We start from the raw sequence: 112,652 nt of genomic DNA on the forward strand, positions 1-112,652 counted from the left end.
CAGGTCGAAGCTGACGCCGTCGCCCTGGATGTGGTTCCCCGTCGCCTCGGGAAGCTCCCAGCGGAAGCCCACGCAGCGCGCGCTCCCCTGCGAGAGGCACTCGACGACCAGCTCGCCGTCGGCGAGGGGGTCGGTCGAGCTCACGGCCGCCAGCGAGTCGTTCGCGAGGCTGGTCTCGAAGCTTGAGTCGTAGTCTCCGTCACAGCCGGTCATGAACCCGCCGTCCTTCCAGACGCGGACATCGAGGGCGTCGGCCAGCTCGCCCGAGTTCGCGTCGCCGCTCCCTGGCCCGAGCGGGTCGTCCTCGCCCGCTGTGAGGGACTCGGGTTCGTTGACGCCGTTCTCGGCATTGCCGGTCAGCCCGACCTGGAGCCAGACGTCGACGCCCTCGTCGTCGGTCTCGACGGGCTGGGCCTCCAGCCCCACCACCAGCGTGCCCGAGTCGCCCGGGAGGACGTTCGGCAGGCTGACGACGGGGCCGGGGTCGTTCACGTAGGTCGGCTCGCTCTCGGGGTCGAAGACCGTGGTCCGATTGGTCTCGCCGGAGCTGTTGGTGCTCTCGGCGAACGGAGTACCGTCGGTGGTGTAGGTCTCGTACCACGCGACGCGGAGGCGGCGTTCGTCGGTGTCGCCGGGCGCGGCGTACGTGTACCGCGTGTAGGGTGGGTCGCGGGCTGTCGCGCGGGCGAGCCCCGCGCCGGCGAGCCCGGTGCCCACGCCGGCGACGCCGGCTGCGGCGAGTAGTTGGCGTCGTGTTAAGTGTGTCATACTGTGTGGTGTTCTCGCGTCGGTCGCGAGGGGCCGGGCGATGCCCGGTTCGACGCCCCCTCTTCGTCAGATGGGGGCATAGGTATGGGTCGCGTACAGCCGGATTACCGGCGGTACGGTGTCGTTACCGCCACTCATCGGACGGTTCAGCACCGTTCATCCAGCCGGTGAGCGGAGGTGTTCGGACGGCAACAGGGTGGGTCGCCTCAGGGAGCGACGAACCGCGGGTTGTCCAGCCCGCCGGTGTCGCTGCCGTTGACGAACTCACCGCGGATGCGGAGCGCCGTCAGGTCACCGAGCACGCTCGCGATCTCCGTCGGGGTCGCCGCAGACCCGCTGCTGGACCCGACGGTCCAGCCGGCGCTCGGGTCGAGGGGGATGTCGTACTCGGACCAGTCCGGCGTGACGTCGGGGAAGTCGGCCACGGAGTCGTACCGGTAGACGAGCGTCGTGCCGGCGCCCTCGAGGACGATGTCATCCCGGACCAGCGTCCCGTCCGGGGACTGCTGGAGGTCGTACGCCAGGCTCCCGCCCGCGAACGCGGACTGGTCGCCCAGGAACGATGCCGGGGCGTCGAAGTACCAGATGCCGCCGGTCGCGGTGTCGACGCCCTCCAGGTACGCCCCGGGGTTGCCACCGGAGCTGACGACCTGTGCGTCCGCGGTCGTGGCGTCACCGAACAGCTGCCAGCCGGCGTCGTCCTCGTCCTCGAAGTCCGTCTGGGGGGGCGCGGGCTGCTGGCTGCCGCCGTCGCCGGACCCGGAGTCACCACCGGACTCGTCCGTACACGGATTGTCCGTCCCGTCCGTATTGCGCGACTGGACGGCGTGGAAGTCGATGGCGAAGGCCAGCGTGTCGGACTGGACCTCGTTGCCGACCGCCGCCGGGAGCTCCCAGTCGAACCTGATGCAGGGGCCGGTGACGACGCCGGGCTCGCTGCTCGGCGGGTACGGCGTCTGGTCGCCGGGCACGGCGTCGACCGCGTCGGCGTTCAGCGCCTTCCCGCCCGCGAATGCGGCCAGCGCGCCCGCCAGCGTCACGCCGGAGGCGAGTTCGCCGCCCGCGATGGGCGTCCCGTTTTCCTCGGCGTAGTAGACGTCGACGAGGATCTCGTCGTCGAGTTCGCCGAGGCCGTCCGTGTCGGTCCCCTCGGCCGCCTCCTCGGGCTCGTTCTGGCCGTTCTCGGAATCGTCGGTCTGCTCGGTGCAGACCCACAGATACGCAGGGTTCGTGGTCAGCTCGAAACAGAACTGGAACCAGCCGCTGTCGCCGGGTTTCACGTCGTCGAGCGTGTAGAACAGCCCCGGCTCGCCGTCGACCACGCCGCTCGGGGTCGGGGCGAGGTTCTCGGCGGGCGCGCCGTTGTACTCGGAGTCGTAGTGGACCAGCAGGTCCAGCGTCCCGGCCGTGATGACGTTGTCCTCGAAGGATTCGCGGTCGTTGAACAGGGCCGAGGTGCCGAGGCCGGCGCCCGCGGAGGCGAGGCCGATGGCGCCGGCGCCGATGAGCAGCTTGCGCCGGGTCAGGTCGATGAGTCGGTCGTCGTGTGTCATGATGGGTCCCCGCCCGCGTGTGTGCAGCGGGGAACGCCGGGCGGCGGAGTCGAACCGCCGGGGCCGTCGTCGGCGCGAGCGCCGAGTGGGGGCCGGAACCGTCAGCCGGTGTGGGCGACCGCTCAGACGTCACGCACCGAGCAGGGGCAGTCGAGCCGCGCGCAGACGAACAGCCCGGTCGGGTTCGCCGGGTCCCCGCTCGGACTCGGGTTGTTCGTCACCTCGGCGCGCAGCGTGTGCGTGCCCGGGGTCGTGACGGCGGCCGAGTAGCTCGTCGGGTCCTGGAAGTCCGCCGGGTTGGCGTTGCCCAGGCCGGCGATCTGGACGCCGTCGAGCAGGAGTTGGCCGGTGTTGTCCGTCGCGAGCGCGCCCGACAGCGTGCAGGGGTTCTCGGTCGAGGTGGTCGCCGGCGCCACGAACGTCAGTTCGTAGACGTAGGAGCCCGCGGGCTGGTCGGTCTCTCCGTCGCCACCGTACGGGGTGATCCACTCGGCGTCGCAGTCCCCGGGTACGTCCGGGTCGTCCGGGTTGACGTTCGGGTACCACGCCGGGTGCGCCGTCACGACCTGCGCGGCGCCCGTCGTGCCGTCCGGGCTGGCGACGACCTGCCAGTCGGCGACGCCGGTCGAGAGCGAGGTCGTCGTCGGCTCGCAGCACGGGTTCTCGGTCCCATCGGTGTTGCGGGCCTGGACGGCGTGGAAGTCGATGTCGAACGCCACCGAGTCGGACTGGACCTCGTTGCCCACCCCGACCGGAAGCTCCCACTCGATGCAGAGGCAGGGTCCCGTCGTCACGCCGGGCTCGCTGCTGGCCGCGTAGGGCGATTGGTCGCCCGCCGGGACGGCCTCGGCGTCGGCGTTCAGCGGCGCCCCGGCCGCGTACGTCGCCAGGAACTCGGCGAGGCTCACGTCCGAGGCGATGGTGCCGTCGGAAATCGCCGCCCCGTCCTCGTCGCAGTAGAACGCGTCGACGAGAATCTCGTCGTCGAGTTCGCCGAGTCCGTCCGTGTCCGCGCCCTCGGTCTCCAGTTCGGGCTCGTTCTGGCCGTTCTCATCGTCCGCCGTCTGCTCGGTGCAGAACCAGAGGTAGGCGGGGTTCGTGTTCAGCTCGAAGCAGAACTCGATGGCGCCGCTGTCGCCGGGCTTCACGTCGTCGAGGGTGTAGAAGAGCGCCGCGGCGCCATCGGCGGTGCCCGAGGGGCTCTCCGCGAGGTTCTCCGCGGGCGCGCCGTTGTACACGGCGTCGTAGTGGACCAGCAGGTCCAGCGTCCCCGCGACGACGGTGTTCCCGTCGAAGGATTCGCGGTCGTTGAACAGCGCGGACGTGCCGAGGCCGGCGCCCGCCGAGGCGAGGCCGATGGCCCCCGCGCCGATGAGCAGTTTCCGTCGGGTCAGGTCGATGAGCTGGTTGTCGTTGGTCATGGTTCGTGTTCCCCTTGCGTGTCGGCGTGTCCCCACCGCTCGCGTGTCGGGGTGATGCCCGGGCGGCGGAGTCGAACCGCCGGGCCCGCCGCCGACGCCGTGTCGCCGCCGGGCCGGAACCGTCAGCCGGGTACCGGGGAGCGGGCCCGTCCGGGCGCCCCCCGTGGACGGTCGCAATCAGGCCGGAGCCGGACCGCTGCCGTCGTTGTTGCGCTCCTGCTCGGTGTAGAAGCCCAGGTCGAAGCCGATGGTATCGCCCTGGATCTCGTTGCCGACGTCGGCCGGGAGCTCCCACTTCAGCGCGACACAGTGCATCACGCCGTCGCCGCGGAACGCGTCCCGGTCGGGGTCGTTCGCGGGGTCGCTCAGCTCGTCGTAGATCGTCGCGCGGTTGCCGTCGAGCGGGATGCCGTTCCCGCTGGACAGCTCCGAGAGGACGTTCGCCAGCGAGTCCTCCATGATCTTCTTCTCGCCGACGAACCGCGCCGCGATGGCGCCGAACACCGACGGGATATTGAGCGGGTCGTCGACGTCGTTGAAGAACACCGGGTCGCCGCCGGAGCCGCCGGCGGGACCGGCCATCGACTGGAGCACGCTGTCGTTCCCGCTGCCGACGGAAATCGTGAAGACGTCCGTCGCGGGGGCCGGGGAGGCCGCCCGGGCGTCGTCCGCCGCCGCCGTCGGGGAGCTGAACGTCGTGGAGCCAGTGCCGTTGAACGACTCGCCGTCCGAGAGGACGATGTTGGCCGCACCGACGCCCGGCCGCCCGCCGGACGCGAGTTCGCTCTGCGCGTCGTCGACACCCTCGCCGATGTAGGTGCCGGTCGCGATGCCGCTCGCGTTCGAGAACGGGTCGGGGTCGCCGTCACCGTCCGTAGGGGTCGATCCGGGGCCGCTGCCGGTCACGAGGTTCGCGAGCTTCTGCCGGAGGCCGGAGAGTGCCCCGTCGACCGTCGACAGGCTCTGGGTGAGCGGCTGTAGGACGCCCGTCCGGGGAGCCGTGTCGTTGCTGCCCTCGCCGTCGAAGTATGCCACACCCACCTGCACGTCGGCGTTCTGCGCCTGCAGGTAGTCGATGAACTGGCGGGTGCCCTTCTCGACGAGGTCTATCTTCGTCGTCTCGTTGTAGGTCGTGCCGTTGATCGTGATGTTGTCGGTGCTGACGACGCCGCCGTACTGGTCGTACAGCATGGAGCCGGAGAAGTCCAGCGTCAGCATGATGTCGGCGGGCTCAGCGGGGTCGTAGACGTTGTCGCAGTCCTCGTCGTACCAGAGGGTGGCCTGGATGGCCTGGCCGAGGTCGCCGAGGTTGTCGGAGTCGACGATGAGTTCGGGCTCGGCAGCGATGCCGCCGTCCTCGCTGACGTTGCCGGCCTGCATCCAGATGTAACCGGGGTTGTCACAGAGGTGGAGCGAGAAGGTGATCTCGCCCTCGTCGCCGGGTTTCACGTCGCGAAGCTGGACCAGCGTGTCGTTGGCCTCGCCCGTGATGGGGTCAGAGCCGTAGCTCGCTTCCGAGAGCGGCGGGATGTTCTCGCAGTTCAGCGTCGGGATGTTCGCGCCGTTGCTGTTCTCGTCGTCCTCGTCCGGGAAGTCGCTGTACCTGACAAAGCCGGCGTCGTTGTCCGCCGGGATGGACTGCTCGCCGTCGCCGTCGTGGTCCGGGTGGGCGTTGACGAAGACCGTCTGGTCCTCGACGCCGTCGAAGTACGCGTAGTGCTGCTGCCAGTCGACCAGCAGGTCGAGTTCGCCGGCCACGATGGAGTTGCCGGTGAAGCTCTCCGTGTCGCGGAACAGCGCGGACGTACCGAGTCCGGCGCCCGCGGACGCGAGGCCGATGGCGCCGGCTCCGATGAGCATCTGGCGCCGGGTCAGGTTGATCAGTTGGTTGTCTTGGGTCATTGTGTGGTGTGTGTGCCCCCGGGCAGTGTGAGTTGGTTACCCCCGCCGGGGGACGGTGCCGGGCGAGCGGCCCGGCGCGCTGGTTATCAAGCTATCAGTTCGTCGAGGTCGGGGTCGGGGTCGGGGTCGACGTCGTGAACGGGTCCGGGTTGTTGCGGACCTGCTCGGTGTCGAACACCAGATCGAACGTGATCGAGTCGCCCTGAATCTCGTTGCCGACCGCGGCCGGAATCTCCAGCAGGAGGCAGAAACTCACCATACCGGCACCGACGACCGGCTCGCCGGTCTCGTCGTCGTAGCCGACCTGGAGCAGGTTGCCGTCGTTGTCACGGAGGACCTGCCCGCTGGACAGGAAGCTGCCGAACTCGTTGACCGTCGGGTAGTCCATGTCGGACTGGACCGTCTGGCCGTAGTCAGAAGCGGTGAAGTCGTCCTGTTCGACCTCGGCGTACGGGTCGGGGACGAAGACGCCGCCCTCGTCGTTGGTCCAGCCGTCGAGGCCGGACAGGTCCGCCTTCGAGCCGCCCGGGGAGCCGTCGGTCGGGCCGCTGTAGGACTGCCAGAGCGACGCGAGCATCGCGTCGCCCAGGTCCGCGTCGTTGTCCGCGTCGCCCTCGGCTTCCTGCTCGGGCTCGGGGTTCGGGCCGCCCTCGTTGGTGACGCCGCCGGGCACGGAGACCTGGACGTAGCCGGGGTTGGTCTGGTTCTCGATGTCGAAGCAGACGATCATCCAGTCGCCGGGTTTCACGTCGTCCACGGCGAAGGTGACGGCTGCTCCGTCCGCAACGTCGGATTGCCCGAGAACGCCGGTCTGGTCCGCCCAGTAGTCGTTGGCCGCCACGATGGTCCCGGTGACGCTCATGTCGAGCGTCCCCGCGGTGATGGAGTTCCCGGTGAACTCCTCGGTGTCGCTGAACAGGGCGGAGGTGCCCAGCCCGGCACCGGCCGAAGCGAGACCGACCGCGCCCATGCCCGCGAGGACCTTCCGGCGCGAGAGGTTGTACAGCTGCGAGTCGTTTCCGATGTCGTCGTTGTTGCTCATTTGTGTGTTTCTCCCCGGCGGCGTGTCCGGTCCGGTCCCGGCGACCGTGTCGGCGGATCGCTTCCGGTTGCTTCCCTCTGGGAGGGTGGTGGTGTTAGACATGGAGTCGGTACCGCACCCGCATCGGCTGCCCGAATAGTACACTACCGGCCATTGAACGTACGGTCAGCTGGTGACAGAACACGGTAGCCCGTTCATACTCGCAGGGGTGGAACCGTTCATCACGCCGGAGTTCGGCGGTAGAGAGACCGTACTCGGAGATAGGCAGACCATGTCTATACCCCCGCGGGACAATCATCGTTCGATTGCAGTACCCCGTGTCACCAACCGCAGGTAGGGGGGAGCAGAAGATGAACACGAGACACCAGACAGGGGACGGCGCATCGACCGGGAACCCGGAACCGGGGAGAGCGCTCCCGGGAGGTGGCCGACCGTGAGTGACATCGAGAGGGCGGGCGGACTCACGGGCCGCTTCCGGCGCCGGCTCCCGGCCCACGAGGTCCACGAGGTCCTGAGCAGCACGCGCCGGTCGGCCGCGCTGTCGTACCTCCGGCGAGAGGGCGAGACCAGCGTGCAGGCGCTCTCGGAGGCCGTCGCGACCGCCGAGACGGGGGCCCGCCCGGCGCCGCGGGATGTCCGGCTCAGCGTCTACAACTCGCTGGTCGGGACGCACCTGCCCAAGCTGGCCGCGCTCGGTCTCGTCGACTACGATGTCGAGCACAAGCGGATCCGGGCGCTTCCCGCCGCGCGCCAGGTGACCAGCCACACCCGTGTCCTGACGGGCCTGGGAATCACCTGGGTGGGGTACTACCGCGCGCTGGGTATCGTCGGCCTGTTCCTCGTGGTGGCGTCGCTCGCGGGCGTCCCGGTGCTGTCGGCGGTGGACCCGCTCGTGCCGGCGACGCTCGCACTCGCCGCGTTCGCCGTCTCGGGCGTCTACCAGCTCTGGATCGAGCGGCGGCGGGCCCACCGGACGTTCCAGGGCCAGTAGCTGACGTCCGGAGCTGGAACGACATAGTGTCCGGAATCGGGGAGTAAAGAACAGTTACGTGCTGTCTTCGGCGGAATGGGTTTTTATACCCGGGGCGCATCAGGTAGGACAATGGAGCAGTAGATGAGTAGTGATAACATACCTGCTGATTGGGTGGACAGGGGAGAGGACCGCGCCGCATCGGTAGCGGCCGGTGGGACGCTGGCCAGCGACGGTGGGACGGCTGCGGCGGTCACTACCACCGAGGTGACGGAGGCTCCCGTCATCGCTCCCGAGGTGGTTTTCGAGGTGCTGAGCAACGAGCGCCGCCGCTACGTCCTCCATCACCTCAAGGCAGAGGACGAGCGGGTCACGGTCCGTGACCTCTCGGAACAGGTCGCCGCCTGGGAGAACGACATCGAGATCGCCGCGGTGACGCCCAAGGAGCGCAAACGTGTCTACACGGCGCTCCACCAGACACACCTGCCGAAGATGGCCGAGGTGGGCGTCATCGACTACGACCGCGACCGCGGGACGCTGTCGTTGACCGAGTCCGTCGGCGCGTTCGACATCTACCTGGAGATCGTCCCGGAGCGTGACCTGTCGTGGGGCGAACTCTCCCTCGCGCTGGGGAGTTTCGCGACGGCGCTCGTGGCGGCGGTGGCACTGGGGGTCTACCCGTTCACCCTGCTCCCGGATATCGCCTACGCCGCGATCATCGCGGCCGGGTGGCTCGCCGTCGGCGTGGTCCACACCTACCTCCAGCGTTCGGACCGCCTCGGTGGTGGCGACCCGACGGACCTGTCGGAGTCGCTCCGCCCGCCGGACTGACGCCGGGGGCAGTCGCCAGCCCATATGCCCGTTAATGCGCCGTTAAAGCCCATCTGTCGACCGGTCACGGGAGCGTGTTCATATCCTCCGTCGTCCATTGGGTGGATATGTTCGAAAACATCACACCGCTGTTCTTCGGCCTGCCGGGCGGTCCCGAGATGCTGGTCGTCCTCCTGCTGGTCGTCCTCCTGTTCGGGGCCGACCGGCTGCCGAAGCTGGCCCGGTCGTCCGGGGAGGCGATGGGCGAGTTCCAGAAGGGCCGCCAGGCGGTCGAGACCGAGATCCGGGGCGCCCGCGACCGGACACTGGCCGACGAGGACGCGGCCGACACCGTTACCGAGACGGAGTCGGTCTGAGAACACGATTCCGTGACGGAGCTGCTTCTTCGACCGCGTCGCCACGTTCGACACCCGTGGCTCGGCTTCAGACCGGGAGCAGGCCGTAGAGGGTGACCATCATCCCGAGATAGAGCGCCCCGTTGATGACGGTCGCGAGCGCGGCCGTCTTGACCGACAGGGAGACGTACGTCTGCTGGTCGAGCCACTCTGTCAGCGTCTGCGGGTCGCGCCGCTCGACGGCTCCGGGCGACCGCTTCGCGTCCATCGTCCGGATGTGCTCGGACGCGGACGACTCGTCGGAGGCCGGCGCGGTCGCCGCCGCGGTCGGTTCTGGTCCGGGGCCGACAGGTGCGGTCGTTGCGGCCGCTGCGGTCGACTCGGGCTCCGGTTCGGGGCTGGGAGCCGGCTGGACCGCCCGCACTGTGGGCCCGGACGGCCGGCGTGGGGCGGGCCGGATGGCCGGAGTCGTGGGCTGGGCGTTCGTCCGAGGGCGCCGCTCGACCGCGGCCGCCGCCGGTTCGACCGTTCGTGGTGCAGGGGTGACCGCCGGCGTGGTCGGGCGCTCGATACGTCGTGGGCGGAGCGTGGCGGCCGGCGTGGCGCCGTCTTCCGTCGACCGCGGGGCTGGTTCGACCGCAGGCGTCGCCGCTGCCGGGGCCGAGCGGGGCATCGAGGACCGACCCGCCGTCTCGGTTCCCTCGGTGGCCGGCCGGAACCCGCTCTCGGTGAAGGCGTCGTCCGGGTCAGTGCGCCCTCCTGTCTCCCACTCGAACGTCACCTCGTCGACACCCTCGCCCGGGTGGGCGAACCCCTCGCAGGAGTGGTGCGGGAGGTCGTGGTCGGCACAGAACTCGCGACCACAGTACCCGCAGGTGAACAGGATGACGTCCGCCGCGCCACAGGTGGCACACTGGTCCGACATCGTTCGAGTGTCTGGGCCCGACCGACTTCAACCCATACGGACCGTTCAGTCGGGAACTAGTTGAAAAATATCCGGGTATACCTGGGTCTCGATTCTTGAGCTGGGGGCGAACCGCCCGGCCGGGCGCCGGCGGGACACGCCGCAAGGGCCACCCATAAGCGCCCCGGCGTTGAACGGCCGATATGGCTGACGCGCCGAAGCGAGAGAACATCGGCAACGCGAAACTGAAAGCGGTGTACCGCCAGGGGATGCTGGAGGACAACCCGCCGGACCTCCCCACGTCGTTCGAGGATATCCGCGACGCGGCGTGGGAGAACATGAGCGAGGAGGGGCGGGCCTACGTCCACGGCGGCGCGGGCAGCGACGAGACGTTCGAGCGGGGCAAGGACTTCTCGAAGTACCGTATCGTCCCGCGGATGCTGCGCGGCGTCGCCGAGCGCGACCTCTCGGTCGAGCTGCTGGGTGAGGAGATGGACTGGCCGCTGATGATCACGCCGCTCGGGGTCCAGACCCTGCTCCACGAGGACGCCGAGCACGCGACGGCCGCCGCCGCCGAGGACCTGAACGTCCCGCTCATCCTCTCCTCGCTGTCGTCGACGCCGATGGAGGAGGTCGCCGAGGCGATGCCGAACACGCCCAAGTGGTTCCAGTTCTACTGGTCCTCGGACCGTGACGTGGCCCGGTCGTTCCTGAACCGCGCGGAGGAGGCCGGTTACGACGCCATCGTCCTCACCGTCGACGCGCCGACGCTGGGCTGGCGCGAGCGCCTCATCGACCGCGGCTACTACCCATTCATGGCGGGCGAGGGGGTCGCGAACTACTTCTCGGACCCGGCGTTCCGCGACTCGCTCGAGAAGCCGCCCGAGGAGGACCCCGATGCCGCCGTCGACCACTTCCTCGACATCTTCGGCGATTCGTCGCTGACGTGGGACGACCTCTCGTTCGTCTTCGAGAACACGGACCTCCCGGTCGTCATCAAGGGCGTGCTCCACCCGGAGGACGCACGCCTCGCCATCGACCACGGTGCTGCGGCCGTGGACGTCTCCACCCACGGTGGCCGGCAGGTCGACGGCTCCATCACCGCCATCGAGGCGCTCCCGGACGTGGTCGAGGAGGTCGACGGCGAGGTGCCCGTGCTGTTCGACTCGGGCGTGCGCCGGGCCTCGGACGCGTTCAAGGCGCTCGCGCTGGGTGCGGACTCGGTGCTGCTCGGCCGGCCGTACGCGTACGGGCTGGCGATGGCCGGGCAGGAGGGGGTGCGCCACGTCCTGGAGAACTTCCTCGCCGAACTCGACCTCACGATGGGGCTGGCCGGCTGTTCCAGTATCGAGGATATCGACCCCGACAAGCTGCGACACGAGCGGGAGCTGTAGGCACAAGTCTGTTACTTCCAATATAGTGTTACAATTTGAATATTTATCCGGAATGTGGGGGGTTTGACTATGGATTCCTGTATTTCGTACTGGTGGCCCTCTCCAAAGACTGAACGCGACTCTCAACCATCCACGGGCCGGGAGCGCGTGGCTCGCGCTAGCGAGCCCGCACGACCTGGGGAAGGGCAGGGTCGCCGCTTCGTGACATCTTCTACATTCCTGGTGGAATCGAAGGGCGAGCGCTCCTCGACGAAGGCGGCCGACGTAAGCACCGCAGGCCGAACGAAGTGAGGCCGAGGCGCGCAGCGAGGCCTCCGAGTCGAGAGCGTGAGGGCTTCGGATGCGGTTCCGTCGCCGTAGAACGGGAAGGTGTCGTAGCTCTGCTGAAACACTCGAGAGTCTGTCAGAACTGTGGTGGCCGACTCAGTGAGTTCAGCAAGGCCAATGCCAACCTGTGAGCGAGCCCATGAACATCTGGAGATGAATTGTTAGACCGGCTCGATGACGGAGGGTAGGCCCGAAGACATTTATCTGGGTGGAGAAATCTGGAACTATGAATTCGCCCTCCCGTCGTCGGTTTCTGGCCGCCCTCGCGGGTGCAAGTACATGGGGTGTTCAGCACTCCTCTCGGACCGAGCGTCGGTTGATCTGGCTATCTTCAGCCACCTCGATGAACCTCACGAGGTCCGGCTTCGTCTGTTTCGAAGTGATAGAGAGGCGAGATACGAAGCGAAGGTCTACGATAAGACGCTCTCGATAGAAGCGCAAGGAGAAGTCGAGCGTGAGGATTTTGTTCCCAACCGGCAGTACGAGATCCGCTTCACAGTATCCACATCTTCAGACGGCAGAACAACGCAGGAGGACCACGTCCACTACTACCCGGTTCGAGGGAAGGAGGAGCCGTATATGGCGTTTGATCTCGACCCTGGTGGAGTGATGCGGATGCGGTGAGCGGACACACATTTTCGAGCATTGGTACTTGCGCCTCGGTTTTACGCGACCTGCTGAATATGCGCCCTAGGTCGGTCACGAGCACTGAAACCCCTCACCGGCTGAGGGTTTCAACAGAGCCGGTGTCGTGTAGCTCACCACGGCTGTCCCCATCCTACTGCACCCTCCGAAAACGGCGGGAACGGTTCTCGAAATCCTTTTACGCGCTTCGGAACGATTCACGCACAACGAACCATGGATATCGACATCATCTCCGAGGAAGCGAACCCGATGCTGCATCGGACGGACGTGCGGTTCGAGATCGTCCACGAGGACGCGAGTCCGTCGCGGCTCTCCGTGCGCGACTCGCTCGCGGCCAAGCTCAACAAGGACTCCGACGAGGTCGTCGTCCACAAGCTCGACACCAAGTTCGGGATGCGAAAGACCGTCGGCTACGCGAAGGTCTACGACAGCCCGGAGAACGCCGCGGAGATCGAGCAGGACTACATGCTCGACCGGAACAAAATCGGCGCCGAAGCGGAGGACGCCGACGCCGAAGCCGAGGAGGCCTGATTAGATGCGCTCGGAGTACTACAACGACGACGGTACACACGCCAAAGAGCAGTGCCCGCGCTGCGGGGACGCCTTCCTCGCCGACCACGACGACCGCAAGCACTGCGGTCGCTGCTCGTACACCGAGTGGAAGTAGGGCCGGCCGTTCGCGCCCACGGTTCTCCGATTCTCGCCCCCATAGCGGCGTCGCTCGCCGTCCCGACCCGACGCGCCTAAGCGCCCCGCCCGATTCCTCCCGACCAAGCAATGCGCGTGCTCGGCATCGAGGGGACCGCGTGGGCCGCCAGCGCGGCGCTCCACGACACCGCGACCGACGAGACCGTCATCGAGACGGACGCGTACATCCCCGAGAGCGGCGGCATCCATCCCCGCGAGGCCGCCGAGCACATGCGCGAGGCGATTCCCGAGGTGGTCGCAACCGTCCTCGACCGCGCACGCGAGACCCACGACGGTGACGGGCCGTCCATCGACGCCGTCGCGTTCTCGCGGGGGCCCGGACTCGGTCCGTGTCTTCGCATCGTCGGCTCCGCGGCGCGCTCGCTCGCGGGCACGCTTTCCGTGCCGCTCGTCGGCGTCAACCACATGGTCGCCCACCTCGAGATCGGCCGGCACGCCTCGGGCTTCGACGCTCCGGTCTGTCTCAACGCCAGCGGCGCGAACGCGCACGTCCTCGGCTACCGGAACGGCCGCTACCGCGTACTCGGCGAGACGCTCGATACGGGCGTCGGCAACGCCATCGACAAGTTCACGCGCCATCTGGGCTGGTCACACCCCGGCGGCCCGAAGGTCGAGGAACGCGCCCGCGACGGCGCGTACACCGACCTCCCGTACGTCGTGAAGGGGATGGACTTCTCGTTCTCGGGCATCATGAGCGCCGCGAAGGAGGCCGTCGACGACGGCGAACCCGTCGCGAACGTCTGCTTCGCCCTGCAGGAGCACGTCTTCGCGATGCTCACCGAGGTCGCCGAGCGCGCGCTCTCGCTGACGGGGCGCGACGAACTCGTCCTCGGCGGCGGCGTCGGGCAGAACGACCGTCTCCGGGAGATGCTCGCGTCGATGTGCGAGGCCCGCGGGGCCGCCTTCTTCGCCCCCGAACCGCGATTCCTCCGGGACAACGCCGGGATGATTGCGGTGCTGGGCGCGAAGATGGCCGCCGCCGGCGACACGCTCGATATCGCGGACTCGGCCGTCGACCCGGACTTCCGGCCGGACCAGGTTCCGGTCTCCTGGCGTGACGGGGACAGTACCGTCGCGCGCGGCGCCCACGACGCCGGCGAGCACGAGGTCCAGGGCGCCGAGGCGGTCGTCACGCTCCAGCCCGAGGCCGGTCGTGTCGTGAAACGCCGACTCGCGAAGGCGTACCGCCACCCCGACCTGGACGAGCGCCTGCGCGCGACCCGCACCCGGAGCGAGGCCCGGCTCACCCACGACGCCCGGCGCGCGGGCGTCCCGACGCCGCTCGTTCTCGACGTCGACCCCCCCGAGGCCACGCTCACCTTCGAGTACGTCGGCACCCGCGACCTCCGGGCCGACGTGACCGAGCCGCGCGTCCGGGACGTGGCCGGTCACCTCGCGCGCTGCCACGCCGCCGGTCTCGTCCACGGCGACCCGACGACGCGGAACGTCCGCGTCGCGGAGGGCGGGAACGACGTGGGCGACGCCGACGACCGCACGTACCTCGTCGATTTCGGGCTGGGCTACTACACCGACGACCCCGAGGACTTCGCGATGGACCTCCACGTCCTGGGGCAGGCACTGGATGGGACGGCCGCCGACGCTGGCGCGCTTCGCGAGGCGGCGCTCGACGCCTACCGCGCGTCGGCCGACGGGGCCGACCTGGACGTCGGGGCTGTCCGCGGGCAACTGGGGGCTATCGAGGGACGCGGCCGGTACCAGTGACGACCTGATACTGTGACAAACCGTAACACACTGGTGGCTGCAGCCCCAAGTCGACGTGCCATGCACCCAATCGACCGCCAACGCTGGCTCCCGGCGGCGCCGTACTGGACCGCAGAGGTGGTCAGCTGGCTCGCGTTGCTGCTCGTCGCCCTGCTGTTCGTCCTCCTGTCGGCGGGCGTGGCGCGGTAGTGCGGCCACGCGGCGGCCGACGGCGGACGCCGGCCCTGGGCCGGCATCGCTACCACCAGAAACCCCTTTAGGCGGCCCGTCGTACCCGGCGGTATGGCTGATATGCCCAAGTCCGGCGAACTGTTCGGCATCCCGTACAACTTCGAGCGACCCTCGCTGGGGCGGATGCTCTCCTCGTACTGGCAGCCCGGCGAGGGGATGCTCGTCGAGAAGCCGTTCGGCGTCGGCTACACGCTGAACGTCGCCAACTGGCGGGCGTGGGTCGTGCTCGCGGTCGCGGGCGCCCTGTTCTACCTCGAATCACAGGGCGACGACGAGGCCGTCGAGGAGTCCGACGACCCCGTCGAGGTCGTCGTCGACGACTGAGAGCTTTCTACTCGTCGGGTCCCCTCGCTCGCCAGCGCCGCTGGTGCTGGCTCGCTGCGGGAACCGGCTGGCCGGCATCGCCGGCAATCCACTCCTCGCAGAAACATTCAGAAAAACTGTTACCCGCTGGCTCGCTCCGCTCGCCAGCGGTGAAACGCGCGCCTTCGGCGCGTGTACGCAAGCGGGCGACTGACCGAACAGCGGTCGACAGGTGTTGACGCACGGCTTTTATCGTTCGACACGAAACGGAGGGCGTGGACCTCCACGTCCGGTACGAGGGCGACGACGACCCCGAGAAGTGTACGGCCCGGCGGCTCGCGCAGTTCGACGAGGTGACGCTGCACGAGTCGGCGCGAGCGACGCCGCGGGGCATCGTGCTGGACCCGCACGCCGAGCAGGCACTCTCGCCCGCTGACGCGGGCGGTGGAACCGCCGAGGACGCGGACGGCGAGGAGTCCATCCTCGTCGCGCTCGACTGCTCCTGGGAGACGGCCGAGGCCGAGGCGTTCAAACTCGACGGTCCCCACCGGGCGCTCCCCTTCCTCGTCGCGGCCAACCCCGTCAACTACGGGACGCCGTTCCAGCTGAACACCGCCGAGGCGTTCGCCGGGGCACTGTGCATCCTCGGGCACCGCGAGCAGGCCGAGGAACTGCTGTCGCACTTCTCCTGGGGGCACACCTTCCTGGAGCTGAACGAGGAGCCGCTGCGCCGGTACGCCGACTGCGCGGACTCGAGCGAGGTAGTGGCGGTGCAACAGGAGTATCTGGACGCTGGGGAGTGACGCTGCTTCAGCGTGGCCCGAATCCGACGGGCGGGTCCAGGGGGCTCGTCGGCAGGTCGGCCGCCGGCTCGGGGTCGTTGTAGCCGCCCGGCGCCACGTCGTTCGGGCCGTCCGGGTAGCACAGCGCCGCGAGTGCCTGGATCTGGTCACGGCCGACGCCGAGTTCGAACTGGCCGCCGCCGTACAGCGCGATGTCGTGCTCGGCGGCGTAGTCGAGCGTGTCGAACAGCGATTCGACCGTGCCGAACCGGGAGGGCTTGATGTTGAGCCAGGACGGCTCGAACGGGAGGTCCTCGACGCTCTCGACGCCCGTGATGGGGTAGTCCCAGGAGACGCGGTCCTCGTGGCCGTCGAAGACGGGCCGGGTGTCGTCGGTCAGGCGCGGGTCCTCGACGACGGCGTCGGGGAACCCCTCCACGACCCGGCGGTACAGCTCGGGACTCGGCGTCAGGTCCACCTCGGTCCCCTCGTACAGGCCCTTCAGGTCGAGCAGCCGCACCGCGCCGGTGTCGGCGAGCCGTTCCACGAGGGCGTCGTCCCAGTCGTCCGTCGGGTCGAGTTTGAACTCGGTGCCCGGGTAGTCCTCGAGCAGGCCGGCAACCCGGTCGAACCCCGCCTCGCCGAGGCGGGTGCTCACGACGAACCGGACCGGCTCGGGGTCGCGGTCGAGCAGGTCCCCGAGCCGGCGTCCGGCCTGCTTGCACGCGAGGTCCAGCGCCGCGGACTCGACGGCCCAGCGCCGGTAGTGGTGGGCCGTCTCGCGCTCGGGCGGCTCCGGGAACAGGGCCACGTCGTCTAACGCCGCCGAGAACTCGTCGAACGTCCACTCGCCCTCGAACGCGGCGAAGTCGGGGTCGGCGGCGGCGAGGGCGTCGTGGTCGGGCGTGTCGTAGGTCACGTCCTCACCACGGCCCGTCTCGCCCGCGCCCGAGAGCGCGAACGTCGTCGAGACGCGGGTGAAGCCGCTGGAGGTGTCGCGCTCGCGTCGCTCCCGGTCGTGTCCCTCGATCGTGAGTGGGAGGTCCGCGACCGCATCGTACAGGCTCATACGGGTTCACGAGCGGCGGCGGGCATAATGGTACCCAACCCGGATGCCGCGCCACCTCCCGGTTTTTTCACCTCCCGCCGCGGCCGTCGGATATGGACGACGAGTTCGCCGCGGACGCCCTCGCCGCGGACGGCGGGGACGCCGACTACGACGCCTCCGCCATCACCTTCGGGACGGACGGCTGGCGCGCGACGCTCGACGAGTTCACCGGCGCCCGCGTACGGATGGTCGGGCAGGCGGTTGCCGACTACCTCGACGCCGAGGACGACGACCGCGCCCTGGCTATCGGCTACGACGCCCGTGACACCTCGCGGGGCTTCGCGGAGGAACTGGCACGGACGCTGTGTGCGAACGGCCACGACGTGCTCCTTCCCGAGCGGGACTGCCCGACGCCCGCGGTCGCGTGGACGGTGACGGACCGGAACCTCGCAGGTGGGCTGATGATAACGGCGAGCCACAACCCGCCCGAGTACAACGGCGTCAAGTTCGTCCCGGACGACGGCGCCCCCGCACTGCCCGCCGTGACCGACCGCCTCGAGGACAACCTCCGGGCGCCCGACCCGCTCCCCGAACCCGAGTGGGGCACCGTCGAGGAGGACGATATCGTCGGCCCGTACGTCGACCACCTGCTGGGCTTCCTCGGGCTGGGCGACGACGGCCTCGCGGGGCTCACCGTCGCGTACGACGCGATGCACGGGAGCGGGCGCGGCGTGACCGACCGCGCGCTCGAACGCGCGGGCGCCGATGTCGTCCGCCTCCGGACCGACGACGACCCCACCTTCGGCGGGACGCCGCCCGAGCCCTCGGAGGAACGCCTCGACGCGCTCCTCTCCCGGGTCACGGAGGGCGACGCCGACCTCGGGGTGGCCAACGACGGCGACGCCGACCGCATCGGCGTCGTCGCGCCCCGGGAGGGATACGTCGACCCGAACATGCTGTTCACGGTCCTGTACGACCACCTGCTCGACGCGCGCTCGGGCGGCGCCGTCCGCACGGTGTCGACGACGTTCCTCGTCGACCGGGTGGCCGAGGCCCACGGCGAGTCGGTGGCGGAGACGGCGGTCGGCTTCAAGTGGGTCGCCGAGGCGATGGCCGAGACCGACGCGCTGCTCGGCGGCGAGGAGTCCGGCGGCTTCGGGGTCCGGGGCCACCTCCGGAACAAGGACGGCGTGTTACTGGCGCTGCTGGCCGCGAAGACCGAACACGAGGAACGACTCGACCACCGCCTCGGTTGGCTCCGCGAGGAGCACGGTGACATCCACCAGGACCGGGTGAGCGTCGACTGCCCGGACGACCGCAAAGAGGCGGTGGTCGCCGAACTCGGCGAGACGCTCCCCGACCGCGTGGCCGGCGTCGAAGTCGACCGGGTGAACGACGTGGACGGGTTCAAGGTGCTGCTGGCGGACGGGACGTGGCTCCTGATGCGCCCCTCGGGGACGGAGCCGAAGATGCGCGTCTACGCAGAGGCCGGCGACCCCGCGCGGGTGGCCGCGCTGCTGACGGCGGGCCGGGAACTGGTCGAGCCGCTGGTGTAGGTTGCGGACCGTTCGCCTGCCTCCCCGGGTCGCAGGACGACCGACTACTCCAGCACGCCCCGATATCTCGATTCTCCGAGCCCTTCGATATCGAAATCGAGGCTCTGATAGAAATCCCGCACTTTTCTGTCGAACTCCGCAACTAACCGCTCGCGTCGCGCGCTCGCGGCCGCGACCAGTCCGCTCCCGATGCCCTGCCCCTGCCGGCCGGGACGCACCGCGACCGCCTCGATACGTTCGCCGTCCAGCACCAGCGCGCCCAGCACGCGGCCGTCCGTGACGGCCACGAGCACCTCGCTGTCGCCGGTCATCACCGCCTCGCGGTCCACCTGCAGGCCGGCCATGTCGACGATGCTGAGCGCGGTCGCGCGCTCGCCCTCGCGGGCGGGGCCGACGGTTACGTCCGTCGGGATGTGGGCTGCACTGGGACCGTCGTCACGACTCGGCCGTTCGTCGTCGCCGCTGCGCCGCTCGCTGTCGCCGTCTCCGCTGCTACCGTCGCGCACCACCACCGTCCTACGCGGCCACCTCGTCCACGACCTCCAGCAGTTCCGCCTCGCTGGGGCGGTCGCCGAAGCCGTCGCCCTGGTGGACGTAGGCGATTTCGGGGTCGTCCGTGATGTCGACGACGACGGCCTCGGGCATCCGGCCGGCGAAGTCGCTCAGCTTGCCGAGCGCACCGTACTTCGTGGGCTGGTCGTACCCCTCGGCGAACGCCTTCTCCGGGTCTGCAAGCAGGGGGTACGGCACGTCGGCCCAGCCGCGGGCGCGGTCGGTCGGTTCGGGCAGCACCGCAACGACCTCGGCGCCGCGCTCGCGGAACGCCTCGTATCGGTCGGCCAGGCGGTCGGCCTGGGCCTGGCACTTCGTGCAGTAGTAGTCCCGCATCAGGACGAGTACGACCGCGTCCGTCTCGTCGTCGAGCGCGTCGAAGTCGAAGCGGTCCGGGCCGGCACCGACGTTGGGTGCCGCGATTGCGGGTGCCGGTTCGCCGACCAGTTCGTGCGTGTCCTCGGTGTGGCTCATGCCCGGGAGCAGTCGCTGGAACGGCTTCAACGGCGGGGCGGCCGTGTCCGGCGCGCGCCGAACCGGAACGGCCCGTTCATACGCACCTGTGGCGCTCAGCCACCCTTCACCAGCCGCAGTACCTCGACACGCTCGGCGGTGACCGGCGCGTCCTCGGGGACCGGCGACCCCTCGACGAGCACGGTCGCCTCGTGCGGGGAGAACGAGCACGCGCGCAGGAGGTCGGCGTAGGTCGCGTCGGCGTCGAGCGTCAGGTCGCGTTCGCCCTCGCCGACGACATCCGCGGTGACCTGCATGCGTGCTGATTGCCGGCGTGTCGGTTTGAGCGTGGCGCTCGGGGGCGCCGGCGAGTCGGCTGCACAGGTGCGGCGCACCGGCGGTACCGGTAGACTGCCCGCGTGTGCACCCGTAATGTGGCAACGGCAACCCTTTTGCCGGCCGCAGGGGAACCGGAGTCGTATGAGCGAGAGCGAGGAACTGCACAAGGGACTGGAGGGTGTGCTGGTCGCCGAGTCGGCGCTCAGCTACATCGACGGGAGCGTCGGCAAGCTCGTCTACCGCGGCTACGCTATCGAGGACCTGGCCGAGGACGCCAGCTACGAGGAGGTACTCCACCTGCTCTGGTACGGTCACCTGCCGGACAGCGAGGAACTCGACGCGTTCACTGACGCCATCACCGAGGAAGCCGCCGTCGACGACGTCGTGCTCGACGCGCTCGCGGGACTGGCCGAGGCCGACGAGCGGCCGATGGCCGCACTGCGGTCGGGCGTCTCGATGCTGTCGGCAGCAGACGACGGCGACGTCGACCCGCGTGACTCCGACGCCGCCCTGGAGACGGGCCGGCGTATCGTCGCGAAGATTCCGACGCTGCTGGCCGCCTACGACCGACTCCGCCGCGGTGAGGACCCCATCGAGCCCCGCGGGGACCTCTCGCTGGCCGCCAACTTCCTCTACATGCTGACCGGCGAGGTGCCCGACGAGGCCTCGGCCGAGGCGATGGACCAGGCGCTCGTGCTCCACGCCGACCACGGGCTGAACGCCTCGACGTTCACCTCGATGGTCGTCGCCAGCACGTTCGCGGACATGTACTCCTCCGTCACGGCGGGCGTCGGCGCGCTGTCGGGCCCGCTCCACGGCGGCGCCAACCAGGACGTGATGGAGCTGTTCTTCGAGATCGAGTCGGAGGGCGCCGACCCGGTCGACTACGTCACGACCAAACAGGAGCGTGAGGACGACTGGCGGGTCCCCGGTTACGGCCACCGTGTCTACAAGGTCAAGGACCCCCGTGCGAAGATTCTCGAGAAGCGCGCGAAGGAGCTGAGCGAGGCCTCCGGCGACACCACCTACTACGACTACGCGAAGGCCATCGAGACGTTCTTCACCGACGAGAAGGGGCTCGACGAGCGCGGCATCGCGCCCAACGTCGACTTCTTCTCCGGCACCGTCTACCACCAGCTCGGTATCCCGGTCGACATGTTCACGCCCATCTTCGCGATGTCGCGTGCCGGCGGCTGGATCGGCCACGTCCTCGAGTACCAGGAGGACAACCGCCTCATCCGGCCCCGTGGCCGCTACGTCGGTCCGGAGAACAGCGACTTCGTCCCGCTCGACGAGCGGTAATCGGCCCGAACGCACGCCCTCGATTCTCCACTTCGCCTGCGGGTCGCGTCTTCGTATCAGGACATCGGCCAGAAGCTTTAGCAACGCCACAGCCGAGTCTCGTCCTACCGTGCCACTGGTTCCGGCCCCGACGCCCTCCCCCGGTCTCCTCCTCCAGTTGCTCTGCCCGTCGTTGCTCGCCGCGCTCTCGTCGGGTCCGCTCGCCCCAGTCAGTTCGTTGCCACTCGTCGGTGGGCTCCCTGGTGCCGACCCGGGGGCGCTCGTCTTCCAGCTGGTCGCGTTCGTCGGTGCGCCGCTGGCGACGCTCGAATCCGCCGTCGAGGGGCTGCTTCGCGGCGCGACCGGAATCGAGGGACTCCTCCTGATATTCGTCTACTCGTTCCTCTGTGCAGTCGTCCTCCCGCTCCCCGGAGAACTGGTGCTCGCCGTACCGCTGGACCTGGGCTGGTCACCGTCGGGTGAACTCGCGGCGGTCGTCGCGGTCGCCAGCACCGCGAAGGCGGCGGGAGCGCTCGTCACCCTCGCGGTCGCCCGCGGGGCCACCACCTCCGGTCCAGTCGCGCACCTCCTCGACGTGCTGCCACGCCCTGGCGGCCGCGCCGGCGGCGGGCGCACCGGACGGCTCGCGAGACTGACCGACCGCTACGGGTATCTCGGACTCGCGGGCGCGCTTTCGGTCCCGTTCGCCCCCGACACCGCTATCCTCTACGCCTTCAGCGTGGTCGATGTCCGGAAGCCGTCGTTCGCGGCCGCCGCCTTCGTCGGAACCACGCTCCGCCTGGCCATCGTCGCCGGCGTCGCGAGCGCGCTGCTCGCGCTGTTCTGACTGCAGGTCAGCGTCCACCGACAGCCACAGGTCCCTCCGACCCATCCGCCCGCCCGTGCTGGTGTTCGTCTACGGGACGCTGACAGACCCCACCCGCGCTCGCGAGGTCCTCGACGCGACTCCCGAGTTCGTCGCCGACGCGGTCGTCGTGGGGTGCCACCGCGTCGACGGCGACTACCCGACGCTCGTTCCGGGCGGGACGTGCGCGGGCAGGCTGCTCCGGGTCCAGAAGCCCGACCTCCACCGGCTCGACGCGTACGAGGGCGTCGACCGGGGGCTCTACACCCGTGTCTCGGTTCCGTTCGAGGGGCCGGTCGGCGACGCTTCCGCGGGAACCGTCGAGACGTACGTCGGCGCCCCCGACGCGCTGGACGCTCCCGGCTCGTGGTCGGGCGAGGGGACACTCGCGGAGCGCGTGCAGGCGTACGTCGAGAACGGGGGCGTGGTCGTCCGCCGGCTCGACTGAGGGCGCGGTGCGCGGGTGCGGTGGGGTCTCGGGCGCCGTCGGTCGTTCGCCGGGCTGCTATCCGTCGTCGTCGTCCCCGTCGCTCCTGCCCACGTCGACAGGGAGGGGCTGGTCGCGGGTCTCGCCGAAGCCGGCGCTGAGGATGCGCGTCAGCGCGTCCTCGACGCGCTCGTTGGTCTCGGTGTACTCCTCCGGGTCGACCTCGATGACGAAGCCGGTGGTGATGTTGGGTGCGGTCGGCAGGAAGAGCACGTCACGGCCGTCTTCGGTCGTCTTACCGGTCTTGAACGCGGTCATCCGGAGTCCGTTCCACGTCTCGAGCTTGACCGGCGCCTGCAGTTCCTCGGTCCCCGATACCGCCGTCTCGACCGCCATCTTCGACGCGTTGTACACCACGCGCAGCCCCGGCAGCTGGTTGGCTACGTCGTCGATTCCTTCCTCGACGAGGTCCCCCAGCGCGGTCCGCATCAGGTAGCCCGCCGACAGCACCAGCAGACCGAACACGATGATGAGGACGAACACGCCGACGAGTTCCGCGAGGAACTCGCTGCCGTACACCTTGGGTGGGAGCGGGGAGGGCACCTTCGCGAGCTGGTTGTACAGCCACGCGATGATGTACGCGGTGACCAGGATGGGGAGGACGACGATGAGCCCCCGGGCGATGTCTCGTTTCCAGGACGACATTCCGTTGTGGTTCCGGAGTGTACGGCGCGTAATCAGCGTGTCCCTTGCGAGAGCACCGTTCCCGGACCGTATCGGGCCCCAACCGCTCTCCGGTGGCCCTTACCACTCCATCCCGCCGTTGACGGCCAGAATCTGCCCGGTCATGTAGCCGGCGTCCTCGCTGGCGACGAAGCGGACGATGCCGGCGACATCGTCGACGGTGGCGAAGCGGTTGAGCGGGATGCGGTCGAGGATCTTCTCCTGCACCCGCTCGGGGACCGTCTCCAGCATATCGGTGGCGACGAACCCCGGGGCCACGCAGTTTGCGGTCGACCCGCTGCTGGCCATCTCCAGTGCGATGGTCCGCGTGAAGCCGAACAGGCCGGATTTGGTGGTGGCGTAGTTGGCCTGCCCGTAGTTCCCCTGCTGGCCGACGACCGAGGAGATGTTGATGAGGCGGCCGTCCTCGGCGTCGCAGAGGTCCTCGAAGCAGGCCTTCGTGCAGTTGAACACGCCGCCGAGGTTCACGTCGACGACCCGGTCCCAGTCCTCCCGGGTCATGCTCTCGAACTTCTTGTCGACGGTGATGCCGGCGTTGTTCACCAGCACGTCGACGCCCCCGAACTCCTCGCGGACCCCCTCGACCATCGTCTGTACCTCGTCGTAGTCGGCCACGTCGGCCTGCGCCGGGACCGCCTCGCCGTCGCAGTCGTCCTCGATGTGGTCGCACACCTCGTGTGCGAGGTCCTCCGAGGAGCGGTAGTTGACCACGACGTTCGCGCCGTGTGTGCCGAGTTCCTCCGCGACCCCGCGACCGATGCCCCGGGAGGCACCGGTCACCAGACAGGTCTGTCCTTCTAGCATGGATGGACGGTGCGCACCGGGCATCAAATACGTGTCGTCGGTGCCCGAGAAGTGAGAGGTCGTCCGGATTCCCGCCGCCCGGACGGTTGCTGGCTCGTGCGGCGCTCAGTCCTGGGCCTGGATGATCCAGTCGGTCGCGCGGTCCGTCCCCACGCCGGCGAGTTCCGCGACACGTTCGGCGTCCGCGGCCGCGAGTTCCGCGATGGTCACGATATCGCCATCACGGAGCCGCTCGGCGTACGTCGGGCCGATACCGCTGATCTCCTCGAGGTCGCTCCCCTCGGCACCGGCAGGGTCGACATCCTCGGCGTGGATGTCGGCCTCGGCCTCGGTCTCGACGGTCTCCTCGATGGCCTCGGTCTCCTCCGCGATGGCCTCCTCGGGCGTGACGCCCTCCGCGAGGGCGGCCTCGTGGTCGATGTCGATATCGATGTCGCCGGCCGCCTCCACGGCTGCCTCCACCTCGGCCAGGTGCTCGGGGTCGGTGGCGGACTTCTCCAGATACCACTCCGCGACACGGGGCCAGACGTCACGGTGCGACGAGCCCGACACCGCCAGGCCGATGTGGCCGGTCGGGTACTCGATGATCTCGGTGTCGTCGCTCCCGATGACCTCGTTGAACGGCTTCGAGGACTCGGCGGGGATGAGGTGGTCGTACTCCCCCATGATCTGGAGGACGGGCATGTCGATGTTCGCCAGGTCGATGTGCTTGCCGTCCAGGTACAGCTCGTTGTTGTACAGCTTGTTGTCCTGGTAGATGTCCTCCAGGAACTGGACGTACGTGTCCCCGGCCACGTCGATTCCCTCGTCGAGCCAGCGCTCCATCCGCGCGAAGTTCTCCACGAAGTCGTCGTTCTCGACGTTGTCGAAGAAGCGGACGTACTTCGAGACGTAGTTGGCGACCGGGTCCATCAGCGCGAACCCCACGTCCAGCATCTCCGCGGGCATGTTGCCGAAGGCGTCCGGCACGTCGCGGGGGTCGTAGTACTCGTCGTCGCCCCACAGCTCGAGGACGCCGCCGGTGTCGTCGAAGCACAGGCCCGCGGCCATCAGCCCGAGCGTGCGGACCTTCTCCGGGAACAGCGCGGCGTACATCGCGGTGAAGGTGCCGCCCATGCAGTAGCCGAGGATGTTGATGGAGTCCTGGCCGGAGCGCTCCCGGACCACGTCGACGCAGTTGTCGATATAGCGCTCGACGTAATCGTTGATGGTGAGGTGCTGGTCGAGCCGTGAGGGCTCGTTCCAGTCGATGAGGTAGACGTCGTGGCCCGCCTCCAGCAGCCGCCGGACGACCGAGCGGTCGGGCTGGAGGTCCAGGATGAACGGCTTGTTGATGAGCGCGTAGACGATGAGGATGGGAACGCCGTGTTGTTCCTCGGTCTGTGACTCGTAGTGGAGCAGCTCCAGCTTGTTCTCCGAGTAGACGACCTCGCTGGGGGTCTCCCCGACCTCGACCTCCGAGAGACGGTCCAGCTGGTCGGGCAGCGCCTGGCTCGACTCCATCGCGTCCTGCATCGCCTGCATGGCCTCCTGCTGGGAGTTGAGCGCCAGCCGGAACGGGTCGAACTCCTCCCGGCCCTCGCTGGCCATCTCACTCACCCCCGTCCTCGAGGTGCTCCAGGACGCGGTCGAGCTTCTGCTCGACGGCGTGCTGGCGCCGCTCCAGCTCGACCAGCCGCTCGCCCACCTCGTCGATGTGCGAGCCGGTCGGCAGCCCCATCTCCTCGAGGGTGTCCTCGCTCAGCTCGTTCAGCTCTTCCTGCATCTCCATCATCGACTGGACGAGCTGGCCGTTGGCTGCCGCGAACGCGCTGGTGTCCATCACCTCTTTGAACGCCTCGTTGGCGCTCTGGAGCCAGATGTCGCGCAGCTCCGTGAACGACACGTCCTCGCCGGCGGCGGCGTCCTCGGTCCGCTCTAGCAGCTGCTCGGCCGCGTCCATCCACACCTCGTACGCCTGGCTGTACCCCTCCATCCCCTCCGCGAGTTCGTCCTCGGCCGGCATGGAGGACTCCATCGCTTCGGCCCACGACTGCATGAACGCCGACTGGGACTCCATGTTCTGCTCCATGGCTTCGTTCATCTGCTCGGCCATCTCCGCCCACTGCTGTCCGAAATCGTATGAATCGCTCATGGTGTTACTACCCGTTTATTGAAGGGCCAGCGCAATAAGTGTGGGTGTGGTGAGTGCCGTCGTGTGCCGCTGGCTGGCACGCGATACCAGAACACCCCGGAGAGCCCCGCTCCCCGGGGTCGGTCCCGGTGATGCCGGGCCCCGTCCGTCTCAATCGTCCTCGTCGCGCTTGCGCTTGACCGGGATGACGACTGTCTGGACGATGTCTCCCTCCTCGATGTCGAGCGCCTCGCGCTCGGCGTCCGGGATACTGATGCGGCCGCCGGACTGCACCCGTGTCTTGAACGTCGCCATCTGACTCATCGCGCTCAGTTGCGGGGCGAGGCCGCCCGCACCCCCCTCGCTGCCGGCCCCTGCCGCGCCGGCCATTCCGCCCCCGGTCAGCACCTGCTGGAGCATCCGCTGCTGCTGGCGAGTCGCGCCCTCGGCGGCCTCCTGGAGGTTCTTCAGCACGGTCGGCGTGAACAGCCCGTCGTTCTCGTCGTCTGCCATGGTTGACTCCGCTAGCGAGGGTGGATAGTTAAACGTTGCGCGATTTGCCACTCAATGGCAGCTGATACCGTCAGGTACCGAACGTGGCTGGTAAGCAGCAGCGTTTTATGAATTCGAGCCGATGGTAGGGTAACGAATGAGTTCTGGCTCCGGGTATCCGTCGGTCCTCGACTACTGGTCGCGCACCTCCGCGGCGATGGTCGAGGGGATGATTGAGGCGAACCGCGCGGCGACCACGGCGTTCACCGTGACCGCCGACTCTGACTCCGACTCCGACCCCGAGGCCGAGCGTGGCCTCCGGGCGGAGGAGCGCATCACCGCGGGCGGCGACCTCCCGGAGTGGGAGACCGATATCGAGACGGCCGGTACCAGCCGCACCCTGTCGGTCGGTGACCGTGTCCGCTTCTCGAAGCGGCTCTCCGAGGCGGATGTCGAGCGTTTCGCTGCCGCCTCCGGCGACACCAACCCCCTCCATCTCGACGAGGAGTGGGCCCAGGAGACGCGCTTCGAGGGCCGCATCGCCCACGGGACGCTCGTGGCGGGCACCATCAGCGCCGCGCTCGCGCGGCTACCGGGCGGTGTCATCTATCTCTCGCAGGACCTCGAGTTCCGCGCCCCCGTCCGCATCGGCGACCAGGTCACCGCCGACGTCGAGGTCGTCGAGGACCTCGGGAAGGACCGCTTCCGTCTCCGGACGACCGTCGAGTCCAGCGACCGGTCGGTCATCGACGGCGAGGCCGTCGTCCTCATCGAGGACGTCCCGGACCACGACTGAGACGGTTTTCAGGCCCCGGCCAGGAACCGTCGGACGCTCCGAGCGAACCGTTCGGGCGCCTCGCGCGGTGTCCAGTGACCACAGTCACCGAACACCTCCAGCGACGCGCCCGTCTCCTCGGCCGCCGTCACCGACCACGACGCCGGGAGCAGCGGGTCCTGCTTCCCGTGGACGAACAATGTCTCGGCGTCGAGTTCGTCCAGTCGGTCGGAGAAGTCCGTCCGGAGGCCGTCGGCCCGGAACTCGTCGCGCTGCCACGACGACACCGTCCGCCCGACGGCCGCCGACCCGACGGCCTCGTACACGTCGGCCACGAGGTCCTCGGGCGGTGCACTACCGGTCATCGTCCGCAGGTGCTCGCGCACGGCCGTCCGGCTGCTCCCGATTCCCGCCCACCAGCCCCGGTGGGCGAACGGCGTCCGGAGCATCGCCGCCGCCGCCGGTCGCCACGGCGCGTCGGCGCCCAGCCCGTAGCTGTTGACGAGGACGAGCCGGTCGGCGCCGTGCGCGAGCGCGTGGCCCAGCGCCACGCCGCCACCCATCGACACGCCGACCAGGGACGGCTGGTCCAGCCCGCGGTCCGTGACGAACTCTCGGGTCGCCCGCCGGAAGAACCGTGTCGTGTACGACAGCCGGGGCTTCTCGCTCCCCCCGTGACCGGGCAGGTCGGGGGCGTACACCCGCAGGTCCTCGGCCAGCGCCGGCAGGAGGTAGCGAAAGGAGACGTCGGCAGCGTCGAGGCCGATGCCGTGCAGGCAGACGACCGGCGGGGCGCCCTCGGGGCCGGCGACACGGTAGCGCAGCTCCGTCTCCTGGGGGTTGCCGCGCCCGTCGCCGGTCTCGACCGTCGTGTGGCGGATTTCGCCCGCGCTCGTCGAGTCGCTCACTGGGCGGGATTGGGGCCCCGTGGCTAACCCCGTTTCGCCTCGTTACGACGCTCGATTCGATGGGTATATGCGAATCAATACGTGAACAATCTGGATTATCCGATTACGTCCGGTACTGGTATCATATACTCGATATCAGACTATTGTGGCGGGTCTCAGATGATTACCCTCCCGGTGCGCGGGTCGCTACCGGTTCACCACCAGCAGCGCCACCCGCTCGCGGACGAGTGCCGGCAGGTCGGCGTCCGTCGCCGCCAGTTCCGCGTCGTCGATGTCGAAGAACGCCCGCACCCGCGATTCGTCGTAGTCGCCCAGCGTCTCCGCGGGTTCGACCAGCTCCCGGACCGCGTCCGCGGCGGCCGCCTCGTCCGCGTCGGCGTGCTCGCTGGCTACCAGCACGACCGCTCTCGTGGCTCCCGGACTGACCCCCATCTCGAGCGCCCGGTCGATCTGCCGGCGGCCGGCCGCGTACAGCAGAACCTCGACGGCACGGCCCCGAGCGATGCCCTCGCCGCGCTCGCGCTCGCGGTCGGCGAGTTCGACGGCTCGTTCGAGGTGCCGCCGGTCGACCACGAGTCCCGCGTCGAACGCCTGCACGGTGACGCCGTCCGCGGCGACGGCGTCCAGTTCGGCGACCAGCGCGTCCACGCCGTCGAAGACGGGGACCGCTTCGGGTGCATTCGGCTCCGCCTCACCCGCGACGTGGACGATGCCCTCGACGAGCCGCATCAGAACTCACCCAGGCTGGTCTGGTCCTCGTCGTCGGTCTCGTCCAGTACGGGTGCGGCGTCCGGGTCCGGTTCCACGCCGTCCATGTCGGGGGCGGTGTGCCCGGCCGCCTCCAGCACGCTCTCGGCGGTCTTCTCGCGGCCGCGGAGTGCACCCAGCACGACCGCCTTGTTCGCGTTCCGGAGCGCCTCGCGGTCCTCGATGCCCGCCTCGAACAGCCGGCGGGCGCGCTTGCGGCCGACCCCGCGCACGCCCGCGAGGTCGACCAGTTCCTCGCGGACGCCGTGCTGGACCCGGATGCGGGCCTCTCGCACCGCGGGCGCGATACCAAGGTCGAGTTCGGCAGCGAGCTGCTCGGCCGCGCCCAGCAGCCACTCGGCGGTGTCGACCTTCCCGCGGATGTCGCCGGGGCCGACGCCGTAGCGCTCGGTGATCCGGTCCTCCTCGACCTCGTCGGCCCAGTCCTCCAGCAGCCTGGCGGTCTTGAGCGCCGAGAGCCAGTCGTCGAACGCGTCGTCGAACTCGCTGGGGAGGCGCCCGCAGAACTCCGACTCGCGCTCGTAGGCCAGTTCCGTGAACTCTTCCTGCTCGCCCGAGCGGAGATAGAGCTGGTACATGTCCGGCGTGCGCGAGACGAGGTGATAGAGGCCGAGTGCCGTCGGGCGGCCCTCCGTGGCACGGAGGCCGTCGATTATCTCGGCGGCGCTCATCGGGTCGAGGTAGAGCCGCGAGACGGTGTGGCCCATGCCGGTGGCGCTGAGGTCGTCGCCGTCGGCGTCGATGAACCCGTTGCGCTCCAGATACGCCAGCATGTCGTCCATCACCTGCTCGAGGAAGGCGTCCTCGTCGGTCTGACTGGCGTACAGGGTCTCCTCGAGGAACTCCAGCAGCCCCTCGCGCGAGTCGGCGAACCCGGAGGCGATGGTGGCGAGCAGGTGGGTCCGCATCGCCGGCTCCGCGGCCAACTTCGACTGCACGGGCTCCGGGTCGGCCCAGACGTACCGCTCGAACAGCTCGTCCAGTTCGTCGTGGCTCTTCGCCAGCAGCAGCGCCTCCCCGTACGGGTCCATCCCTGGTCGCCCCGCACGACCCATCATCTGGTGGACCTCCAGCACCGACAGCGGCTGCATCCCACCGGCCTCGCCGGAGTAGCGTCGCCAGTCCCGCACGACGACACGCCGGGAGGGGGTGTTGACGCCCGCTGCGAGGGTGGGCGTCGCGGCGATGCACTTGACGAGGCGGTCGCGGAAGGCGTCCTCGACGAGCGAGCGCTGGTCGCTGGAGAGCCCAGCGTGGTGGAAGGCAGCCCCCTTCTCGACGGCGTCCGCGAGGTCGTCGCTGGTCTCCGTGTCGCTGGTGTCCCGGATGTCGGCGGCGACCTCGCGCAGGCGGGCGAGTTCGTCGCCGTCGAGGTGGTCGTTGGTGACGTTCGCCAGCCGTTTGGCCGCGCCCTCTGCGTTGCGGCGCGAGTTGACGAAGACGAGCGAGGAGCCGCGGCCGTCGCCGTGTCCGTCGTCGGATTCGTCGTCCGGCGTTCCGTCGCCCTCGTCCTCGTCGGGCGTCAGGGTGTCACGGACGATGGTTTCGGTGGCCTTCTCGGAGCCCTGGCTGGGGAGGTGCTCCTGACTGCCGTCGTCGAAGTGGAGCGCCTCGCCGAAGTGGACGCCCTTGCGGAGTTCGATGGGGCGCCAGTCCGAATCCACGAGAGCGGCGTCGAGCCAGTCGGCCAGCGCGTCGGCGTTGCCGATGGTCGCCGAGAGCGCCACCACCTGCAGCCCGGGGTTGATGCGCCGGAGCTTCGCGAGTGTCACCTCCAGCGTGGGCCCGCGCTGGCTGTCGTCCACGAGGTGGACCTCGTCGGCGACCACGCAGTCCAGCCGGCTCAGCCAGGAGGCGTCGTTGCGGACCAGCGAGTCGACCTTCTCGGAGGTGGCGACGATGATGTCCTTCTCGCGGAGCCAGCGCTCCTCGGACTCGTAGTTGCCCGTCGAGACACCGATGTCGACGCCGTAGCGCGAGAACTCCTCGAACTCGTCGCGTTTCTCGGACGCGAGCGCCCGGAGCGGGACGATGTAGAGGGCCTTCCCGCCGCGCTGCACGGCAGAGAGCATCGCGAGTTCCGCCACGAGCGTCTTGCCGGAGGCGGTGGGGACCGAGGCGACGAGCGAGTCCCCCTGCGTCACCCCCGCCTCCACCGCCTCGGCCTGGGGCGGGTACAGCTCCTCGATACCGTCCGCGCGGAGGTGCTCGGGGAGCCACTCCGGCACACCCGCGACCTCGGAGACGTTCATTGTCGGTGGGTGGGTCGTCCTGCGTTTTAAACTGTCGTGGGCGACCGCTCGCCCGCGGGCGCCGCCCTCCACGACATCTCACATCCCGAACAGAAATCCCCTTCAGCGGCCGCTTATGGGGGTGGCTGTCCTGTACACGTCCAATGCGTCCCCGCGAACTCGTCGGCCTCCTCCGCAACCGCGACTTCGCGCTGCTGGTCGGCGGGCGCCTCGTCACGAACGCCGGCGACAGCCTCTACTACATCGCGGCGATGTGGCTCGTCTACGACCTGACCGGCTCGGAACTGTACACGGGCATCGCGGGCTTCCTGACGATGGCGCCCGCGGCGCTCCAGTTCCTGTTCGGCCCCCTCGTCGACCGGACGCCGCTGGGCCCGCTGCTGGTCGGCACACAGGTCGTGCAGGGCCTGCTCGTGCTCGTCGTCCCCATCGCCCACTTCTTCGATATGCTCTCCGTGTGGGTCGTACTGGTCGTGATGCCGTTGCTGTCGCTGCTCAACCAGCCCGTCTATCCCGCGCAGTCGGCCGCCCTCCCGCGCATCGTCGACCGCGAGGAGCTCGTTGGCGCGAACTCCGTCCTGACCATCGCCTACCAGGGTGTCGACGCCGGCTTCAACGCCCTCGGTGGCATCGTCGTCGCGGCGTTCGGTGCCGTCACGCTGTTCCTCGTCGACTCGGTCACGTTCGCGGTCGCGACACTGCTGTTCCTGGGGCTGGACATCCCCGCGGCCGGCGCGGGCGACATCGAGGACGAGAGCGAGGATGTCGGCGACGAGGACGGTGAGGGCGCGCCGGGTGACGGGGAGACGACGTCCGACTCCGCGGACCCGGCGGCCGTCCCGGACGGCGGGACGGACCCCGACACGGACGACGGCCACACCGACGATAGCGACGAGGCCGACCGCGACGGCTGGGACGGCTACCTCGCGGACCTCCGCGAGGGCATCGGCTTCCTCCGTGGGACCGTCGTCGCCAAGCTCACGCTCGGGGTCATCATCGTCAACTTCGCGTTCGGTGGCGTGATGGCTGTCCTTCCATCGTACGGCGACAGCTTCGGCGGCGCGGGCGCCTACGGCCTGCTCGCGGCCGCCGTCGGCGTCGGGATGCTGACCGGCTCGCTCGTCGGCAACCTCGTCGAGGAGTGGCCGTTCGGCTACGTCGTCAGCGGCGGGATGGGGCTGGGCGCGGTGCTGTGGACCGCCGCCATCACCGTCGACACGATGCCCGCGACGCCCGTCCTCCTCGCGCTCGCCCTGGTGCCCGCGGGGACGATGAACGTCCTCGTCTTCTCGCTGGTCCAGGCGGTCGTCCCGGACCGGCTGCTCGGGCGCGCGATGTCGGTCATCATGAGCGGTGCGACCGTGATGACGCCCGTCGGCGCGCTGGTCGGGGGCGCGGTCGCCGACGCCACCTCGCCCGGCCTCGTGCTGTACGGGAACGCGGTGGCGACGGCGCTGTTCGCGCTGTACGTCTTCGCGGTGCCGAGCCTCCGGCGCATCCCGCGCGTGGGCTCGGTCTCGACGCTCTCGGCGGAGTAGTGGAGTGGCGACGGACGGCCGTCCGCCTCAGAATATCTCGTCGACGTCGATGAACGCCCCGTCGCGTGCGCCGCGGACGGTGACGTTCTGGCCCAGCGTCACGTCCGCGTCGCCGCGCAGTTTGACCGTCTCCTCGCCGTCGTCGACCTTGACCGGGTCGCCCGTCTGGACGACCGTCCCCGTGAACTCGACCGTGCCCGCGTTGGCGGTCTCGGCGGCAGCGTCCCCGCCGGCTCCGCCCTCGCTGCCGGCGTCGGTGCTCGCGTCGCTCCCGCCATCGTCGGCGAAGGCACCCAGCCCGGTCTCCTCGTCCGCGCCAGCGTCGTCCGCTGTCGCGCCCTCGGCGTCCGAGTCGCTCTGTGTCGCCGAGAGCCCGCCCTCCAGGTGGGTGACGGTCGACTGCCAGCCGGCCGACGCCTCGAGGTCGTCCTGCCAGCCGTCCTGTATCTCGACCTCGGCGGCGAGCACCTCGTCGCCGGGCCCGATGTCGAGGTCGGCCTTGTCGCCCCAGAGCGCGACCCGGATATCGCCGCTCCCGTCCTGCAGGCGGACGTTCCGGACCTGTCCCTCGCTGCCGTCGTCGCGGTCGAAGGTCCGCTTCGGGTCCGCCGAGCGGACGACGCCGGCGATGTCGACCGTCTCCCCGATGTCGACCGCATCGATGTCCGTCGTCTCCGGGACGAACTCCACGTCGGCGTCGACGGCCTCGACCGCGCTCCGGTCGTTGACGTGGAGTTCGAGGTTGCCATCGCGCTCGCGGACGTAGCCATCGACGATTTCGACGGTGTCGCCCGGCTCGAACTCCTCGATGAGTTCGGTCTGCTCGTCCCAGAGCGTGACGCGCAGGCGGCCGGTCTCGTCGCCGATGACGAGGTTGCCGACGCGGCCCTCGCTGCCGTCGTCGCGGTCGAACGTGCGGACGGCCTCCGTGTCCAGCACCACGCCGTCGACGGTCACGTCGGACTGGCCCATCGCGAGCGAGTCGATGCTGACCCCGCCCTCGAGGTCGACGTCGAGTTCGGCCTCCTCGTCGACCTCGACGCGGTCGGCGCTCACCTCCAGGCCGCTGTAGCCGTCCTTCGGTCGGCCCTTGATGCGCAGGACCTGTCCCGGCTCCAGTTCCTCGGTCGCGGCGGCGGCGTCCTCGTCCCACATGGCGAGGCGGACGTGGCCGGTCTCGTCGGCGACCTCGACGTTGACGACCCGGCCCTCGGCGTCCTCCTCGTCGCGCTCGAACGTCCGCAGGTCACCGACGGAGACGACCTTTCCGAGGAACTGTACCTCCTCCATCCCCGGCTCGATATCCGCGATGCCCTCGACCTCGCTCTCGCCGAGGTCCTCGGCGATGAGCATGGCCGCGACCTCCTCGTCGACGAGCCCGCCCATCTCCTCGACCTTGGCCTCGACGGCCTCGCGGAACTCCTCCTCCTCGATGTCCGCGTCGATGTCCGCGTAGATGTCCTCGATGGCGCCCATCCTTGTCTCATCCGGGGTGGCGGTTCCGTTAAGCGTTGCCGTCCGGTCCGCGTCCGGTTGCCCCTCACTCTCGGCGTCGGGGCGCTCCTCGGCCGTCTCCGGTTCCATACGGCTGCTGCTGCGGCTTCCGGTATGAAGTTGGGGCCGGCGTGCCGGCGATCGGATGGCCCCCTACGGCCAGCTCGACTCCTGCCAGCTGCCGTCCTCGTAGGCGACGATGGTGTCGAACAGCGAGGTGAGGGTGGCGATGGTTCGGTCGTCGTGCTGGTCCGGGTCGAGGTGGTAGTGTGCGGTCGCGCCGGTCGCTTTCACGCGGTTGACGAGGACGTGGAGGAAGCGGAACGCACGCTTCAGCTCGACGTGCTCCAGCAGGACGGTCAGGGACTCGAAGATGAGGAGCGACCCGGTCCCCCAGTCGGTGAGACGTTCGCTGACGGTGATTCCGAGCCCCGTCAGGTCTGCCGGCTCCTCGACGATGCGCTCGATATCGGGGTAGCTCCCTGTCCCGTCCCGCTCGGTCTCCTCGACCAACACGGTCGTTTCCGGCGGGCCACCGTTCATCTCCCAGCCGTCCAGCCAGCGTGCGGGGTCGTCGGCGTAGGAGACGACCAGCAGGTTCGACAGGTCGGGTGCGACGAGTTCGTCGAGATACGAGACCCGGGCGTCGCTATCCAGCCGCCCGGAGAGGACCAGCACGTTCGCCGCGTCGGCGAGCTTGGGGTCGTCGCTGCTCGACTCCCCCGCACCGGCCGATTCCCCCGCCGACATCACATGAGCGATACCGACCCCGTCGGTATAAACACGGTGCTTATCGAGCCGCCATAAGGGGCCGGGTTCGGCCGGTTCTCGCTCCGCTGAGCGTTCAGACTGGCGAACTGCTCCGGGGCGTTCCAGCGGCGGTCGTGCCGTTCGACGCTCGAACGGCCGTTTCGAAACCCCTATACGAACGTCCGCGCTACCCGTGAGTGAGTCCGGTTAGGGTAGTGGACTATCCTCTTGGCTTGCGGAGCCAGGGACCAGCGTTCAAATCGCTGACCGGACGTAGACTTCTCCGAGCGTAACCCGGCGAGCGCCGGCCGTGGCTCTCGCCGTGCCGGGTCGTCCACGGGTATTTATGTCCGGTTGCGCTCCCGGCTCCCACGACCGTTTTCACCGTCCGCGCCGAACCACCGCCCGTGACCGACGACGCCGGCGGTGACCCGGCGGGCGCGCCCGATGCCGAGGCACACCTCCACGCCGGCGTCGCCGTGTTCAACGCCGGCGCGTACCTCGCTGCCCACGACCCCTGGGAGGCCGCGTGGCTCGGCCTCGACGAGGGGCCGGACGAGCGACTCCTCCACGGACTTATCCAGGTCGCTGCCGGAACGCACCACACCCGTACGGGGAACGTCGAGGGCGCGACGACGCTCGCGGCCAGCGCCCGCGACTATCTCGACGGACTCGACGGCCATCGTGGCGTCGCGCTCGCTCCCGTCCGCGAGTGGCTGGACGCGATAGCGGCCGACCCCGTCACGACCGGGGAGCGTGACCCGCCACGGATTCGGGTCGGCGGCGTCGCGCTCGCCCCCGGCGACCTCGAGTTCCCCGCGGCCGCCGTTGCCGGCCCCGAACTCGCCGCGGCCCGGGGGAACGACGAGGCCGCGGACCTGTTGCGGCGGGCGGCCGCGTTCGGCCACGCGGACCTCGCCGACGGGAAGACGGGCAGCCCGTTCGTGGCGCTCACGCTGGAGGTTCTCGACCCGGACCGCCCCGACGCCCCGCCGCTCGGCCGCCTGCGCGACCACGTCCAGCGCCGCGAACAGCGCGAGAACGATGTGGCCGGGCTGTTCGAGACGGACGGGGAGTAGCAACCCACCGAACTAGTCGGAAATTACACGCCTTTATTGGGATATACTCGATATATATATAGATAATGATGTTCTCCTGGCCCTTCAGGTAGATTCCTTCCGCTTCTCGATGTCGAGCGTCTCGCCGTCGACGGTGGCGACCAGCATCGCCGCGATGGTCGCGGGGTCCGCGGCGGTGCAGGTGCCGGGGTTGTAGCAGGTGTAGCCCTCGTGCTCCCACTCGGCCTGCTGGTGGGTGTGCCCCGAGACGCCGACCGTGAGCCGGTCGTCGTCGGCGTGCTCGGCGACGATACCGCCGACGCGCTCCTCGTAGCCCGCGATGTCGCCGGTGCCGTGGGTGACGACGAACCGGACCCCCTCGACGTCCAGCGTGGCGACCTCGGGCACATCGAGGTCCGGCGGGTCGATGTTGCCGAGGACCGCGGTGAGGTCGGGCGTCACCTCCTGCACCCGGTCGTACGAGTCGTACGTGTCGAAGTCGCCGGCGTGGATGGCGAGGTCGGCCGCATCGAGTTCGTCGAGGACCCAGGCGGGAATCTCGCTCGCGCGGGACGGGATGTGGGTGTCGCTGATGATGGCGACGCGGGTGGACATGGTCGGATGGGACTGTCGGCGTGAGCCGTGAAAAGTGTGCGTCCGTCGGATGGGTGGTCAGGGAGGCTGGGTCGCGATAGGGTGGTCGTGCGTGGTTACAGATTGGTTCCGGTGAGCGTTGAGACGCCAGCACCGACCGGACCCTGTTGAAAGCCCCCGCGGGCTGAGGGTCCCGCGGCTCGCTGCGGTCCTCGGGCGCCGGAGGCGCCCTGCGGTCCTTACTTCGCCGGGGCACCGCTCAGCCCGCGGCCCCTTTCAGTCCCGCCCGGGTCGGCGTTCCAGGGTCGTTTCGCACCGTGCTGGCTCGGTGCGTCGCTCCGTGGAACGAACAGCATCGGGTGGGAATGGAAGGGGCTGGCCGCTCGACCCATCCCGGGCGACGCAAGCACCGCAGCGACCGCAGGGAGCGAGGAGCGCAGCGAGCCCCGGATGGTCGAGCGGGCAGGGGCTTCCAATACGGTTCAATTCGTGGTCGTCATCACTGAACCTCCCTGTAACTACACTCCTGGTACCTGTTCGCCAGAGGGGGTGCCCAACACTCGCTCCGTATTCGAACCGGGTAGCGGGCCAAACGCTCAAGCCGTCCGCCCACCCGTCCCTGGATGATGCCGATTCTGGACGAGCTCTCGGGGTTCGAGTTCGAGGACGTGATGGAGGACGTCTTCCGGAACCTCGGCTACGAGAACGTCCGGCAGGCCGCCAAGACCGCCGACGAGGGACGGGACATCGTCATGGAGGAGGTCGTCGACGGGACCCGCCGGAGTATCGTCGTCGAGTGCAAGCACACCGGCTCGGTCGGGCGGCCGGTCGTCCAGAAGCTCCACTCGGCCATCGCCACCCACGACTTCGACGGCCCGAAGCGCGGGATGGTCGTCACGACGGGCCGGTTCAGCGGCCCGGCCGAGGAGTACGCCGAGCGACTCGACGCGAACGACGACCCGTACCCCATCGAACTCGTCGACGGCCGCGACCTCCGCGAGCTGGCCGAGGAGGTCGGACTGGACCTGTACAACGGCCGTATCGAGGTGCTCTGTGACGAGACGCTCCGGCCGCGCGACCCGACCGGGACGGTCGACTCGCCGCTGTTCGAGGTCGTCCGCGACGTGGAGAACCTCTCGGTGGCGGACCTGCCACCGGCCGACCGGCGGGCGCACTTCCAGCCGGTCGTCGTCGTGTCCGCTCGCGTCCAGGCCACGTTCGAGACCTCCGTCGGCGTCGTCCACCGCGTCGACGAGGCCGACGCGATTGCCCTCCACGCCGGGCGGGGCGGCCCGACCCCCTGCTCGTCGGCGGTCGCACAGCTCGTCGCCAGCAACCTCTCGCAGGCGGTCGACCTGGACGAGGACGCGTTCGCGGAGACGTTCGACGACCTCGTCGTCGACCGGTTCGGCCAGACCCAGACCGAGTACAAGGACTGGGCTGTCGACCGGTTCCGGCGCCGGCACACGACGACGGTCCGGTACACCGGCGACAACAACGTCACGTACACGAAGGAGTGCGAGCCCAGACAGTCCGATATCTCGGTCCAGTCGGTCACGCCCATCTACCTCCCGCAGGTCCGGTTCGGCGTGACGCTCGGCGAGTACACGCACGGCTACGAGGCCTACGTCGCCGGCCCCTCGCGGGTGACCGTCGAGGACGCGGTCCGGCGTTGCGTCCACTGCGAGACGGATGCGAGTGACGAGACGTACACGTACTGCGCGAACTGCGGCAGCATCAACTGCGAGCGCCACACGAAGACCGAGCGGCTGGAGGGGACCCCGGTCTGTACCGGCTGTTCGGTGACGGAGCAGTTCGCGTTCGCGACGAAGCACTTCTACGACGAGGCGAATCTCGAGACGTTCCGCGAGGAGTACGAGGCGATGGCGGTCCACGAGAAGGCGATGGAGAACCCGCCGCTGGTCGGTGGGGGCGCGGTCACGGCCGTCGTACTGGCCCTCACGCTGCTGGTGGTGACGGGGGTCATCTGACGCCGGGCGCGGTCGTCACCCGTTCCGGTTCCGACTGCCCCCCGTTTCCGGTCGAACGGTTATGCTCCCCCCGCCCGACACACCGGGTATGACCGACGAGGGCGCGGACGAGACGGGCGTCGTCACCGTCTTCCTGCGGAACAACTCCGACGTGCTCCTGTTCCGGCGGAGCGAGGCGGTCGGTTCCTATAGCGGGCAGTGGGGGGCGGTCGCGGGGCACGCCGAGGGCGACCCCGAGGCGCTGGCGCGCGAGGAGCTTCGCGAGGAGACGGGCCTCGACCCCGACGACTGCGCGTTCGTCCGGCGTGGCCCCTCGTTTCCCGTCGAGGACCCCGACCACGGCACCTGGCGCGTCAACCCGTTCCTGTTCGACTGCCCGACGCGCGAGGTGACGACGAACCGTGAGACGACCGAGCACGCGTGGGTCCAGCCGCCCGCGATACTGGACCGGGAGACGGTCCCGCGGCTGTGGGAGTCCTACCGGCGGGTCGCGCCCACGGTGGCGACCGTGCGCGAGGACCACGAGCACGGCTCCGAGTACGTCTCCCGGCGTGCAGTGGAGGTCCTCCGTGACGCTGCGGCGGCGCTGGACGCGGGCGTCGACGCGCCGGTCGACCTCCCCGACGCGGGGGGCGACTGGTCGCGGCTCGCGTCGCTCGCCGACGAGTTGCTGGCGGCCCGCCAGAGCATGGCCGTCGTCGCGAACCGTGTGAACCGGGCGATGTGGCTGGCCGCCGGCGAGCACGATGTCGACGAGGCGTCGAGCGGCGACCCGGTCCGGTCGGCCGGGGCCGTGCAGACGGCGGCCGAGCACGTCCTCGCGAATCTCGACCCCGCCGGGCGCCGCCTCGTCGGTGAGGGCCGGCGGGCCAACTGGGGCGACGGCGTCGTGGCGACGCTCTCCCGGTCGGGGACCGTCCGGGAACTGCTGGGTCGGGTGGCCGCCAGGGTCGTCATCGCGGAGTCGCGCCCCGGCGGCGAGGGCCGGGCGGTCGCGCGTGACCTCGCGGACGCGCTCGTCGCGCCCGTCACGCTGTGTGCCGACACGGGCGTGGCGCACGCGCTCGACGCACGCGACGTGGATGCGGTGCTGGTCGGCGCGGACACGGTCCTGGCGGACGGGTCGGTCGTCAACAAGGTCGGCACGCGCACGCTGGCGAGCGCCGCTGCCGCGCAGGACGTGCCCGTCTACGTCGCGGCCCACACGGACAAGGTGGCGCCGCCCGGCCACGAGGCCGCCCTCGAACCCCGCGACCCGGCCGAGTTGCTGGACGGGGCCGACGCGTCCAGCGCGCCCGGTGCTCTCGATGTCGAGCACCCGACGTTCGACGTGACGCCGCCCACGCTGGTCGACGCCTACCTCACCGAGGAGGGGCTTCTCACCGCGGACAGCGTCCCGACGGTGGCCGAGCGGGCCGCGGAGTGCGCAGACTGGCCGCGGCCCTCGGCGTAGTCAGTCACCCGCCGGCGGCGCGCCCTCCTCGTCGCCCGTGTACGGCTCCTCGATGTCCGCGTCACCCCCGAGCGCGGTGCCCATCGAGCGCGTCAGCAGGTCGAACGGGACGACCAGCGGCAGGAGTGCCAGCTCGACCAGCCGGATGGGTCGCGCCACGACTGGCGCGTACCGCTCGGCGTTGCCCAGGCCGAACGACTTCGGGACGATTTCACCGAAGACGAGCACCACCGACCCCGCCACCAGCGTCGTGGCGGCCACAGCGACCCCGCCGGAGACGTACTGGGCCAGCAGGACGGTCACGATGCTCGACAGCGCGACGTTGACGAGGTTGTTGCCGACGAGCAGTGTCACGAGCAGGCGGTGGGGGTTCTCGCGGAGGGTCGCCAGCGCGCGGGCGTCGCCGTCGCCCGTTTCGGCCTGCGTATCGACCCACTCCGACGACAGCGAGAAGACAGCGATCTCGCTGCTGGAGAAGAACGCGCTCAGCCCGAGGAGGACGACGATACTCGCGACACCGAGGGCGACGAGGGGGACGGCCATACGTGGCGGTCACCCGCCGGACAGAAGAACCGCCTGCCGACGGGCGTCCCGTGTCCGCGGGTCAATCCCTAAGTCACCGCCGGCCGCAGTCCCGGTATGGACATCGACCTGGACGACATCGCGGGCGAGGGCGGCAACAAACTCAAGACCAGTCTCCCGGGCGTCGAGGTGACGACGCAGTTGAGCGACGCCGATGCCGAGGAACTCGAGGCGCTCCACCGGCGGCAGCTCGAACTGGCCCTGGAGCACGCAGAGGAGGCGAAGGAAGCGACCCGGATGTAGGTCGGCACCGCTCGCCGGCGACGAACGGCGCCGCCCCACGTCCAGGGGAACGAAACGGACGGCGACCGCCACTTTACTATCGAAGGTGAAGGGGCATCTGAACGAAATAATCGAAAGGGGAAACCGATTGAACGAGGGGACCGTATCACTACACAATGAGCCAGCACCGAAGCCAGATAGACATCCAGGGGATGAGCTGTGCGAACTGCTCGCAGAGCATCGCCGACGCCGTCGAGGGGCTCGACGGGGTATCCGAGGCGAACATCAACTACGCTACCGACGAGGGGAGCGTCGCGTACGACCCGGAGACGGTCTCGCTGGGTCGTATCTTCGCGGCCATCGAGGACGCCGGGTACACGCCGGTCACCGAGTCCGCGAGCATCGCCATCACGGACATGTCGTGTGCGAACTGCTCGGAGACGGTCCAGGAGTCCCTCGAGCGGACGCCGGGCGTCGTCAGCGCCGACGTGAACTTCGCGACCGACGAGGCACAGGTCACGTACAACCCGGCGGAGGCGAGCCTCGCGGACTGCTACGCCGCCATCGAGGACGCCGGCTACTCGCCCGTCCGTGAGGACGATAGCGACGGCGGCGAGGAATCCAGCGCGGACCGTCGCGACGCCGCTCGGAACGCGGAGATACGCAAGCAACTCCGGCTGACGCTGTTCGGTGCGGCGCTGGCGGCACCGATGCTGTTCTTCCTCGTCGAGAAGCTCCTGCTCGGCGGGACGGTCCTCCCCGACCGGATCTTCGGCATCGAGTTCGGCTGGGTCGAGTTCCTGCTCGCGACCCCCGTCCAGCTCGTGCTCGGCTGGCCGTTCTACCGGAACTCGTACAACGCGCTCGTGAAGAACCGGAGGGCGAACATGGACGTCCTCATCGCGCTGGGGTCGTCCACGGCGTACCTCTACTCGGTCGTGGTCCTCCTCGACCTCCTCGCGAGCGAGGGGCTGTACTTCGATACGGCCGCGCTCATCCTCGTGTTCATCACGCTCGGGAACTACCTCGAGGCCCGCTCGAAGGGGCAGGCGGGCGCGGCGCTCCGGTCGCTGCTGGAGATGGAGGCCGACACCGCGACACTGGTCGAGGCGGACGGCACCGAGCGCGAGGTCTCCGTCGAGGAGGTCGCGGTCGGCGACCGGATGAAGGTCCGCCCGGGCGAGCAGATTCCCACCGACGGCGTGGTCGTCGACGGACAGAGCGCCGTCGACGAGTCGATGGTCACCGGCGAGTCCGTCCCCGTCGAGAAGAGCGAGGGCGACGAGGTCGTCGGCTCCACCATCAACGAGAACGGCGTCCTCGTCGTCGAGGCGACGAAGGTCGGGAAGGACACGGCGCTCCAGCAGATCGTCCAGACCGTCAAGGAGGCCCAGTCCCGCCAGCCCGAGATACAGAACCTCGCCGACCGCATCTCGGCGTACTTCGTCCCGGCGGTCATCCTCAACGCCGTGCTGTGGGCGGCCGTCTGGTTCCTGTTCCCCGAGACGCTCGCGGGCTTCGTCCGCGCGCTCCCGCTGTGGGGGCTGGTCGGCGGCGGCCCGGCGGCGCTGTCGGTCTTCGAGTTCGCGGTCGTCGTCTTCGCCAGCGCCGTCCTCATCGCCTGTCCCTGTGCGCTGGGGCTGGCGACGCCCGCCGCCACGATGGTCGGGACCACCATCGGCGCGCAGCACGGCGTCCTGTTCAAGGGCGGTGACATCCTCGAGCGCGCGAAGGACGTCGACACCGTCGTCTTCGACAAGACGGGCACGCTGACGAAGGGCGAGATGCGCCTCACGGACGTGGTCGCGGTCGGGCCCGAGGACCGGGCGGCGGCCGACGGCGGCGAGCCCGCTGCCGACGGTGGGCAGACGGTCGCCCGCGACCGCGTCGACGAGGACGAGGTGCTCCGGCTCGCGGCCAGCGCCGAGCGCGACAGCGAGCACCCCCTCGCCCGCGCCATCGTCGAGGGGGCCGAGGAGCGCGGCCTCGAACTCGGTGACGCCGAGGCCTTCGAGAACGTGCCCGGGCAGGGTGTCCGGGCGACGGTCGACGGCGACGAGGTGCTGGTCGGGAACCGCAAGCTCCTGCAGGACGCCGGTATCGACCCCGCGCCCGCTGCGGAGACGATGGAGCGCCTCGAGAGCGAGGGCAAGACCGCGATGCTCGTTGCCCGACGACCCGCCGGCAGCGATGCCGGCGAACTGCTCGGGGTCGTCGCCGACGCCGACACGGTCAAGGAGAGCGCGAAGGACGCCGTCGCCCAGCTGCAGGACCGCGGCACCGACGTGATGATGATAACCGGCGACAACGAGCGGACCGCCCGCGCGGTCGCCGAGCAGGTCGGCATCGACCCCGCGAACGTCCGCGCCGGGGTGCTCCCCGAAGACAAGGCCGACGCGGTCGAGGCCATCCAGGAAGAGGACCGCAAGGCGATGATGGTCGGCGACGGCGTCAACGACGCCCCGGCGCTGGCCGTGGCGCACGTCGGCTGTGCCATCGGCAGCGGGACGGACGTGGCTATCGAGGCCGCCGACGTGACGCTGATGCGCGACGACCCACTCGACGTCGTGAAGGCTATCCGCATCAGCGAGGGGACGCTCGCGAAGATCAAGCAGAACCTGTTCTGGGCGCTGGGCTACAACACGGCGATGATTCCGCTGGCGTCGCTCGGCCTGCTCCAGCCCGTCCTCGCCGCCGGCGCGATGGCGTTCTCGTCGGTCTCGGTCCTGGCGAACAGCCTGCTGTTCCGGGAGTACACGCCGGACGAGGACTACGAACTGCTCGGCCGACTCCGGTGATGGTGCCTCCGTAGCCGGAGTGGGTGCGATTTTTCACCTTCGGTGCAGTAGCGGTGGTGGCGGCGATGATGACGGTTACCCCCACCGTCTCCTGATTTCTACTAGTGGCTTCGCGACTAATCGGCCTCGCAGACACAGACGCCTCCCTCGCGAATCTGGGCCACGACGTACTCGTGGACGCTCTCGGCGAGGGCTCGCATCGCCGTCGCCTGCTCCTCGGTCGGGCGGCGTCCGCCGTAGTAGCTATCCGTCCGATTCGTATCGTACAGCCGTCGGAGTCCCTCGGTCGTCTCCCTCGATAGCAGACCCAGGTCGGTCGCCCGGTCGTAACAGCGCGTGTGGTCGTGGAAGTCGTCCAGTTCGTCACCACCCTCCGCGAGCGCGAACGCCTCGACAGACCGTTCGGTCGCGCCGAAGCAGAGCTCCGTCGTCGCGGTGTACAACCCCGCTCCAGAGAGCCGCTCAACCGCAGTCAGCAGTCGACAGGCCTTGGTGAGTTGCGTCTTCCAGTCCGCGTCCGCATCGATACGTTCCTCGCGGGTTGGGATACCGTGCCCCTCCTCGTTGAACGCGTCGGTAGCCGCTGCGAGCGCGTCCACAATCGCTCCGGGGTCGGACGAATCACTCATCCAGATCACCGTGGAGGATCATCCCCTGGACCGTCTCGAACTTCTCGGTGCTGTGGAGGACGAGTCCATCGCTCAGTATCTCGCGGAGTTCGTCCGTGTATCCGGGAACCGCGGGAAGCGACTCGACATCGATCTCGTACTCGTACCGGCCGGTGTCGAACTCCCGCGCTTCGAGTGTCTGGCGGACATCGTTCGCGACCCGTTGTGCTGCCAGCCGGTCTTCCTCGACCAGCACCCACAGGTCGATGTCGCTCCGCCGGTCGGCTTCGCCCCGCGCGACGCTCCCGTAGAGGACTATTCCGACGAGGGCTTCCAGTTCGGTCCGTAGCTCGTCGACTGCCTCCCGTACCGGCGGCTGGAACTCCGCCTGCGGGATGTCCAGTATCGGATCATCCGGGCGGGACAGACGTTCGCGATTGATCCGGACCAATCGGGTGTTCCCCTCGCGTCGGTCCACGACGAGGTCGTTGGAGGCCAAGAGGTCGACTGCCTTCGAGACGCTGGTCCGGGAGTACTCCACGGCCGTCGCCAGGTCGGTAATGGAGAACTCGTCCGTGTGCTGTCGTGATAAAAAGTATAGAACCGCGTGTGCGGTCTCGCTTCCGAATATACGGGTATCCTGTGCGGGGATGTCGAGGGAGATTCGGGTCCTCCCACCGGACTGTGTGTTCGAGTTCGTTACCATAGATAGGCTTCGTGCCTCTATCCACTTATAGTTCATATGCATAACGGGAAGCCTTTATGAGTACTTGTGCCATCTCGGACTACGAGAGCGGTTCGAAGGTACGGCCCGGGCGGGGTTCACGGATGTCCCCGTAGCACACGGGTCGCTCGAGGAGATCCGGTCGGTCGACGATCGCGAGGTTCAGGAATGATGAGGTGTCGGCGACGACTCCGTCACTGGGCGTACTCGATGTCCTCGGCGAGTTCTGTCTCGTCGTAGTGCTGTGGGACCTCGCGCTCGCCGAGGAGCTCTTGGAACTCCTGTGCCGACAGCCCGGCCAGGGCCCGCGCCTTCCCGAGCGAGAGTACGTCCTGCGCGTACAGCGACACTGCCAGCTCCCGCTTCAGAACCGCGGAGCGCTCCCCATCGGGGAGCTGGATCGCCTCGTACACCTCGTCGTCGATCTCGATGGTCGCCACAGTCGATGTGGGACGACACCGTTATTGAGTATTTGGCCGGTGAACGCCGACGGGAAGCGGTTTCACGACGGCGGTCCCAGGCCCGGGCGTATGCGCCGCCGACAGGTACTCGCCACCGCGGCCGCCTTCCTCCCGGTCGCTGGGTGTACTCTCCCCGCAGGCAGCGACGACACGACCGACGAGACGCCCACGTCGATGCCGAGCGCGACGGCCACCCCGTCTGCCACTGCCTCGCCCTCCCCGACCCCACCACCGAACGGGCAGGTCCTTACAGCGTTGACCGTCGCTAACGACGCCCGCGAGCGGACGTTCGACGTGCCCGTAGCCGTCCGCCGCGACGGGGAGGTGGTCTACGAGCGGACGGCGACGCTCGCACCGGGCGAGGAGACCAGCCTTCCGTGTGGCTGGCCACAGATCCCTGACCGCTACGTCGTCGAGACGACCACGGCCAGCGGTGCGACCTCGGTCACGCAGATCGGCGACGACGAGGACGAGACGAGCGTGGGCGCCCGCGTCGAGGGGCGCATCCAGAGCGAGCGCAGCGTCGGCTTCCTCACCTACGACAGCGACCGGCGCCGGTGCCAGACCCCGACACCGGAGTGACTCTCGTATGCTCCGGGAATCACGTCTGTCCCCGGGACACTCCCAGCACCTTTGGGGACCCCTGTCGGGTAGTCTATCCCTGTGAGAGGTTCGCGAATACGCCCCCAGCTGTGAGGCCCGCTGGGAGCCCGTAGCTGGCTACGCTCGTCCGCCCGGATTGGACACCACCTATTTGCTCCGCGGCGTGGTCACATGGGGTATGGAGGACCCGGACCCGGGCGGTGACGAGGCGTTCGATACGTGGCGGGCGCTTCAGAAGGCCACGGACACGCCCCGGGCGGACCTCCTATCTGACATCGCGGGCCACCCCGAAGGCGCACCCAGCGTCGAGGAACTGGCCTACCTGAACCCCGACAAGAGCGAGGATGCGATCCGCCGGCACCTCCGACGACTTGTCGATACCCAGGTGGTTCGGGTGCTAGAGGTTGCGCCCGGCAACCGGCGCCGCGATTTCCCCAGCAAGTTCTACACCATCACCGACGAGGCGCAGGCCCTGTTCAACCAGAACGGCCTGTTTCCGCGGGAAGCGTGGCAGCGCCAGTATACGGCGGTCGAGAAGACGGCCCGGATTCGGGATGTCGAACAGATGCCTCGGCCCAGAGCAGACTGACCCTTTCAGTCCGGACGAGACGCGACGAGGTACCGCCCGCCGCTCCACGAGACGAATCAAGCCAGCCCAAACTCGTTTATATATGGGTTTAGTATAATTTGACACAATCGAGACGGAATGGCCCCCGACGACGAGCGACGGCCCTCGGAAGAGCTGACAGTACAAATAGTTGCGCTGGGCATAGAGTTATGACGCCCTGACAGCTCACCTCCACGTAAAGATGGCCGAGACGCCCCCCACCTTGGAGGCGTGGAAGGCCGAAACCACCGCCATCGACCGGGTTCAGTCGGTCGCCACAACGGTCTCCGAGCCCCAGCCGGCCTCCTACATCGCTGAGGAAGCTCTTGTCGCCGAGAATACCGCCCGGGACCACCTGCAACGGCTGGTCGACTGGAACATCTTGGTCGAGCGCGACCGCGACGGCACCACCGTCTACGCGCCCGACCCGCTCCACGCCCGGGTCCAGACCATCCGCGATTTGCTGGCTGAGTACGACCGTAACGGTCTCATCGACCTGAAGGCCGACGTGCAGGAGCGCATTGAATCGCTCCGCGCCGAGTACGGCGCCGACGGCCCCGACGCACTCCGCGGACAGGCAGCCACCACGGACACGGCGGCCGAAACCCGCGACCGACTGAAAGCCGCGAGTGACTGGGGGCTGTTGCGCTGGCGGCTGGACGCCATCGAGGCGGCCATCGAGAACTACGACACCTACACGTAGGGGGCCGCGCCCGCGCCGTAGCGATGGTGAGGATGACCTGACCGTGGTGCAGCAGCATATCTCCGGGGTAACCGGCAGGTACTCCGGCGCCACTCGCCTGTCGAACACTACGCGAGCAGTTTGAAGATGCGGTTCAGGTACAGTCCCCTGATGTCCTCGTAATAGGCGGTGAGATACTCGTCGATGATATCGCTTGACCCGGAGTCTCCGAGTTTGTCGCCACGCATGTACTGGACGAGTTCGCGTGGAGCATCCTCCTTTACCTTCCAGTAGTTGGTGAAGAAGTATCGCCCGTAGTGGGAGGTGATGTCGCGATATCGGTCGTCCTCGTTGTGCTCGGCGAACGCTTCCTTCCAGCACTGCCTGACCATATCGCCGTTGGTCAGTTGACCGAAGGTGCGCTCGCTCAGGATAAGATAGGGAACGTCGACGGTCGGTCTGGTTGCGAGGTACTGGAGCAGTACACGTTTGGCCTCGTCGTCGATAGGAAGAACCCGTGGGCGGTGTGACTTGTTCCCGTCACGGGTGTACCGCGAAGGGACGTACAGTGCCCGGTCGTAATCGCGAATCGGGTCAGCAGTTCCCAATTCAGGGTACCACTCATCGAGCCCGGATTGAGAGAGAGCAATATCGTCCAGCTTGATGTTCCGGAGTTCTCCGACTCGGAGGCCGAACTTCAGTTGCAGCACGAGGAACAGCCGTTCACGGATATTGGTACACTGGCGAACGACCTCACGCACGTCTTCGATATCGAGTGGCGGATGCTTCATCTGATCAGATTGTTCGTCCAGATCGACCTCTCGCAGTGCGAGCCGAAAGGGGTTGTAGTCCGTTGGCTGCGGGAAGGCATGATGCTCTTGCCACCACTCGTACGCGCGCGTCAGGTTGCGAACCTTCTGGAGAATCGTTGAGGATTGATTCCCGCGCGCAGCCTCAAGGTGCTGCATGAAATCTTTGACGTGAGCATCGTTGGGACAGGCGAAGTGCCGGCCAGTCTCATCCATGAACGCGCGCCACTGATCAAAGGACTGACGGTAGTTCTTCAGCGTTGAATCACTCGCATTGTTCGGCCGCTGGACTCTGTCGAGGTAGGTTGTGAGTGGGTCCGTATCGAGCTGTCTGAACTGCGCGTTGTACTGTGCGAGCGGGTCGGTGTCTCGGTCGAACGCGGCCGCGACTTCTGCGAGATCGTCTGTCTCGGACATGATTACTGTTTGTCGATGGCGTGCATCCACAGCCGGTGGCACAGGTCGTCGTTCACGGCGGCAATCAGAAATGGGGAGTATCGATGTGGGTACTCGGCGTGGTGGAACATCCAGCGATAGAAGCGTTCGATTGAACTCCAGTACTTGGCCGCGCTCGATACGCCCAGGTTGCGCTCCTCGGAAAGATGCGCGGCATATCCCTCAGCGTCTGATGGGGAGCAGAGCGCCGGATGTGTCCTTCTTGATCGAGCGAACGCTTTCCACCGTTCCTCTGCCCGCTCGAGATACTGATAGTGCTTGGACTTCGTCGATTCGAGCAATCCGGTAGCATCGACGAAGTCTTCCCAGGCGTCGGTCTCCTCAAGTTCGTTTTGATAGACGTGCAGTCGGAGATGTTCGGGCACGTCGGATATTGAGGTATAGAGTCCAGCCCGAACCGCTGGGTCAGTGGGAATCCAGCGTCCTCCCTCACTCATCTGGAGCTCCCTCGGCGAGGCGGTACTCTCCGTCCTTGACGACGATCTTATCGCCATCCATCTCGTCTATCGCATGCGCGACTCGCGTGGGGGCGTCGTTGATGATGCGCTGTACGATGACTCCGAAGGGTACTGTCTGCTCCTCTTCCAGCACATCGAGGATGGCCCCTCGCTCCCCGCGGTAGAGTCGTTTTTCGAGGTATTCGATTCGCCGGCGAGCGTCGTCCAGCTCGCGCTTCAGGTCGTTTCGCTGTGTTCTGAGTTCGATAGTGTCGTCATCTTGGCTGACCGAGAGGTCGATTTGCTTCCGGCCTACTTCGACCATCGCAAGGATGAACCGACTGATACTCATTTCCAGCTCGTCGGCGTGATTAGCCCACTCCTCATAGGTTTCCGTCTGCGGGTAGGCTGTTGCCGTCTGCCGATTATCCGAAATATCGGGCATAGTCACCTCGCACCGTTTGAGGCATTCTGTCGTAATCAATAGCCCATTGCAGAGTCTCCAGCGGGTCGCTTCTAATCATCCGTCGTTGCTTGATTTATCAAGAGTTTCCCCTCGGAGCTGATTCGGTATGAGATGTCACTACTATTCGCGGGGTCAACACCCAGATTCTCTAGATCTTCCGGGTCGAGGTAGATACACGCACCAACTGGAGAATCAGCCGTAGAGCGAATCTTTGCGTTTCGTACTCTCGTCATTTCACTTACTCATCTTACAACTACCTAACACTCTGTGGGCGTAGATTTATTGACAAAATAGATATTTTATACATTCGAAAAGTGAATTCTCATTTAATACCAGATATATTTGGAGAATAGATTTTATCGGAACGAATTTGTGCACATTTCCTGGAAACTGCTCTTCAATACGTCTGGAAATAACTGACAATTATGGCACTCATGCCACGCGGTGATGCGAGCCGATCGATCGGACCAGATAGCCAACCAGGTCAGCCGCTGCACAAATCGCTTAAAACACTGGGGATATTTAATGCCTTAGACCGTAACCTCGACAAGTTTGGGAGATTAGTTGCACAGAGGACAAATATTCTGATTAGGCGGTTAATCAAGAACCGTGCTCTAACTGATGGTGGAGTGGACTCAATTGACGACCCCGATCATCCAATTCGAGTCTTAGGACTTGCACGAGTGAGCAAGGCACACCAGGCAACAGAGGGAGATAGCTTGGTGACACAGGTTGAGGATATCCAGGCGCTCGCTGAGGAGAAGGGATATCATCTAGAAAAAATCTTCATCGAGGAAGGTGTGTCTGGGCAGACTCTCGATCGGGAAGCCATCAAGAAAATAAGACATTATGCAAAAGAGTACGATATAAAATATCTAATCGTCTACGGAATAAGCCGCATCGGGCGAAACTCTCTGGAAGCAATTCAGTTTGTGATCGATCTCAAACTCAACTATGGTGTCCATGTTTTGACGCCCGAGCTTGAGGTTGATCCTTCAAAAAGCTGGAATATGTTACAGTACGTTTTTGAAGCCTGTTCTGCGGAGAATTCTACTCAGTATCGGAGTAATGCGTCCCAACGTAGCAAGAACAAAAATTGGAAGGATGGAAATTGGTCGACTGCAAAACGCGGTGTGCCACCTGGATATAAATATGTCAAAGAAAACGACTGGTTGGAGATTGATAAAGATACTGCTGCAGCAGTGGAGAGAGCGTTCAAGTTGTTTGTCCGGATCTGTGAGGTGCGGGGCCCGTATAAACAAGTATGGCGGGAGTATGGGGATGAACTCGGTATAAGCGCGAGCGATATTCGGGACATGCTGACAGACCCAATATATGTTGGAATGCCTACATACGGCGGATCCGAAAATCGTGCTGGGGCCGAGATTTCTGAGGAGAAGCGACGGGAAGTGGCGATGATGAGTGACCCGGTGAAGGAAGTGTGGAAAGGTATCACACATCCAGACCCTGACCTGAGGATTATCGACGACGACCTCTATGAGGAAGTTCAAAAAGCGGTGGAGAAGGTCTATGACCGGAACTCCAGATCAGATGATGTCACACAGATGAAACGGGATTTGGTTGATGAGTGGGGTCTACCTGCGGTCTATCATTCTGCCGATAATCTTGAATTCCACTGCGGCCGCTGCGGAGATCCGACAGTGAAAGATGGGGTATATCAAACAAGTGATGGGTATACCCACCGCTGGAAGTGCGTCAATGCCGACTGTGGAAAAGTTGAGGGATGGCCCAAGGAGGAGCACCGGTTCCGGATGGAGAATCATGAATACCGGTGATCAAACAAAAAACGATCGGGAGCCGATGGGGGGAGTATCAACAAATACTGATGATAGACTTCCGCTACTGCGCCTAGAGGTGAGAGGTAGAAGTTCCAACCGTGCTCTTCAGTTCAGGCTTCGGCGGAAGCTGAGGGAGCTGCTGCGTTTTGCGATGATGGACTGGGTTGACCAGTTCCATATTATCGTCTTGCCGGAAACCAACCTCCTAGAACCGATGATTGTCCTCTATCCTGTGAAGGAGGACGAAGCTAATAGGCTTTGCAGCGTGCGCACCGTCGTCACAGAGCAGCCAAAGATGGGTGCAGAATCACAAATGAATCTGGTAATACCTCATTCAATTGTCAGAAAGATTTTCGACAGGAGCCGGCGTGTGGAGGAAGATGTTGACTCGTATACTGGCAAGAATCATCTGCTCTTCTCTCCGATCATCTCATACATTGCCCCAGACGGAGGACTTGCGTCAGGAGTTATTGCCCTGTGGCCGCTGGGGTATGAAGACGATATCTCCGCCGAATATCCCTATCTAAAGAGATCGAGTTCGTCGAGTCAGTCAACGCTGAGTCAATATTCTCCCTAATCAGCCGCGGCGTCGGCCTTCCGGGGCCCAACTGAGTGGCCTTCGGTAGCCTGTTGACCAGAAGACCACTCACGATATTGATTTAGCATACGGTTGACTCGCTGCTTCTTGCGCTTGGGTTCTATTGGCTCTCTTAGCGCACCTCTCTGGAATCGAGTTCGAATTTTTTCAGCCAGTTCGAAGATTTCTTTCTCAATAATCGCACACTCTGGCTGGTTCTGTACTTCACCTTCGACCATCCGTTCTCCGAGGTATATCCTGTCACGGAGTATCCGGCTTATCTTTGCGGGGTTCCACTTGCTGTTCCGTGCCAAATCTCGAGAATTTAGATTCAGATTCTCGATGACAGCCGGCATCGACCGTACCGCGATGTACATGCTGAATATTTGCTTTACGAGGGCTGCTTCTTCCTTGTCAATTACCAGATACCCATCTTTATCGACTGAGTAACCAAACGGAGGGTTTCGATTTGGCCACTTGCCCTCCAGCGCTCGAGCGATTTGTCCCATCTTTGCACGCTGCCGAATCATCTCTCGCTCAAATTCAGCAGCGTTGGCCAAATTTCGAAAATTGAACTGCCCCGCTGGAGTAGTCGTATCAATCTGCTCGGTCAGGCTATGGAGCGCGACACCCCACTTCCGGAAGTCCGCCTCCAGCGTCACCGCGTGCATAATGCTACGAGAGAACCGATCCAGCTTCCAGAAGACGAGGACATCGAATGCCCCCTGCCGAGCGAGCGAGAGCATCTGCTGGAACATCGGCCGGTCAGTATTCTTTCCGCTCGTTTCGCCGTCCTGAAACACGTATGCCACCTCCCAGTCGAGGAGCCCACAACGCTCTACGCACAACCTCACCTGCTCTTCGAGAGAGTAGCCGAATCGCTGACCCCGAGAAGACGTTCTCGCGTAGATTGCGGCTCGCCAGGTCGAGTCCTCTGTTTTGCTTCCCCCCGGCTCGGGCTCGATTCCAAGCGAGAGGATAGATGACTCATCCATTGGAATCCTCCACCTTCGCCCGAGATCTGTCGAGGTGTGACCCTTCCATAGCGACCCTGCAATCCTTCACACGCACCCGGATTGTCTCGCCGGTAACTCCTGCCGCGTCGGCCACCTCCCGCTGGGTGAGCTGGCCGTCTCCAGCGAGATAGAGTGCGGCGGCAGCAAGTCCTCCGGGATGGCAGCCTCCGCTTTGCTCTCCGGGAATCTGTTCGAGAATCGAACGTGCAGTTCTCCTGACCGTCTCGTCTAAATCAAGTGACGACGCGAGCGAATGCACGTACGCGGCTGGCGAATTCGGTATGCTAGACCTTTCCAGCTCTCTTTGTACGAACCGCATCAACCGACCGAGTCGTGTAGACTCCATATCCGCAGCCTGTGCGATACGTTCGTTCGGCAGGGGCTGTTCCAGTTCACGACTGGCAATCCCGATAATCGCAGCTACGACTTCTCGTCCCGAGCGTCGCGCCGTGATGGACTCCACTGCAGCGTCTGCGTATAGTTCGGCAGCCCGGACACGGACCTCGGTGGGGAGGTCAAGCTGATCTGCAAACTCCTCTATGAAATCGAATGCGTCTCGCACCTCGGCTTCAGTGCTGGTTCTGACCCTGCTGAACTCCAGCCACGTCCGTTCTTCTGGCTCTTTCGCTGACCCGAAATCAATCGAACCGATTTCATCTGCGAGGGCTGCAACACCGCCGCAGGAACTGCACACACGACCGACGTGATCGAGTTCCTCAAGTGACCCCTGGGAACCACAGATGCCACACTCGCTACTGCCTCCCACTGCGTGAGTCATCACCCGACAGGTCGGCCCAGAGTAGGTTACTCAATGGCCCATTGTTTCCACTCGACTACGCTTCAGAGCGGCCTCCAACCCCCCGTCACTTAGCCCTCACTGGTCCCCCCGAACTCCCCCAATTGGAGGACGTAGCGCACGGGAAGCGGAAGCGTGGGGCGCGGCGCATTCCGGTGGCGTCTGATGGACTCGGATTTCCGGGCTCGTTGCTGAATTGCTCGCAACATCGGTACGCTGGCGAGGTAGCCCAGCTCTCCGAGAATAATCACTCCATACGTCGTTGGGCCGTAGAACCGACGTGGGGAGCCGGGGTTCCACTTATCGGAATCATACGTGTACTCGGCTATGATGCCGTGTTCAACCAGCCTCTGGAGATGATATCCGACTACAGGCAGGGGATTACCGGGCAGGAAGTGGGCTATCTCGGACTTGCTCGCCAGGGCGGCAGGGTGTCCGAGGATAGTCTGGATTATCAGGTAGCGATGCTCCTGAGAGAGAAATCTGGCAATCTGAAACAAATACTGCACAGGGCCCAGTGTCGTGCCCTTCCGTGGAACTCCCGATCCATCACGCGGGGTCACGACTCTGGCTCGACCATGGGAACAGCCTGTTTCTCGGGGGAGGGGCCGGTGAGCTCGGCTGGAATCTCCCTGTGTCTGCAATCAGGGCAGCTGGGGAGCTGGTCTACGTCCCCATCCCAGTCGACGGCCCGCATGGTGTGCGAGGACCCACAGACCGAGCATCGCCAGTCGTAGCTCCCGTATTCCGATGCTAGCTCCGGAAACTCGTGTGCGAGCGTGGGGGTGAGCTTCGCCGTCGGATGAGCCGCCAGATACGTCCTGATTTGCTCTCGCGGATAGTCCGCCACGAGTGGGAGCAACCCGGTTGGACCAGCGTCGGCATGCGGACCATCCCCCTTCCCGCAACGGCGTCGATATGGGCAGTACTGACACTCCCATTCGTATTCTGGCACGGCAGGTGGGAGCTCTTTCGACTGCCGGAACGCTGTATTCTGTTCGGCCCACGGTAGCACCCGATCCTCCCAGAACGCGAGGTCGAAATCGACGTGGAACGTTCTGACCTCGAAGTCCTCACGGCTCGCGTAGAGAACCACTGCTTCGCGGAGCTTGCAGTCGTACTTCTCCGATAGCCCGTACAGGTAACAGTGGACCTGAGCAAGGTGTTGCTCCTTCGGCTCTTGCAGGTGTGTGACGGAGGACGTGGTCTTGATTTCGGTCAGGAGTAGCGGGGTGCTGTCTTCGTCAACCACAACTGGGTCGGTTTCGCCTCGGATTCGGAGGTCGTCCCCCTCGCGCCGAATCGTGAAGTCGACCCACATCGAGTTCCGCACGTACTCGTCTGTCCCGGTCTGGTCCCTGAGAAACGGAACGGCGATGTCCGTCTCGAACTTCGACCCGAACCAGAAGATTCCCTGCGGTGCGGCCGTCTCCTTGGGGGCATTGAATGTATCGTAGAAGCTCCGTCGATGACACCGGAGGAGGCGGCTGGGTGAGTGGCGACCGGACTCTGGAATCCGTGGCGGCCCGTTGAAGTAGGGTTTACCGTTCTCGATGTTCTGTCGCTGCTGTCGATTCTGATACCATCTGGAGAACTCTCGACCAGTGACTCTGGCCGATCGAGGAGACCCGTTTTCGGCTGTCGTTTGCGGTTTCTGAGACGCTGGAGGCACGTCTGTGATTTCCGCCACGGCCACTTGCTCAATGGGCCGTTGAGCTTCGGATATCTATCTCCGGGGGGATACCCTGGTGTCTCTGAGAACCGCGTCAATAGCAGCCTCGTTGACTGCAGACACAACAGCGGCAATCAGGAGGTTTGGTCCGCGGGAAACACGCTGTCGCTCGGGGTCGTAGATGACGATGTCTGCTTCCGCCAGGGTGGGTAGATGAGTCTGAGAGAGCGCATTGTAGACGTTCCGATAGGGCTCGCCAGTAGCATGAGACGGTGCGACGAACTGCTCCATCGCGGCTATCTCCCGCGCGAGTTCTCTCGTGGTCAACGTTATCTCCTGAGACCGATGAAGGAGCCAAACCACGTGGCGGCGTCTGGGTGCCCGCAACGCATGATGCAGATTAGATACCTTCTCTTCCTCGCTGGAAGGCATCCCTCAGTTCTCCTCAATCGATGGGATCGGAAGCCTGGACGACAGGTGTGGCGGCATACACGGGTTCACCGACCTGTCATCTTGACCTGTAACCACAAAAATCTGTGTCTAAAGGTCACTAGAACATGTCTAGAGACCGGTTTTGTGCGGGTGTTAGGGACGTACGCGGCACATTGCGATTAGATGCGGCCCCGAATCGAATGGATGACACAGGCGGACGAACGGGTGCTGGAGTTCCTTCACGAGAAGGACATCATAGCGTCGCCGTCCGTGATTGCCGCCAATATAGATTACTCGAACGAGTACATTTCTCGCCGGTGCCAGCAGCTGGCTGAGGAGGGCTTCATTCAGCGGACTGATCCATCTAACTACCAGATTACCGACCTGGGTGAAAAGTTCCTTACAGGCGAATTAGTGGAGGAAGAGGAAGATGAGGCCTGATCTATAATCTACTCCTAGCAGGACTCTGGATATCTCACCGGCCCCGGTTCTGGAGCAGTAGTGTCGTCCGATAGGGCTGGTTTCACTCGTCTACACTGCAGGCATCGGCCAGAAAGATAGAACTGAGTCTTCTTGTGATTACCTCTGCTCTCCTGACTCTCATCGGTGACATACCACTTTATTATGCCATGCGACCCATCCTCATGAACGATGTCGGCGGAGTTCGATGTGGGGGACCAGGTATCGTTCTATGGGGGACGGGGAAGTGTCGTTGAGGTCATCAGAAATGGCCACAAGACGAAGCTGAGAGTATTGACCGACGAAGGGAAACTGCAGGAGGTTTCGCCTGATCAACCCCTGTTCCGTCGGGTAGAGGATGCGGAAGCGAATGAGATGGTCGACTTCCTCGGTGGGAAAGCGACTGTCATCGGCAGAGAGGAACGAGCAGATGGGGCTGATTTGCTGTACCTTCGGACTGCCGAGGGAGATTTCAAGAAAGTCCCTGCCGATTCGAAAGGACTCCGCCCCGGTCGAACGATTGCTAATCGGCTCGCCGGTGGGGAATTCAATGACCCGACCCGGTTCAGCCTTCGTGAACGGGCCGCTCGGTTGAGCTTGGCATACGGCTCTGACCGGTTCCTCTCGCTCTCCGGGAGCCGTATTCGGATTGAGCCATACCAGGTTGACGCGGCTCATGAGGTCCTCACAGCCTACGAGCCGAGATATCTGATTGCCGATGAGGTCGGACTCGGAAAGACCATCGAGGCAGGAATCATCATCGAGGAGCTACTTGCCCGGGGGAGAGCTGAACGGATCCTGATTATAACTCCGGCGTCGCTCCGGGACCAGTGGCAGGCAGAGATGCGCGAGAAGTTCGGTCGCGAGTATGTCGCGTATGACCGGGAGCTGGTGGATTCGCTTCGAAGAACGAATCGCGCCCAGAACGTCTGGATGGCTGAAGACCAGATTGTGGTCTCGATCGATTTCGCCAAACAGGACGATATGCTGGAGTCCCTCAGACGGCTGGATGCCCCCTGGGACGTGGTCGTATTCGATGAAGCGCACCACCTGACGGCCCGTGAGGGGAGCGACGGAATCAACCGGGCGGATCGATACCGGGTCGGTGAGGCCGTAGCGGGAAGCACTGACGCGCTGCTGTTGCTGACCGGCACTCCCCACAAGGGGAAGCCCGACCAGTTCTACCACCTGCTCCGGCTTCTGGATCCCTATCGATTCAGGGGACCAGAGGATGTCCGTCCAGAGAAACTGGAGGATCTGATGATCCGGCGGACGAAGAGCGATGACAGTATGATCGACGCGGATGGCACGCCCATGTTCCCTCCTCGAGAGATACAGACGCTGGGTGTGAACCTCACGCCGGAAGAGCGACGACTCTACGACGACATAACGGAGTATATCTCGGCGGTTTACACGGCCAGTGCTGAATCAGATCGCCATGCTGCCGGGTTTACGATGGTGATCTACCAGAAACGACTGGTCTCCAGTATCCGGGCCATTCAGCAATCCCTGCAGAATCGGCTGGATGATCTGGATACGAAGATATCCGTCGACGCTGCAGTGACAGATAACCTGAATTGCGTCGACGGGACTGTGGAAACGGAGTCCGACGTGCTGGAGCAGCTGATTGATGCTGCTGGCGAAATCGGACTCGACTCGAAGGGACGCCGACTGCGGGAATTTCTCGGTGGAATTTTCGATGAGGACCCGGAGGAGAAGGTCCTCGTTTTCACCGAGTACACCGATACCCTGGAATACCTCAGGGACACGGTCCTGACGGACCTGACAATCGCCGAGATTCATGGCGGAATGGATCAGGAGACACGCCGCACGGAGATGAAGCGGTTCGAGGAAGACTGCCAGGTCATGCTTGCGACGGACGCAGCACGCGAGGGGCTGAACCTGCAGTTCGCGCACATCATGGTGAACTACGACCTGCCCTGGAACCCCATCCGTATCGACCAGCGGATGGGTCGGCTCCACCGCTATGGGCAGGACGAGAAAGTCCGGATCTACAACCTCTTCATCCGAGACACACGGGAGAGTGATATTCTCGACCTTCTCGTGACCAAGCTCCAGCAGATCGAGTCGGATACTGGAATGCATTCCGACGTACTCGGCACTGTCCTTGACGACTACGACGTGGAGGGGGCAATCATGGATGCAGTCACGGGAACGCGGAGCTCGGACGAGGTCAAGGCCGATATCGAAAGCGCCATCGATGAACGAAAAGAGGCGGTCGAGCGGATAGAGAACGAGTTCCTGATCCGGGACAAGTTCGACCAGGATTCCCTCGAAGAGATACAGGAACTGATCGACCTGAGCGAGACACGTCCGATAGGGGAAGATGACATCGAACAACTCGTCCGCCAGTTCGTCTCGGAGTTCGGCGGTGAGGTACGGAACTCTACTCCCGGTCCCGCCCCTGCAGAACATCCCCTGTATTCGATCTCGGTCCCGGAGATCCTGTCGATGAATGGGAAGGTACGTGACCAGTATAGCCGCGTCACCTTCTCCCGGGGGACGGCACTGGAACGTCCAGAGGCCGAGCTGATTTCGCTAAACCACCCGCTTGTGCAGCAAATCGTCGAGTACTGTCTCGATGGGGACTGGATCGATGGCCAGGTTGCAGCACTGGTGACGGCAGATTCCGACTCCGCTCCGGGGATTCTCGCAACGTACCGACTCGGATACGTCAGCGGCGATGGGGAGCTACCTACAGAGGATTACGTCCGGGTCTATGTCACCGCCGAAGGGGAAGTAATGGAAACACCGCCCCGGATTGCGGGGACACTTCCTCCTGCCGTCGCAACTGCACATCCACAGTCGTACGCACTCGCGGAAGAGACGGATTCTCTGCTCGACGTGACTGAATCGAGGGCCCGCGAACGGGTCGAGGAACTCGCAGAGGGTGTTCAAGAGGAACGGCAGAAGGATGTCGATATCAAGGAACGGCACGCACGCCGCTATTTCGAGCAGAAGATCCGGGAGCAGGAAGACCGGCTCAGGGAATACGAGATCGAAGAGACGGATACGGACAAGGACATGACGATCGCCATCAGGGGCGCACGGAGCAAACTGGAGGAACTCGAGGAAGAGTGGGAGGCAGAGCAGGAGCGTCTCGAGCGCGAGCGGATGGTGATTCCAGACGAACCCGAGTTGATCAACGCTGCCGTCGTCACCAGCAGGATTCCGGCTGTCTCGGAGGCAGTTATGCTCGACGGAACTGGCGATGATTTCTCTGCTGTCGCGGATGCGATGGATATCGAACAGCCCGACGAGGCGGACTCGCGACTGTCCTTCGTGGAGAGCTACGCAGCTCTCGAATCTGTCAGTGACCTCGGCTCTGCGGCGCGACTATTCCGGGCAGGCGAAGCACCGGATACATCTGGCTTCACGTATCGGCAGTTCGGTGAAGAAGAAATCGGACTCCTGGGAGACACTGATCTATCGAACGAGGATGTCGTGGACGCTGCAGACGGACTCAGGGGGCTGATAGCCGAGTTCAATCAGAGTCCATCTATTCAGCCCTGTCTTGTTCGCGGAGCCGTGGACGCCTTCTCTCAGGACGGCCAGCTGTTCGTGAACCTCGAAGCCTGGGAGCAACAGCCGCGCCGGTACTGGATTACTGTACTGGCCCGTGAGATTGCCACAATGCGTTCGCAGGGGGGCCCAGAGCAGCTTTACCAGCGGACGCTCGAAACGATACGAGAGGCAGTCTAGCTGGCTTCGAGCGCCTCCCGTATCGCGAGCCCCACGGCTTCGGCGAGAAGCGGTGGAACAGCATTTCCGACCTGTCGGTACGCGGCAGTTCGACTGACGGGGAACACGAAACGGTCAGGGAACGACTGGAGCCGCGCGGCCTCTCGAACGGTGAACGACCGAGCCTCGTGGGGATGGATGTGCATGTGGCCATCCTTGTGGATATGCGCGGGTATCGTCGATGAGGGACGGTCCGCCTGTTGCTTTGTGTAGTTGTCAGCGAACACGTCCTCCCGATAGGGCTGGAGCTCGTCCTGCAGGTCGCCGATACGCCACCCGGTCCCGGCTCCAAGGAGCGAGTAGATCGACAAGTCAGTGAGATTGTGGAACCGGGCTTCGTGATTGTGGAGCACCGGTCGCTCGCCGTCGTCCGTCGCCGCAGCCGGTGCGTCCTCACGGGCCCAGAGCTGATACTCTGTCACGGGTGGGAGTTCGTAGCGATCGGTCGCGGCGGGCGGGTGCGGATCGTCGGCCCGGGTCCCGGCAGGGGAAAGTGGCGGCAGGTCAGAGATCGCCTCGGCGACGGTGACCCAGGGCTCACGCGACCGGGGCTTCGAACTCGCGTTCTCCTCTGGGTCATCAACCCACCTGTCCAGTGTCTCCTGTGGCTGTTCGTGCTCCGGATTCGAAGTGAGGCGGGCCTCTCGTTCTTCCTCCGTAGCTGGCTCACGATGGGAGCGCCATTCCTCGATTTTCGGTGGCCGTCTGCCGTTCTTCGTCCCGATTATCAGCAGACGCTTTCGGTGCTGTGGAACGCCGTAATCTGCGGCATCTACTACCCGCGGTCTGACCCTGTAACCCAGGCTACTGAACTGTCCACAGATATGCTCGAGAACAGACTCGCCAGCTTCGTTGGTAGCCGAGGACATCCCCTCGACGTTCTCCATGAGAAATGCGGATGGCTCGTATTTATCAACGGCGTCCCGGAGCCGCTCCCAGAGCTGTGTTCGACTGTCGGTGGTGGCATCACGGCCCTCCAGCGAGTTCAGTTTCGAGCGTCCGACCACAGAAAACGGAGGGCAGGGTGGGCCGCCCGCCACCAGGTCGATTCCGGTCTCGAACTCGGGGAGCGTATAACCCGAGAGGTCCGCCGTCGTGCAGTCGACATCAGGGTGATTCTCCCGATACGTTTCCACCGCTGCTTCGTCGTTATCTACTGCCCACTCGACCTCGAACCCGGCCCATTCGAGTCCGGTAGAGAGACCCCCAGCTCCGCAGAACAGATCGATCGCAGAGAGCGAATCAGCCGCCATACCGGTACTGCTGGCGCCAGCAGTCAAGAAGTTTGAGAACTGCGGTCAGTCGTCAGTGCTCGCGACGGCTGCCTCCGTGGCTTCCGTTTCGAGCCCCGGAGCATCAGTGAGGTACTCACCGAGGATCGAGGCGATCCGTTCCCCGAGCAGAGGGGGGACTGCGTTGCCGATCTGGCGGAACTGACTGGTGAACGGGCCAAGGAAGACGTACGAATCAGGGAACGACTGGAGACGGGCAGCCTCACGGGGAGTTATTCCGCGACTCCGGCTGCTATCCTGTTTCGACTCATCAGGTCGGGCGTACTCGTAGTAGTCGGGAAGGATGAAGCTGTTCCCATCCTTGGCCAGATGCGCAACGATGGTCGGTGAGGGCTGATCCCAGTGGAGCATCCGGTACTTGTCCTTGAATGCCGGGTTCTCCTCTGTCCCGACGTTGTACTCGATGAGATGGCCGTAATCCGTTCTGTACTTCACGTCCCAGCCGGTATCTCCTGGTTCCATCACCTCGCTGAACAGCTTCCGGTCTTTCTCCATCGGGTGTTCGCGAGCCCGGTGGTTGTACGTCAGCCGCGTCCCGCCAGCCAGCTCGTTGTCTCGAACGTAATCACTGGCCCGGCCAGGAGCCCGTCCAGCCACGACACCGCCCCCCTCTCCTCTCCGCAGTCGAGGGAGATTAGAAAGGGCCTGCTGGATCGTTGTCTCTGGCGTTTCCGCCGGGGACATGTCATCGAAGAACCCCTCCACATGTCCTTCGGGGTCGGGGACGGCATCCTCGCGCGTGCCGAACAGCACTACACGGTCGCGGTATTGCGGTATTCCGAACGTCGAACAGTCGAGGAGCTGGTGGTCGGTAGTATACCCCATCTCGGACAGTGCTGCCTCGACATCGTCGATGACACGCCGCTCGCTGTCTCCCAGCGAACTCAGAATCCCCTCGACGTTCTCCATGATGATGTACCGTGGTTCGAGCGTTTCGAGTAGAGAGACGTAGTGCTGGTAGAGCCGGGTCCGTGGGTCCTCCAGTACGCTGTACGAATCGTCGTCTGCCAGTCGCGACCGATAGCCGGCGACGGAGAGGGCCTGGCATGGGGGGCCACCAACGACGACATCGACCTCCGGAGCGAGGTCCTCAATCTGTCCCGGGTCTTCTGCAATGTTGCCGATGTCTTCGCACCGGATCTGTCGGTGGGGGATCTCGGGGTGGTTGAGCCGATACGTATCCGTCGCGTCCTGTTCCTGGTCGATCGCGAGGGCCACGTCGAATTCGGGCGCACCGACTCCTCGCGTGAACCCATGTGAGAGGCCTCCAGCTCCACAGAACAGATCGACGACGGTCAGGGTCTCCTCATTCCCACTCGCTGCCTGTTCGTGGATACGGTGAGAGAGCGTGAACTGTCGCAGTTCGCAGTCGGCAGTCGAGTGGTCGCCGGAGCAGTAGTGTGCGTGGGCGGCAAGCGCTCGATGGAGGGGCGGAATCTGTCGATCAGTGAGCTCCTCCTCGAGCTCGTGATGCCGACCGCTCCCGGATACATCAGCCGGGTCGAGTAGCCCGAGCTCGGCGAGGAGTCCATCGACGCCATCGGCCGCGGGCCAGACGGGCTTGTCGAACGCAGTCAGAAGTAGCCACCATGCCTCCGGATCATCTACCCCGGGCAGCCCAGCGAGCATCTCGTGCAGATACTCGTAGGAGACCGAGGGGAGGTCAGTGAGCGTCGTGCCCTCTGTGTAGCGGTGCTCGTCGATAGCCGCGAGCGCTTCCTGTAGCCGGCTCACGGCCGTATCATCCAGCACACGCCCCCCCTGCGATTCGCGGGCCGCGCGCTGGAGCCGATCACGCCCGGCAGACGCGATATCGCTCCAGGAACCAACCCGCTCCCGAAGGGCACCAATCAGGTTCCGTTCGTCCCGTGCGAAGTAGTGTTCGACGACCGAGTCGCTGTTCGAGATCACGACAGCTGCGACGGCGTCGAGCGGGTCGTCGCTGCCGTGGAGTGGGTCACCACAGGCGCAGGCCGCCCCATCCCGGTCTTCCGATGGTGTCCAGATGCGCTCGTAACAGCACGGGTAGGAACCGTCGTCCTTGCTCCGAGAGCGGGCGAGCATGACCGGTGTCGAGTCGGGACAGGCGCACGGAACACTCCACTGTCGCTGTTGCTGTTCTGCGGCAAGCGTGTCTGTCAGGAATCTAATGTGACGTAGCAGGAACTCGCGGTGTTCCGTTCGCTCGCTGTCTGGGCAGTCGGCTACCGCCGGTAGCCGGCCACCTGGTTCTTGACAGCCGTGGTCACTCATGACATCCTCCGTACAGGATGCGACCCTCCCTCGCGGCCGGCACAGCACCTTCAGGCGACGGAGTCATGACGACCATCTACACCCTGTTGATAACTGGCTAGAATAAAACATTTATGCCACATCTGCTGCCCCGCAAGGGGGATAGTGATATTGCCGTGCGGTACCTGCTAGATCCCAGAGGTGTCAGTTCGGGATGCCAGATGATACCGGGAGCGTCGATCTTCCCTTCGGCCGGACCACGGCGACTGCGGCTGAGCTCGCCCAGCAGGCGGACCAGAAAACCGCCTGCTCACTGCTCGCGGAGAACGGCACCCCCGACCCCACGAGACGGCTTTCGCTGTTCTTCCAGCAGGTACCTGAACTGCTCCAGTGGCTGGAGGCAAACGGGCGCCACTTCCCCTGGCGGAACACAACCGATCCGTGGAGGGTCTACCTCTCCGAAATCCTGCTCCAGCGGACCCGTGCAGAGGCGGTCAATGAGCTGTATGGATCGTTCTTCGAGCAGTTTCCCCACCCGGAAGCGCTCCATCAGGCTTCTGACGAGGAGATTCATAGCCTTATCCAGACCCTGGGGTTCGGGAATCAGCGGACGAGGACGCTGAACGAGGTTGCCGAACTCGTCGTCACTGAACACGGCGGAGAGGTTCCCCAGTCACTCGAGGAGCTCCAGCGACCATGGCGGGTGGGTCCATACTCCGCCCGGGCGACGATGCTCTTCGCGTACGGGGAACCGCTCGCCCTGGTCGACACTAACTTCGCCCGGGTCACCGAGCGTGTGTTCGGCTACGAGATGCCCACGCAGCCACACAAGAGCGACGAGGTCTACCAGCTACTGGATGCTCTCGTCCCCGCCGAGCCCGCCCTGTGTCGGAGCGTCAATCTGGCACTGCTGGATCTGGCTGATGCGATCTGTACGCCATCGGAACCCCGGTGTGATGTCTGTCCGCTCGCCGAAGGCTGCCTGTACGCTTCTCCCGGTGAGTAGTTGCCAGCCGGGCATCTCGGCGGGCCATTACATCCCGATAACGACCGCGGCGTTGACCAGTTCGGGTTCCTCCGGAACGACGACCTCCTCCTCTTCCAGACGCGAGAGCTCCGCTTCCCGCTCGCTACGGAGATCAGCAAGCTTCCGTTCGGTCTGGTTAACTAGGACCTGCACGTCCTCTTCGGGGTCGCTCGCACGCTGCCTGTATCGCTCGAGTCGTTCCTCCTGCTCCTCGATCCGGCTCTCGAAGTAGCGCCGTGCATGCTTGCGCTTGATCTCGATCTCGCGAGAGCGCTCCGACTGGGCCTCCTCTGCGAGCTCGTTGACGCGCTCCCAGGCCTCTGTCTCTGCAACCTCGATGAGGTCGTCTGCTACCTCTGAAACGGTTGCAACCTCCTCGAATCCGGGTGCATCACCGGGCGGAATCCCTCCAACGATTTCCGGATTCTCGGTTATTGTTCCATCTGGCTGCACGTAGATCTGGGCGAGCCGTTCGGTGACCGTATCGCCACGCCCCGACTGGTATCCAAGCCGGTAGTTGCAGAGCAGTCCCGGAGTCGGTGTCTCCTCCGACCCGACCCTCACAGCCGTCTGGCCGCCGACTGCGTCAGCTCTGAGACAGAACTCGACGATGTTCTGGACCAGTGGGTGGTCGAGGGCGAGGAACGTCAGCTCGTCGTCCTCCTGTGCGAGGTCCCGAGAGAAGGTCGCCCGATCGTACCTGCTCTCGACCTCGCCGCCGTCGATGACATCCGGTACGATCAGCTGGAACACGTCGCCGCCCTCGCGTGCTGGTCCCGGATGTGTTCCCCTGATCTCGCCATCGAAGAGGTCGAAGAAGCTCCGGACGAGTGTCTCGATATCTGTCTCGCTAACCTGCTCGGTGCGGGATTCCTCGATTACATCGAGGATTTCGCGGTCCTCCGCACTGAGGTCGAACCGGTCGCGGATCAGGAAGTCCTCCTCTATTCGCCTGATTGCATCCTCGTGTTCCTCGACGGTCTCGTCGACCATCTCGGCGAACTGCTCGACGGACTGGTCCTTCGCGATGGCCGTCATGATCTGGTTCTCGAGGTCGAACTCGTCGAGTACCATCCCCAGCACGTCAGAGCTCATCCCCAGCGTCGACTCGATCTCCTCGACCTTCTCCATCAGCACCTCGAGAATGTCGCTCTCGCGGGTGTCGCTGACGAACAGGTTCCGTATCTCGACGGTGTGTTCCTGTCCATAGCGGTGGAGTCGGCCGATCCGCTGGTCGATACGGATGGGGTTCCAGGGCAGGTCGTAGTTCACCATGATGTGCGCGAACTGCAGGTTCAGCCCCTCGCGTGCTGCGTCCGTCGCAAGCATGATGTTCGCCTCGTCACGGAACTTCTCGAGTTCGCGCCGGCGCTGGTCCTGGCTCAGATCGCCGTATATCTGCGCGACATCGTGATTGCTGAAGACCCGCTCCCGCAGGTACTCGAGGGTGTCTGTGTACTCGGTGAAGATGAGCACCTTCTCGTCGGGGTCCTCCCCCAGCACGCCGTCGACGAACTCGCGGAGCCGCTCCGCCTTCGAGTCGGTCTGGATGCTCTTCGCCTGGTTGTATAGGTCCCGGACGATGTCCAGCTCCTGTTCGATGGCTCCGCCGCCCTGCCCCAGCGTCACTTCGCCGAGCTCCTCCTCGACGCGCTCGCGCTGTGCGTCCGTGAGCATCTCGGGGTCCGTACGGTACTGGTCCAAGAGACTCTTCACGAGACTCGAGAGGTCGTCCGGGTCCTTCCCGCCGCTCTTGAGCGTCTCGAGTCGCTTCTTCAGCGACTTCCGGATGGCGTAGATGCTGGAGACCAGTCGTTTCTGGTAGATCGCCATCGCGAACCCGACGGCGTTGTTGTCCTCCCGCTCGGCGAGGTTATAGTGCTCGCTGATGTAGTCCGTGACGTTGTCGTAGAGGGCGCGCTCCTCGTCAGTGAAACTCACGGGGAGCGTCTCGATGTTCTTCTCGGGGAACATGCGCGAGCCGTCGGGCTCGTACATGTCCTCCTTCAACCGTCGGATCATCAGGTCATCGAGCGCGTCGGGGGTGATGTCGTGCTCGTCCCGGAACCGGTAGGGGGCGAGCAGGTCCATCATGAAGTAGAACTGGTCTGCCTTCCCCTTGTGTGGCGTCCCCGTCAGGAACAGCAGCCCCTCGGAGTTTCGTGCAACTGCCTTGCCGACCCGGTACCGTTCGGTCGTCTCCTTCGTGTTGTTTCCTTTCCGTCGGGCGGTCAGGTGGTGGGACTCGTCGAACACCGCGATGTCCCACTCCTGCTCGAGGTTCTGGAGGGCTGCAAGCAGGTCGTCTTGCTTGGCGAAGTCGATGGAGGTGATGATGCGGTCGTCGTGGGTCCAGACGTTCTCGTTCGGGTGGGCCTTCCGTTTCGCCTCGACGTAGCCACGGTCGTAGATCTGGTAGTCGCGGTCGAACTTGTCGCGCATCTCCTCCTGCCACTGGACCGTCAGTGGTGCCGGCGTGACGATGAGCACACGGTCGGCACGCCCGCGAGCGATGAGTTCCTCGATGACGATGGCGGCCTCGATGGTCTTCCCGAGCCCTACCTCGTCGCCGATGAGATAGCGATGGTCGAGCGAGTTGAGAACCTCGTAGGCGGCCTGGACCTGGTAGGGCTCGATGTCGATACGGCTGCCCGTGAGCGCGACGAAGCGATCCTGCCGGTGGGCGAGCCCGAGCTCGGCGGCCTTCAGCCGGAGGTCGAACCGTTCGGGGCTATCGAACTCGCCCTTGCCGAGGAGGTCCACTCCGGTATCGAGCTTCTCGATGTTCATCGAGCTCGGGCGCTTCTCGAGTCCGTCCTCGGTATGGATGTGGAGCAGACATGGGCCCGTCTCCCGGTGGTCTATTTTGGAAATCTCACCCTGTCCCCCGGCGAACGAGACCATATCGCTGACCTCGAACCCGCAATCGCAGTCGGTCACTGTCTGATGTCGAAGGCGTCGCTATCCTATTACCTTTTCTGGGCTTCAGAGAGGATATTTCAGTTCAGCAGTGGAGGGAAAAGATTAGTGACCAGAATCGTATCCAGCGAGCGATGGACCTCGATGATTCCCTGCGAGACAGCATCTATACACATATCGATCAGATCACGCAATGGTCCCTCTCCAGTTTTGACAGGGAGGTCGACGTTATCGACAAGACCGTCGATACACTGGACGGATTCGAGGATTCGAACGGAGGGCAGAGTGCGAAATTCAAAACCAAGAAGATGCACCCGTCGCCGAAGGTTGATTTCTCGGGGCCCAGATGGAGTGGAAATAAAGCCAATGCGGACTGGATTGACCGCAAGAACGCCGAACTTGCGGACCTGATGTTTGTCGCGAATCGTCTCAGGGGCAATACCGTCGTCAGTAGACGCGTAATGATATCCCAGACGAAGTTCACCAGGGGGGCGTCGAAAAAGTGGAAGTGGAAAGTCAGGATGCACCAGTTCCATCTGCTGGACAGCCTCCCGGAGATCGAGTTCGTCGAGCCAGCTACTGGCGAACGGTTCGATATCGACCCCGATAACCGATCGTTCACGACCTACAGCTTCGCCAGTGATCACTACTTTCCCTTCTTCAACACGACCGCGAAGATGCAGGAGTTCATGAGTTCGACGCAGGGAGTCAAGAGCACTACCTTCGATCCCACTCCTGATGCTCCGCACGGGTTCCAGGTATTCAGGGGGATGCTGAAGCGGTTCGTTCTCGGTATGTACGGTGAGCGGTTCAGCGCAGACGATACTGTGGGCGAGATGATTCAGCATATGTACGATAACGCCACGTTCGACCAGGGTAGCTCTCCGAACACGCTGACAGACGGAGGACAAACGGAAATGAACGACCCGGCGACCGCAGTCGTCCAGATTGATCTTGGTCTGGAGAACCAGGAGGCGAACTTCGATGAACTCGACAGCGACGGACCGCGCCTCTGACCTGGGCTGGCCACTTGCCTGGTCCCGCAGTGTCGCTCGGCAATGCCACCATTGAATACCCGGCAGTGTGTCGATCAGTCGCATGGGTAGGGCATACCGGGTCGGAGAGACCTACCGCGACACCGGGAGTTACAGGAAGAGCGAGGACCAGTTCCTGCGCTGGATTCGTGGCCCGCTCGACAGCGGCATCAGGAACACGGGCGGAATCAGGGATATCGGCGCGGACCACTCGGACTCGCCAGCCGCCCTCGTCCTCGTCTCCAACGACAAGGGAGTCTCCCAGCACGACGACCCGTGGGAGGACACGCTTGCCGTGGATTCCGGGTACATCAGCTACTGGGGCGACGCCAAGGAGGGCAACCCGTACGACGACTCCGACCAGAACGACAAGGTAGTCGACGCGTTCGACCGGGCTGCGGCCGGCCGCCGCGAGGAGGTTCCGCCGGTGCTCGTGTTCCGGAAGCCGGAGTCCGGCGTGGTCCAGTTCTGCGGGCTGTGTGTCCCGGACTATCTCGAGGCCCGGCCCTACAGGGATGATGACGGCAACCGGGTGCCGAACTACCTGTTCCACTTCACGATTCTGAACACGCCGGAGGTCCCGGTCGAGTGGCTCCACTCCAGAGCCCGGGGCGGCAGCAACGAGGCCGCGCCCGACGAGTGGGAGACCTGGACCCGGACGGGCGAGGTGCACCAGTGGCCGACAGGAGTCCAGCGCGAGCAGAACGAGGGGTGGGTCCGCCGGTACGAACAGGCCGAGATTCCTGTCAGCGAGGACTTCCGGCAGGAGGCATTCGAACGGTACGGGCGAGCCTGCGTGATCACTGATATCCGCGAGGAGCCAGTGCTCGACCTCGCTCACGTCCTCCCGCGGAGCGAGCGTCCGGACCTGGCCGAGCACTCGGAGAATGTCCTCGTTCTGAACTCGCTCCATCACCGGGCGTTCGACGCGGATCTGTTCACTATCGACCCCGAAATGCGGTTGCGCGTTAGCCCCGCGTTCGACCCGGGACATCCGTTCCTCCGGGAGACGATCGTCGAGCGGGAAGGTGAGGAGGTCCGGCTGCCGCCCGATGCCAGCGTGCGAGGGGAGTTCCTTGAGGAATTGAATGGGAGCCTGTCCTGGGTATAGCGATGAATACTCCCGTCGTAGAGATGTCGGATTGACAGATTCTACACGTCGCCGATGAGATTCCGGTGGTCGTCGGAGCTGAGGACCTCATAGGCGGCCTGCACCTATTACGGTTCGATTCCGATGCGGTTGCTGGTCAGCGAGAGGAACCGGTCGTACTTGTAGGCGAGATCCAGCCGGATCACCCGCTCTCGAAGGTCGTATTGAAGCGGTGCGTCGGATTGGCGTGCTGCAAGATGGTCGACGAGCGAATCGAGTTTCTCGGTGCGGGCGAGGCCGCTGGGGAGTTTGCGGAGCTGGCCCGCCGAGGTGTAGGCGTGGAGAAAGTGGCCGCCGTTTGGCCGTTCCTCGATTTTCGTGATCTCTGCACGCCCGCCGGCGAATCTAACGTGATTGCCGACTGTGAAGTCAGACATTGGTCAAATTGGCAGATAGCGTACTGAGCGCTTTTGTGGCACTCTCAGCGTTGGTGAACCCTGTAAGTACCAATTTACCAGAGGAGAAAATCAGGATAACACCTTGATCAAGTCGATATACTAATCCTGGGAATTGCTCGGGTTCATACTCTACATCTTCTAATCCCAATTTGATAGCCAGCTTATTGAGATCCAAATCTTGTTCTAAATCTGATGTGAATACTATATTTGTAATTGTAAATTCAGATACTTCTTCTCTGATTCCCAAATCCGATAATCTGTCTTCTAATATTGATTTGTTTTTATATAGTTCTTCTTCAGAGGTTGCGCCTCGGATGTTGCAGGAACCAGTTCGGTAGATTGTAATAGTTGGGGAATCTTCATAGAATTTTATATATAACCCGGGAGAATCTTTCTTTGAATAGCTACACGAGTGAGAATCTATATCGTTTGCAATAGCCTCGAGCTCAAATTCTCTATTGATTTTTCCTGTAGCAACTATGCTAACAATTTTTAACTCACTCATAACATTTCTCTCTTCGCTCCCGGTTTCTGGGTATTAATACCATTATCAATTTGCCATCAGTCATCTCGAACTGCTGACTCGACAATTTCAATTTCCTCGTCGGTCAATTTGTAGAGGTCGTAAACAATCTCATTGATTAGCTGGTCGATTTTCTCGATTTTCTCATCCAGATCGTCAGCGCGCTCACGCACCTTGATATACTGCTCCAGTCCAGTTTGAACCTCACCGATGTCAGGGAGTGTCAGGTCTTTCAGCCGGTCCAGCGGTGAGTTCGTCTTAGTCGCGCCCTGCCGGAAGCCCGCGAATCCGTCGTCTTCCTCAATGGCGACAGGCACGAACTCTCGCAATAGCGTCTCCTCAGCCTCCGATAGACCGACAAAGGCCATCGCCTCGTAGGTCTCGAACTCCGATTCGGCGAGACGGTTCCAGCGGTCTGTCTCGCGTGGGTCTTCCTCGTCGATCTTGTAGCTCAGGCTCACCGACAGCACCAGTCGTCCCCCCTCGTCTGCGAAGGATACCCCCTCTATACGCAATCCTTCATACTCATCCGTAGTCTTAGTCAGCGGCGTGTCTGCGACGCCCGCTACCGGCATCTGTAAGTCTTCGAGCGTTTCGCCTGCCTTCGCCTGCGGCAGTTCGTCACTTGGGATTCCGAGATAGTCGAGGAGCGCGAGATTAAGACCGGATTTGTCTTCGGTCTCTTCGGACCGAATTCGGGCAAGTATCGCCAACAAATCATGCAATACAACGTCGTGTACTTCTCTTTGCTTAATTTTGCTTATAACATCCCCGACGGAACGTGCTTCTCTTATCTCTTCTTCCAACTCGGCTACTAATTCGGACCTTTCGTTCGGCTCACCGTCGAAGTTAATTGCCCGAATCGGGAGGTCACGAAGCTCGTGGATTCGAACCTGTGCGAAGGTCCGATCCTCCTCGCCTGACCGGGAGCGGTACACATACCGAAGGACCGCACTGTTAATTAGTGCAAGAACATACCAGAGGTCATACCGCTCATCGTTGAGTAGAGTCGTATGTACTGACTTGGCGGTGTATAGCTCGTTGGTATCGATTGCTCCGATGAGTGTCTCTGCCGTTTGTCTCGTGAGTAATTTCTCGGATACCTCGGTGTACTCGGGATACACCTGAATGACAATATCGCCCTCGACGAACGAGTCATAGTCGTGACGCAGCCACTTGTTCTCCGGTTCGATACGGTATCGCTCGATTTCACCACCACCAACGTAGCGGTGATCCTCCTCGTTTTCCTGTTCACCCTCATACATGATGAGATCAGAGATCTTCGTCCCCTCACCTCGATTCTGCCAGCCTTGTCCACTTACTTTATAATCGATACCGGCATCGTGACAGGTACATATCGACGGCTCAAGCTCGACTATCTCATCTAACTCAGTAATTTTCCCCTCGACCCGATCGACAACACGCCATGGCTGTGAAGCTCGTGCCTCTATGGGAATAGAGTATCCTTCATCAGAAATCTCTGCTTCGTCTCCCTCGACGAGCGTAGCGTTATAATTTTCAGATGGACGCATGTTAGATGCGGTGAGTATCATCGTGAATATCTCCTCGTTGAATACATGATGCTCACCAAAATCCACAATCTCCTCTATCGAATATCGCTGGGAGTTTACTCGACGAAATGCCTCGTACTGCTTTCCTTTCAGCGGAGTATTTGGTATGATATAGCTCCATGTGCCAGCCGCTCTCAGGATTCGGTCAGGAAGCGCAACGAATGCAGTGAAGATATCGGCACGTTCGCTCTCGAATCCCATCCCTTGAGCTCGACAGTATTTTTTCGCCCGCGTATCGAGAATATCCCCGTACGGTGGGTTCCCGAGTACCACATCAAATCCACCATGATCCTGTCGATCTCCATCCTGCTCGTAGAACGCTATCGGGAACTCCAGTTCCCAGTGGAAGAATTGCTGGTCTTTGGCCATCGCCTCCGCCGACTGATACCAATCATATCTTTCGATTTTCTCCCAAGAGTCATCCCGCAGGGCCTCTGCCATGCGTTCGTAGGCATCAGCGGGCACGTCCAGCCCGAACCGCTCGGCGGTATGGACGTTCGCCATGGCAATGAGGTGCTGATAAAGTGGGTCGTCGCGTACCTCGTCGTAGACGGTCTCCATCTCCTTGATGTCGTCCAGTGTCTCGTTGTCGATAGCGAGCAGGTCCTCGAACTGGTTGGTGACGTGCTCTAAGGCCTGCCGCCGCGTGCGGTCGAACGACTCTTGCAAGGTTAGCTGACCTTCTTCGGTCCCGTTGTCAGGGTCGCCGTTGTCAAGCACCGTCTCAATGTCGCTGCCAACCAGCGAGTTCCCCGTCTTGAGATGATGGTCGAGGAAGGCAAGCGGTTGCTCGGCGGCGAGCGTCCGAAGCCATAGCGACACCTTCGCCAGTTCGACCGCCAGCGGATTCAGGTCCACGCCGTAGATGCAGCGCTGCGCGACCTGCCGGCGGGCCCAGTTGATGTCGTGTTCCTCGTCGACGGTTTCGATACCCTGCTGGGCGGCCTGCCGCTCCTGAGCGTCGATAATTTCACGGGCGAGGTAGTCGATAGCGCTCGTCAGGAAGTGGCCGCTGCCCATGGCGGGGTCCAGGATTTTGAGGTCGAACACCTCCTCAGCGAACTCCTCAGCGAATCCTCCTTCGTCGAACGCACTTTGGCCAACGAGACTCCCCCGGATGTCGTCGACAATCGGTCCGAGCGTTTCCTCGACGATGTACTCGACGACGTACTCCGGAGTGTAGTACGACCCTGTCGCCTTCCGTTCGCCAGAGTCAGTGGTCAAGTATACATCGCCCTCGTTCACCACGACTTCGGAGTCACTGTCGGCACTCACGTACTCGCCGGCCTCCACGGCCTTCGGCTCGTGTGCGACGTTCAGCTGGTATTCGAGCAACCCCTCGTAGATGCTACCCAGATGACGGATGTCCAGCGAGGAGTAATCCACGAAGACCTTGCCGTCACCCTCGTCCGCTTCGCGGCGGGTCAGCAGGTCGACCACCTCGGCAAGGTGGGAGTCCGGGGCCTCGTGGCTGGCGAGGAAGAGCGCCTCCTCGCTGTCGTCGGGGTCCGGGTTCGTCCGGAATAGCCCACCGTTGTACGCTGGAATGTAGAGCTGATCCTCCGGAATCCCCCGGGACTGGCTCCCCTCGTTGATGAGGTCGAACAGTTCTCCCAGGCGGTTCCAGAGGTCCGTCTTCCAGGCGAGGTAGTGATCCTGCGAGTCCTCGAGGTTATCGGCGACGGTTCGCTTCAGGTCGTTCAGACTGTAACTGTCGCTGTAGATGTCGTTGTCCGTCGGGAGGAGGTCACGGCCCTCGCTCTCGGCGTACAGGACGAAGATGAGTCGATACAGGTAGATGAGCGAACTGTCGTGGATGCGTTCGAGGTCCTCCTCCCCGAGGTCGTCGTTGTACTCGAGGAACCCCTCGGCCAGCACGCGGATGGCCTCGTAGATGTTGTCCTGCAGGTCCTCCCCGAGTGCCTCGGCGAACGTACTGCTCTCGTCGTATACATCGTCGAGGAAGCAGTCGCCGTCGGACTCCTCGACGAAGGCCTGCCGCCGGAAGAAGAGGTAGAAGTACCGGAACGCCTCGGTATCGCCCTCCTCCAGTAGCGTCGGCAGATCGATCTCGTAGTACGAGTCTAGGCGGTGACTCGTGGGGCCGTAGTAGAGCCGCCACTTCTGGCCGTTGGTCAGCACCGCCCAGGTCGCGGGGGTCTCCTGGAGGTAGACGTGGATCTGATAGCTGGGATTCTCGAAGTCGCGCTCGCGCTTGCCCCGGGTGTCCAGCTTCCGGCCCCAGCGTTTGGCGTCGGCGACGGCGATGGCCTCCTCGTAGAAGTCACCGCCCTCGTCTCGCCGCTCGTGGGCAGCCTCTTTGCTCTCCTGGCTCCGGAAGAACGCGTAGTCCGGTCGCCGCTGCCCGCGCTCGACCGTCTCCTCGATCTCGAAGGTGATCCCCAGCCGTTCGAACACGGGACGGATGAGTTCGCGCTCCAGTTGCGCCTCGTTGTAGCCCTCCACGCGGTCCGCCTCCGCCTGGTAGAGGTCGCGGATGTCCTCCATGGCGGACTCGACCTCGTCGTCCGGAACCTCGTTCCAGGGCTCGGTCTTCGGGAGGTGTTCGTTCAGGTAGTAGTTCGAGAACAGGTCGCGGTTCGTGCGGTAGGTGAGTGCCGATTGCATGAGCGGAGGTCCCCCACGCCCGGGCGCCGTCCGGCGGCCCTGGTGGATACCGACCCCCAGAGACGACTCGCACATAACAGTTGCCAACGGGTCAGGCACACGCGTGCGAGCACGCACGTGGGTGCGTACGCGCTACGCGCGCCCACGTGTGCCCAGTTCTATACCGACTCGCCCCCGAAACGTTAAGTGAAGGGGGCGAGTCGTCCCGAGATGTCGCGCTATGACCACACCGCGCCTCACGGGAGCGACCTCCCGAACGTACGCCGAGCGCCTCCTGACCGCCAACGATCCCGATGCCGTCGCGGAGATCGTCAGCGAGCTCGAGGACGAGTTCGACGTGGTCTGGAAGCCGCTCGGGGATGACGAGAACAACTACTCGGACGTGTACACGCAGGCGGCGTCACCTATCCCGGCGTTCTGTGAACTCCCGCTGAACAGCGAGGACTCGCAGATGCTCCGGTTCTACGAGCAGAACGCCGACGATGTCGACCCCGAGGAGTACACCTCGATGAAGGCGGCCGTCGAGTCCGACTGGGTCGATCTCGAAGACGCCGAGGTCGAGATCATCGCCGACGGGTACAAACCCTCCGAGGGCAACCTGCTCAACCTCACCGTCCGCGACAACGGCAAGGGGAAGGGCCGGGACGACTTCGACGACTTCGTCGGCCTCCACGCGCCCGGGCTGAAGAAGCAGAAGTACGGCTTCCTGCAGGGGCAGTACGGCATGGGGAGCACCGCCGTCATGCAGTTCTGCGGGAACATCGAGGAGGAGTACAACGAGCGCGCGTTCAAGTTCATCGCGAGCGCCTCGGTGCACGACCCGGAGGAGTGGACGTGGACCGTCGTCCACGACAAGCCCCACAAGGGTCGGGTCGAGTACATCACCGTCGGTGGGGAGTTCCCCATCTTTGACGGCACGTTCGGCGAGGCACTCGTCGAGAAGCACCGCGAGAGCTACGAGAGCTACGACTTCGACGCGCACGTGGATGCGTTCGACCCGATGGAGCACGGCGCGTTCGTCAAGGTGTACGACTACCGGACGAACGCCTCGCGCGCGCTCATCAGCGGCGACGAGGGCTTCCGGCGCAAGTTCGAGCGGTGCGTCGTCGAGTCGCCGTTCCCCATCCGGCTAACCGACATGCGGTACGACAACAAGCTCACCCAGAGCACGACCCGCGGGTTCCTGCCTGCCGTCCGCGACGGCAACGAGCACCTCGTGAAGGGCGAGGAGCACATCACGAAAGAGACGGAGTCCGAGACGCTCGGGGAACGGGACATCCACATCCTGCTGTTCAAGAGCGACAGCGAACTCGAGAACGTGGACACGACCCGGCGGGGCAAGGATCGGTTCGTCGCGGGCACGACGGGCCACAAGAACGCGACCAGCCGGACTGGCATCCAGAAGGACCACGCCGTCATGCTCACCATCAACGGCCAGACGCACGGGAGCAAGGGCGAGTACTTCCTGAAGCGCCTCGGCTACTCCAAGGTCGCGGAGGACACGGTCGTCATCGTCGAGTTCGACGACCTCGCGAATCTCGGGATGGTCAACATGTTCTCGGCGTCCCGGGACACGCTGAAGGACACCCCGCAGTCCAACCTGTTCCTCGCGGCGCTCGAGGACGCACTGGAGGACAGCGACCTCCTCTCCGACGAGGAGGACCGCCGCCGGGCGAAGCGCGGCAGCGAGGAGACAGAGGTGGACACCGAGACGTTCTCCGACTTCGTCCAGAAGAACCCCGAGTTCGCGAACTACATCACCACGGGCGAGCACATCAACGCGCCACGGATCCGCCCGTCCGATGTCGCTGGGGACGAGGAGGGACCCACCCCGTCCGACGACGCATCGGCCCAGACATCCACGACCGGTGATGACGGCGGAGAGGGTGGGGAGGGCGATGACGACGAAGACCAGTTCGACACGCCCCAGCTCCCCACCTACCTGCGGCCCATCCGGGAGTACGACCCGGCTGGCGACCACGAGTACTGGGACGAGTCGGAGGGCATCATGCCGGTCGAGATGCCGGTGAACCAGGGGACGGTCATCCGGTTCGCGACGGACGCCCAGAGCAACTACCTCGTGCGAGAAGTTCTCAGCGGCTCGCTCAACGTCTCTCCCTCCGCCCGGTTCGAGGCAGTCGAACTGCAGGATGGGCTGCTGACGCTCACCATCTCGCCCGCCGAGAGCGCGGAGGTCGGTGACGACTTCGGGCTGACTGTCGAGCTGACCCGTCCGGACCCGGCCGACTGCAACCTGTTCGACGACCCCGCCGAGGCGTTCCCCGACGAGGACACGGAGGAGGGGCCGGTCGCTGCCGACGGCGGGACAGAGCTCGACACGTCGCCCCTCACGTCGATGTTCACCGTCGAGTACACCGAGCCGGAGGAGGCCCCGGACACAACGCCCTCCAGCACCTGCGGCAGTGCCGGCCAGGAGGGTGACGAGAGCGGCGACGAGGAGCCTGGGAACGACACCGATGGAGAGGCCACCGAGGGCGAGCAGGACGGCGAGACCCGTGAACAGGCCCTCGCCATGCCCGAGATCCACTTTGTCTACGAGGAGGACTGGCGGACGGACGACGAGGGGGAGCCCCTCGACGACGAGGCGTACGACCCCGAGATCGGTGACGCGTTCGACGAGCACCGGCTCGTGCAGGTGGACGAGAGCCGGGACGGCACCATCAGTGGACTCACCCTGACGATCAACATGGACGCCGCGCCGCTCCGCTCGTTCATCGTCGAGAAGAACGTCAGCGACACCTGGAAGGAGTTCGTCGAGAACCAGTACCGCCTCGCGGTGGTGTTCTACACCATCTGCGAGTACCGGGGGCTCGTCGACGAGGACAGCACGTCGCTGGGCAGCGGTGAACTGATGCCAGCGGAACTCGTGGACCGGACCATCAACGCCCTCGGCCCCGCGCTCATGCCGACAATCATCCCGGAGGACCAGCTCGACCGCATCACGGAGTAACACATGTCACAGCAAGAAACCGATACGCAGCAGATCGAGGAGGGACCGCCGTCAGACGAGGAGCGAATCGCTCGCCACCTGCGGAAGCGGGTGCTCGAGCAGGCTCGCGGCGACATCGACGAGCGCGTCCCCCGAGACTTCCCGAGCGAGCGGTTCTTCGCGGGCGCGCTCGCAGCCCGGAGCAGCGACCAGCTGGATGAGCCGGACGACGACCTGCAGTCCAAGATGGAGCCGAGCGCTCTGGGCTCCACGGTCAGGGTACGTAACGGCTCCCCTGATGACGCCCTCGTCGTCAACGTCGACGCGAGCGTCTGGGTCCGCGTGTATCCGACATACGAGGAGATGCGGAACCGGGAGTCGTTCGTGGCCCTCGGCGACCGCGACGAGGACGATGACGGCGACGAGCTGCTCCCCGTGTTCCGTCGGCTAGAACTCGATGTCGACCCGATCCGCATCCCGTTCGACGAGCTCGCCGACCGCCCGCGGCATACCCCCGAGGTCGTCAGGGAGCGCGCGAACACCGCCCTGCGTGACGCCTTCGAGGACGCCCGCGACCAGGCGCTCGACCAGTTCGATGTGTACGAGGTCCCCGGTGGAGAACCGGGTGACGACGAGGTACCGGCACAGGCGCTCGCCAGCGAGGCGGACTTCGAGGGGTATCTCGCCGAGCGGGATGGCGTCCCCGCGATTCCTGACTGGGACGCCGACCTCGCCATCTCGGTGATGCCCGACCGCGAGGACGGCGGTGAGGACGTGCTCATCGTCGATATCGAGCTGACGAACCGGGCCATCCAGTCGGAGGCGGACGGGATCCACACGATCCGCGACCCGACACTCTTCGAAGTCGAGTTCGAGCTCGAGGCCGACGGCAACCTCGAGTTCGTCCCGTTCACGTTCGACCCGCTGCCACAGGACTTCCGGTACAACCGAGACCTCTGGGGGCACGGTCGGAACTGCACGGTCGTCGCTCCTGACGAACACGAGACGTTGCGGGACGGGCGTACTCCAGGTCGGCGGGCACCCGAGGCCGACCCGTCCGCCGACCGGCTCGAGACCCGGTACGTCCCACAGTACCGGCAGCTGGTGTACGAGTCCGCGGACAGGGGTGTCGATCCCCGGTTCGACGACCTCTCCGACCTCGACGGCGGTGGACTGGAGGTTCTGGATGATGTCCACCGCTCGATGCAGCGGTACCTCGAGGAGGACTACCCGGCGGCGCTCGACCAGTACCGGGAACGGGATGACTGGGACGACGACCCCGAGACCGGTGACCTGGCGGACTTCATCGAGGACCGCAAGGCGTTCGAGCGCGAGATCGCGCGGTTCGAGCGCGGTATCCGTTGCCTGCGACAGCATCCGGAAACCGTCGGGCGCGCGTTCGAGTGCATGAACGAGACGATGGACCGGATGCACGACTTCGACTCCTGGCGTCTGTTCCAGCTCGTGTTCATCGTCACGCAGGTCCCCGACGTGACCGCTCGCGAGCACGACGGCTGGGACGAGGTCGAGTGGCGCAACAATGATACCGACGACAGGGCAGAGGAGGCCGACTCCGCGCTCGAGGTTGTCGATGTCCTCTGGTTCCCGACGGGCGGTGGCAAGACCGAGGCGTTCCTCGGTGTCGCGGTCTGGAACATGTTTTTCGACCGCATCCGGGGGAAGGACTTCGGGGTGACTGCCTGGACGCGGTTCCCGCTGCGGCTGCTGTCGCTCCAGCAGCTCCAGCGGATGTCCGAGACCATCATGTACGCTGACCTCGTCCGCCGGGAACAGCCAGACATCGGCGAGCATCCGTCTCGCTCGTTCTCTGTCGGATACCTCGTCGGCAAGAAGAACACCCCCAATCAGCTCACAGGGTACAACAACGACAACTACTCCCGGTACAGGAACGACCGCTCGCTCCGCGAGGATGCCAAGGTCGTCCCCTCCTGTCCGGCCTGCGACGCCCCGGTCGAGATGCGGGTGACGGACGACGACCATCGGCTCGCCCACGTGTGTACGGGCTCGTCGTTCGACTGCCCGTGGCAGGCGCGGGATGTCGACCCACAGGAACCCTACGATGAGGACGAGCTACCGGTCCACGTCGTGGACAACGAACTCTACCGGTACGCTCCGACCATCCTCGCCGGCACCATCGACAAGATCACCGCGATCGGCTACCAGCGAAAGGTGGCCCATCTGCTGACCGGCGAGATGGACTGCAAGTGCCCCATCCACGGGTTCGCCAGCCTCGGCGAGTGCACGGAGAAGTACGGCTGCGAGATCGACCGGGACGAGTTCGAGGAACTCGCGACCCCTGTCGAACCATACGATCCCGCACCCTCGCTGATGGTGCCCGACGAGCTCCACCTGCTCGAGGAGAGCGTGGGGAGCTTCGACGGCCACTACGAGACCGGTGTCGACGCGCTCCAGGACCTCGTGGACGCTGGCACCACCAAGATCATCGCTCCGACGGCGACGATCACGGCGTACGAGGACCAGGTTCACCACCTGTTCATGCGCTCTGCCGAGCGGTTCCCGGCTCCGGGGCCGTACCTGCGGGAGAACTTCTACGCCCGGGAGCGAGCGGAGACGCAGCGCTACTACATCGGGCTGGTGCCCCACGGGAAGACCCACATCAACTCGATCATCGACCTGCTCTACTACTTCCACGAGGAGGTCCAGACGCTGCTCCGTGAGGCCCTCGAGAACCCCGAGGCGCTCCTGACCGGCGCCGTACTTGAGGGGACGGATACCGACCAGCCACTCGAGACCGACCGCGTCGACGAGGTCATCTCGATGCTGACGCTGTACAGCACGAGCCTGACATATCTCCTCTCGAAGAAGGACGGCGACCGGCTCGACCAGTCCATCGTCTCCCAGCTCGAGGCCTACCTCAAGCGCGATGATCGGCCATCGCTAACGGCGAAGCGGCTCACCGGAGGAACACCCTTCGAGGCCGTCCAGGACATCCTCGACACGCTCGAGGAACCCTGGGACGAGGAGCAGGACGAGGACCTGCTGGAGGGGCTTATCGAGCAGGACCTCGTCGCCGACGGAACTTCCGAGGAGGTTCTCGAACTTCGGAATCTGCTCGAACGGAGTCTCGACGAGGAGGACGGGGAGGTCGACAACGACCAGTTCCGGGTCGAGCTCCGCCGCATGTCGGCCGAGACTCGCGAGGGGCTGGCCTGGCTGCTCGCCAGCAGGCTCAACGCCATCACCGCCACGAGCATGATCAGCCACGGCGTCGACGTGGAGCGGTTCAACATGATGGTGTTCTTCGGGATGCCCCGGCAGACTGCCGAGTACATCCAGTCGAGCTCGCGTGCGGGACGTACCTTCCCCGGGCTGGTATTCAACGTCGCCCACCCCATCCGCGAACGTGACCTGAGCCACTACCACTTCTTCGAGAAGTACCACGAGTTCCTCGACCGGCTCGTCGAGCCCGTGGCGATCAACCGGTGGGCCAAGAACAGCGTCAAGCGGACCCATCCTGGGCTGATGATGGGGCTGCTGCTCAACCACTACATGTACAACGGCGACTACGGGAACCTCTACTTCGGCGACCAGGCCGAGGAGTTCGCCAACTCCATCGACGAGGAGGAGCTGGCTGATCAGATCGCCGGGATGTACGGCGACGACGACAGCCACGAGGAGTTCATGCAGGATGCCGACGACCTGACCCGGGCGGCACTGTCACAGCTCCGGCTCGACGACTCCCAGTGGACCAGCGGCCGGCTTCCGCGTGATCCGATGCGAAGCCTCCGCGACGTTGACGAGCAGCTTCCGATCCGGCCCGAGTACAGGGACAATGACATCTTCGAGAGCTTCAACAACAGGTGATCTGGCATGAGCAAGCACATGGAACGTAGCCGTCAGCAGGTCCTGTACCAGTTCCTCCCCGGGAACACCTTCGACTACAGCGACCGGCGCGGCATCTGGCAGGTGAACCGGCTCGAGACGAGCGACATGAGCGGCCGCATCGACCGCCAGTACATCCTCGACCGGGTTCTGGCTCGGGCGTGGAACTGGGATGGCGGCCACCAGGGCTTCACGTCCCAGAACCCCGACCACTACGACTTCGGAGAGCCCGAGTCGGTCAGAGCACGCCCATTCCCCACCACGTTCGGCTGTCGTCGGTGTGACAAGGTCCACGGCTACTATTCGGCCGATCAGCTCAACGACGAGAACCCGGAGCTGACCTGCGATAACTGCGGGGTTGAGCTTGAACAGTACCAGTTCGTGAGCGTCCACAGCTGCGGAGAAATCCGGCGGCTCTACCCCCAGCAGTGCCCGACCCACGGTGATCAGCACATCGTCCTCGACACCCAGGGAAGCCAGCGGGCCCAGAACTTCCACTGGAGATGCGATGTTGGTGACTGTGGCTGGGATACCCGGGTCAGCTACTACCAGAACTGCGGATGTGACTACCAGCCTCCGGACGTGTCGGAGGACGACAACCGGATGTACACCACCGTCCACCGGGCGGGATCGACATATTACCCGCACTATATCACGACGGTGAACCTCCACACGGCAGGGATCGGACACCTCCGCGAAAGCGCCAACGGGGCGCTGAAGGCCATCGCTCGCCTGTTCGGGCTCTCCGAGGCCGAGTCGCTCCAGAGCGTCGATCTCGACGCGGACATCGGAGATACCGAAGTCGACGACGACCGTCTCATCGAGGTGTACCAGACGGAGCCCGATGTCAACGGACTCGATGAAGCCGAGGAATGGCTCCGGGATGCCGGCGAGATCGACTCACAGAGCATCAACCGTCGTCTGGGCGAACTCCTCGACCTGGACAACGAGGACGATGCGACGGAGCTCACCGACGCCGGTGACGAGCTGCTCCAGTACGTGCTGAGTCTCGAGTCGCTCACCACCCACTCGCTGTCGGATCTGCGTGACGATGCGCGTGACCGGGGCTTCCCCGGGAAGGCCGACCGGATCGACACGTACTTCGACGACATCGAGCGGCTCGGAATCGATGCCGTGCGCGTCATCGAGGACTTCCCGATCCAGACGTTCGTGTACGGGTACACCCGCGGAAGTCGCGAAGAAGGAGAGGCGAAGATCAACGCCTTCTCACAGAACGCCAGCGACGGAGATGGCACACCGATCTTCGTCGACACATCCGAGACCGAGGCAGTCCAGTTCGATCTCGATCCCGCTCCGGTACTGCTGTGGCTCGCCTGCAACATCCCCTCGACGAGTGAACCCAGCGAGGTGCGGGGCCCCGTGGTCCTTCCCGAGGTCGACCCGACGGATGCGGACAGCGTCGAACGTGCACGTCGCGAGATCTCGGCGCTTGATCTCGATGAGCAGTGGGCGTTCATCGTGAATCACCTCTCGCCCGTGGACCGCTACGGCCGGTTTGAGACCTCGACCGATGACGATGTCGAGGGCGAGGTCACGGCGTACATCTTCCAGCTCCTGCACACGCTCTCGCACATCCTGCTCAAGCAGGCGAGCACCATCAGCGGGTTCGACAGGACGAACCTCAGCGAGTTCCTGTTCCCGAGAGGGCTCTCCGTGGTCATCTACGCGAATAACCGCGAGGAGTTCAACATCGGGGGCATGAACACGATGGTCGAGCAGCAACTCGACAACCTGCTCGGCCAAGCCGAGGCACACGGCAACGACTGCCTGATGGACCCGGTCTGCTCCCAGCGTGGCGGGGCGTGTCTCTCGTGCCTCCACGTGAGCGAGATCAGTTGCTCGTACTTCAACCAGGTACTCGCGCGGGATTACCTGTACGGGAGCCGCCCGAACACTGACAGGGACATCTACGGCTACTGGGAGCTCTGACCTGCCCGGGGACGCCGCAAGGCCGATATACGTACTCCTGAAATCGATGGCTATGCCCGACGACATCTCTCGCTTTGACCGGGCACTCGCGATTGCAGACATTCTGGACCATGACGAGCACCTGGTTCAGGAAGTCGAGGGGCATCTGCTGGTGGCTGCAGGCCGGTCAGAAACCATCTCTCCTGCCATAATTGCTCGTGAAACATCCCTCGAACGAGAAGAGGCAAGCGACCTGTTCAGACAACTTGATGAACAGGGTGCTGTCCTGCGAGATTCGTATCAAGCGCCGGTGGTGGAGACGAACTACCGTGTCCGGGCCAGCTCGGTACGTGCAGCATTTGACACCGTTCGAAACGCTGTTGCAACCATAGCTGCGTACCAGGATCGAGTTCCCCGGGCAGAGGTAACTCCTCTGGTGACTTTCCCAGATGACCCCTCGTTCGATGCCACTACGCCGGCTGAATTCGGGATGGAGGGGCTGATGTCGACCCTCGTGTCGGCAGTAAAAGATTCGTCCGAGGAAATCGTGCTCCTGTCTCCGTTTTTCGAGCAGACCGGTTTCGGCCGCCTCGCAGACGTCCTGCTTGATGCCCTCGGGCGGGGGGTGGAACTGACAGTCGTGACACGATATCTCGGTGACTCATCATCGCACAACCACTCTGTCATTCAGGATTTTGTGACCCGGGCTCGCGAGCGTGGGGTCGCCAAGGGGCTCAAGACGGTCGATTATACTGTCTGGGCCGATGATGTCCCCGCGAGTGACCGGAATCAGGAGGGAGAGAATCCAGCCTTCACTCTGCACGCCAAGGTGATGGTGTTCGACCGAACGTCTGCGTACGTCGGCAGTGCTAACGTCACTGATTACGGATTTGGGAGGTATCTGGAACTCGGAGTCCTCCTCGGGGGGCCTCCAGTAAAACAGGTTTCGGAGCTCTGCAACTTTCTGCTGGAATCCGATGCAGCGACGACTGTCTCTCTGTGACTCGGTGAATATCTGCTTCAGTTCCGTCGCGACGAACGGTTAGAAGCGCTTTTTCATCTCGGAACCGTGTATCCATACGGCGGCAATGATGACGGTTACCCCCACTGAGCCCATTTCTGATGAGGTCTAAGAACTGAGCCGCCATCTCACCATCCCGGACGGCCGCAAAGACCCACCAGTGTCCGTCTGAGGCCGAACAGTACCAGCTTCGATGTACGGAAGACTCACCGAACGGTGTCGAGCGGCTCACGGAGCCGCCACGAGTCCGTCGGTGGATCGAGTCGGTGGGGTTCTGCGCCGCGCTCGGCCAAGACTCCGGCGTGGTACAGCATCGCCTTCAGCTGGAAGACGGTGGGTGAGTGGTACACGTTCCCGTCGTCGAGTTCGTCGGCGCGGAGCTCGCCGTCCTCAGTGAGGACGCAGCCACGGGCATCGTCCGTCCCTCGGAGAAACAGCTCGACGGCGAACGTCGGGTGCTGGACGTGGAACCACTCGACAAGGTCGACGAGCGACGGGTCGGTGATACCGTCGTCGTGCATCGTCTGCAGTTCCTCGACGAGCAGTTGCGTCGCCGGGTACGCCCAGACCACACGTCTGGTCAGGAGGCCCCATTCGGGCGCGAGGTCGCAGAACCGTCTTCTCGACCCCTGCCAGTCCGCGAACGTCGCGAGTGCCGCCTCGACCGATCCGTACCGGTCCAGCGCGAACCGAACGACCTCCTCGCCGAGTGGCGTGAGATCGGTCCGGCCGTGTCGGTCCGTGACGAGGCCGAGGAAGGCCGCCCCACGGTGGGCGTCGGCCGTCGCACCGACCACGTGCTCGGCAAGGAGGGCGTCGGTGTCGGCGGAGTGGTATCGAGCCAGCGGCACGCCGAGGTAGTTCTTCGGGTGGTTCAGGCCGAACGACTGGTTGGCGACGCCCTGTGTGGTCGACTGGAAGCGGATGGCCGTCGCCTCGTCGGTGGTCCGATTACCCACGACCCGGGGAACCTCCAGCGCCTCGACCGCGCCGCCGGGTTCGACTCCGAGGACGCCGACGTTCAGCTCCCGGGCGAGGGTGCGGTCGGACTCGGAGACGGCCGTGGTCGGCGCGGCGGCGTAGGCGGCGTTGGCCTCGTGGAGCCGGTCGTATGCTTGGACGATGCCACGTTCGACATCGACCGTTCCCGCCGCTGTCCGTCCCTTCGCCTCGACAACGACCAGTGGCGACTCGTCGCCGACCCGTTCGACCGCCAGGAGGTCGGACTCGAGGGGCCGAACGCCGACGAGGTCCGGGTAGCCCGACCCGAGCCGGACGTGGTTGAACGGGGCGAGGGCCTCGCGAACCTCCGCCGAGATGGGCTCGCCGGGGAGCCATTCGTCCGTCGCGAACTGCGTATCGACGACCGAGTAGGTCCCTGGCTCATCGGTGTCGGGGAAGAGCCGCCGTTTCGTGTGTGCGAGCACTTCCGGCTCCGAGAGCGACGCCGCGCTGGCCATGGCCTACCCAGCCGGGTGTAGAGCAAGAAGCTTCGGCTGGGATGGTCCTCCGACACCGCTTTCGGAACTTTCGGAAACCACCCCGTTCCGTTTATCGGGTCGCGTTCAGAAACGTCCCGATATGATCGGCGATGCTCGGGTCCTCCAGCCGGAGTTCGTGCCGCGGGAGGTCGAGCATCGCGATGGCGAGGTCGATGCCCTGACGAACGCGCTCGACCCCATCACGCGCGGTGAGTCCGGGGAGACCGCCTTCCTGTTCGGGCCCTCGGGAACGGGCAAGACCTGTATCGCGCAGTACACCGTCGAGCGCCTCCGCGAGCAGGTCGTCGATATCGAATACCAGTACGTCAACTGCTGGCGCGACTACACCCGCTATCGGGCGCTGTACCGCATCCTCGAAGGTATCGAGGGGACGCTCGACATCCATCGGCAGTCCACCCCCACGGACGAACTCTCCGAGCGCCTGCGCTCGTACAATGGCTCGCCGTACGTGGTCGTCCTCGACGAGGTCGACCAGTTGCAGGGCACGGGCGTCCTCTACGATCTCTACAGCGCCCACGACTGTACGATGGTCCTCATCGCGAACCGCGAGACGGACGTGTTCGACGACCTCGACGACCGGCTCAGTTCCCGCCTCCACAGCGCACGCCGTGTCCGGTTCGACAAGTATGGTCTCGACGAACTCGTGACGATTCTCGAGGCCCGGGTCAGGCGGGGCCTCACGACCGATGTCGATCGGATGCACCTTGAACACATCGCGGACGCGGCTGCTGGCGACGCGCGTATCGCCATCGGCATCCTCCGGAACGCCGCCCGCGACGCCGAGCGTGCGGGGCGCGAGGAGCTGACGACCGACCTCGTCAAGGGGGCTGTCCCCGAGGCGCGGCAGCAGGTCCGCCGGACGAACCTCGAGACGCTCACCGAGCACCAGCGCGTCCTCTACGACATCATCGACGAGCAGGGCGAGGTCGACCCCGGGGAGCTGTACGGCCAGTACCAGGAGCGGGTCGCCGATCCGAAGACGAACCGGACGGTCCGCAATCACCTCCAGAAGATGGTCCACTACGACCTCGTCGTCGCCGAGGGCGAGAAGCGCGCCCGGACGTACCGCACCCGAAACTGATTCGGAAGTGATTCGGAAAGCGGTGAAATGGCGATCTTTGGGGTGTATTGGCAGGATTCTACGGTTGTTCGCGGAATTTCGGAAATAACGGAAGCGACGCTCACGAGACTATCCCGCCCGTCCGTGTTCAGCCGGGTATGGCAACAACCAGTCACGAACCGGTCCCGTCCCTGCCGGCGCTCGATCCGGGCATCACGCGGGTCGAGACCGACGGGCGCGCGACGGGCGCACTGGCGTCGCTCATCCTCGACCACGCGATGCTCAACGACGGGCCGGTGTGGTGGGTGGACAGCGGCGAACACGCACAGACCGGACGGATCGCACGACTCGCGCCCAGTATGCGAACACTCGAACGAATACGCGTCGCCCGGGCCTTCACTCCGTACCAGCACTCGTCGCTCGTCCAGCGACTCACCGAGCGTGCCACCGCGGACGCGACTCTCGCCGTCTGTCCGGCCATCGACGGCCAGTACCGGAGCGGTGACGCCCCGCGGGGCGCCCCGCGCCGGATGGTCGACAGTGCCGTCGACCGACTGGGTGCGCTGGCTGACGAGCATGACCTGGCCGTTCTCGTGACCTGCGAGGCCGAGGACTCGCTCTCGGGGCCGGTCGTGGACCGAGCGGACCGGACGCTGCGCTGCGAGCGGACGCGGTTCGGCCCGCGGTTCGTTGGCGAGGAGACGGAGACGCTCGTCTACGAGGACGCCACCGGGTACCAGACGACACTCGCGTTCTGGGAGCAGGTGCTGACGCGGCGACGGTCGGCACTCGAGAACGGGACGCTCTCGCCGACGGAGGTGCTCGCGGATGGGTCGCACTAATCCGACCTTCCGCGACCTCCTGCGGGCGCTGGAGCGGCGCTGGAGCGACTACCGGCGTGGGCTCCGTCACCGCGACCAGGAGCGGTTCGACCAGCTGTTCGTCGACGCGGCCGACTACGCCGATGCCGCAGGTTACCTCAACCACGACGAGCCGTTCCAGCCCGTGCTGTTCTCGATCTGCCTGGCCCAGCAGCGCCGCATCGACGAGCTTCGGGAACGGGTGGACGTGCTGGAGGGGCACGTGGACACTGGTGATGGCTGATGCCGTACAAGATCGACTTCGTCGACGGTGATGCGTTCACGTGGACGCTCACCGACGACGGCGCGACCGTCGAGCGCGACCCCGACTGGACGCCGACGTTCTACGTCCACCACGACGACCCCGCGGTGCTGGACGAGATCCGACCGCACGTCCACACGCTCCCGGATGTCGAGTTGACCGTCCGCGAGCGCCACCGCCCGGGCTTCCGTCACGGGGCCGAGCCCGTTCTCCGCGTGGACACGACCGACCTCGACACGCTCCACTCCCGGGCGCACGACCTGTGGGGCTGGCGCGACCCGGGCGAGTTGACCTGCTGGAACGTCGACTTCAGCCCCGAATTCCGGTACTGCCTGGAGACCGACCAGTCATCCGTTCCCGGACGCGAGTTGCGGACACTCGAACTCGAGCGGCCGGACGGCCCGGATGCCCCGACTGTCGACGAGCTGCGAATCGGTGAGGCGACAGTCGAAGGCGAGGCCGCGGTGCTGGAACACCTCTCGAGACGACTTGAACGCGAGGACCCCGACGTGCTCTTTCTCGGGTCGGCGTCGCTCGTCCCGCGACTGTACGAGGCGGCCGAGCGCCACGACCGCGCGGCGTTCGACCTCGGCCGCGGCGAGGGCGACGATCTGCCGGCCTACCAGCAGCGAGCCGGGCGCTCCACATACGAGAGCTACGGCCGGACGGGTCACTCGCCCGCCCGCTACAACGTCCCCGGCCGCGTGACGATCAACGCTGGGAACATGTTCTTCTGGGACCAGACGAACCTCGACGGCTGTCTCGACCTCGTCGAACGCTCACGGAAGCCGCTGCAGGAACTCGCCTGGGCCTCCATCGGGAACGTCCTGACTGCCATCCAGGTCCGCGAGGCCCGCAAGCGCGACGTGCTGGTGCCGTGGCACTCCTGGCGCCACGAGTTCTTCAAGAGCGCCCGGACGCTCCACGACGCCGACCGTGGCGGGTTCACCTTCGCCCCCGACGTGGGCCTCCACGAGGACGTTCACGAACTGGACTTCTCCTCGCTGTATCCGAACATCATCGTCACGCGGAACATCAGCCCGGAGACGACGCGCTGTGACTGCTGTGACACCGATGACGTGCCCGGCCTCGGCTACAGCATCTGCGAGGAGCGGGGCTACCTCGCGGACGTGCTCCAGCCGATCATCGAGGACCGCGATCGGATCAAGCAGGAGCTCCGAGACTGCGACGACCTCGAGCGTCGGGAAGAGCTGGAGGGTCAATCAAGCGCGCTGAAGTGGATTCTCGTCTCGTGTTTCGGCTATCAGGGCTTCTCGAACGCGAAATTCGGACGCATCGAGTGCCACGAGAGCATCAACGCGTTCGCCCGCGAACTCCTGCTCGACGCGAAGGAGCGCCTCGAAGCGGGCGGCTGGCGCGTCGTCCACGGTATCGTCGATTCGCTGTGGGTGACACCGATGGCCGACCGGGAGCAGGCCGACCTCGACGATCTGGCTGCGACCATCACCGACGAACTGGGCATCGACCTGGAGTACGAGGCGGGTTACGACTGGCTGGCGTTCGTCCCACGACGGAACGACGCGGCAGGTGCGCTCACGAAGTACTTCGGGCGGAAGCGCGACGAGGATCTCGGCGCCGGGGCAGACCCGTACAAACTGCGAGGGATCGAGGCTCGACAACGGAGTACGGCACCACTGGTCGAGGAGGTCCAGCGCGAACTCATCGAGGTCCTCAATGAGAAACGACGGCCGGAGGGGGTCTGTGACAGACTCCAGCGGTGGCTTGGCCGGGTCCGGCGTGGAAGCGTCGTGGCGTCCGACCTCGTTCTGACCCAGCGCGTCTCGAAGCCACTCGAGGCATACCAGTCACGGACGCGGACGGTTGCGGCACTCCAGCGGGCCGAGCGCCGCGGGCTCTCGGTCCACCCCGGCGAGAGTGTCTCATACGTCGTGACGGACGATTCGAAGCGGTCGCACGAGCGGGTCCGCCTCGCCTTCGAGGTCGATGAAGACACACCGTACGACGAGAGCTTCTACCGTGATCGGTTGCTTCGGGCTGGAGAGAGTGTCCTCTCGCCGCTGGGCTGGCGAAGAGCCGATATCGAGTCGTATCTGGATGACAGCAAGGACGTGTCTCTGGGGGCGTTTGGATGACTTCTGTAGACAGATTCCCGAATTGAGTTGGCTGCCTGTTACCCGGAATCGAATCTACTAATTCAGAGACGATTGCCGAGAGTCAGAACTGACTGATATTTTCGAAACGAGAACGGGTTGACCCGAACCCGTGTGTTTTGCCAGAGTTCGCTGCCGTTTCTGGCTGTCCGCTAGCGATCAGTGCCCCGCTGATCGCGTTCTCGAGTGGACGACAAACCGGGTAATTGTCGTCCACTTGCCAGATGGTGAGCATATGTAAAATAAATTTCCCTGATGCAACTCCTGGCTCTCCGAGACGACGGCATGTCGATATCGTTGTAGATGGTTCGTCCTGAGGCAGGGTGACGCCACAACGAGGAAAGGCAACCAGACGAATTGCGATGACTGAGCAAATCTGTGGAGATTGCTCTTGCCGGAGCAGAAGTAACGGATTCGTCCCATCCGCTTGCGCCTCATCATCCCGTCTCTCTGTTGACTCGTGAGCCTGCTCCACCACCTATTGTTATTGGCGCCACATGATATCTCACCGGCATGGACGAAGAAATCGCTCAGGTGGAAGAACACGAACTCCGTTCCGTGTGGCCCCACGAAGAGAACGACTTCACGCGGTGGTTGATGGAGCACCTCCATCTCCTCGCGGCGGAGCTGGGGATCGAGGTGGAGGAGGTCACACGAGAGGAGGCCGTAGGGGACTTTTCGGCTGATATCGTCGCGAAGGAGATGAACACTGGTGGGCAGGTCGTTGTCGAGAACCAGTACGGCGCGACGGATCACGATCATCTCGGGAAGCTCCTCACCTACTCCGCGGGTCGGGATGCTGCGTTCACCATCTGGGTCGCCGAAGAGTTCCGGCCGGAGCATCGGAGCGTTCTGGAGTGGTTGAACGAGAGCGGTCCACAGGACGCTCGCTTCTTCGCGGTCAAGCCGCGCGTTCTCACGATCGAGGGGAATGAGACGAGAGGCTTCGAATTCGAGGTGTTAGTCGAACCAAACGACTGGGAGCGCCAGCTCACGCAGTCCCTGACCGAGACAGAGAAAGCATACAAAGACTTCTTCGCCGATCTCACCGAGGCATACGCCGAGCGACGACCGGACTGGTATCAACTGAAACCGCAGCCCCAGAGCTGGTTATCCTTCGGTGCTGGAATGAGCGGCGTTTCGATTGGCTGGGTGTTCCATCAGGGGCCCGAGTTCTCGCTTGACCTCTACATCGACACCTCGGATGCCGACCGGAACGAGGCTGTCTTCCAGGCGCTCGAAGACGACTGCGAGGCAATCGAGGATGCGCTGGACGCCGAGCTGGTCTGGGAACGACTTCCGGAGAAGCGGGCCTGCCGTATCAAACTCCCGCGAGAAATCGAAGGACGGATTACCGAGTTGACGGCCGTACAGCGAAACCAGCTTATCGAGTGGGGAGTCGGCCGGATGGACGAGTTCCAGGACGAATTCGAAGGGCGGATTGAGGGTCTTGAGGTCGGACTGTCTTGAGTGATATTTGCCTTATTTCCGAACCAGAAATCAAAATTCGTTGAGCAAGTGAGATACTATTTCACCGCTTCATGGATTTTGAGAGAGTGAAAATAAATAGTGCAATCAAGACTGAACCAGCTAATGCTTCCCCCCCTGCAATGAGTTTGGTATGGAGAGTTATTGGAGAAAAGTCGCCGTACCCTAAAGTAGTGAAGGTTGAAATACTAAAGTATAGTGAGTCTCCGAGAACCTCCGTCAGAGTACTATTTGCTCTCCCATAGATTATCTCTTGACTCGCTCTTTTAACTCCGCCAGAGTATGGATAGTATAACGTGGTGAAAGTCAACATGAGGAAAGCCCATCCAAAGGTTCGGAGGGGGCTTTCACCATAGTTACACGTATACTGGAGAAAGACTGCTTTTGCGTATCTGACAGCATGAATCAGTCGTGACCGACCGTGTCTTGGGTTGGGCTGAGCTATTTGTCGTCGATTGATGAGTTTCCTTGCTCTGGACGCTCTGGTGAAAAACTTGGATGCAGAGATGTAATCGCCCTGTAATTCGGCAGCACGGGTGGCATTGATATATGTCGATTCGAAATCTCGGATACGTGCTGTTGTCTGATATCGATTTGAAGAGGGATACTCATCAATATGACCGACACCACCCCCCGAGAGCAACTCCAGATCATTGTATTCTCTGAACTTGCTGCTGAATTCGTGCAAATTCCAATTTGCCTCTTTCAGAGCATCCGCATGTCGCCTCAGATTGAAATTGTCTAGGTCTGTCGATTCAAAATAATAATTCTCCAACCCTTTTTCGGCTGTGTGGAGTTCTACGTCCCCAAGCCTGGCTCCGGATAGGTCATAGAGAACATCGGGCCCTGAGTCAGGGTCTGGCTTGTAGCGCGGAAGGTCCTCGGTCCCCGTGCCACGCATATTACCCGAACGAATCTCTGAATCCTTCAACTGGACTAGCGTATCTTCAAGATCAAATATCTGGCAGTCCATCTCTGAGATCTCGCAATCTGTCAGCACGAATGACCCGATTCTGGAGATTGGATTAGCATCGATTCCGCCTAAGAACCGACAACGGTGAGCAACGATGTCAGAGAGCGACTGAACCTCGGAAAGTCCAACATTCTCTCGGAATTCTGTGTCAAAAATATACGTCCAGTGGTCTATCTTTGAGCCTTCAAAATCTAAACAACCGTCGAAGGAACTCCCGGAAATATTTATGGATGATTTTATTTTGCATGTATGAAAATTAATGCGGCCATTAGATTCGAAGTCGCAGATATTTATCGAGTCAATAGCGGCATTCTTGAACTCGATGTCACCTGTGAAAACACCATCTCCGCCCCTTATTTTGGATATTTGAGGAGACAGCAATTTCACCTCGCGGCCTTCAATATCAATATTTCCAAGGTGGATTTCATTAAAATTCGCATCTAGAATACCATTATACTCAGTTACATATTCTGCAAATACTTCATCTTCGTCTAGTCCGTCCCACTCTAGTTCCTGTGATGACGCGTGAAATCGACACTTGGCTGAATGATCAAGTGGCGGTTCTGAACACTCTTGGGGACCATCTCCCGCAGGTGGAATTTCGTGCTCTGCTCGCCACTCATCGGGTTGGAAGGTATGGTCGCACGTTGCCTCTTGACCAGTCTCTTCCTGTTCAATATCAGCTGCCCACCCCAGTCCAGCGTTTCCCATTATTCGAAATCACATATGCGAATCAAAAATAGGTATGGTCAGAAAGCCCTCGCACGCCTATCCCAACGTTTCGCAGAGCTACCAGCAGAAATCGCGGTACGACTACATAACTGAGATAGAATCGAGATACGACTGGTCTTCAGTGTTCTCCCACGTCATCATGCCCTGACTTCTTCACTCGGTGTCATCACCGTTCGGGTGCAGGTCGCAGATCTCGCCATCGGAAGTCCACCACCTCGTCCGCGTCTAGCTCGACCCGATACCGGATATCGTCACGGGGGTCACCCGTCATGTCACTCCCATCGTCCTTGGCCACCTCGATGACGGTCCCGTACGTGTCATGGTAGAGAGCGTGGTCCGGATCGGTTTCGTCCGGAATATCGATTCGGACCCGGTCACCAGGCGTGAACCGCTGCATTCGATTCAGTGATGAGTGGCCCTGCGTGGTATGTTCTTCTACCGGAAACGAGGTCGAACGAGCACTATCGGAATATCGGAAGTCACCCTTCGGAGATTATGCTCTCCGCCCGGAGAGGCTTGGCTATGCTTCGCCGTGAATTCCTCTCGGCTGCCGGTGCGTCTGCAACCGCTCCTCACCTGTTCAACACAGAGGCCCAGATCGATTTCGATCAAGAGGTCGCCGGTCCAGAGATCATGAATCGGCTCACATCCTGGATCGGTAAGCTGGCTGCCCTCGGTATCGAGGGGACACGACAGGTACTCGTTGAGAGTGCGAATGCGATTGCGCCGGTTTACCAGAAAGCAAGCGACCTGTATCTGGATCATCTCGAAGTTATCGACCCGAAGACGGTGTTCGTGAACGCCTACGAAACTGTCGAGCCGTATCTCCCTGCGCCGACGAAGGTAAATATCAACCGAGAGATGCACCGAGTGGACTTGTAATCAGTACTCAGGACGCCTAGCAGTTCATGTTCCGGACTATCGACTACGTATCGGGTGCCGATACCCCGAACTCTTCATATAATTTGTCGAGAGTCTGCTTGTCGCTGAGTTCTGTGACGGTATTCTGGTTCGCGTACATCCCTTTTTCCCAAATCGCATTCTCGATATCTCGTGTCCGGACCCAGTCCACCCCAATGAGGTACTCCCTGAGTTCAGGGTCGTCCTCGTTTTTACTCAGGTCGCCATCGAGATCTGCTTCCGTGATTGGGGTTCCATCTTCAACCTCAAAATCTGGTGCTGCCGTCTTCTCCTGATTGACTATCCCTACGCCGATGTAGCCTTCTCCCGGCGAATAGACAAACAGACGGTCGCCCTCCGAGGCCTTCCCCATCGTTCGACTGTACCATGTCCCCTGGCCCGCAGCGACGAATCCGTACTCCCGGGCATCACTCCATCTTCTCCACTGAGATTCGCCATAGTTTGCATAGTAGTCGTGGCCGTTCCATGAGTCCCCTTCCTCCGTCTCATCCTCAGATTCGTCTTCAACTTCGAATGGATCTTTGAGCCATGTCCTTGCGATGTACTCACGCCCGTCGTCTGAGTAGTAATTGAATCGGACTGCATTGATCGGAACCTCGAATTCATCGTGCAGATAGCCAATAATCCGCTCAGTAGAGCTATCGAGCTCGGAGGCAACGACGGTCAGAGTGTGTTCCTCGTTCACTTCGCCCGGTCCTTTCGGGGTCCCATCGTAATCTGGCCGAAATTTCTTGTCGAATCCAGCTTCGAATGAGTCGTCATTTTGATCCGAATCTTCGTATATAGCCTTGATCTCTTCATAGGACAGATTACGGACCCAAGAAGCGTAGTCCATCACCTGAGCGGTGACCTCCCGAGGAGACATGTCCCGTTTCAGTTCAATAACATGCAAGTCACCGTCGCTATCGATGGCGAGGATATCGAGTCGCTTCTGCCCTACCGTGTTGACCTCCTCAGCGATTATTTTGAGTGGTCTACCTAGGACGTTTGGGTCCTGTAGAAGGAATCGTTTCAAACGAGTCTCTTTGTCCAGCTTGTTCGATGATACACGAGTGAATTCGCCGTCATCGGCAATTCGCCAAAGCCCCAGATCAACGGGCATATATCCGGATCACAGAGGTAACAAAAATAGCTTGTCTCGAAACCAGTGTATCGCTACTGAATGTACCAGGAGTGTGAATGAGTCCGAGTCCGTTACTGAATTCTATATTCAATTACGCATTCTGAGGCGTACAGACTCCCATCATGAGTGTTCTTCACCTTCTCTCCAAAAGTGTCGACAAATCGGTCGACTCCCTTCTCTGGAGTCAGGCTCAAAACATTCCCCTCGGGAAATACCTTTTCAGGTGCTTTGTCGGATTCGGCATCAAAACCCATGTGCATCCCATTCTCTTTGACTACGACATATTCGAATTCAAACTCCGAGCCACTGGTGGTTTCCAGCGTCACCATGCTACGATAATGAACGAGGACAACAAAAGGTGTGATCAATTCGCACACGTGTGCACAGTAGTGCACAGTTCGCACACGCCCAAATCTCAGAGCGACCTCTCCACCCGCTCACGCCGACCATTATCGGATACTAGCTCAGGCAAATCTACTAGTGGAAAGCGCGTTACCCCCACCGAGCCCCGTGTGACGATGGACTCCAACTGAGCCGCCATCCCTGGACCAACGGAAGAAGCCGCGGTATCCGCTCCGAGCCCGTGTGAAGGGGCTCCAACCGAGCCAGCATCCCGGCGGGACGCCATCGTGACGCGTCAGGTTCATATCTCGTGCCCGGAAGCCGCGGGTATGAGCGACGACACCTCCGGCCCCTCGCTCGGTGCGACCGTCGGCAAACTCCTGACGGGTGGAATCTTCGGTGGTGACCTCCCGGGGAACATGGACCGCGGGCTCTACACGACGACCCGACTGGCCGTCGAGGACGGCGTCGGCGAGCTGCTGGGTCCCATCGCGGTCTGGATTATCGTCGGCGTGACCTTCCTCGTCGGCCTCGAGTTCGTCGCCGTCGGCGCCATCATCATGGGCGTGCCGAACGTCGGCCTCCTCATCTTCGGTGCCGGCGTCACGGCCATCCTCGGTGCCGCGGTGGCGGCCGCGTATCTGGTCTTCTCGGCCCAGCAGGAGGGGTCGAACGTCGATCGTGAGGATGCATCCGAGACAGAGCCGTGATGCCCGTCTCCGGGTGAGGTCTGCATCTGGGGACCGAACTGCGTCGGAGGCCGTGACGTTCCCATCTAAACTGCGTAGTCGTCCGTCACATCGATAAGCTCTACCTCCTCGTCGGGGACCCGATACGCGGCGATGACCTCACGCTCGGCATCCATCGAGTTCTCGTGTTTGTCGACACCGTAGGCGACGTAGGTGCAGTCATCGCGGGTGAACTCGACGACGGAGTAGCCCCAGTGGTGCGAGTCGAAGAACTCCAGATGCGGGTTCTGCGCGGTGATGAACCTGCGGAGGAGCGGCTCCGTGATGCGCCCGACCAGCCCTTCGGTCATACCCAGCGCCTCCGCGACGTTGAGGCTGGACACGGCGGGGGTCATGAACTCGACGCCGACGCGCTCGCCGGGGTCGAACAGCCGCTCGGTGACGGGCCCGCCGTACTCGGTCTTCTTGTAGCCCGCGATGTAGCAGTGCATGTCGCCCGTGAGCGTGACGAAGTTGCGGGGGGAGAACTCTCGGAGTTTGTCCTTGATGTACTGGCGCTCGCGGGTGTAGCCGTCCCAGCCGCCCTGGACGGGGAAGATGGAGGCCCGGCCGATGCCCAGCCGGAAGGGGATGGTGAGCACCTCGTCGGACCAGACGGTCCAGCGGGCCTCGGAGTCGCGGATCTGCGCGAGGAACCACGCGAGCTGGTCCTCGCCGAGCATCGTACGGCCCGGTGGCTCGTTCTCCGGTCGGCAGTTCGTCGCCGTCGGCAACGCCTCGCGCGGCGGGTCACGATACAGACGCTCGTCGGTCATCACGAGCTTCAGCAGGTCCCCGAACTCGAACGAGCGCCACAGCTGGAAGCGGTCCTGCAGGGACTCGGCCTCGGGGTCGTACCCCAGGCGTGCGGGGACGAACTCCCACCAGGCGTGGATGGCGTCCGCAGTCAGCTTCGTCATGAACTCCGGGTCCTCGCCGCGCGGGTGGTCGGCCTTCGGCGCGTCCGTCTCCGGGTCCCAGTAGATGTCGTTGGCGATCTCGTGGTCGTCCCATGCGGCGATGAGGGTGTGCTCCTCCAGGGCCCGCTGGAGGAACCGGTCCGAGCGGTACGTGCGGTAGATGTAGCGGTAGTCGGCCAGGTCCTGCACCCGGTCCTCGCCGCTGGGCAGGTCGATGTTCCGGTCGGGGTAGTCGCGGCTGTCGAGACCCTTGAACTCCCCTGCCCCCGACTCGTAGATGAAGTCGCCGACGTGGATGAGGAAGTCCAGGTCCTCCTCGGCGACGTAGCCCAGTGCCGGGTAGTAGCCGTTGAGGTAGTTCTGACACGCGAGGACCCCGAACCGCAGGGAGTCGGGCGAGGCATCCGGTTCCGGGAGCGTGTGGCAGGTCCCGACCCGCGAGGCGACGCCGTCGTAGACGAACCGGTAGCGGTACTCCCGATTCGGCTCCAGCGCCCCGTCGACGTCGACCTTCACGACGTGGTCGTGGGCCCGGATACGGCCGGTGTCGTCGACGACGCCACGATAGACGATGTCGTCGAAGTCGCCGCTGTGGGCGATCTCCACGCCGAGCGGCTCGTCGGGGTCGAACGACTCCGGGTCGATACGGGTCCAGAGGATGACGCCCTCCTGGGTCGGCCCGCCCGAGGCGACCGACTGCGGGAACACCGCATCGGGCGCCCGGCCGTCGTCGGCGACGAAGACCTCGTCGCGGGCCGGCGCGTGGGGCTGCTGACTCAGGAGGAGGTCCTCGTTCGAGAGGAGCGACGCGAGTTCGGCGTGTCCGTCCGGGCGCTCGGCCTCGTCGTGTGGCGCGGCGTCCGGGTCCGGCGCGGGTGCGCCCGACTCGGCGACTTCGCCTCCAGCGTCACCGTCCGTCTCGGTGTCGTCCCCCTGTTCCATCGCCCACCGCTACGCGGGGGTGTGGTTTGGCGCTTGTGGCACGCGCAACTGGGCGGATACCGGGCCGGACCGCGGCTGGCGTCGGATCAGGTCTCGCGTCGGTTCCACCAGGCGGCGACGGCCTACAGCTCCTTGTTCCGGGCCGTTCTGGACCGCGTATGGCGGATTTCGTCCGTTCCTGGATCGACCGCAGCGTACGGCCAGTCTCACTCGCCGCCGAGACAGATTACGGTTTCGCCGACCGCGACGTGCTCTGGCGAGCGCCCCGATTCCGGCTGTAGGTCGGTTTCGTGAACCCGGTCACGAACGGTGGAACGCGCCCGTTCAACACCGAACCGCTCGATAAGTTTCAGGCCCCGGAAGTGAACCGCCGAGACACGTCAAGGCGGCGAAGACCGTATTCGATACCTGCTACGATGAGGAGGATACCCAGGTAGAGGAACCAGGCGCCGAAGTAGAGTGCGTGGGGGTCCTCCACGCTCGCGGTGAACGCTGCCTGTACGTCGATCAGGATGAACACCGTCAGTAGCGTCGCTGGCGCGATCAGGCAGTGTCGTACCAAGATGTAGAGTGGAACCGCCGCGAGTATCCACATCCCAACGGCACCGAACAGATACAGCAGCCATTCGAAGCCACCGGAAAGTGTCACACCCAGGCGGGCAGCGTACCATACCATCACAGCGGCGTGGAGACTCCCACCGACAGAGGCGATCGCAGTCGCTCGTCGTCGTGGAGCTGGAATCGACAGCCACGGAACCGACCTCGGAACGGATGGCAGTTGTGTCCACATATTCCGACTCGTGTACTCGACGAGTCCAAGGAACAGGAACCCGACCGTCCAGACCGCTGCGTTGAGCATGTACCGGACGATGTAGAGCCCGTTCTCGACGACGGTGATGCCGGTTGGCTCGGCAAGGCCTTCGAGCTCGGCGACATCACGGAACGTCGGTCCGGGAGGCGTAAGCTCCATCCCCAGGACGTAACCCGCTGTGACGATGAGCGCAGCCGCGGGTGTAACGAGGCGAAATCGACCGGCGAGCCAGACCGGAACTGCTGCGACGACGACGAGACCGCCATATCGCCACAGGAGCCCGACGAGCGAGTACTGTGATGGACCGATCGAATAGCCGAGGCCGAGAGCGACGAGGAGCAACCCGACTGCATGAATGACGCCGATAGCGAGGCCGAACCCGACGGCTCGTCTGGAGGGCATGTGTTTGACTGAGTGTTCGTCTGGCTTCTTTGTTATCCCGAGAAGACATCCGGGACTGGGGCTGGAATCTGACATTACCAGCGTGTTCAACTCGAGTGTCCCGAAGAGGGCGGTCAGCCGACGCGTTCCCTCTCGGTGGCGACCGATCGGTATCCTGCCCCGTATGCGAGTCTCCCTATCACAGAGCTGCAAGGAGGAAGTCCACGGCTTTAGCCGTCCTCAGAACGGCTCCGCCGTTCTGACGGGCTGCACAAGAGCTTCGCTCTTGTGAACGTGGGAGGAATCCGACAACGCTCGACGGCTGCTAGCGACCGCCCTCCGTCTGCTGGTTGATAAAGAGCCACAGAAACGTGGCAGATTCCTCAGGCTGTTCACTCCCCTCGGTCGGGACGAGTTCCCAGGGGCCGCGTGGCCCAACATACGAACGGAGGACACAGCACATGACGCTCTTCCCCACCGAACAGTGGCTCGCCCAGTACGGCCGTCGTCTCGACGAGAGCGACGCGCTCGACGATGTCTCGGCCGGCTGGGGTGTCGGCTTCGACGGTGACATCCGCATGGTCATCGACGACGTGCCGCTGGCCGAGACCACGCTCGGGGACCTCCCACCGGAGGTCCTCGCCGAACTCCCGGAGGACATCCGCGCTGGCGTCGAGGACGTGACGCTCGCGCAGGCGCCCGAACGGTTCGGCGAGCACATCCGGCCGACCCTCCCGGAGATCGTACAGGACCTGCTCCGGCAGATCGAGGAGAACGTCCACGACGGCGCCATCCACGCCCACATCGGCCTGCGCGAGGGCAGCGTCACCGAGGTCGAGACCCTGACCGATCCAGACGCGCGGGACGCCGGTTTCCTCATCCACGGTTCGCTCACCACCTGGCAGGGCATCCTCGACGGCCGCCCGGCGGTCTCGGCACTCCTGACCAACGACCTGACGGTGCAGGGGAACCAGGTGCGGCTGCTGCGCTACGCCTCGATGCTCGGGCTACTCGGCGAGGTAGCCGCCGAGGTCGAGACCACCCACCTGTTCGCCGAACCGGGCCCGTCCGTCACGCGAAACGTCGTCGACGCGGCCACGCGACCGGGGGTCACGGTGGGGCGCTCGGCCGAGCGACAGGTGACACGGACGCTCCAGGACCTCTCGCTGCTGTAGCGCCGGGGTCGCCTGTTCCGCGGCTCCCCCGCGACAGCCGGATTTATAAGTGCTTATAGAGACGTTCAGAATGCTCGAAACCGATGCCACGCCGACGACCCGCTCGGTTTCGCCAACATCCCGCAGGGACACGATGAGGATTGCGCCCGCGAACACCTCGCACAGTCATCGAACACCGCCGTATCGATGGCCACCGTCGTCCACGATCAGGCCGGGACTCACGAAGGGCAAGCAGCGGGGAGGAGACGACCGGCAAGAAACGGTTGCCACTTAACCACGGTTCCTATACAAAGGAACACGTCCAGCGTCCTCTCCCTCTCAGGGTGGGTGTATGTCACCCAGTGTCGAATCGGAGGGCGGCGTGCGCTACCGGTGGGTCGTGCTCGTCGTCGCGTTCCTCGTCCACCTGACCAGCATCTCGCTTATCTGGCAATCGATATCACCGTTGAAGCAGGCGATGGCGGCGGAGCTCGGGGTCCCCTGGCCGAACGTCGTCGTCGTGCTCGCTGCCATCTCCTTCGGGCTCGTGTTCACGCAGTTGCCGGGCGGTGCCCTCGGGGACAAGTACCCCGTCCGGTACGCCGTGGGAGTCGGCGCGCTGCTGGCCGGGGTCGCCACGGCCGTCCGGTTCGCGGCGCCGACGGTCCCGGGACAGGTCGCGGTCAGCATCCTGGCGGCCCTCGGGATGGGCGTCGTCAACCCCAACCTCATCAAGGTCGTCACGGAGTGGTTCCCCTCCGGACAACTGGGACTCGCGCAGGGTGTCCTCATGTCCGGCAACACGCTCGGCGCCGCGGTCGCGCTCGGGCTGTCGGGCGGAATCGTGCTGGATGCGGTCGGTAACTGGCAGAACGTGTTCCTCCTGTACGGCGGGCTCACCGCTGCCGTGGGCGTCGTATGGCTGCTGCTCGCCCGCTCGCCACGCGAGGAGGAACGGCCGACCGATGTAGAGACCGGGGTGCCGTTCACCTCGGGCGAGCGCATCCCGCTCCGGACGTCGTTCCCGACGGTGCTCCGGTCCCCGTCGACGCCGTGGGCCGTCGCGCTCATCGGGCTCGCGTACTGGTCCGCGGTGGGATCGCTCGCCGTGCTCCCCGAGTACGCCGACGCACACGCGTTCGCCGTCCCCGAGTTCATGCTCGGGATCTCGCCGCTGGCCTCGGCAGTGGGGGCGCTGCTGCTCCCCGTGCTCTCCGACCGCTACACCCGCCGCCTGGGTCTGAACCTGGGCATCCTCGGGCTCGCGCTCGGCATCGCCGTGGGCGGGTTCGCCCCCGGGCTGACGGTCTTCCTGCTTGGGCTGCTCGTCGCGGGGTTCTTTGGCGGCGGCCTGATGGCGATGTTCTACATCCTGCCCGGTGAACTGGCGGACATCAGCCCCGACCACGTCGGGACGATGTCGGGCATCCTGCTGTCTCTCGGGCAGCTCGGATCGGTTCTGGGCAGTATCGTCGGGGCCGAGGTGCTCGCGGCGGCCGGGCTGGAGGCGTCCGCGCTCGTCATGGCCGGTCCCTGCCTGCTCGGGTTGGTACTCATCACACGACTCCGCCTCGATGGGCGCCAGGAGCCCGAGGAGCGGACCGCGGCGGCCACCGCCGGCGACTGACGTCGCCAGCCCCTCGCGACCAGAGCAGCCTACGGACATTCGTGTTTTCAGCAGAATATGCAACTTACGAGAATTATATGTCGCCCGTGTTATCGAATATGTCTCGAATTCTCTATATATCAGAGCTATTCCGGGCCCGGAGCCAGTCGGTCGTCGGAGCCATCGCTCGAATAGGCGGACCCGTCGGCCGGAGCAGTCCCGCTACTCCCAGGAGATCCCTCGCGGGCTGGTCGGTGGCGCCAGCGGGCTCGCGGGGAGATCGCCGCTCGGGTCCGGGTCGTTGTACGCCGTCGGTGCCACGTCGTTCGGCGCGTCCGGGTAGAACAGCGACGCGACGGCGTGGAGGTGTTCCCGGCCGACGCCGAGTTCGAACTGCCCGCCGCCGAACATCCGGATGTCGTGCTCGCGACAGTAGTCGATGGTGTCGAACAGCGACCGCACCGAGCCAAAACGGGACGGCTTGATGTTGAGCCACTCCGGCTCCCAGGGGAGGTCCTCGACGGTCTCGACACCGCGGATGGGATAATCCCACGTCACGCGCGCCTCCTCGCCCTCGAACAGCGGTCGCGTCTCCTCGTTCAGTTCTGGGTCCTCGATGAGCGCGTCGGGGAACCCCTCGACGACGCGCTCGTACAGCGCGGGGTCGGCGGGCTGGTCGACCGTCGTCCCGTGGTACTGTCCCTTCAGGTCGAGCGTGCGCACCGCGCCGGTCGCGGCGAGCCGCTCGACGACCTCGTCGGCCCACTCGGAGGTGGGATCGAGCTTGAACTCCAGGTCCGGGTTCCGGTCGAGCCAGTCGAGGACGCGGTCGCCGGTCGGCGGCTCATCGAGTCGCGTGCTGACGACGAACCGGACCGGGTCGTACGTGCGGCCGAGCCGCTCGGCGAGGTTCGTGTCGGCCTGCCGCAACGCGAGGTCGAGCGCGGCGCTCTCGAACGCCCACCGGCGGTAGTTCCGGAAGATGGCCTGCTCGGGTTCCGTACCGAGGAAGAGATCGATGCCGGACAGGTGCCCGGAGAACTCGTCGAGCGTGTACGTCCCGGCGAGGTCGAACGGTTCGTCGGTATCGCGGAGGGCATCGTGGGCGTCGTTGTCGTAGGTCACGTCCTCTCCGCGACCGACCTCGCCGTCGCCGTGCAGCGGGACGACGGTCGTCGCCCGTGTGAAGCCGCTCGACGTGTCGCGCTCGCGCCGGTCGAGTTCGTAGTCGTCGACGGTCAGGTCGAGGTCGGCGACCGAGTCGTAGAGCATGTACCCGTCCGTGCTCCCCCGCCGAGGTTAACCTCACGAATCGGTGCGAACGTGCCCGGTGGATGGGCCACTCCCAATGGGCGTTCCGTCCCGGCAGCGTCGACTGCACACACATTAGCGGCGTCAGAACTACCTGACTGCCGATTCCCGTCCGGAACCATGGCCGACGCAACTCCGAGCGAGCGGTTGCTCACCCCCGAGAACTGTGCGGTGACGTTCATCGACCACCAGCCGGAGATGGTGCTCGGCGTCAACACCATCGGGACCGGGACGCTCCGGAACAACGTCGCCGGCCTCGCGAAGGCCGTCGACGCCTACGACGTACCGACGGTCCTCACGACCATCGGTCGGGACTACAATGGGCCGTTGTTCGACGAGGTCCGGGAGACGCTCCCCGAAGAGGCGGTTATCGACCGCACGACGATGAACTCCTGGGAGGACGAGGCGTTCGTCGAGGCCGTCGAGTCGACCGGTCGAGGCCGACTGGTCATCGCCGGGCTCTGGACCGAGGTGTGTGTCTGTTTCGCCGCCCTCTCCGCGCTGGAGGCAGGCTACGACGTCTACGTCGTCGCCGACGCCTGTGGCGGCCAGACCGAGGCCGACCACGAGCGTGCGATGGAGCGGATGGTCGAGGCCGGCGTCACGCCGGTCACCTGGTCGCAGGTGCTCTACGAGTTCCAGCGCGACTGGGCACGCGAGGGCGCCGACGAGGCCCACCAGATCGCCAAAGAGCACGGCGGTGACTTCGGGATGGCTGTCGAGTTCGCGGACTTCCTGAGCGAGTAGCGCTGGGGCCCCCGGCAGTCGACTCAGGGGACCTTGATGTACTGGTACCCCGCGTCCTGCCGGCGCGTGAGTTCGCCGACCGAGGTGGGTGCCGTCTCGACGACATCGAGGATGTCGTCCCGGGTGAGGCCGGCTGCCTCCATCGACTTCTCGCACGCGATGAACTCGACGGCACCCGACGAGAGGTCGGTGATCTCTTCGGCGTAGGCCGAATCCGCCCGGACGAGTTCGATGCCGGACGCGTTCGCGACGACCGCGACGGCGTCCATCTCGACGGACGGGTCCTCGAAGATGCCGGCGGCGTAGCGGATGGCCGCGTCCTGTACGTCGTCCGCCCCGTCCGCGACGTGGAAGACCGTCTTCATGCCGCGCCGAACCGGGGGGAGCGGCTAAGGGCTTTCGGCGCTGCTCCCGTCCCCTGATTCCCCGGTGGCGACCCCGATGTCCGCGTGCGTCCCATCGAAGCACGGCTGTTCTCGGACCCACCGAACCGACACAGCCCCGCCCCATCCTCGCGACGCTCCGAGCTATCCTCGGCACCAGGAACCTCGAACGGTAAGGCGCCGGTGGGAACATCGTGTGACCACCGACGCGATGCCCTCCGGCCGTGTGTTCGTGACCGTTCTGGTTCACGTGTAGTCCGCCGGGAGTCGGTATCCGTTGTCGAGGTCCAGGTCGGGGCTGGGCGAGAGATGGCTGCTCAGTCCCGTACCGTCCGCCGGAACTCCGAGCGTGCCGTCTCGACGCCCGCAAGCCCGACGAACAGGACCACGAGGACGGCAAGGGGGAGTGGCGCGGCCAGTTGCGTGGCTATCGGCACCACCAGACACGCTCCCCCTGCGACGGCGAGCCGGAGCATGCTGACGGTCCCGGTGTCGCGCAATCGGAAGAGGACGTGACCGAGCAGGTACAGTGCGCTGCCGCCACCGAGTGCGACCGCCGGCACGGGGCCCAGCGGCTCGCCGATGTGCGCGAGTGTCTGCTCGATGCCGAGTGCGACGAAGATGATGCCCGCGACCATCGGGAGGTGGAGGTAGCTGTACGAGTCACGGGCGAGCGCCGCTCGCGCTTCGCCGGTCGCCGACGCGAGCCGTCGTTCCGCAGCGAGGACGACGTAGTCGAAGTAGAGCCACCAGAGTGCGATGACGAGGACGATCCCGGAGAGCGCGGCACCGACGACAGCCGGGGAGAGCGGCAGTCCCCCACTGTCGACCCCGATTCCGATTGCCACGATGGACTCGCCGAGCGCGATGATGAGGATGAGTCGGTGGCGCTCGACGAAGTGACCCGCCTGGATCGTGAATCCGGACACTCCTCGGACGAGCGGGACACCGTAGTCGATGGCGAGTGCCACGACCCAGAGGAGCCCCTGCAGCGGCCCATCGAGGAATCCTGCGGGGATGAGCAGTGCCGGCCCGAGCAGGAACCCGGGAGCGAGGCGGATCACCGCGGCCCGGGTCTCCGGATCGGTCGCGAGTGCGTACAGCACGACGTGTGACACCCGGACGACGAAGTACGCAAGTCCGAACAGCACGCCGTCGTCCCCGAAGGCGTCGGGGACGGCGAGTGCGACGACGAGCATGACCGCCATCGCGGCGAGGATCACCACTCGTGCCGGCAGTGCCTCCTCGGCGGGAATGGCGTTCGTCAACCAGGAGTAGGTGACCCACGCCCACCAGAGAACAGCGAGCAGGCCGACGCCACGAACGACCCCGATCCAGGAGAGATTGTGGGCGAGGAAACTACTCACCTGGGTCATGGCGAAGACGAACACGAGGTCGAAGAACAGCTCCAGCGGTGTGACCTTCTGGTCGTCGTCCAGAACGGTACCTTGCCCCGAAGCGAAGGGGAACGGTCCACTCATCTGCGTCGTCGTATCCGGTACCATGGCTTCAAAGCTCGGCTTTCCGACAGGCTTGCCGATCGCCGCGGCTGCTCCAGGGGGAGATTGAATCTGTGCTCCGTCGGTGATTGAGCGGTTCTTCGGGAACCACTGCGGGGAAAGGTACCGACATCGCTGTCACCTGGTACACCTCGTGTCCGGGAACGTTTATAATGATTCGAGAACGAACCTGGTAACGTAACAAAACCAGTGGCAGACGACGCACACACACCCACCGACCCGCCCGTGACCGCCGCCCCGCCGGAGAGTGCGTTCCGCACGACCGGTCTGGACCACGTCTCCATCATCGGGAGCAACGTCGAGGAGACCGTCGCGTTCTACCGCGACGTGCTTGGGATGTCGCTCGTCCTCAGACAGCCGAACCTCGATGCGCCACACATCACGCACCTGTTCTTCGACACGGGTGACGGCCGCATGCTCACCTTCTTCGTCGAGGAGGAGCGTGACTCGAACGACGGGCGCCTTCGGACGCCGGTCGGCGGCGTCCACCACGTCGCGTTCCGCTTCGAGCCCGAGCGACTGGCGGCAATCTGGGCCGGACTCGAGGAGCACGGCCACCACTACAACGAGTTCGACCGGGGCATCTTCCACTCGCTGTACACGACGGACCACAACGGGCTCGTCATCGAACTCGCGACGGACAAGTACGAGATTCCCGACGACCGGCGCGGAGAGGTCCTCGCCCGTGCCCAGGCAAAGCGCCTGCAAGCCGGTGCTGAGTACGCCAGAGCCGAGGACCTCGCGGCCGCACTCGAGGAACTCGGCCTGCCGATCGAGCGGAAGGACCTCTCGGACGCGGACTCCGGCGCGGCCGGGCTCGGCTGAATCACCAGCCCGCGCCGCTGACCACTCGCTCGGGTCGCCAATCGTCGGCCCGTGCCGCTGGCCGCTCTGCAAGTCGCTCGCCGCCGGGCCGCGCCTATCGCCCGTCGAACGACCCGCCGACCACCCACCGAACGCCCCCTCGACCACAGCCCATGCTCACAGACACCCCCGGAATCCATCACATCACCGGCATCGTCCGCGACGCTGCCGAGAACGTCCGCTTCTACCGGGACGTTCTCGGTCTCCGCCTCGTCAAGCAGACGGTGAACTTCACCGACCGGTTCACCCGGCATCTGTTCTACGGGGACGAGACCGGGTCGCCTGGCACCGCGCTGACGTTCTTCCCGTACCCCGCGGAGGAGGACGGCCGGGTCGGGAAGCCCCAAATCACCACCGCCGCGCTGGTCATTCCGCCGGACTCGGTGGACTACTGGCGTGACCGACTCGCCGACCACGACCTCGATGTCACGGAGACCGGGCGATTCGAGGAGACGGTGCTCCAGTTCGCCGATCCCGACGGGACCGAGCTCGAACTCGTCACCGGCGAGTCCGACGTGGCGCCGTGGGCGGATGGACCCGTCCCGACCGAGCACGCCATCCGGGGTATCCACGGGGTGACGCTGCTCTCGACGAGCATCTTCGCCACCGCGAGCCTGCTCGAGACCATGGGCTTCGAGCTGATTGCCCAGGATGGCGACCGCGTGCGCTACCGGGCGCCGGGCGACCGCGCGACCGTCGTCGACCTCCTCGACCGGGCGGCCGAGTTCGGCCGCGAGGGAGCCGGCTCCATCCACCACGTCGCCGTCCGCGTTCCCGACGAGGACCAGCTCTACGAGTGGCACGACCTCCTCCGGGAGCGCGGCTACGACGTCTCGCGGGTGAAAGACCGCCACTTCTTCCACTCGCTGTACGTCCGCGAGCCCGGTGGCATCCTGTTCGAGCTCGCGACCGAGGGGCCGGGACTCGCGGCCGAGGCCGACCCCGCCACGCTCGGCGAGTCGCTGTTCCTCCCGCCGTGGCTCGAGGAGGACCGCGAGATGATCGAGGACCAGCTCCCGCCGCTCGATCCGGGTTCCGGCCCGGGGGCGGACTGACACCGTCGTGCTGGTCGCACGCCCCGGAACACTGATTCCCCGCCGTCGACAGGTCCGCCCATGCCGATAACCGACGCCGACGGGCTCCGCCGGGTCCTCGGCCACGACCGCGTTGCCGTCGTCGGGGCCTCGACGGACTACGACAAGGCGGCCCACATCGTCCCGGCGTACCTCCAGCGCCACGGCTACGAGCTGACGCCGGTCAACCCGACCGCAGACGAGATATTCGGCGAGCCGGCATTCGATTCACTGGCCGACGTTCCGGACCCCGTCGACATCGTCGAGGTGTTCCGACCGAGCGAGGAGGTGCCGGGTATCATCGAGCAGGCGCTCGCCCGGGACGACGTGCGGGCGGTCTGGCTGCAACCCGGCATCACGCACGACGCGGCCGCACGGGACGCGGAAGCCGCCGGGCTGGACGTGGTTCAGGACCGCTGCATGAAGGTCGAACACGGCCAGCTGATTCGGAACCCGATGGACTGAATCGTTGTCGCTACAGCAAGCCCGCCGTTCGCGCAAGCAACGCAGCGCACGCTCGCGTTCCAGTGCCATAATCAGCACGACGGCTTCTGCTCCGGAACTCCCCGATTCCCCAGTACCCGCAGTTGCCGTTCGTATCGGCTGGTGTAGAAGAGCCAACCAGGAGTCTCAGCGGAACGACCGGCCCTCGTTCGCGTACAGAACCGCCGACGCGAAGATGTTGGCCGACATCATGTCCTCGGCGGCCGCCGCCCGCTCCTCGTAGACGTTCGCGACCGCGGTCTGGACCGCCTCGTCCTCCGGTGCGGCCTCCAGCGCGTAGTCCGCGAGGTGGCACGCCAGCCGCCCCTCGCCCTCCTCTATCAGCGCCTCGGCACGCGTGGCGAGCGTCTCGGCGTCGCCCACGAGGTCGGCAATCTCCGCCGCCAGCGCGTCCCGTCGCGCCGGTTTGAGTTCGCTCGGCCGGCCGGTCCACCAGCCGCCGTAGTACCGGATGACGTTCCGCGCGATGAACTCCCCGCAGTCGTACTCCGACTGGAGCCAGGGTTCCTCCGGCTCGGGGAGGTCGATATCACGGACGATGTCGACGTGCGGCGGCGCGCCGTCGTTGAGCGCCTCGAGTGTGCGGTCGACGACGGTGTCGAGGTAGTCCGCACAGCCGAGGAGCCGACGCTCGATGGCCTCCGGGTCGTCGACGGCCGGCTGGCCGTGGCCCGGCAGGAGGGTCGCGGGGTCGAGCGCCGCCATCTCGCGGAGGGCGTCGGCCCAGTCCCACGGGTAGCGCTGGACCTTCTGCGGGTTCCCAGCGTTCGGCGCGGAGGCCGTGACGAGGTCACCCGAGCAGAGCACGTCCCGGTCCGGGCAGTAGAGCCACGTCGCGTCGTCGGTCTCGCCGCGGGCGTGGTGGAGTTCGAACGTGGTGTCTCCGACCGTGACCGTGAGGTCGTCGCTGTACCACGTCGTCGGCGGGTGCTCGGGCCACTCGAACATCCCCTCGTCCATGAGGTCGTGGGAGTCCGCGGCCTCCGGGTCAGCGGAGAACTGCCGGCCGTTGATGACCTCGTTGTACTGCTTCGTCTGCGCGTACCGGTCGAAGCGGTCGGCCATCGCCTCGTTCGCGATGACGGTCGGCGGGGCCTGCCCGTCGACCAGGAACGGCTCGAGCCCGTAGGCGTGGTCGACGTGTCCGTGGGTGTAGATGACTGTGTGCACAGGCGAGTCCGTGTGCGCCCTGAGTGCCTCCGCCATGTGCTCCGAGAGCGCGGCCAGACCGGTATCGACCATGACCAGTCCCTCGGCCGTGTCGAACGCCGTGCAGTTCGCGAAGGACGTACACTGGTAGGTGTCCTCGGCGACCTCGGTGATATCGACGCCCGCGTCGAAGTTGTCGACATCGAATATCGGAACCGCGTTCGCTGCCTTCTGCGACATACCTGGCAGTCCGTGTCTCGGAGGGAGCCAGTTCCCCTTGCCATGAACAGGTAGTATAAGACAGCCGGTCCGAAGCGGGTGTCACGATATCTCGGGACGCCCTCACGCCCGGACAGCCAGAAGAGGTGCCGGCACCGGGCTCAGGAGGCGGGTGTCTCGGTCGGTGCACTGGGCTCCTTGAACAGTTCGGTGACGAGCTTGTTCTCGATGCGCCGCAGTATCTCGCCGACGTTCGCCGGGGAGCAGTCCAGATGCGACGCGATCTCCTCGTGGGTCGTCCCGCGTGGTTCCTCGTAGTACCCCTGCTCGTAGGCGAGTCGAAGTACCTCCCGCTGGCGCTCGCTCAGCCGGTCGAAGTAGTTCGCGTTGCTCGGTGTGTACTGCCCCACGCGCTCGATCATCGTCTCGAGTTCCTCGGGGACCTCCTCGAACGCCTCGCTCAGGTCCGACTGGAACCCGATCAGGGTCACCTCGAACGTGCCGTCCTCGTGGATCGGGATGGGGGTATCGAGGACGAGCCCGTACTCCTCGACGCTGTCGAGGAGCCGCTGGACGGTCTCGTTCGGCGTGTAGTGGATGTACGCGGCGACGCGGTCCTGAAGCTGGGTCACCCGGTACTCCGTGGCCTGCTCGTTCTCGGCGAGGACCTGACGGACGGCGTCGGCGTCGCCCGCCAGTTCGTAGAGCATGAGGGCGGTGCCGTCGCCGAGTGACCGGGTGGCGTGAATCGCGACCGGCTCCACGTCCGCGTGGGCGCCGAAGGCCGCCCCGAGCGACTGGACGAAGCCCTCGGGATGGCGATAGACGATGGTGGCGAACTGCATACCCCCGACTCGGTCATCCGGGCACCTGTATCTATCTCCACACACCCTGCTGGTCGGGACGGATGTCCGTCACCTCCCAGGGACAGCGCCGGCAGCATCCGTGGAGCGACAGCGTCTACGACATCTCGGCGGCCTGCCAGAGCGACAGACACCGCCAGCACCACTCGCGGTGCGCCGGGGGGACCGCCTCGACCGGATCCGGGCCATCCTGGAGGCGGAGCCGGATGTCTTCGGCTTCAGCATCTCCGGCGAGGACGACCGGGGCGGCCTCGTCTACGTCCACAGCCGCCCGCCGGCGGGTGTCGCAGCGTTCCTCGGCCTCCCGAAGACACACGAGGTCTTCTTCGACTTCCCCATCGAGGCGACGCCCGACGGCCGCTACCGGGTCGACGTGGTCGGCGAGACGAACGAGGTGGTGCAGGCCGCGCTGGCGGACATCCCCGAGAGCATCGAGTTCAGTATCGAGCGCATCGGGCCGTATCTGGAGGCGCGGGGGGACCTCGCGGCGCTGCTGACCGAGCGCCAGCGCGAGGTGCTCGCCACGGCCCGCGACCTGGGCTACTACGAGGTCCCCCGCGAGGCGACCCACCGGGATATCGCCGACCGACTGGCCCTCGCCACGGGGACCGTCGCCGAACACCTCCAGAAGATCGAAGCCCGGGTGTTCTCCACGGTCGAGCCGTAGCGACCGAGCCGCTGGCCGGGCTCACGGTCACGCGTGTCGACGTCGAGCGGTAGGCGCTGCCACCGGCCGTCGATAAGGATGGGCCCGCAGCGTCGACTGTCGTCCCCCGAAGGGGGACGCTGGCTCGCCTCACTCAGACGGGCCCTCGCCCCCGTTCTCCAGCCGTTCTCGACGGCGGTGGAACTCCGCTTCGTCGATCTCTCCACGGGCGTAACGGCGCTGAAGGGTCTCCATCGCGGAACTATCCTTCCGGGAGGGAGCGCCATCTCGCCCGAGTGCCCAGTAGAGGAGCCCACCGACCAGCCCCAGCATTCCGAGTGCCCCGCCGACGAACGGCAGCCCGCCACCCCATCCACCGGTCCGGCCGTTCATCATTCCCGGACCAGACCCCATCCCAGGCCCCATCATTCCGCCGTCGGAGTTCCCGCCACCTCCGGTGCTGGACCCATACGCTATCGCGCCCTGTTCGACTATCGCATCGCTATCTGGCACGTCACCGTCCGGAATCGGACGCTCCTCGGCTGGACCACCGGGGTTGCCGACAACGATACGACCGACCATCCCGACCGACTTGTGCGGGATGCAGTAGTAGTCGTACGTACCCGGCTCGTCGAACGTGTGCTCGAACCCCCCCGACGAGATGACCCCACTATCGAACGTCGTCGCGTCGGCTGGAATCCGGTTCTCGTAGGCGGTGGCCGAGTGCGATCCGGCCGCTATCTCGAAGCGGACGGTCGTGCCGGGGTCGACGTGGAGCCCGATCGGGTCGAAGTAGTTGTTCCCCATCTCGACGACGGGCGTCTCCTGTGCAGCAAC

Annotated in this window: 101 protein-coding genes, 1 tRNA gene and 1 pseudogene (2 of these 103 running past the window's edge); 51 read left to right on the top strand and 52 right to left on the bottom strand. The window is 64.7% G+C overall.

The features are described 5' to 3' along the window. The 5 genes from NL115_RS08710 to NL115_RS08730 all read right to left on the bottom strand — a co-directional run. On the bottom strand, window positions 1-768 hold the 5' portion of the coding sequence (locus NL115_RS08710) for a hypothetical protein (RefSeq protein WP_254832793.1). 57 nt of this gene lie to the left of the window's left edge; the window shows 768 of its 825 coding nt (coding positions 1-768); the start codon lies at window positions 766-768; the stop codon falls past the left edge of the window. Between the two features lie 206 nt (window positions 769-974). Then, window positions 975-2,321 carry a laminin B domain-containing protein gene (locus NL115_RS08715; RefSeq protein ID WP_254832794.1) on the bottom strand — a complete coding sequence of 449 codons (1,347 nt, stop codon included), beginning with the start codon at window positions 2,319-2,321 and terminating at the stop codon, window positions 975-977. A gap of 122 nt (window positions 2,322-2,443) precedes the next feature. Next, on the bottom strand, window positions 2,444-3,742 hold the full coding sequence (locus tag NL115_RS08720; RefSeq protein ID WP_254832795.1) for a SipW-dependent-type signal peptide-containing protein: 1,299 nt from the start codon (window positions 3,740-3,742) through the stop codon (window positions 2,444-2,446). A gap of 177 nt (window positions 3,743-3,919) precedes the next feature. Beyond that, window positions 3,920-5,644 carry a vWA domain-containing protein gene (locus NL115_RS08725; protein WP_254832796.1) on the bottom strand — a complete coding sequence of 575 codons (1,725 nt, stop codon included), beginning with the start codon at window positions 5,642-5,644 and terminating at the stop codon, window positions 3,920-3,922. A 94-nt stretch (window positions 5,645-5,738) separates the two neighbouring features. After that, window positions 5,739-6,686: a SipW-dependent-type signal peptide-containing protein gene (locus NL115_RS08730; RefSeq protein ID WP_254832797.1), complete on the bottom strand. Its 948-nt coding sequence runs from the start codon at window positions 6,684-6,686 to the stop codon at window positions 5,739-5,741. Between the two features lie 433 nt (window positions 6,687-7,119). On the opposite strand from NL115_RS08730, the gene NL115_RS08735 reads away from it, so the two are divergent. From NL115_RS08735 to tatA, 3 genes are all read left to right on the top strand, one after another. Continuing rightward, a complete protein-coding gene (locus NL115_RS08735) occupies window positions 7,120-7,677 on the top strand; it encodes a DUF7344 domain-containing protein (protein WP_254832798.1) in 558 nt (185 codons plus the stop codon). A 123-nt stretch (window positions 7,678-7,800) separates the two neighbouring features. Further along, window positions 7,801-8,487 carry a DUF7344 domain-containing protein gene (locus tag NL115_RS08740; protein WP_254832799.1) on the top strand — a complete coding sequence of 229 codons (687 nt, stop codon included), beginning with the start codon at window positions 7,801-7,803 and terminating at the stop codon, window positions 8,485-8,487. Between the two features lie 107 nt (window positions 8,488-8,594). Further along, a complete protein-coding gene (gene tatA, locus NL115_RS08745; protein ID WP_254832800.1) occupies window positions 8,595-8,843 on the top strand; it encodes a twin-arginine translocase TatA/TatE family subunit in 249 nt (82 codons plus the stop codon). Window positions 8,844-8,910: 67 nt separating this feature from the next. Here the strand turns inward: tatA and NL115_RS08750 are convergent, their stop codons facing one another. After that, window positions 8,911-9,747, bottom strand: a complete 837-nt coding sequence (locus tag NL115_RS08750) for a hypothetical protein (RefSeq protein ID WP_254832801.1) — start codon at window positions 9,745-9,747, stop codon at window positions 8,911-8,913. A 182-nt stretch (window positions 9,748-9,929) separates the two neighbouring features. Between NL115_RS08750 and NL115_RS08755 the strand changes: the two genes are divergently transcribed. The 8 genes from NL115_RS08755 to NL115_RS08785 all read left to right on the top strand — a co-directional run bounded on the left by NL115_RS08755 (window position 9,930) and on the right by NL115_RS08785 (window position 15,859). After that, the gene (locus NL115_RS08755; protein WP_254832802.1) at window positions 9,930-11,120 is read left to right on the top strand and encodes an alpha-hydroxy-acid oxidizing protein; all 1,191 of its coding nucleotides are present in this window, start codon (window positions 9,930-9,932) and stop codon (window positions 11,118-11,120) included. A 501-nt stretch (window positions 11,121-11,621) separates the two neighbouring features. Beyond that, window positions 11,622-12,071: a hypothetical protein gene (locus NL115_RS08760; RefSeq protein ID WP_254832803.1), complete on the top strand. Its 450-nt coding sequence runs from the start codon at window positions 11,622-11,624 to the stop codon at window positions 12,069-12,071. A gap of 234 nt (window positions 12,072-12,305) precedes the next feature. After that, window positions 12,306-12,623 carry a 30S ribosomal protein S24e gene (locus tag NL115_RS08765; RefSeq protein ID WP_254832804.1) on the top strand — a complete coding sequence of 106 codons (318 nt, stop codon included), beginning with the start codon at window positions 12,306-12,308 and terminating at the stop codon, window positions 12,621-12,623. A 4-nt stretch (window positions 12,624-12,627) separates the two neighbouring features. Beyond that, complete coding sequence (locus NL115_RS08770; protein WP_254832805.1) at window positions 12,628-12,759, top strand: 30S ribosomal protein S27ae; 132 nt, start codon at window positions 12,628-12,630, stop codon at window positions 12,757-12,759. Between the two features lie 110 nt (window positions 12,760-12,869). Continuing rightward, a complete protein-coding gene (locus NL115_RS08775) occupies window positions 12,870-14,522 on the top strand; it encodes a bifunctional N(6)-L-threonylcarbamoyladenine synthase/serine/threonine protein kinase (protein ID WP_254832806.1) in 1,653 nt (550 codons plus the stop codon). 60 nt (window positions 14,523-14,582) lie between these two features. Next, window positions 14,583-14,711, top strand: a complete 129-nt coding sequence (locus tag NL115_RS20595) for a hypothetical protein (RefSeq protein ID WP_286668250.1) — start codon at window positions 14,583-14,585, stop codon at window positions 14,709-14,711. Window positions 14,712-14,804: 93 nt separating this feature from the next. Further along, window positions 14,805-15,077, top strand: coding sequence for a DUF5808 domain-containing protein (locus tag NL115_RS08780; protein WP_254832807.1), 273 nt, complete (start codon window positions 14,805-14,807; stop codon window positions 15,075-15,077). A 254-nt stretch (window positions 15,078-15,331) separates the two neighbouring features. Then, window positions 15,332-15,859: a DUF367 family protein gene (locus NL115_RS08785; RefSeq protein WP_254832808.1), complete on the top strand. Its 528-nt coding sequence runs from the start codon at window positions 15,332-15,334 to the stop codon at window positions 15,857-15,859. 7 nt (window positions 15,860-15,866) lie between these two features. Here NL115_RS08785 and NL115_RS08790 read toward each other — a convergent pair whose 3' ends face one another. Continuing rightward, window positions 15,867-16,907 carry a hypothetical protein gene (locus tag NL115_RS08790; RefSeq protein ID WP_350355298.1) on the bottom strand — a complete coding sequence of 347 codons (1,041 nt, stop codon included), beginning with the start codon at window positions 16,905-16,907 and terminating at the stop codon, window positions 15,867-15,869. Window positions 16,908-16,999: 92 nt separating this feature from the next. On the opposite strand from NL115_RS08790, the gene NL115_RS08795 reads away from it, so the two are divergent. After that, the gene (locus NL115_RS08795; protein WP_254832809.1) at window positions 17,000-18,442 is read left to right on the top strand and encodes a phosphoglucomutase/phosphomannomutase family protein; all 1,443 of its coding nucleotides are present in this window, start codon (window positions 17,000-17,002) and stop codon (window positions 18,440-18,442) included. A 44-nt stretch (window positions 18,443-18,486) separates the two neighbouring features. Here NL115_RS08795 and NL115_RS20715 read toward each other — a convergent pair whose 3' ends face one another. The 3 genes from NL115_RS20715 to samp2 form a co-directional block, all read right to left on the bottom strand. Further along, window positions 18,487-18,948, bottom strand: a complete 462-nt coding sequence (locus NL115_RS20715; RefSeq protein ID WP_350355299.1) for a GNAT family N-acetyltransferase — start codon at window positions 18,946-18,948, stop codon at window positions 18,487-18,489. A 10-nt stretch (window positions 18,949-18,958) separates the two neighbouring features. After that, a complete protein-coding gene (locus tag NL115_RS08805; RefSeq protein WP_254832810.1) occupies window positions 18,959-19,468 on the bottom strand; it encodes a redoxin domain-containing protein in 510 nt (169 codons plus the stop codon). A 95-nt stretch (window positions 19,469-19,563) separates the two neighbouring features. Beyond that, on the bottom strand, window positions 19,564-19,764 hold the full coding sequence (gene samp2, locus NL115_RS08810) for a ubiquitin-like small modifier protein SAMP2 (RefSeq protein WP_254832811.1): 201 nt from the start codon (window positions 19,762-19,764) through the stop codon (window positions 19,564-19,566). 163 nt (window positions 19,765-19,927) lie between these two features. Here samp2 and citZ point away from each other — a divergent pair, with 163 nt between their 5' ends. The 3 genes from citZ to NL115_RS08825 all read left to right on the top strand — a co-directional run bounded on the left by citZ (window position 19,928) and on the right by NL115_RS08825 (window position 22,380). Further along, the gene (gene citZ, locus NL115_RS08815; RefSeq protein ID WP_254832812.1) at window positions 19,928-21,088 is read left to right on the top strand and encodes a citrate synthase; all 1,161 of its coding nucleotides are present in this window, start codon (window positions 19,928-19,930) and stop codon (window positions 21,086-21,088) included. A 109-nt stretch (window positions 21,089-21,197) separates the two neighbouring features. After that, window positions 21,198-21,914, top strand: a complete 717-nt coding sequence (locus tag NL115_RS08820) for a hypothetical protein (RefSeq protein WP_254832813.1) — start codon at window positions 21,198-21,200, stop codon at window positions 21,912-21,914. Window positions 21,915-21,969: 55 nt separating this feature from the next. After that, the gene (locus NL115_RS08825; protein WP_254832814.1) at window positions 21,970-22,380 is read left to right on the top strand and encodes a gamma-glutamylcyclotransferase family protein; all 411 of its coding nucleotides are present in this window, start codon (window positions 21,970-21,972) and stop codon (window positions 22,378-22,380) included. 57 nt (window positions 22,381-22,437) lie between these two features. Here NL115_RS08825 and NL115_RS08830 read toward each other — a convergent pair whose 3' ends face one another. The 5 genes from NL115_RS08830 to NL115_RS08850 form a co-directional block, all read right to left on the bottom strand. Continuing rightward, window positions 22,438-23,064, bottom strand: coding sequence for a DUF502 domain-containing protein (locus NL115_RS08830; RefSeq protein WP_254832815.1), 627 nt, complete (start codon window positions 23,062-23,064; stop codon window positions 22,438-22,440). A gap of 99 nt (window positions 23,065-23,163) precedes the next feature. Further along, entirely contained in the window at window positions 23,164-23,907 is a 744-nt protein-coding gene (locus NL115_RS08835; protein WP_254832816.1) for a beta-ketoacyl-ACP reductase, read from the bottom strand. Between the two features lie 105 nt (window positions 23,908-24,012). Beyond that, the gene (gene phaC, locus NL115_RS08840) at window positions 24,013-25,497 is read right to left on the bottom strand and encodes a class III poly(R)-hydroxyalkanoic acid synthase subunit PhaC (protein ID WP_254832817.1); all 1,485 of its coding nucleotides are present in this window, start codon (window positions 25,495-25,497) and stop codon (window positions 24,013-24,015) included. Window position 25,498: 1 nt separating this feature from the next. Next, window positions 25,499-26,041, bottom strand: coding sequence for a poly(R)-hydroxyalkanoic acid synthase subunit PhaE (locus tag NL115_RS08845; protein WP_254832818.1), 543 nt, complete (start codon window positions 26,039-26,041; stop codon window positions 25,499-25,501). A 150-nt stretch (window positions 26,042-26,191) separates the two neighbouring features. Further along, on the bottom strand, window positions 26,192-26,533 hold the full coding sequence (locus tag NL115_RS08850; RefSeq protein WP_254832819.1) for an AbrB/MazE/SpoVT family DNA-binding domain-containing protein: 342 nt from the start codon (window positions 26,531-26,533) through the stop codon (window positions 26,192-26,194). A 136-nt stretch (window positions 26,534-26,669) separates the two neighbouring features. Here NL115_RS08850 and NL115_RS08855 point away from each other — a divergent pair, with 136 nt between their 5' ends. Next, complete coding sequence (locus NL115_RS08855) at window positions 26,670-27,308, top strand: MaoC family dehydratase (protein WP_254832820.1); 639 nt, start codon at window positions 26,670-26,672, stop codon at window positions 27,306-27,308. 8 nt (window positions 27,309-27,316) lie between these two features. On the opposite strand, the gene NL115_RS08860 is transcribed toward NL115_RS08855, so the two are convergent. The 3 genes from NL115_RS08860 to NL115_RS08870 form a co-directional block, all read right to left on the bottom strand. Beyond that, entirely contained in the window at window positions 27,317-28,195 is an 879-nt protein-coding gene (locus NL115_RS08860) for an alpha/beta fold hydrolase (RefSeq protein ID WP_254832821.1), read from the bottom strand. Between the two features lie 186 nt (window positions 28,196-28,381). Beyond that, complete coding sequence (gene cgi121, locus NL115_RS08865) at window positions 28,382-28,924, bottom strand: KEOPS complex subunit Cgi121 (protein ID WP_254832822.1); 543 nt, start codon at window positions 28,922-28,924, stop codon at window positions 28,382-28,384. Further along, the gene (locus tag NL115_RS08870) at window positions 28,924-31,215 is read right to left on the bottom strand and encodes an ATP-dependent DNA helicase (protein WP_254832823.1); all 2,292 of its coding nucleotides are present in this window, start codon (window positions 31,213-31,215) and stop codon (window positions 28,924-28,926) included. The genes cgi121 and NL115_RS08870 overlap by 1 nt, the downstream gene beginning before the upstream one ends. A 143-nt stretch (window positions 31,216-31,358) precedes the next feature. Here NL115_RS08870 and NL115_RS08875 point away from each other — a divergent pair, with 143 nt between their 5' ends. Then, window positions 31,359-32,753, top strand: a complete 1,395-nt coding sequence (locus NL115_RS08875) for an MFS transporter (protein ID WP_254832824.1) — start codon at window positions 31,359-31,361, stop codon at window positions 32,751-32,753. A 27-nt stretch (window positions 32,754-32,780) separates the two neighbouring features. Here the strand turns inward: NL115_RS08875 and NL115_RS08880 are convergent, their stop codons facing one another. Both NL115_RS08880 and NL115_RS08885 read right to left on the bottom strand, forming a co-directional pair. Continuing rightward, window positions 32,781-34,229: a single-stranded DNA binding protein gene (locus NL115_RS08880; RefSeq protein ID WP_254833079.1), complete on the bottom strand. Its 1,449-nt coding sequence runs from the start codon at window positions 34,227-34,229 to the stop codon at window positions 32,781-32,783. Between the two features lie 171 nt (window positions 34,230-34,400). Then, the gene (locus tag NL115_RS08885) at window positions 34,401-34,997 is read right to left on the bottom strand and encodes a DUF7504 family protein (protein WP_254832825.1); all 597 of its coding nucleotides are present in this window, start codon (window positions 34,995-34,997) and stop codon (window positions 34,401-34,403) included. A gap of 201 nt (window positions 34,998-35,198) precedes the next feature. On the opposite strand from NL115_RS08885, the gene NL115_RS08890 reads away from it, so the two are divergent. Together NL115_RS08890 and NL115_RS08895 are read left to right on the top strand one after the other, a co-directional pair. After that, a tRNA-Arg gene (locus tag NL115_RS08890) sits at window positions 35,199-35,271 on the top strand. Window positions 35,272-35,404: 133 nt separating this feature from the next. After that, the gene (locus NL115_RS08895; protein WP_254832826.1) at window positions 35,405-36,076 is read left to right on the top strand and encodes a DUF309 domain-containing protein; all 672 of its coding nucleotides are present in this window, start codon (window positions 35,405-35,407) and stop codon (window positions 36,074-36,076) included. A gap of 84 nt (window positions 36,077-36,160) precedes the next feature. Here NL115_RS08895 and NL115_RS08900 read toward each other — a convergent pair whose 3' ends face one another. Then, on the bottom strand, window positions 36,161-36,670 hold the full coding sequence (locus NL115_RS08900; protein WP_254832827.1) for a metallophosphoesterase family protein: 510 nt from the start codon (window positions 36,668-36,670) through the stop codon (window positions 36,161-36,163). Between the two features lie 605 nt (window positions 36,671-37,275). On the opposite strand from NL115_RS08900, the gene NL115_RS08905 reads away from it, so the two are divergent. Both NL115_RS08905 and NL115_RS08910 read left to right on the top strand, forming a co-directional pair. Further along, window positions 37,276-38,640 (top strand): restriction endonuclease, encoded by a 1,365-nt coding sequence (locus NL115_RS08905; RefSeq protein WP_254832828.1) that lies wholly within the window; start codon window positions 37,276-37,278, stop codon window positions 38,638-38,640. Window positions 38,641-38,728: 88 nt separating this feature from the next. Then, complete coding sequence (locus NL115_RS08910) at window positions 38,729-40,093, top strand: eIF2B alpha/beta/delta subunit family protein (protein WP_254832829.1); 1,365 nt, start codon at window positions 38,729-38,731, stop codon at window positions 40,091-40,093. On the opposite strand, the gene NL115_RS08915 is transcribed toward NL115_RS08910, so the two are convergent. Continuing rightward, a complete protein-coding gene (locus tag NL115_RS08915) occupies window positions 40,094-40,636 on the bottom strand; it encodes a CNNM domain-containing protein (protein WP_254832830.1) in 543 nt (180 codons plus the stop codon). It lies immediately after the preceding gene. Window positions 40,637-40,732: 96 nt separating this feature from the next. Here NL115_RS08915 and NL115_RS08920 point away from each other — a divergent pair, with 96 nt between their 5' ends. Both NL115_RS08920 and NL115_RS08925 read left to right on the top strand, forming a co-directional pair. Beyond that, window positions 40,733-40,918: a hypothetical protein gene (locus tag NL115_RS08920; protein WP_254832831.1), complete on the top strand. Its 186-nt coding sequence runs from the start codon at window positions 40,733-40,735 to the stop codon at window positions 40,916-40,918. Window positions 40,919-41,073: 155 nt separating this feature from the next. Then, entirely contained in the window at window positions 41,074-43,695 is a 2,622-nt protein-coding gene (locus NL115_RS08925) for a heavy metal translocating P-type ATPase (protein WP_254832832.1), read from the top strand. Between the two features lie 116 nt (window positions 43,696-43,811). Here NL115_RS08925 and NL115_RS08930 read toward each other — a convergent pair whose 3' ends face one another. The 3 genes from NL115_RS08930 to NL115_RS08940 all read right to left on the bottom strand — a co-directional run bounded on the left by NL115_RS08930 (window position 43,812) and on the right by NL115_RS08940 (window position 45,467). Continuing rightward, the gene (locus tag NL115_RS08930; protein WP_254832833.1) at window positions 43,812-44,324 is read right to left on the bottom strand and encodes a DUF8154 family protein; all 513 of its coding nucleotides are present in this window, start codon (window positions 44,322-44,324) and stop codon (window positions 43,812-43,814) included. Beyond that, complete coding sequence (locus NL115_RS08935; protein WP_254832834.1) at window positions 44,317-45,009, bottom strand: nucleotidyltransferase domain-containing protein; 693 nt, start codon at window positions 45,007-45,009, stop codon at window positions 44,317-44,319. The genes NL115_RS08930 and NL115_RS08935 overlap by 8 nt, the downstream gene beginning before the upstream one ends. A gap of 212 nt (window positions 45,010-45,221) precedes the next feature. Then, window positions 45,222-45,467 carry a UPF0175 family protein gene (locus NL115_RS08940; RefSeq protein ID WP_254832835.1) on the bottom strand — a complete coding sequence of 82 codons (246 nt, stop codon included), beginning with the start codon at window positions 45,465-45,467 and terminating at the stop codon, window positions 45,222-45,224. 90 nt (window positions 45,468-45,557) lie between these two features. On the opposite strand from NL115_RS08940, the gene NL115_RS08945 reads away from it, so the two are divergent. The 3 genes from NL115_RS08945 to NL115_RS08955 all read left to right on the top strand — a co-directional run bounded on the left by NL115_RS08945 (window position 45,558) and on the right by NL115_RS08955 (window position 47,401). Beyond that, window positions 45,558-46,070, top strand: coding sequence for an Ig-like domain-containing protein (locus tag NL115_RS08945; RefSeq protein WP_254832836.1), 513 nt, complete (start codon window positions 45,558-45,560; stop codon window positions 46,068-46,070). A 199-nt stretch (window positions 46,071-46,269) separates the two neighbouring features. After that, the gene (locus NL115_RS08950; protein WP_254832837.1) at window positions 46,270-46,680 is read left to right on the top strand and encodes an ArsR family transcriptional regulator; all 411 of its coding nucleotides are present in this window, start codon (window positions 46,270-46,272) and stop codon (window positions 46,678-46,680) included. Between the two features lie 220 nt (window positions 46,681-46,900). Then, a complete protein-coding gene (locus tag NL115_RS08955; protein WP_254832838.1) occupies window positions 46,901-47,401 on the top strand; it encodes a DUF7342 family protein in 501 nt (166 codons plus the stop codon). Between the two features lie 107 nt (window positions 47,402-47,508). Here NL115_RS08955 and NL115_RS08960 read toward each other — a convergent pair whose 3' ends face one another. From NL115_RS08960 to NL115_RS08970, 3 genes are read right to left on the bottom strand one after another with little or no spacing between them, the layout of a single operon-like run. Beyond that, window positions 47,509-48,606, bottom strand: coding sequence for a tyrosine-type recombinase/integrase (locus tag NL115_RS08960; RefSeq protein ID WP_254832839.1), 1,098 nt, complete (start codon window positions 48,604-48,606; stop codon window positions 47,509-47,511). A 2-nt stretch (window positions 48,607-48,608) separates the two neighbouring features. Then, window positions 48,609-49,082 (bottom strand): hypothetical protein, encoded by a 474-nt coding sequence (locus NL115_RS08965; RefSeq protein ID WP_254832840.1) that lies wholly within the window; start codon window positions 49,080-49,082, stop codon window positions 48,609-48,611. Beyond that, window positions 49,075-49,527: a hypothetical protein gene (locus NL115_RS08970; RefSeq protein WP_254832841.1), complete on the bottom strand. Its 453-nt coding sequence runs from the start codon at window positions 49,525-49,527 to the stop codon at window positions 49,075-49,077. Before NL115_RS08970 ends, NL115_RS08965 begins: the two co-directional genes overlap by 8 nt. 455 nt (window positions 49,528-49,982) lie before the next feature. On the opposite strand from NL115_RS08970, the gene NL115_RS08975 reads away from it, so the two are divergent. Both NL115_RS08975 and NL115_RS08980 read left to right on the top strand, forming a co-directional pair. Continuing rightward, window positions 49,983-51,344, top strand: coding sequence for a recombinase family protein (locus NL115_RS08975; RefSeq protein ID WP_286668364.1), 1,362 nt, complete (start codon window positions 49,983-49,985; stop codon window positions 51,342-51,344). Then, a complete protein-coding gene (locus NL115_RS08980; protein WP_254832843.1) occupies window positions 51,331-51,924 on the top strand; it encodes a hypothetical protein in 594 nt (197 codons plus the stop codon). Before NL115_RS08975 ends, NL115_RS08980 begins: the two co-directional genes overlap by 14 nt. Here NL115_RS08980 and NL115_RS08985 read toward each other — a convergent pair. The 4 genes from NL115_RS08985 to NL115_RS20780 all read right to left on the bottom strand — a co-directional run bounded on the left by NL115_RS08985 (window position 51,921) and on the right by NL115_RS20780 (window position 55,840). Beyond that, window positions 51,921-52,919, bottom strand: coding sequence for a recombinase family protein (locus NL115_RS08985; protein ID WP_254832844.1), 999 nt, complete (start codon window positions 52,917-52,919; stop codon window positions 51,921-51,923). The two genes, NL115_RS08980 and NL115_RS08985, sit on opposite strands and share 4 nt — an antisense overlap. Then, on the bottom strand, window positions 52,912-53,718 hold the full coding sequence (locus NL115_RS08990; protein WP_254832845.1) for a transcription initiation factor IIB family protein: 807 nt from the start codon (window positions 53,716-53,718) through the stop codon (window positions 52,912-52,914). The genes NL115_RS08985 and NL115_RS08990 overlap by 8 nt, the downstream gene beginning before the upstream one ends. Before the next feature lie 577 nt (window positions 53,719-54,295). After that, window positions 54,296-55,432: a CRISPR-associated protein Cas4 gene (locus tag NL115_RS08995; protein ID WP_254832846.1), complete on the bottom strand. Its 1,137-nt coding sequence runs from the start codon at window positions 55,430-55,432 to the stop codon at window positions 54,296-54,298. A 30-nt stretch (window positions 55,433-55,462) separates the two neighbouring features. Next, window positions 55,463-55,840: a DUF7344 domain-containing protein gene (locus NL115_RS20780; RefSeq protein WP_434084010.1), complete on the bottom strand. Its 378-nt coding sequence runs from the start codon at window positions 55,838-55,840 to the stop codon at window positions 55,463-55,465. Window positions 55,841-56,023: 183 nt separating this feature from the next. Here NL115_RS20780 and NL115_RS09005 point away from each other — a divergent pair, with 183 nt between their 5' ends. Together NL115_RS09005 and NL115_RS09010 are read left to right on the top strand one after the other, a co-directional pair. Beyond that, the gene (locus tag NL115_RS09005; RefSeq protein WP_254832848.1) at window positions 56,024-56,281 is read left to right on the top strand and encodes a MarR family transcriptional regulator; all 258 of its coding nucleotides are present in this window, start codon (window positions 56,024-56,026) and stop codon (window positions 56,279-56,281) included. 210 nt (window positions 56,282-56,491) lie between these two features. Further along, window positions 56,492-60,022 (top strand): helicase-related protein, encoded by a 3,531-nt coding sequence (locus NL115_RS09010; protein ID WP_254832849.1) that lies wholly within the window; start codon window positions 56,492-56,494, stop codon window positions 60,020-60,022. Here NL115_RS09010 and NL115_RS09015 read toward each other — a convergent pair. Next, window positions 60,019-61,314 (bottom strand): DNA cytosine methyltransferase, encoded by a 1,296-nt coding sequence (locus tag NL115_RS09015; RefSeq protein ID WP_254832850.1) that lies wholly within the window; start codon window positions 61,312-61,314, stop codon window positions 60,019-60,021. The two genes, NL115_RS09010 and NL115_RS09015, sit on opposite strands and share 4 nt — an antisense overlap. 45 nt (window positions 61,315-61,359) lie before the next feature. Then, entirely contained in the window at window positions 61,360-63,606 is a 2,247-nt protein-coding gene (locus tag NL115_RS09020) for a DNA cytosine methyltransferase (RefSeq protein ID WP_254832851.1), read from the bottom strand. Between the two features lie 193 nt (window positions 63,607-63,799). Between NL115_RS09020 and NL115_RS09025 the strand changes: the two genes are divergently transcribed. Continuing rightward, on the top strand, window positions 63,800-64,591 hold the full coding sequence (locus NL115_RS09025; RefSeq protein ID WP_254832852.1) for an HhH-GPD family protein: 792 nt from the start codon (window positions 63,800-63,802) through the stop codon (window positions 64,589-64,591). Window positions 64,592-64,618: 27 nt separating this feature from the next. Here the strand turns inward: NL115_RS09025 and NL115_RS09030 are convergent, their stop codons facing one another. Then, on the bottom strand, window positions 64,619-67,552 hold the full coding sequence (locus NL115_RS09030; protein ID WP_254832853.1) for a helicase-related protein: 2,934 nt from the start codon (window positions 67,550-67,552) through the stop codon (window positions 64,619-64,621). A gap of 113 nt (window positions 67,553-67,665) precedes the next feature. On the opposite strand from NL115_RS09030, the gene NL115_RS09035 reads away from it, so the two are divergent. Beyond that, the gene (locus tag NL115_RS09035; protein WP_254832854.1) at window positions 67,666-68,547 is read left to right on the top strand and encodes a hypothetical protein; all 882 of its coding nucleotides are present in this window, start codon (window positions 67,666-67,668) and stop codon (window positions 68,545-68,547) included. An 82-nt stretch (window positions 68,548-68,629) separates the two neighbouring features. Then, window positions 68,630-69,676 (top strand): HNH endonuclease, encoded by a 1,047-nt coding sequence (locus tag NL115_RS09040; RefSeq protein ID WP_254832855.1) that lies wholly within the window; start codon window positions 68,630-68,632, stop codon window positions 69,674-69,676. A 107-nt stretch (window positions 69,677-69,783) separates the two neighbouring features. On the opposite strand, the gene NL115_RS09045 is transcribed toward NL115_RS09040, so the two are convergent. Genes NL115_RS09045 through NL115_RS09055 form a run of 3 tightly spaced genes read right to left on the bottom strand, consistent with a single transcriptional unit; the run spans window position 69,784 to window position 74,835 of the window. Next, entirely contained in the window at window positions 69,784-70,092 is a 309-nt protein-coding gene (locus NL115_RS09045; RefSeq protein WP_254832856.1) for a hypothetical protein, read from the bottom strand. Next, on the bottom strand, window positions 70,085-70,618 hold the full coding sequence (locus NL115_RS09050) for a TATA-box-binding protein (RefSeq protein ID WP_254832857.1): 534 nt from the start codon (window positions 70,616-70,618) through the stop codon (window positions 70,085-70,087). Before NL115_RS09050 ends, NL115_RS09045 begins: the two co-directional genes overlap by 8 nt. A gap of 56 nt (window positions 70,619-70,674) precedes the next feature. Next, a complete protein-coding gene (locus tag NL115_RS09055) occupies window positions 70,675-74,835 on the bottom strand; it encodes an Eco57I restriction-modification methylase domain-containing protein (RefSeq protein ID WP_254832858.1) in 4,161 nt (1,386 codons plus the stop codon). A 220-nt stretch (window positions 74,836-75,055) separates the two neighbouring features. On the opposite strand from NL115_RS09055, the gene NL115_RS09060 reads away from it, so the two are divergent. Genes NL115_RS09060 through NL115_RS09075 form a run of 4 tightly spaced genes read left to right on the top strand, consistent with a single transcriptional unit; the run spans window position 75,056 to window position 84,581 of the window. After that, window positions 75,056-77,806, top strand: coding sequence for an ICP22 family protein (locus NL115_RS09060; protein ID WP_254832859.1), 2,751 nt, complete (start codon window positions 75,056-75,058; stop codon window positions 77,804-77,806). Between the two features lie 3 nt (window positions 77,807-77,809). Next, on the top strand, window positions 77,810-81,631 hold the full coding sequence (locus NL115_RS09065; protein ID WP_254832860.1) for a helicase-related protein: 3,822 nt from the start codon (window positions 77,810-77,812) through the stop codon (window positions 81,629-81,631). A gap of 6 nt (window positions 81,632-81,637) precedes the next feature. Then, complete coding sequence (locus NL115_RS09070) at window positions 81,638-83,599, top strand: DUF8724 domain-containing protein (protein WP_254832861.1); 1,962 nt, start codon at window positions 81,638-81,640, stop codon at window positions 83,597-83,599. 52 nt (window positions 83,600-83,651) lie between these two features. Further along, window positions 83,652-84,581, top strand: a complete 930-nt coding sequence (locus NL115_RS09075; protein ID WP_254832862.1) for a phospholipase D-like domain-containing protein — start codon at window positions 83,652-83,654, stop codon at window positions 84,579-84,581. Between the two features lie 224 nt (window positions 84,582-84,805). Here the strand turns inward: NL115_RS09075 and NL115_RS09080 are convergent, their stop codons facing one another. After that, window positions 84,806-86,059, bottom strand: a complete 1,254-nt coding sequence (locus NL115_RS09080) for a hypothetical protein (protein WP_254832863.1) — start codon at window positions 86,057-86,059, stop codon at window positions 84,806-84,808. Between the two features lie 121 nt (window positions 86,060-86,180). Between NL115_RS09080 and NL115_RS09085 the strand changes: the two genes are divergently transcribed. The 5 genes from NL115_RS09085 (at window position 86,181) to NL115_RS09105 (ending at window position 91,885) form a co-directional block, all read left to right on the top strand. Then, the gene (locus NL115_RS09085) at window positions 86,181-87,182 is read left to right on the top strand and encodes a Cdc6/Cdc18 family protein (protein ID WP_254832864.1); all 1,002 of its coding nucleotides are present in this window, start codon (window positions 86,181-86,183) and stop codon (window positions 87,180-87,182) included. 137 nt (window positions 87,183-87,319) lie between these two features. Next, window positions 87,320-88,003 (top strand): hypothetical protein, encoded by a 684-nt coding sequence (locus tag NL115_RS09090; RefSeq protein WP_254832865.1) that lies wholly within the window; start codon window positions 87,320-87,322, stop codon window positions 88,001-88,003. Then, a complete protein-coding gene (locus NL115_RS09095; protein ID WP_254832866.1) occupies window positions 87,990-88,265 on the top strand; it encodes a DUF8156 family protein in 276 nt (91 codons plus the stop codon). The genes NL115_RS09090 and NL115_RS09095 overlap by 14 nt, the downstream gene beginning before the upstream one ends. After that, on the top strand, window positions 88,265-90,397 hold the full coding sequence (locus tag NL115_RS09100; RefSeq protein WP_254832867.1) for a type B DNA-directed DNA polymerase: 2,133 nt from the start codon (window positions 88,265-88,267) through the stop codon (window positions 90,395-90,397). Before NL115_RS09095 ends, NL115_RS09100 begins: the two co-directional genes overlap by 1 nt. Window positions 90,398-90,928: 531 nt before the next feature. Then, window positions 90,929-91,885 carry a DUF4268 domain-containing protein gene (locus NL115_RS09105; protein WP_254832868.1) on the top strand — a complete coding sequence of 319 codons (957 nt, stop codon included), beginning with the start codon at window positions 90,929-90,931 and terminating at the stop codon, window positions 91,883-91,885. A 61-nt stretch (window positions 91,886-91,946) separates the two neighbouring features. On the opposite strand, the gene NL115_RS09110 is transcribed toward NL115_RS09105, so the two are convergent. Together NL115_RS09110 and NL115_RS09115 are read right to left on the bottom strand one after the other, a co-directional pair. Then, window positions 91,947-93,587 carry a potassium channel family protein gene (locus NL115_RS09110; RefSeq protein ID WP_254832869.1) on the bottom strand — a complete coding sequence of 547 codons (1,641 nt, stop codon included), beginning with the start codon at window positions 93,585-93,587 and terminating at the stop codon, window positions 91,947-91,949. A gap of 187 nt (window positions 93,588-93,774) precedes the next feature. After that, window positions 93,775-94,005: a DUF8139 family protein gene (locus NL115_RS09115; protein WP_254832870.1), complete on the bottom strand. Its 231-nt coding sequence runs from the start codon at window positions 94,003-94,005 to the stop codon at window positions 93,775-93,777. 125 nt (window positions 94,006-94,130) lie between these two features. Here NL115_RS09115 and NL115_RS09120 point away from each other — a divergent pair, with 125 nt between their 5' ends. Then, window positions 94,131-94,490 (top strand): hypothetical protein, encoded by a 360-nt coding sequence (locus NL115_RS09120; protein WP_254832871.1) that lies wholly within the window; start codon window positions 94,131-94,133, stop codon window positions 94,488-94,490. A 43-nt stretch (window positions 94,491-94,533) separates the two neighbouring features. Here NL115_RS09120 and NL115_RS09125 read toward each other — a convergent pair whose 3' ends face one another. Both NL115_RS09125 and NL115_RS09130 read right to left on the bottom strand, forming a co-directional pair. Beyond that, the gene (locus NL115_RS09125) at window positions 94,534-95,631 is read right to left on the bottom strand and encodes a DUF8606 domain-containing protein (RefSeq protein WP_254832872.1); all 1,098 of its coding nucleotides are present in this window, start codon (window positions 95,629-95,631) and stop codon (window positions 94,534-94,536) included. 92 nt (window positions 95,632-95,723) lie between these two features. Beyond that, entirely contained in the window at window positions 95,724-95,981 is a 258-nt protein-coding gene (locus tag NL115_RS09130; RefSeq protein WP_254832873.1) for a hypothetical protein, read from the bottom strand. Between the two features lie 342 nt (window positions 95,982-96,323). Here NL115_RS09130 and NL115_RS09135 point away from each other — a divergent pair, with 342 nt between their 5' ends. After that, window positions 96,324-96,704, top strand: a complete 381-nt coding sequence (locus tag NL115_RS09135) for a hypothetical protein (RefSeq protein WP_254832874.1) — start codon at window positions 96,324-96,326, stop codon at window positions 96,702-96,704. A gap of 65 nt (window positions 96,705-96,769) precedes the next feature. Here the strand turns inward: NL115_RS09135 and NL115_RS09140 are convergent, their stop codons facing one another. The 3 genes and pseudogenes from NL115_RS09140 to NL115_RS09150 all read right to left on the bottom strand — a co-directional run bounded on the left by NL115_RS09140 (window position 96,770) and on the right by NL115_RS09150 (window position 99,797). Next, window positions 96,770-98,584 (bottom strand): alkaline phosphatase D family protein, encoded by a 1,815-nt coding sequence (locus tag NL115_RS09140; protein WP_254832875.1) that lies wholly within the window; start codon window positions 98,582-98,584, stop codon window positions 96,770-96,772. Between the two features lie 131 nt (window positions 98,585-98,715). Further along, window positions 98,716-98,952, bottom strand: a pseudogene (locus tag NL115_RS20785) (IS6 family transposase); the annotation flags it as partial. Next, window positions 98,934-99,797 carry a hypothetical protein gene (locus NL115_RS09150; RefSeq protein ID WP_254832876.1) on the bottom strand — a complete coding sequence of 288 codons (864 nt, stop codon included), beginning with the start codon at window positions 99,795-99,797 and terminating at the stop codon, window positions 98,934-98,936. The pseudogene NL115_RS20785 and the gene NL115_RS09150, both read right to left, overlap by 19 nt. A 440-nt stretch (window positions 99,798-100,237) precedes the next feature. On the opposite strand from NL115_RS09150, the gene NL115_RS09155 reads away from it, so the two are divergent. Together NL115_RS09155 and NL115_RS09160 are read left to right on the top strand one after the other, a co-directional pair. Then, window positions 100,238-100,951 (top strand): sterol carrier protein, encoded by a 714-nt coding sequence (locus NL115_RS09155; RefSeq protein ID WP_254832877.1) that lies wholly within the window; start codon window positions 100,238-100,240, stop codon window positions 100,949-100,951. A gap of 331 nt (window positions 100,952-101,282) precedes the next feature. Next, window positions 101,283-102,557, top strand: a complete 1,275-nt coding sequence (locus tag NL115_RS09160) for an MFS transporter (protein ID WP_254832878.1) — start codon at window positions 101,283-101,285, stop codon at window positions 102,555-102,557. A 201-nt stretch (window positions 102,558-102,758) separates the two neighbouring features. Here the strand turns inward: NL115_RS09160 and NL115_RS09165 are convergent, their stop codons facing one another. After that, window positions 102,759-103,808, bottom strand: coding sequence for an enolase-like domain-containing protein (locus tag NL115_RS09165; protein ID WP_254832879.1), 1,050 nt, complete (start codon window positions 103,806-103,808; stop codon window positions 102,759-102,761). A 159-nt stretch (window positions 103,809-103,967) separates the two neighbouring features. On the opposite strand from NL115_RS09165, the gene NL115_RS09170 reads away from it, so the two are divergent. Further along, the gene (locus NL115_RS09170) at window positions 103,968-104,594 is read left to right on the top strand and encodes a hydrolase (protein WP_254832880.1); all 627 of its coding nucleotides are present in this window, start codon (window positions 103,968-103,970) and stop codon (window positions 104,592-104,594) included. Between the two features lie 23 nt (window positions 104,595-104,617). On the opposite strand, the gene NL115_RS09175 is transcribed toward NL115_RS09170, so the two are convergent. Then, window positions 104,618-104,959 carry a DsrE family protein gene (locus NL115_RS09175; RefSeq protein WP_254832881.1) on the bottom strand — a complete coding sequence of 114 codons (342 nt, stop codon included), beginning with the start codon at window positions 104,957-104,959 and terminating at the stop codon, window positions 104,618-104,620. A gap of 335 nt (window positions 104,960-105,294) precedes the next feature. Then, window positions 105,295-106,458, bottom strand: a complete 1,164-nt coding sequence (locus tag NL115_RS09180) for a low temperature requirement protein A (protein WP_254832882.1) — start codon at window positions 106,456-106,458, stop codon at window positions 105,295-105,297. A gap of 228 nt (window positions 106,459-106,686) precedes the next feature. On the opposite strand from NL115_RS09180, the gene NL115_RS09185 reads away from it, so the two are divergent. From NL115_RS09185 to NL115_RS09195, 3 genes are all read left to right on the top strand, one after another. Further along, the gene (locus NL115_RS09185) at window positions 106,687-107,322 is read left to right on the top strand and encodes a VOC family protein (RefSeq protein WP_254832883.1); all 636 of its coding nucleotides are present in this window, start codon (window positions 106,687-106,689) and stop codon (window positions 107,320-107,322) included. Window positions 107,323-107,474: 152 nt separating this feature from the next. Then, entirely contained in the window at window positions 107,475-108,416 is a 942-nt protein-coding gene (locus NL115_RS09190) for a ring-cleaving dioxygenase (RefSeq protein WP_254832884.1), read from the top strand. Between the two features lie 60 nt (window positions 108,417-108,476). After that, entirely contained in the window at window positions 108,477-108,899 is a 423-nt protein-coding gene (locus NL115_RS09195; RefSeq protein WP_254832885.1) for a CoA-binding protein, read from the top strand. Window positions 108,900-109,064: 165 nt separating this feature from the next. On the opposite strand, the gene NL115_RS09200 is transcribed toward NL115_RS09195, so the two are convergent. Together NL115_RS09200 and NL115_RS09205 are read right to left on the bottom strand one after the other, a co-directional pair. Beyond that, window positions 109,065-110,327, bottom strand: coding sequence for an alkyl sulfatase dimerization domain-containing protein (locus NL115_RS09200; protein ID WP_254832886.1), 1,263 nt, complete (start codon window positions 110,325-110,327; stop codon window positions 109,065-109,067). Between the two features lie 140 nt (window positions 110,328-110,467). After that, complete coding sequence (locus tag NL115_RS09205) at window positions 110,468-111,151, bottom strand: helix-turn-helix domain-containing protein (protein ID WP_254832887.1); 684 nt, start codon at window positions 111,149-111,151, stop codon at window positions 110,468-110,470. Here NL115_RS09205 and NL115_RS09210 point away from each other — a divergent pair. Continuing rightward, window positions 111,135-111,836 carry a helix-turn-helix domain-containing protein gene (locus NL115_RS09210; RefSeq protein ID WP_434084012.1) on the top strand — a complete coding sequence of 234 codons (702 nt, stop codon included), beginning with the start codon at window positions 111,135-111,137 and terminating at the stop codon, window positions 111,834-111,836. The two genes, NL115_RS09205 and NL115_RS09210, sit on opposite strands and share 17 nt — an antisense overlap. Window positions 111,837-111,965: 129 nt before the next feature. On the opposite strand, the gene NL115_RS09215 is transcribed toward NL115_RS09210, so the two are convergent. Beyond that, a protein-coding gene (locus NL115_RS09215) for a plastocyanin/azurin family copper-binding protein (RefSeq protein WP_254832889.1) crosses the window boundary here: on the bottom strand, window positions 111,966-112,652 show its 3' portion. It continues 75 nt past the right edge of the window; the window shows 687 of its 762 coding nt (coding positions 76-762); its start codon lies beyond the right edge, outside the window; the stop codon is at window positions 111,966-111,968.

Source organism: Haloglomus salinum (assembly GCF_024298825.1).
Taxonomy (GTDB): domain Archaea; phylum Halobacteriota; class Halobacteria; order Halobacteriales; family Haloarculaceae; genus Haloglomus; species Haloglomus salinum.

What these genes read in the sequence shown, in the direction of transcription:
- NL115_RS08965 (WP_254832840.1), bottom strand. Translation starts at nt 49,082, where the DNA reads ATGAGTGAGGGAGGACGCTGGATTCCCACTGACCCAGCGGTTCGGGCT.
- NL115_RS08835 (WP_254832816.1), bottom strand. Translation starts at nt 23,907, where the DNA reads ATGCTAGAAGGACAGACCTGTCTGGTGACCGGTGCCTCCCGGGGCATC.
- NL115_RS08715 (WP_254832794.1), bottom strand. Translation starts at nt 2,321, where the DNA reads ATGACACACGACGACCGACTCATCGACCTGACCCGGCGCAAGCTGCTC.
- NL115_RS09200 (WP_254832886.1), bottom strand. Translation starts at nt 110,327, where the DNA reads ATGTCGCAGAAGGCAGCGAACGCGGTTCCGATATTCGATGTCGACAAC.
- NL115_RS09110 (WP_254832869.1), bottom strand. Translation starts at nt 93,587, where the DNA reads ATGGGAAACGCTGGACTGGGGTGGGCAGCTGATATTGAACAGGAAGAG.
- NL115_RS09065 (WP_254832860.1), top strand. Translation starts at nt 77,810, where the DNA reads ATGTCACAGCAAGAAACCGATACGCAGCAGATCGAGGAGGGACCGCCG.
- NL115_RS09055 (WP_254832858.1), bottom strand. Translation starts at nt 74,835, where the DNA reads ATGCAATCGGCACTCACCTACCGCACGAACCGCGACCTGTTCTCGAAC.
- NL115_RS08725 (WP_254832796.1), bottom strand. Translation starts at nt 5,644, where the DNA reads ATGACCCAAGACAACCAACTGATCAACCTGACCCGGCGCCAGATGCTC.
- NL115_RS08960 (WP_254832839.1), bottom strand. Translation starts at nt 48,606, where the DNA reads ATGTCCGAGACAGACGATCTCGCAGAAGTCGCGGCCGCGTTCGACCGA.
- NL115_RS08755 (WP_254832802.1), top strand. Translation starts at nt 9,930, where the DNA reads ATGGCTGACGCGCCGAAGCGAGAGAACATCGGCAACGCGAAACTGAAA.
- NL115_RS09135 (WP_254832874.1), top strand. Translation starts at nt 96,324, where the DNA reads ATGAGCGACGACACCTCCGGCCCCTCGCTCGGTGCGACCGTCGGCAAA.
- NL115_RS09005 (WP_254832848.1), top strand. Translation starts at nt 56,024, where the DNA reads ATGCGGCCCCGAATCGAATGGATGACACAGGCGGACGAACGGGTGCTG.
- NL115_RS08920 (WP_254832831.1), top strand. Translation starts at nt 40,733, where the DNA reads ATGGACATCGACCTGGACGACATCGCGGGCGAGGGCGGCAACAAACTC.
- NL115_RS08780 (WP_254832807.1), top strand. Translation starts at nt 14,805, where the DNA reads ATGGCTGATATGCCCAAGTCCGGCGAACTGTTCGGCATCCCGTACAAC.
- samp2 (WP_254832811.1), bottom strand. Translation starts at nt 19,764, where the DNA reads ATGCAGGTCACCGCGGATGTCGTCGGCGAGGGCGAACGCGACCTGACG.
- NL115_RS08855 (WP_254832820.1), top strand. Translation starts at nt 26,670, where the DNA reads ATGAGTTCTGGCTCCGGGTATCCGTCGGTCCTCGACTACTGGTCGCGC.
- NL115_RS09060 (WP_254832859.1), top strand. Translation starts at nt 75,056, where the DNA reads ATGACCACACCGCGCCTCACGGGAGCGACCTCCCGAACGTACGCCGAG.
- NL115_RS09150 (WP_254832876.1), bottom strand. Translation starts at nt 99,797, where the DNA reads ATGCCCTCCAGACGAGCCGTCGGGTTCGGCCTCGCTATCGGCGTCATT.
- NL115_RS08990 (WP_254832845.1), bottom strand. Translation starts at nt 53,718, where the DNA reads ATGACTCACGCAGTGGGAGGCAGTAGCGAGTGTGGCATCTGTGGTTCC.
- NL115_RS08740 (WP_254832799.1), top strand. Translation starts at nt 7,801, where the DNA reads ATGAGTAGTGATAACATACCTGCTGATTGGGTGGACAGGGGAGAGGAC.
- cgi121 (WP_254832822.1), bottom strand. Translation starts at nt 28,924, where the DNA reads ATGCGGCTCGTCGAGGGCATCGTCCACGTCGCGGGTGAGGCGGAGCCG.
- NL115_RS09210 (WP_434084012.1), top strand. Translation starts at nt 111,135, where the DNA reads ATGGTGGCGAACTGCATACCCCCGACTCGGTCATCCGGGCACCTGTAT.
- NL115_RS08970 (WP_254832841.1), bottom strand. Translation starts at nt 49,527, where the DNA reads ATGCCCGATATTTCGGATAATCGGCAGACGGCAACAGCCTACCCGCAG.
- NL115_RS09040 (WP_254832855.1), top strand. Translation starts at nt 68,630, where the DNA reads ATGGGTAGGGCATACCGGGTCGGAGAGACCTACCGCGACACCGGGAGT.
- NL115_RS08905 (WP_254832828.1), top strand. Translation starts at nt 37,276, where the DNA reads ATGCCGATTCTGGACGAGCTCTCGGGGTTCGAGTTCGAGGACGTGATG.
- NL115_RS08885 (WP_254832825.1), bottom strand. Translation starts at nt 34,997, where the DNA reads ATGTCGGCGGGGGAATCGGCCGGTGCGGGGGAGTCGAGCAGCGACGAC.
- NL115_RS08900 (WP_254832827.1), bottom strand. Translation starts at nt 36,670, where the DNA reads ATGTCCACCCGCGTCGCCATCATCAGCGACACCCACATCCCGTCCCGC.
- NL115_RS09130 (WP_254832873.1), bottom strand. Translation starts at nt 95,981, where the DNA reads ATGGTGACGCTGGAAACCACCAGTGGCTCGGAGTTTGAATTCGAATAT.
- NL115_RS09170 (WP_254832880.1), top strand. Translation starts at nt 103,968, where the DNA reads ATGGCCGACGCAACTCCGAGCGAGCGGTTGCTCACCCCCGAGAACTGT.
- NL115_RS09050 (WP_254832857.1), bottom strand. Translation starts at nt 70,618, where the DNA reads ATGAGTGAGTTAAAAATTGTTAGCATAGTTGCTACAGGAAAAATCAAT.
- NL115_RS09120 (WP_254832871.1), top strand. Translation starts at nt 94,131, where the DNA reads ATGCTTCGCCGTGAATTCCTCTCGGCTGCCGGTGCGTCTGCAACCGCT.
- NL115_RS20780 (WP_434084010.1), bottom strand. Translation starts at nt 55,840, where the DNA reads ATGCCTTCCAGCGAGGAAGAGAAGGTATCTAATCTGCATCATGCGTTG.
- NL115_RS09045 (WP_254832856.1), bottom strand. Translation starts at nt 70,092, where the DNA reads ATGTCTGACTTCACAGTCGGCAATCACGTTAGATTCGCCGGCGGGCGT.
- NL115_RS09015 (WP_254832850.1), bottom strand. Translation starts at nt 61,314, where the DNA reads ATGGCGGCTGATTCGCTCTCTGCGATCGATCTGTTCTGCGGAGCTGGG.
- NL115_RS08845 (WP_254832818.1), bottom strand. Translation starts at nt 26,041, where the DNA reads ATGAGCGATTCATACGATTTCGGACAGCAGTGGGCGGAGATGGCCGAG.
- NL115_RS08750 (WP_254832801.1), bottom strand. Translation starts at nt 9,747, where the DNA reads ATGTCGGACCAGTGTGCCACCTGTGGCGCGGCGGACGTCATCCTGTTC.
- NL115_RS09125 (WP_254832872.1), bottom strand. Translation starts at nt 95,631, where the DNA reads ATGCCCGTTGATCTGGGGCTTTGGCGAATTGCCGATGACGGCGAATTC.
- NL115_RS08925 (WP_254832832.1), top strand. Translation starts at nt 41,074, where the DNA reads ATGAGCCAGCACCGAAGCCAGATAGACATCCAGGGGATGAGCTGTGCG.
- NL115_RS09115 (WP_254832870.1), bottom strand. Translation starts at nt 94,005, where the DNA reads ATGCAGCGGTTCACGCCTGGTGACCGGGTCCGAATCGATATTCCGGAC.
- NL115_RS09195 (WP_254832885.1), top strand. Translation starts at nt 108,477, where the DNA reads ATGCCGATAACCGACGCCGACGGGCTCCGCCGGGTCCTCGGCCACGAC.
- NL115_RS09025 (WP_254832852.1), top strand. Translation starts at nt 63,800, where the DNA reads ATGCCAGATGATACCGGGAGCGTCGATCTTCCCTTCGGCCGGACCACG.
- NL115_RS08760 (WP_254832803.1), top strand. Translation starts at nt 11,622, where the DNA reads ATGACGGAGGGTAGGCCCGAAGACATTTATCTGGGTGGAGAAATCTGG.
- NL115_RS09140 (WP_254832875.1), bottom strand. Translation starts at nt 98,584, where the DNA reads ATGGAACAGGGGGACGACACCGAGACGGACGGTGACGCTGGAGGCGAA.
- phaC (WP_254832817.1), bottom strand. Translation starts at nt 25,497, where the DNA reads ATGGCCAGCGAGGGCCGGGAGGAGTTCGACCCGTTCCGGCTGGCGCTC.
- NL115_RS20595 (WP_286668250.1), top strand. Translation starts at nt 14,583, where the DNA reads ATGCACCCAATCGACCGCCAACGCTGGCTCCCGGCGGCGCCGTACTGG.
- NL115_RS08980 (WP_254832843.1), top strand. Translation starts at nt 51,331, where the DNA reads ATGAATACCGGTGATCAAACAAAAAACGATCGGGAGCCGATGGGGGGA.
- NL115_RS08975 (WP_286668364.1), top strand. Translation starts at nt 49,983, where the DNA reads ATGCCACGCGGTGATGCGAGCCGATCGATCGGACCAGATAGCCAACCA.
- NL115_RS09010 (WP_254832849.1), top strand. Translation starts at nt 56,492, where the DNA reads ATGTCGGCGGAGTTCGATGTGGGGGACCAGGTATCGTTCTATGGGGGA.
- NL115_RS08880 (WP_254833079.1), bottom strand. Translation starts at nt 34,229, where the DNA reads ATGGGCGCCATCGAGGACATCTACGCGGACATCGACGCGGACATCGAG.
- NL115_RS08955 (WP_254832838.1), top strand. Translation starts at nt 46,901, where the DNA reads ATGGCCGAGACGCCCCCCACCTTGGAGGCGTGGAAGGCCGAAACCACC.
- NL115_RS08950 (WP_254832837.1), top strand. Translation starts at nt 46,270, where the DNA reads ATGGAGGACCCGGACCCGGGCGGTGACGAGGCGTTCGATACGTGGCGG.
- NL115_RS08730 (WP_254832797.1), bottom strand. Translation starts at nt 6,686, where the DNA reads ATGAGCAACAACGACGACATCGGAAACGACTCGCAGCTGTACAACCTC.
- NL115_RS08775 (WP_254832806.1), top strand. Translation starts at nt 12,870, where the DNA reads ATGCGCGTGCTCGGCATCGAGGGGACCGCGTGGGCCGCCAGCGCGGCG.
- tatA (WP_254832800.1), top strand. Translation starts at nt 8,595, where the DNA reads ATGTTCGAAAACATCACACCGCTGTTCTTCGGCCTGCCGGGCGGTCCC.
- NL115_RS09190 (WP_254832884.1), top strand. Translation starts at nt 107,475, where the DNA reads ATGCTCACAGACACCCCCGGAATCCATCACATCACCGGCATCGTCCGC.
- NL115_RS08930 (WP_254832833.1), bottom strand. Translation starts at nt 44,324, where the DNA reads ATGAGTGATTCGTCCGACCCCGGAGCGATTGTGGACGCGCTCGCAGCG.
- NL115_RS08915 (WP_254832830.1), bottom strand. Translation starts at nt 40,636, where the DNA reads ATGGCCGTCCCCCTCGTCGCCCTCGGTGTCGCGAGTATCGTCGTCCTC.
- NL115_RS09070 (WP_254832861.1), top strand. Translation starts at nt 81,638, where the DNA reads ATGAGCAAGCACATGGAACGTAGCCGTCAGCAGGTCCTGTACCAGTTC.
- NL115_RS09165 (WP_254832879.1), bottom strand. Translation starts at nt 103,808, where the DNA reads ATGCTCTACGACTCGGTCGCCGACCTCGACCTGACCGTCGACGACTAC.
- NL115_RS09085 (WP_254832864.1), top strand. Translation starts at nt 86,181, where the DNA reads ATGATCGGCGATGCTCGGGTCCTCCAGCCGGAGTTCGTGCCGCGGGAG.
- NL115_RS08720 (WP_254832795.1), bottom strand. Translation starts at nt 3,742, where the DNA reads ATGACCAACGACAACCAGCTCATCGACCTGACCCGACGGAAACTGCTC.
- NL115_RS09105 (WP_254832868.1), top strand. Translation starts at nt 90,929, where the DNA reads ATGGACGAAGAAATCGCTCAGGTGGAAGAACACGAACTCCGTTCCGTG.
- NL115_RS08795 (WP_254832809.1), top strand. Translation starts at nt 17,000, where the DNA reads ATGGACGACGAGTTCGCCGCGGACGCCCTCGCCGCGGACGGCGGGGAC.
- NL115_RS08935 (WP_254832834.1), bottom strand. Translation starts at nt 45,009, where the DNA reads ATGGTAACGAACTCGAACACACAGTCCGGTGGGAGGACCCGAATCTCC.
- NL115_RS09100 (WP_254832867.1), top strand. Translation starts at nt 88,265, where the DNA reads ATGCCGTACAAGATCGACTTCGTCGACGGTGATGCGTTCACGTGGACG.
- NL115_RS08765 (WP_254832804.1), top strand. Translation starts at nt 12,306, where the DNA reads ATGGATATCGACATCATCTCCGAGGAAGCGAACCCGATGCTGCATCGG.
- NL115_RS08770 (WP_254832805.1), top strand. Translation starts at nt 12,628, where the DNA reads ATGCGCTCGGAGTACTACAACGACGACGGTACACACGCCAAAGAGCAG.
- NL115_RS08870 (WP_254832823.1), bottom strand. Translation starts at nt 31,215, where the DNA reads ATGAACGTCTCCGAGGTCGCGGGTGTGCCGGAGTGGCTCCCCGAGCAC.
- NL115_RS09020 (WP_254832851.1), bottom strand. Translation starts at nt 63,606, where the DNA reads ATGAGTGACCACGGCTGTCAAGAACCAGGTGGCCGGCTACCGGCGGTA.
- NL115_RS08850 (WP_254832819.1), bottom strand. Translation starts at nt 26,533, where the DNA reads ATGGCAGACGACGAGAACGACGGGCTGTTCACGCCGACCGTGCTGAAG.
- NL115_RS09090 (WP_254832865.1), top strand. Translation starts at nt 87,320, where the DNA reads ATGGCAACAACCAGTCACGAACCGGTCCCGTCCCTGCCGGCGCTCGAT.
- NL115_RS08910 (WP_254832829.1), top strand. Translation starts at nt 38,729, where the DNA reads ATGACCGACGAGGGCGCGGACGAGACGGGCGTCGTCACCGTCTTCCTG.
- NL115_RS08805 (WP_254832810.1), bottom strand. Translation starts at nt 19,468, where the DNA reads ATGAGCCACACCGAGGACACGCACGAACTGGTCGGCGAACCGGCACCC.
- NL115_RS09080 (WP_254832863.1), bottom strand. Translation starts at nt 86,059, where the DNA reads ATGGCCAGCGCGGCGTCGCTCTCGGAGCCGGAAGTGCTCGCACACACG.
- citZ (WP_254832812.1), top strand. Translation starts at nt 19,928, where the DNA reads ATGAGCGAGAGCGAGGAACTGCACAAGGGACTGGAGGGTGTGCTGGTC.
- NL115_RS08790 (WP_350355298.1), bottom strand. Translation starts at nt 16,907, where the DNA reads ATGAGCCTGTACGATGCGGTCGCGGACCTCCCACTCACGATCGAGGGA.
- NL115_RS09075 (WP_254832862.1), top strand. Translation starts at nt 83,652, where the DNA reads ATGCCCGACGACATCTCTCGCTTTGACCGGGCACTCGCGATTGCAGAC.
- NL115_RS09160 (WP_254832878.1), top strand. Translation starts at nt 101,283, where the DNA reads ATGTCACCCAGTGTCGAATCGGAGGGCGGCGTGCGCTACCGGTGGGTC.
- NL115_RS09205 (WP_254832887.1), bottom strand. Translation starts at nt 111,151, where the DNA reads ATGCAGTTCGCCACCATCGTCTATCGCCATCCCGAGGGCTTCGTCCAG.
- NL115_RS08830 (WP_254832815.1), bottom strand. Translation starts at nt 23,064, where the DNA reads ATGTCGTCCTGGAAACGAGACATCGCCCGGGGGCTCATCGTCGTCCTC.
- NL115_RS09175 (WP_254832881.1), bottom strand. Translation starts at nt 104,959, where the DNA reads ATGAAGACGGTCTTCCACGTCGCGGACGGGGCGGACGACGTACAGGAC.
- NL115_RS08875 (WP_254832824.1), top strand. Translation starts at nt 31,359, where the DNA reads ATGCGTCCCCGCGAACTCGTCGGCCTCCTCCGCAACCGCGACTTCGCG.
- NL115_RS08985 (WP_254832844.1), bottom strand. Translation starts at nt 52,919, where the DNA reads ATGGATGAGTCATCTATCCTCTCGCTTGGAATCGAGCCCGAGCCGGGG.
- NL115_RS08945 (WP_254832836.1), top strand. Translation starts at nt 45,558, where the DNA reads ATGCGCCGCCGACAGGTACTCGCCACCGCGGCCGCCTTCCTCCCGGTC.
- NL115_RS09180 (WP_254832882.1), bottom strand. Translation starts at nt 106,458, where the DNA reads ATGAGTGGACCGTTCCCCTTCGCTTCGGGGCAAGGTACCGTTCTGGAC.
- NL115_RS09095 (WP_254832866.1), top strand. Translation starts at nt 87,990, where the DNA reads ATGGGTCGCACTAATCCGACCTTCCGCGACCTCCTGCGGGCGCTGGAG.
- NL115_RS09035 (WP_254832854.1), top strand. Translation starts at nt 67,666, where the DNA reads ATGGACCTCGATGATTCCCTGCGAGACAGCATCTATACACATATCGAT.
- NL115_RS09155 (WP_254832877.1), top strand. Translation starts at nt 100,238, where the DNA reads ATGACGCTCTTCCCCACCGAACAGTGGCTCGCCCAGTACGGCCGTCGT.